The 115,343-nt window shown below is 32.6% G+C and carries 93 protein-coding genes, 2 tRNA genes, 7 pseudogenes, 1 riboswitch and 1 other annotated feature; of the genes and pseudogenes, 38 read left to right on the forward strand and 64 right to left on the reverse strand.

All coding sequences use genetic code 11. The annotated features are described in order from the left end of the window. The 9 genes from ACJQQZ_RS08510 to ACJQQZ_RS08550 all read left to right on the forward strand — a co-directional run. A partial coding sequence (locus ACJQQZ_RS08510; protein ID WP_408023119.1) for an LPXTG cell wall anchor domain-containing protein occupies positions 1-3,255 on the forward strand: 3,255 nt, incomplete at its 5' end. Positions 3,256-3,387: 132 nt separating this feature from the next. Next, positions 3,388-4,599, forward strand: coding sequence for an accessory Sec system protein translocase subunit SecY2 (secY2, locus tag ACJQQZ_RS08515; RefSeq protein WP_145506302.1), 1,212 nt, complete (start codon positions 3,388-3,390; stop codon positions 4,597-4,599). A gap of 10 nt (positions 4,600-4,609) precedes the next feature. After that, positions 4,610-6,172 carry an accessory Sec system protein Asp1 gene (gene asp1 / locus ACJQQZ_RS08520; protein WP_145506298.1) on the forward strand — a complete coding sequence of 521 codons (1,563 nt, stop codon included), beginning with the start codon at positions 4,610-4,612 and terminating at the stop codon, positions 6,170-6,172. Then, a complete protein-coding gene (asp2, locus tag ACJQQZ_RS08525) occupies positions 6,162-7,742 on the forward strand; it encodes an accessory Sec system protein Asp2 (RefSeq protein WP_145506296.1) in 1,581 nt (526 codons plus the stop codon). Before asp1 ends, asp2 begins: the two co-directional genes overlap by 11 nt. After that, positions 7,732-8,352, forward strand: coding sequence for an accessory Sec system protein Asp3 (asp3, locus tag ACJQQZ_RS08530; RefSeq protein WP_145506293.1), 621 nt, complete (start codon positions 7,732-7,734; stop codon positions 8,350-8,352). Before asp2 ends, asp3 begins: the two co-directional genes overlap by 11 nt. Before the next feature lie 32 nt (positions 8,353-8,384). Further along, on the forward strand, positions 8,385-10,775 hold the full coding sequence (secA2, locus tag ACJQQZ_RS08535) for an accessory Sec system translocase SecA2 (protein ID WP_145506290.1): 2,391 nt from the start codon (positions 8,385-8,387) through the stop codon (positions 10,773-10,775). Positions 10,776-10,789: 14 nt separating this feature from the next. After that, positions 10,790-12,307 carry an accessory Sec system glycosyltransferase GtfA gene (gene gtfA, locus ACJQQZ_RS08540; protein WP_145506287.1) on the forward strand — a complete coding sequence of 506 codons (1,518 nt, stop codon included), beginning with the start codon at positions 10,790-10,792 and terminating at the stop codon, positions 12,305-12,307. Next, a complete protein-coding gene (gene gtfB / locus ACJQQZ_RS08545; RefSeq protein WP_145506283.1) occupies positions 12,300-13,640 on the forward strand; it encodes an accessory Sec system glycosylation chaperone GtfB in 1,341 nt (446 codons plus the stop codon). The genes gtfA and gtfB overlap by 8 nt, the downstream gene beginning before the upstream one ends. Before the next feature lie 176 nt (positions 13,641-13,816). Beyond that, complete coding sequence (locus tag ACJQQZ_RS08550) at positions 13,817-14,062, forward strand: DUF3923 family protein (RefSeq protein ID WP_145506280.1); 246 nt, start codon at positions 13,817-13,819, stop codon at positions 14,060-14,062. Between the two features lie 139 nt (positions 14,063-14,201). Here ACJQQZ_RS08550 and ACJQQZ_RS08555 read toward each other — a convergent pair whose 3' ends face one another. From ACJQQZ_RS08555 to ACJQQZ_RS08580, 6 genes and pseudogenes are all read right to left on the reverse strand, one after another. After that, positions 14,202-15,353 (reverse strand): MFS transporter, encoded by a 1,152-nt coding sequence (locus tag ACJQQZ_RS08555; RefSeq protein ID WP_145506277.1) that lies wholly within the window; start codon positions 15,351-15,353, stop codon positions 14,202-14,204. A 3-nt stretch (positions 15,354-15,356) separates the two neighbouring features. After that, positions 15,357-15,863, reverse strand: a pseudogene (locus ACJQQZ_RS08560) (HAD family hydrolase); the annotation flags it as partial. Continuing rightward, complete coding sequence (locus tag ACJQQZ_RS08565; RefSeq protein ID WP_261369367.1) at positions 15,838-16,536, reverse strand: YqcI/YcgG family protein; 699 nt, start codon at positions 16,534-16,536, stop codon at positions 15,838-15,840. The gene ACJQQZ_RS08565 and the pseudogene ACJQQZ_RS08560, both read right to left, overlap by 26 nt. 260 nt (positions 16,537-16,796) lie before the next feature. Continuing rightward, on the reverse strand, positions 16,797-17,327 hold the full coding sequence (locus tag ACJQQZ_RS08570) for a GNAT family N-acetyltransferase (protein WP_145506271.1): 531 nt from the start codon (positions 17,325-17,327) through the stop codon (positions 16,797-16,799). An 86-nt stretch (positions 17,328-17,413) separates the two neighbouring features. Beyond that, the gene (locus ACJQQZ_RS08575) at positions 17,414-18,865 is read right to left on the reverse strand and encodes a SulP family inorganic anion transporter (RefSeq protein WP_075777778.1); all 1,452 of its coding nucleotides are present in this window, start codon (positions 18,863-18,865) and stop codon (positions 17,414-17,416) included. Positions 18,866-19,251: 386 nt separating this feature from the next. Next, positions 19,252-19,728, reverse strand: a complete 477-nt coding sequence (locus tag ACJQQZ_RS08580) for an arginine repressor (protein WP_050969492.1) — start codon at positions 19,726-19,728, stop codon at positions 19,252-19,254. 436 nt (positions 19,729-20,164) lie between these two features. Here ACJQQZ_RS08580 and arcA point away from each other — a divergent pair, with 436 nt between their 5' ends. From arcA to ACJQQZ_RS08595, 3 genes and pseudogenes are all read left to right on the forward strand, one after another. Further along, on the forward strand, positions 20,165-21,400 hold the full coding sequence (gene arcA, locus ACJQQZ_RS08585) for an arginine deiminase (RefSeq protein ID WP_015364606.1): 1,236 nt from the start codon (positions 20,165-20,167) through the stop codon (positions 21,398-21,400). 54 nt (positions 21,401-21,454) lie between these two features. Beyond that, positions 21,455-22,462, forward strand: a complete 1,008-nt coding sequence (argF, locus tag ACJQQZ_RS08590; protein ID WP_145506269.1) for an ornithine carbamoyltransferase — start codon at positions 21,455-21,457, stop codon at positions 22,460-22,462. Between the two features lie 110 nt (positions 22,463-22,572). Continuing rightward, positions 22,573-23,205 (forward strand): annotated as a pseudogene (locus ACJQQZ_RS08595) (amino acid permease); the annotation flags it as partial. Here ACJQQZ_RS08595 and ACJQQZ_RS08600 read toward each other — a convergent pair. The 6 genes and pseudogenes from ACJQQZ_RS08600 to ACJQQZ_RS08625 all read right to left on the reverse strand — a co-directional run. Next, a pseudogene (locus tag ACJQQZ_RS08600) lies at positions 23,195-23,584 on the reverse strand (acetamidase/formamidase family protein); the annotation flags it as partial. The pseudogenes ACJQQZ_RS08595 and ACJQQZ_RS08600 overlap by 11 nt on opposite strands. A 339-nt stretch (positions 23,585-23,923) precedes the next feature. Beyond that, positions 23,924-25,279, reverse strand: coding sequence for an MFS transporter (locus tag ACJQQZ_RS08605; RefSeq protein WP_145506266.1), 1,356 nt, complete (start codon positions 25,277-25,279; stop codon positions 23,924-23,926). Positions 25,280-25,440: 161 nt separating this feature from the next. Next, a complete protein-coding gene (gene brnQ, locus ACJQQZ_RS08610) occupies positions 25,441-26,802 on the reverse strand; it encodes a branched-chain amino acid transport system II carrier protein (RefSeq protein WP_002450219.1) in 1,362 nt (453 codons plus the stop codon). Positions 26,803-27,026: 224 nt separating this feature from the next. Continuing rightward, on the reverse strand, positions 27,027-27,584 hold the full coding sequence (locus tag ACJQQZ_RS08615) for a sugar O-acetyltransferase (protein WP_075777739.1): 558 nt from the start codon (positions 27,582-27,584) through the stop codon (positions 27,027-27,029). A gap of 54 nt (positions 27,585-27,638) precedes the next feature. Then, complete coding sequence (locus ACJQQZ_RS08620) at positions 27,639-28,244, reverse strand: FMN-binding negative transcriptional regulator (RefSeq protein WP_145506263.1); 606 nt, start codon at positions 28,242-28,244, stop codon at positions 27,639-27,641. 123 nt (positions 28,245-28,367) lie between these two features. After that, positions 28,368-28,589 carry a hypothetical protein gene (locus ACJQQZ_RS08625; RefSeq protein WP_002450216.1) on the reverse strand — a complete coding sequence of 74 codons (222 nt, stop codon included), beginning with the start codon at positions 28,587-28,589 and terminating at the stop codon, positions 28,368-28,370. Positions 28,590-28,894: 305 nt separating this feature from the next. On the opposite strand from ACJQQZ_RS08625, the gene ACJQQZ_RS08630 reads away from it, so the two are divergent. Next, positions 28,895-29,932, forward strand: a complete 1,038-nt coding sequence (locus ACJQQZ_RS08630; RefSeq protein WP_075777737.1) for a PTS sugar transporter subunit IIC — start codon at positions 28,895-28,897, stop codon at positions 29,930-29,932. Positions 29,933-30,057: 125 nt separating this feature from the next. On the opposite strand, the gene ACJQQZ_RS08635 is transcribed toward ACJQQZ_RS08630, so the two are convergent. Beyond that, positions 30,058-30,990: a hypothetical protein gene (locus ACJQQZ_RS08635; RefSeq protein WP_145506260.1), complete on the reverse strand. Its 933-nt coding sequence runs from the start codon at positions 30,988-30,990 to the stop codon at positions 30,058-30,060. A gap of 284 nt (positions 30,991-31,274) precedes the next feature. Here ACJQQZ_RS08635 and isaB point away from each other — a divergent pair, with 284 nt between their 5' ends. Continuing rightward, positions 31,275-31,784 carry an immunodominant staphylococcal antigen IsaB family protein gene (isaB, locus tag ACJQQZ_RS08640; protein ID WP_049425553.1) on the forward strand — a complete coding sequence of 170 codons (510 nt, stop codon included), beginning with the start codon at positions 31,275-31,277 and terminating at the stop codon, positions 31,782-31,784. Positions 31,785-32,125: 341 nt separating this feature from the next. Here the strand turns inward: isaB and ACJQQZ_RS08645 are convergent, their stop codons facing one another. The 3 genes from ACJQQZ_RS08645 to ACJQQZ_RS08655 form a co-directional block, all read right to left on the reverse strand. Next, positions 32,126-32,860 (reverse strand): class I SAM-dependent methyltransferase, encoded by a 735-nt coding sequence (locus ACJQQZ_RS08645; protein WP_145506257.1) that lies wholly within the window; start codon positions 32,858-32,860, stop codon positions 32,126-32,128. A gap of 487 nt (positions 32,861-33,347) precedes the next feature. Then, positions 33,348-34,586: an ArgE/DapE family deacylase gene (locus ACJQQZ_RS08650; RefSeq protein ID WP_145506254.1), complete on the reverse strand. Its 1,239-nt coding sequence runs from the start codon at positions 34,584-34,586 to the stop codon at positions 33,348-33,350. A 24-nt stretch (positions 34,587-34,610) separates the two neighbouring features. Further along, positions 34,611-36,041 carry an MDR family MFS transporter gene (locus tag ACJQQZ_RS08655; protein ID WP_145506251.1) on the reverse strand — a complete coding sequence of 477 codons (1,431 nt, stop codon included), beginning with the start codon at positions 36,039-36,041 and terminating at the stop codon, positions 34,611-34,613. A gap of 292 nt (positions 36,042-36,333) precedes the next feature. Between ACJQQZ_RS08655 and ACJQQZ_RS08660 the strand changes: the two are divergent. Continuing rightward, a pseudogene (locus tag ACJQQZ_RS08660) lies at positions 36,334-36,982 on the forward strand (FMN-dependent NADH-azoreductase). A gap of 92 nt (positions 36,983-37,074) precedes the next feature. On the opposite strand, the gene ACJQQZ_RS08665 reads toward ACJQQZ_RS08660, so the two are convergent. The 3 genes from ACJQQZ_RS08665 to ACJQQZ_RS08675 form a co-directional block, all read right to left on the reverse strand. Next, entirely contained in the window at positions 37,075-38,445 is a 1,371-nt protein-coding gene (locus tag ACJQQZ_RS08665) for a CitMHS family transporter (RefSeq protein ID WP_002450206.1), read from the reverse strand. Between the two features lie 393 nt (positions 38,446-38,838). After that, positions 38,839-39,111, reverse strand: coding sequence for a Txe/YoeB family addiction module toxin (locus tag ACJQQZ_RS08670; protein WP_107532818.1), 273 nt, complete (start codon positions 39,109-39,111; stop codon positions 38,839-38,841). Next, positions 39,104-39,358, reverse strand: coding sequence for a type II toxin-antitoxin system Phd/YefM family antitoxin (locus ACJQQZ_RS08675; protein WP_002466398.1), 255 nt, complete (start codon positions 39,356-39,358; stop codon positions 39,104-39,106). The genes ACJQQZ_RS08670 and ACJQQZ_RS08675 overlap by 8 nt, the downstream gene beginning before the upstream one ends. A gap of 246 nt (positions 39,359-39,604) precedes the next feature. On the opposite strand from ACJQQZ_RS08675, the gene lip reads away from it, so the two are divergent. Continuing rightward, the gene (lip, locus tag ACJQQZ_RS08680) at positions 39,605-41,806 is read left to right on the forward strand and encodes a YSIRK-targeted triacylglycerol lipase (protein WP_145506248.1); all 2,202 of its coding nucleotides are present in this window, start codon (positions 39,605-39,607) and stop codon (positions 41,804-41,806) included. A gap of 126 nt (positions 41,807-41,932) precedes the next feature. Here the strand turns inward: lip and ACJQQZ_RS08685 are convergent, their stop codons facing one another. From ACJQQZ_RS08685 to ACJQQZ_RS08695, 3 genes are all read right to left on the reverse strand, one after another. Further along, a complete protein-coding gene (locus tag ACJQQZ_RS08685; RefSeq protein ID WP_145506246.1) occupies positions 41,933-42,370 on the reverse strand; it encodes a hypothetical protein in 438 nt (145 codons plus the stop codon). Positions 42,371-42,817: 447 nt separating this feature from the next. After that, entirely contained in the window at positions 42,818-43,138 is a 321-nt protein-coding gene (locus ACJQQZ_RS08690; RefSeq protein ID WP_206140744.1) for a hypothetical protein, read from the reverse strand. 204 nt (positions 43,139-43,342) lie between these two features. After that, positions 43,343-44,392, reverse strand: coding sequence for a PTS sugar transporter subunit IIC (locus tag ACJQQZ_RS08695; RefSeq protein WP_145506240.1), 1,050 nt, complete (start codon positions 44,390-44,392; stop codon positions 43,343-43,345). 457 nt (positions 44,393-44,849) lie between these two features. On the opposite strand from ACJQQZ_RS08695, the gene ACJQQZ_RS08700 reads away from it, so the two are divergent. Beyond that, positions 44,850-45,044, forward strand: a complete 195-nt coding sequence (locus ACJQQZ_RS08700) for a hypothetical protein (RefSeq protein ID WP_145506237.1) — start codon at positions 44,850-44,852, stop codon at positions 45,042-45,044. 2 nt (positions 45,045-45,046) lie between these two features. On the opposite strand, the gene ACJQQZ_RS08705 is transcribed toward ACJQQZ_RS08700, so the two are convergent. The 5 genes from ACJQQZ_RS08705 to ACJQQZ_RS08725 form a co-directional block, all read right to left on the reverse strand. Next, positions 45,047-45,445 carry a nuclear transport factor 2 family protein gene (locus ACJQQZ_RS08705; protein ID WP_145506234.1) on the reverse strand — a complete coding sequence of 133 codons (399 nt, stop codon included), beginning with the start codon at positions 45,443-45,445 and terminating at the stop codon, positions 45,047-45,049. 234 nt (positions 45,446-45,679) lie between these two features. After that, positions 45,680-46,720 carry a 5-methylcytosine-specific restriction endonuclease system specificity protein McrC gene (gene mcrC / locus ACJQQZ_RS08710; protein ID WP_145506232.1) on the reverse strand — a complete coding sequence of 347 codons (1,041 nt, stop codon included), beginning with the start codon at positions 46,718-46,720 and terminating at the stop codon, positions 45,680-45,682. Further along, complete coding sequence (locus ACJQQZ_RS08715) at positions 46,717-48,903, reverse strand: AAA family ATPase (protein WP_186364167.1); 2,187 nt, start codon at positions 48,901-48,903, stop codon at positions 46,717-46,719. The genes mcrC and ACJQQZ_RS08715 overlap by 4 nt, the downstream gene beginning before the upstream one ends. A 418-nt stretch (positions 48,904-49,321) precedes the next feature. Continuing rightward, a complete protein-coding gene (locus ACJQQZ_RS08720; protein WP_002450195.1) occupies positions 49,322-49,732 on the reverse strand; it encodes a phosphate-starvation-inducible protein PsiE in 411 nt (136 codons plus the stop codon). Positions 49,733-49,886: 154 nt separating this feature from the next. Then, a complete protein-coding gene (locus ACJQQZ_RS08725) occupies positions 49,887-50,486 on the reverse strand; it encodes a type I secretion system protein (RefSeq protein WP_107533203.1) in 600 nt (199 codons plus the stop codon). A gap of 363 nt (positions 50,487-50,849) precedes the next feature. On the opposite strand from ACJQQZ_RS08725, the gene ACJQQZ_RS08730 reads away from it, so the two are divergent. The 3 genes from ACJQQZ_RS08730 (at position 50,850) to ACJQQZ_RS08740 (ending at position 53,254) form a co-directional block, all read left to right on the forward strand. Continuing rightward, positions 50,850-51,830, forward strand: a complete 981-nt coding sequence (locus tag ACJQQZ_RS08730; protein WP_145506229.1) for a tRNA dihydrouridine synthase — start codon at positions 50,850-50,852, stop codon at positions 51,828-51,830. 410 nt (positions 51,831-52,240) lie between these two features. Next, positions 52,241-52,873 carry a hypothetical protein gene (locus ACJQQZ_RS08735; RefSeq protein ID WP_145506225.1) on the forward strand — a complete coding sequence of 211 codons (633 nt, stop codon included), beginning with the start codon at positions 52,241-52,243 and terminating at the stop codon, positions 52,871-52,873. A gap of 75 nt (positions 52,874-52,948) precedes the next feature. Beyond that, positions 52,949-53,254, forward strand: coding sequence for a hypothetical protein (locus ACJQQZ_RS08740; protein ID WP_241004989.1), 306 nt, complete (start codon positions 52,949-52,951; stop codon positions 53,252-53,254). A gap of 371 nt (positions 53,255-53,625) precedes the next feature. Here ACJQQZ_RS08740 and ACJQQZ_RS08745 read toward each other — a convergent pair whose 3' ends face one another. The 27 genes and pseudogenes from ACJQQZ_RS08745 to hutH all read right to left on the reverse strand — a co-directional run bounded on the left by ACJQQZ_RS08745 (position 53,626) and on the right by hutH (position 84,951). Then, a complete protein-coding gene (locus tag ACJQQZ_RS08745; protein ID WP_241004988.1) occupies positions 53,626-54,162 on the reverse strand; it encodes a hypothetical protein in 537 nt (178 codons plus the stop codon). Continuing rightward, entirely contained in the window at positions 54,131-55,231 is a 1,101-nt protein-coding gene (locus tag ACJQQZ_RS08750; protein ID WP_408023120.1) for a restriction endonuclease, read from the reverse strand. Before ACJQQZ_RS08750 ends, ACJQQZ_RS08745 begins: the two co-directional genes overlap by 32 nt. Before the next feature lie 980 nt (positions 55,232-56,211). Next, a complete protein-coding gene (locus tag ACJQQZ_RS08755; protein WP_107546872.1) occupies positions 56,212-56,676 on the reverse strand; it encodes a hypothetical protein in 465 nt (154 codons plus the stop codon). Continuing rightward, on the reverse strand, positions 56,677-58,044 hold the full coding sequence (locus ACJQQZ_RS08760; RefSeq protein WP_145506222.1) for a hypothetical protein: 1,368 nt from the start codon (positions 58,042-58,044) through the stop codon (positions 56,677-56,679). After that, on the reverse strand, positions 58,041-58,721 hold the full coding sequence (locus ACJQQZ_RS08765; protein ID WP_145506219.1) for an AAA family ATPase: 681 nt from the start codon (positions 58,719-58,721) through the stop codon (positions 58,041-58,043). The genes ACJQQZ_RS08760 and ACJQQZ_RS08765 overlap by 4 nt, the downstream gene beginning before the upstream one ends. Position 58,722: 1 nt before the next feature. Beyond that, entirely contained in the window at positions 58,723-58,905 is a 183-nt protein-coding gene (locus ACJQQZ_RS08770) for a hypothetical protein (protein WP_075777718.1), read from the reverse strand. Continuing rightward, positions 58,889-60,958 (reverse strand): DEAD/DEAH box helicase family protein, encoded by a 2,070-nt coding sequence (locus ACJQQZ_RS08775; protein ID WP_145506216.1) that lies wholly within the window; start codon positions 60,956-60,958, stop codon positions 58,889-58,891. Before ACJQQZ_RS08775 ends, ACJQQZ_RS08770 begins: the two co-directional genes overlap by 17 nt. Further along, positions 60,959-63,268, reverse strand: a complete 2,310-nt coding sequence (locus tag ACJQQZ_RS08780; RefSeq protein WP_408023121.1) for a sigma factor-like helix-turn-helix DNA-binding protein — start codon at positions 63,266-63,268, stop codon at positions 60,959-60,961. It lies immediately after the preceding gene. Between the two features lie 89 nt (positions 63,269-63,357). Next, on the reverse strand, positions 63,358-63,708 hold the full coding sequence (locus ACJQQZ_RS08785; protein ID WP_408023122.1) for a hypothetical protein: 351 nt from the start codon (positions 63,706-63,708) through the stop codon (positions 63,358-63,360). A 451-nt stretch (positions 63,709-64,159) separates the two neighbouring features. After that, on the reverse strand, positions 64,160-64,639 hold the full coding sequence (gene rlmH / locus ACJQQZ_RS08790; protein WP_145506207.1) for a 23S rRNA (pseudouridine(1915)-N(3))-methyltransferase RlmH: 480 nt from the start codon (positions 64,637-64,639) through the stop codon (positions 64,160-64,162). 365 nt (positions 64,640-65,004) lie between these two features. Further along, on the reverse strand, positions 65,005-65,805 hold the full coding sequence (locus ACJQQZ_RS08795; RefSeq protein ID WP_015364556.1) for an MBL fold metallo-hydrolase: 801 nt from the start codon (positions 65,803-65,805) through the stop codon (positions 65,005-65,007). A gap of 999 nt (positions 65,806-66,804) precedes the next feature. After that, a complete protein-coding gene (locus ACJQQZ_RS08800) occupies positions 66,805-67,587 on the reverse strand; it encodes a two-component system regulatory protein YycI (RefSeq protein WP_145506204.1) in 783 nt (260 codons plus the stop codon). Then, positions 67,588-68,925 carry a two-component system activity regulator YycH gene (gene yycH, locus ACJQQZ_RS08805; protein WP_124228173.1) on the reverse strand — a complete coding sequence of 446 codons (1,338 nt, stop codon included), beginning with the start codon at positions 68,923-68,925 and terminating at the stop codon, positions 67,588-67,590. Beyond that, positions 68,918-70,744, reverse strand: coding sequence for a cell wall metabolism sensor histidine kinase WalK (gene walK / locus ACJQQZ_RS08810; protein WP_002451566.1), 1,827 nt, complete (start codon positions 70,742-70,744; stop codon positions 68,918-68,920). Before walK ends, yycH begins: the two co-directional genes overlap by 8 nt. 12 nt (positions 70,745-70,756) lie before the next feature. Continuing rightward, positions 70,757-71,458 (reverse strand): response regulator YycF, encoded by a 702-nt coding sequence (yycF, locus tag ACJQQZ_RS08815; RefSeq protein WP_002451565.1) that lies wholly within the window; start codon positions 71,456-71,458, stop codon positions 70,757-70,759. Between the two features lie 469 nt (positions 71,459-71,927). Further along, positions 71,928-72,000, reverse strand: a tRNA-Asp gene (locus ACJQQZ_RS08820). An 8-nt stretch (positions 72,001-72,008) separates the two neighbouring features. After that, a tRNA-Glu gene (locus tag ACJQQZ_RS08825) sits at positions 72,009-72,083 on the reverse strand. Between the two features lie 205 nt (positions 72,084-72,288). Beyond that, positions 72,289-73,572 (reverse strand): adenylosuccinate synthase, encoded by a 1,284-nt coding sequence (locus ACJQQZ_RS08830; RefSeq protein WP_002451564.1) that lies wholly within the window; start codon positions 73,570-73,572, stop codon positions 72,289-72,291. A gap of 285 nt (positions 73,573-73,857) precedes the next feature. Next, positions 73,858-75,258: a replicative DNA helicase gene (dnaB, locus tag ACJQQZ_RS08835; protein WP_002451563.1), complete on the reverse strand. Its 1,401-nt coding sequence runs from the start codon at positions 75,256-75,258 to the stop codon at positions 73,858-73,860. 31 nt (positions 75,259-75,289) lie between these two features. Next, entirely contained in the window at positions 75,290-75,736 is a 447-nt protein-coding gene (gene rplI, locus ACJQQZ_RS08840; RefSeq protein ID WP_002466410.1) for a 50S ribosomal protein L9, read from the reverse strand. Further along, positions 75,733-77,700, reverse strand: coding sequence for a DHH family phosphoesterase (locus tag ACJQQZ_RS08845; protein ID WP_002451561.1), 1,968 nt, complete (start codon positions 77,698-77,700; stop codon positions 75,733-75,735). The genes rplI and ACJQQZ_RS08845 overlap by 4 nt, the downstream gene beginning before the upstream one ends. A 14-nt stretch (positions 77,701-77,714) precedes the next feature. Beyond that, a complete protein-coding gene (locus ACJQQZ_RS08850) occupies positions 77,715-78,653 on the reverse strand; it encodes a YybS family protein (RefSeq protein WP_100066980.1) in 939 nt (312 codons plus the stop codon). A 545-nt stretch (positions 78,654-79,198) separates the two neighbouring features. Continuing rightward, positions 79,199-80,164: a homoserine O-acetyltransferase MetX gene (gene metX, locus ACJQQZ_RS08855; protein WP_145506195.1), complete on the reverse strand. Its 966-nt coding sequence runs from the start codon at positions 80,162-80,164 to the stop codon at positions 79,199-79,201. Positions 80,165-80,230: 66 nt separating this feature from the next. Next, positions 80,231-80,336, reverse strand: a riboswitch (SAM riboswitch). Between the two features lie 102 nt (positions 80,337-80,438). Next, positions 80,439-80,768, reverse strand: a complete 330-nt coding sequence (locus ACJQQZ_RS08860; protein ID WP_002451558.1) for an AzlD domain-containing protein — start codon at positions 80,766-80,768, stop codon at positions 80,439-80,441. Then, positions 80,765-81,456 (reverse strand): annotated as a pseudogene (locus tag ACJQQZ_RS08865) (AzlC family ABC transporter permease). The gene ACJQQZ_RS08860 and the pseudogene ACJQQZ_RS08865 overlap by 4 nt, the downstream one beginning before the upstream one ends. 327 nt (positions 81,457-81,783) lie before the next feature. Next, complete coding sequence (gene serS / locus ACJQQZ_RS08870; RefSeq protein WP_107532863.1) at positions 81,784-83,070, reverse strand: serine--tRNA ligase; 1,287 nt, start codon at positions 83,068-83,070, stop codon at positions 81,784-81,786. An 83-nt stretch (positions 83,071-83,153) separates the two neighbouring features. Next, positions 83,154-83,368, reverse strand: a binding site (T-box leader). An 83-nt stretch (positions 83,369-83,451) separates the two neighbouring features. Further along, positions 83,452-84,951 carry a histidine ammonia-lyase gene (gene hutH, locus ACJQQZ_RS08875; RefSeq protein ID WP_075777917.1) on the reverse strand — a complete coding sequence of 500 codons (1,500 nt, stop codon included), beginning with the start codon at positions 84,949-84,951 and terminating at the stop codon, positions 83,452-83,454. Between the two features lie 333 nt (positions 84,952-85,284). Here hutH and ACJQQZ_RS08880 point away from each other — a divergent pair, with 333 nt between their 5' ends. Continuing rightward, positions 85,285-86,097, forward strand: a complete 813-nt coding sequence (locus ACJQQZ_RS08880) for an NAD(P)H-hydrate dehydratase (protein ID WP_047210591.1) — start codon at positions 85,285-85,287, stop codon at positions 86,095-86,097. Positions 86,098-86,208: 111 nt separating this feature from the next. Here ACJQQZ_RS08880 and gyrA read toward each other — a convergent pair whose 3' ends face one another. From gyrA to dnaA, 6 genes are all read right to left on the reverse strand, one after another. Then, on the reverse strand, positions 86,209-88,887 hold the full coding sequence (gene gyrA, locus ACJQQZ_RS08885) for a DNA gyrase subunit A (RefSeq protein ID WP_075777915.1): 2,679 nt from the start codon (positions 88,885-88,887) through the stop codon (positions 86,209-86,211). Between the two features lie 36 nt (positions 88,888-88,923). Then, entirely contained in the window at positions 88,924-90,858 is a 1,935-nt protein-coding gene (gene gyrB, locus ACJQQZ_RS08890; protein WP_145506192.1) for a DNA topoisomerase (ATP-hydrolyzing) subunit B, read from the reverse strand. Between the two features lie 9 nt (positions 90,859-90,867). Continuing rightward, positions 90,868-91,983 (reverse strand): DNA replication/repair protein RecF, encoded by a 1,116-nt coding sequence (recF, locus tag ACJQQZ_RS08895; protein WP_049424843.1) that lies wholly within the window; start codon positions 91,981-91,983, stop codon positions 90,868-90,870. After that, the gene (gene yaaA, locus ACJQQZ_RS08900) at positions 91,980-92,225 is read right to left on the reverse strand and encodes a S4 domain-containing protein YaaA (RefSeq protein WP_015364547.1); all 246 of its coding nucleotides are present in this window, start codon (positions 92,223-92,225) and stop codon (positions 91,980-91,982) included. The genes recF and yaaA overlap by 4 nt, the downstream gene beginning before the upstream one ends. A gap of 330 nt (positions 92,226-92,555) precedes the next feature. Beyond that, on the reverse strand, positions 92,556-93,689 hold the full coding sequence (gene dnaN, locus ACJQQZ_RS08905) for a DNA polymerase III subunit beta (protein ID WP_002451549.1): 1,134 nt from the start codon (positions 93,687-93,689) through the stop codon (positions 92,556-92,558). 321 nt (positions 93,690-94,010) lie between these two features. Next, a complete protein-coding gene (gene dnaA / locus ACJQQZ_RS08910; RefSeq protein WP_002466368.1) occupies positions 94,011-95,375 on the reverse strand; it encodes a chromosomal replication initiator protein DnaA in 1,365 nt (454 codons plus the stop codon). Positions 95,376-96,106: 731 nt separating this feature from the next. Here dnaA and rpmH point away from each other — a divergent pair. The 10 genes from rpmH (at position 96,107) to ACJQQZ_RS08960 (ending at position 104,235) form a co-directional block, all read left to right on the forward strand. Then, positions 96,107-96,244 (forward strand): 50S ribosomal protein L34, encoded by a 138-nt coding sequence (gene rpmH, locus ACJQQZ_RS08915; RefSeq protein ID WP_000240855.1) that lies wholly within the window; start codon positions 96,107-96,109, stop codon positions 96,242-96,244. A 222-nt stretch (positions 96,245-96,466) separates the two neighbouring features. Beyond that, a complete protein-coding gene (rnpA, locus tag ACJQQZ_RS08920; RefSeq protein ID WP_002451547.1) occupies positions 96,467-96,814 on the forward strand; it encodes a ribonuclease P protein component in 348 nt (115 codons plus the stop codon). 153 nt (positions 96,815-96,967) lie between these two features. Continuing rightward, positions 96,968-98,347, forward strand: a complete 1,380-nt coding sequence (gene mnmE / locus ACJQQZ_RS08925; RefSeq protein WP_145506189.1) for a tRNA uridine-5-carboxymethylaminomethyl(34) synthesis GTPase MnmE — start codon at positions 96,968-96,970, stop codon at positions 98,345-98,347. An 81-nt stretch (positions 98,348-98,428) separates the two neighbouring features. Further along, on the forward strand, positions 98,429-100,306 hold the full coding sequence (gene mnmG / locus ACJQQZ_RS08930) for a tRNA uridine-5-carboxymethylaminomethyl(34) synthesis enzyme MnmG (protein ID WP_015365426.1): 1,878 nt from the start codon (positions 98,429-98,431) through the stop codon (positions 100,304-100,306). Then, on the forward strand, positions 100,306-101,025 hold the full coding sequence (gene rsmG, locus ACJQQZ_RS08935) for a 16S rRNA (guanine(527)-N(7))-methyltransferase RsmG (RefSeq protein WP_124228183.1): 720 nt from the start codon (positions 100,306-100,308) through the stop codon (positions 101,023-101,025). The genes mnmG and rsmG overlap by 1 nt, the downstream gene beginning before the upstream one ends. 42 nt (positions 101,026-101,067) lie before the next feature. Further along, on the forward strand, positions 101,068-101,907 hold the full coding sequence (noc, locus tag ACJQQZ_RS08940; RefSeq protein WP_002451543.1) for a nucleoid occlusion protein: 840 nt from the start codon (positions 101,068-101,070) through the stop codon (positions 101,905-101,907). Positions 101,908-102,097: 190 nt separating this feature from the next. Beyond that, a complete protein-coding gene (locus ACJQQZ_RS08945; protein WP_002451542.1) occupies positions 102,098-102,457 on the forward strand; it encodes a DUF3147 family protein in 360 nt (119 codons plus the stop codon). Positions 102,458-102,473: 16 nt separating this feature from the next. Beyond that, positions 102,474-102,869, forward strand: coding sequence for a DUF3147 family protein (locus ACJQQZ_RS08950; RefSeq protein ID WP_002466371.1), 396 nt, complete (start codon positions 102,474-102,476; stop codon positions 102,867-102,869). Continuing rightward, positions 102,835-103,374, forward strand: a complete 540-nt coding sequence (locus tag ACJQQZ_RS08955) for a TetR/AcrR family transcriptional regulator (RefSeq protein ID WP_049425402.1) — start codon at positions 102,835-102,837, stop codon at positions 103,372-103,374. Before ACJQQZ_RS08950 ends, ACJQQZ_RS08955 begins: the two co-directional genes overlap by 35 nt. Positions 103,375-103,656: 282 nt before the next feature. After that, positions 103,657-104,235: an NDxxF motif lipoprotein gene (locus ACJQQZ_RS08960; RefSeq protein ID WP_124228184.1), complete on the forward strand. Its 579-nt coding sequence runs from the start codon at positions 103,657-103,659 to the stop codon at positions 104,233-104,235. Positions 104,236-104,296: 61 nt separating this feature from the next. On the opposite strand, the gene ACJQQZ_RS08965 is transcribed toward ACJQQZ_RS08960, so the two are convergent. Continuing rightward, entirely contained in the window at positions 104,297-104,965 is a 669-nt protein-coding gene (locus ACJQQZ_RS08965; RefSeq protein WP_075778333.1) for a YIP1 family protein, read from the reverse strand. 233 nt (positions 104,966-105,198) lie between these two features. Here ACJQQZ_RS08965 and ACJQQZ_RS08970 point away from each other — a divergent pair, with 233 nt between their 5' ends. The 3 genes from ACJQQZ_RS08970 to ACJQQZ_RS08980 are packed head-to-tail and all read left to right on the forward strand — an operon-like array spanning position 105,199 to position 108,207. Further along, a complete protein-coding gene (locus tag ACJQQZ_RS08970; RefSeq protein WP_124228185.1) occupies positions 105,199-106,329 on the forward strand; it encodes an efflux RND transporter periplasmic adaptor subunit in 1,131 nt (376 codons plus the stop codon). Then, entirely contained in the window at positions 106,326-107,012 is a 687-nt protein-coding gene (locus tag ACJQQZ_RS08975) for an ABC transporter ATP-binding protein (protein ID WP_104681715.1), read from the forward strand. The genes ACJQQZ_RS08970 and ACJQQZ_RS08975 overlap by 4 nt, the downstream gene beginning before the upstream one ends. Further along, a complete protein-coding gene (locus tag ACJQQZ_RS08980; RefSeq protein WP_002451534.1) occupies positions 107,005-108,207 on the forward strand; it encodes an ABC transporter permease in 1,203 nt (400 codons plus the stop codon). The genes ACJQQZ_RS08975 and ACJQQZ_RS08980 overlap by 8 nt, the downstream gene beginning before the upstream one ends. 60 nt (positions 108,208-108,267) lie before the next feature. Here the strand turns inward: ACJQQZ_RS08980 and ACJQQZ_RS08985 are convergent. Next, positions 108,268-109,419, reverse strand: a pseudogene (locus ACJQQZ_RS08985) (MFS transporter). Between the two features lie 132 nt (positions 109,420-109,551). Between ACJQQZ_RS08985 and ACJQQZ_RS08990 the strand changes: the two are divergent. From ACJQQZ_RS08990 to ACJQQZ_RS09005, 4 genes and pseudogenes are all read left to right on the forward strand, one after another. Next, entirely contained in the window at positions 109,552-110,370 is an 819-nt protein-coding gene (locus tag ACJQQZ_RS08990) for a LysR family transcriptional regulator (protein ID WP_145506183.1), read from the forward strand. Between the two features lie 194 nt (positions 110,371-110,564). Beyond that, positions 110,565-110,669: pseudogene (locus ACJQQZ_RS08995) on the forward strand (immunodominant staphylococcal antigen IsaB family protein); the annotation flags it as partial. 469 nt (positions 110,670-111,138) lie between these two features. After that, entirely contained in the window at positions 111,139-111,789 is a 651-nt protein-coding gene (locus ACJQQZ_RS09000; RefSeq protein WP_242238610.1) for a DJ-1/PfpI family protein, read from the forward strand. Continuing rightward, positions 111,750-112,169 (forward strand): hypothetical protein, encoded by a 420-nt coding sequence (locus ACJQQZ_RS09005; protein WP_242238609.1) that lies wholly within the window; start codon positions 111,750-111,752, stop codon positions 112,167-112,169. The genes ACJQQZ_RS09000 and ACJQQZ_RS09005 overlap by 40 nt, the downstream gene beginning before the upstream one ends. Positions 112,170-112,230: 61 nt before the next feature. Here ACJQQZ_RS09005 and ACJQQZ_RS09010 read toward each other — a convergent pair whose 3' ends face one another. Then, positions 112,231-114,429 (reverse strand): CDP-glycerol glycerophosphotransferase family protein, encoded by a 2,199-nt coding sequence (locus ACJQQZ_RS09010; protein ID WP_124228187.1) that lies wholly within the window; start codon positions 114,427-114,429, stop codon positions 112,231-112,233. A 188-nt stretch (positions 114,430-114,617) separates the two neighbouring features. After that, entirely contained in the window at positions 114,618-115,028 is a 411-nt protein-coding gene (locus ACJQQZ_RS09015; RefSeq protein WP_124228188.1) for a hypothetical protein, read from the reverse strand. Positions 115,029-115,343 lie beyond the last annotated feature (315 nt).

Here is a 115,343-nt window from a genome sequence, read left to right on the forward strand (position 1 = left end):
TCATTGAGCGATTCTCAAAGTACAAGTGCTTCAACTTCGTTAAGTGATAGTACTTCTACGAGCGATTCAACGAGTACGTCGCTTTCTGACAGTTCATCTACGAGCGGTAGTACGTCATTGAGCGATTCTCAAAGTACAAGTGCTTCAACTTCGTTAAGTGATAGTACTTCTACGAGCGATTCAACGAGTACTTCACTTTCCGATAGCTCATCTACGAGTGGTAGTACGTCACTGAGTGACTCTGAAAGTACAAGTACTTCATTATCATTAAGTGATAGCACTTCTACGAGTGACTCAACAAGTACTTCGCTTTCTGATAGTTCGTCGACAAGTGGTAGTACTTCATTGAGCGATTCTGAAAGCACAAGTACATCCACTTCGTTAAGTGACAGTACTTCAACTAGTGGATCAACAAGTACTTCACTTTCCGATAGTTCATCTACGAGTGGTAGTACTTCATTGAGTGATTCCGAAAGCACAAGTACATCCACTTCATTAAGTGACAGTACTTCTACGAGCGATTCAATGAGTTCTTCGCTTTCTGACAGTTCGTCAACGAGTGGTAGTACTTCATTAAGTGACTCTGAAAGCACTAGTACTTCGACTTCACTAAGTGGATCCGAAAGTACAAGCACGTCATCATCATTAAGTGATAGCTCGTCTACAAGTGGCAGCACGTCATTGAGCGATTCGCAAAGTACAAGTGCTTCTACTTCGTTAAGTGATAGTACTTCTACGAGCGATTCAACGAGTACTTCACTTTCCGATAGCTCATCTACGAGCGGTAGTACGTCATTGAGTGACTCTGAAAGTACAAGTACTTCATCATCATTAAGTGATAGCACTTCTACGAGTGACTCAACAAGTACTTCGCTTTCTGATAGTTCATCAACAAGCGGTAGTACGTCATTGAGTGACTCTGAAAGCACTAGTACTTCGACTTCGTTAAGCGACAGTGCTTCGACAAGTGATTCAATGAGCACTTCGCTTTCTGATAGCTCATCGACAAGTGGCAGTACGTCATTAAGCGATTCTGAAAGCACAAGTACATCCACTTCATTAAGTGACAGTACTTCGACGAGTGATTCAACAAGTACGTCTCTTTCTGACAGTTCATCGACGAGCGGTAGTACGTCATTGAGTGATTCTCAAAGTACAAGTGCTTCAACTTCGTTAAGCGACAGTACTTCAACAAGTGATTCAATGAGTACTTCACTTTCTGATAGCTCGTCTACAAGTGGCAGCACGTCCTTGAGCGATTCTCAAAGTACAAGTGCTTCAACTTCATTAAGTGACAGTACTTCAACGAGTGATTCAACAAGTACTTCGCTTTCTGATAGTTCATCGACTAGCGGTAGTACGTCATTGAGCGATTCTCAAAGTACAAGCACGTCATCATCATTAAGTGATAGCTCGTCTACGAGTGACTCAACAAGTACTTCGCTTTCTGATAGTTCATCGACAAGTGGTAGTACGTCATTGAGTGACTCTGAAAGTACAAGTACTTCATCATCATTAAGCGACAGTACTTCAACTAGTGGATCAGCAAGTACTTCACTTTCCGATAGTTCATCGACAAGTGGTAGTACATCACTAAGTGACTCTATAAGTACAAGTACTTCATCATCATTAAGCGACAGTACTTCAACGAGCGACTCAACGAGCACGTCGCTTTCTGATAGTTCATCAACGAGTGGTAGTACGTCATTGAGTGACTCTGAAAGCACTAGTACTTCATCATCATTAAGTGACAGTACTTCAACTAGTGGATCAACAAGTACTTCACTTTCCGATAGTTCATCTACAAGTGGTAGTACGTCATTGAGTGATTCCGAAAGTACAAGCACGTCATCATCATTAAGTGATAGCTCGTCGACAAGTGGCAGCACTTCATTGAGCGATTCTCAAAGTACAAGTGATTCAACTTCGTTAAGTGATAGTGCTTCGACGAGTGACTCAACGAGTACGTCGCTTTCTGATAGTTCATCGACGAGCGGTAGTACATCACTAAGTGATTCTGTTAGCACTAGTACTTCTACTTCAGAAAGTAGTAGTATTTCAACGAGCACGTCGCTTTCTGATAGTTCATCAACGAGTGGTAGTACGTCATTGAGTGACTCTGAAAGCACTAGTACTTCATCATCATTAAGTGACAGTACTTCAACTAGTGGATCAACAAATACTTCACTTTCTGACAGTTCATCTACAAGTGGTAGTACTTCATTGAGTGATTCTCAAAGTACAAGTGCTTCAACTTCGTTAAGTGATAGTACTTCAACAAGCGACTCAACTAGCACGTCACTTTCTGACAGTTCGTCAACAAGCGGTAGCACATCATTGAGTGACTCCGAAAGTACAAGCACGTCATCATCATTAAGTGATAGCTCGTCTACAAGTGGCAGCACTTCATTGAGCGATTCTCAAAGTACAAGCACGTCATCATCATTAAGTGATAGTACTTCAACAAGCGACTCAACTAGCACGTCACTTTCCGATAGTTCATCGACAAGCGGTAGTACATCACTAAGTGGTTCTGTAAGTACAAGCACTTCGACTTCGTTAAGTGACAGTACTTCAACTAGCGAATCAACTAGTACTTCGCTTTCTGACAGTTCGTCAACTAGTGGTAGTACATCACTAAGTGGTTCTGAAAGTACAAGTGCTTCAACTTCACTAAGTGGATCCGAAAGTACAAGTACGTCTACTTCAGAAAGTAGTAGTACTTCAACAAGTGATTCAATGAGTACTTCACTTTCTGATAGTCAATCACATAGCCATACGAATAGTATTTCTATTAGTGATTCAACAAGTAACAGTGACTCAAATAGTAATAGTACGTCAGATAGCGCTAGTGTAAGTACATCGGATACGCCAAGTCATAGTCTCTCATTTAGTCAATCAGTAAATGGCAGTGATTCAAACAGTCATAGTACATCAATGTCTACGTCCGAAACACCAAGTGAAAGTATATCTCATAGTCAGAGCACAAGCGCTTCTACGAACGACAGCACATCTCAGTCTATGTCACATAGCATGAGTGCATCATCTAGTGAATCAACTAATGTTTCACCTATGCATCCAACTTCTGAGGCACAACAACATGACAACAACAAACCTCATTCAGAAGCATTACCTGACACTGGTGAAGATGACAATCAATCTAAAGGTTTACTATCAGGATTATTATCATTGATTTTCGGTCTAGCTATATTTAGAAAATCTAGAAAAGACAAAAAAAGATCGCAAAGAAGATAACAATAATTAATTAGAATAAAATAGAGGCAGAAGCATTGTTATTTCTAAAGTACTCAATTGATTACTCAAAAAATAATGGGTGCTTTTGCCTCTTTATAATCATTTAAAGAAAAGGATTAGTGTGGGAAATTGATGAATATTAAAAACATTAAAAATATCGAATATAAAATTTTATATAAACGTATTCTTTTCACTCTAATGATCATTTTCATATACATATTGGGTAGTAATATTAAAATTGCTGATATGAAATCATCAGCACAACATACGAATCAATTTCTTGATTTAGCTATTTCAAATGTCGGCGGAGATATTACAACACTCAACCTATTCTCATTGGGTCTAAGTCCTTGGCTTACCACGATGATTATTATGACGTTACTGACCTATCGAAATATGGAGAAAGGTCAAAAACAAACACGTCTAGAACGTAGCTATAAAGAACGTTTTTTCACTATTTTATTAGCATTAATTCAAGGGTATTTTATCTTAAGTGAGTACATTAATAAGGGTATGATTCATCACGCTAATTTCCCTTTAATGTTACTTATCTTAGTAGCCGGCACAATGTTACTCGTGTGGTTAGCTGATCAAAATACTGTTTATGGTATCGCAGGTCCAACGCCTATCGTATTAGTTAGTATCATCAAATCTATGTTTCAAAATAAACATCTTCAATTGTTGGATGCCCAAACGATGGTGATTGGTGGAGTTATGATATTAGTCGTGTTGATTCTTTTATTATTCATAGAAATGATTGAATATCGCATGATTTATAGAGATATTATGAATATCAGTACATCTAAAAAAGACACTTATGTATCTTGGAAATTAAACCCTGCTGGTAGTATTTCAATCATGTTTAACTTTTCACTGTTCTTCTTATTAGGTGTCTTAATACATTTAGTTGGAAGATGGATCACTGGAGATACTCAATATCGACAACCATTTTTAGAATTAGATAATCCGATTGGGGTATTGATATTCATCATCATGTTGATTATCTTAAACTATTATTTATCTCGAGTTATGTTGAATACAAAACGTATTGCTAAAGACTTTCAAAAGAGTGGGAATTATTTCGATGGCATTTATCCTGGCGATGATACAAGACATTATTTAGACCGTAGAGCTAAAAAAATTAGTGCAATCGGCGCCTTAATAATAGGTTTTATCATTAGCCTGCCGCTCATTAGTTCTATATTTATATCTGGTATTTACGATCAAATTTCAATTTTTACGCAGTTTATTATTTTGATTTACATTACGATAAATATTACAGAAACAATTAGAACATATTTATACTTTGATAAATATAAATCATTTTTAAACAAATATTGGTAAGGAGTAAGGTATGAAATATTTCGTTCCAGCATGGTACAACAATGATCAATGGTGGCGTAATTTGAATCAACCATTTTATATAAAAAATGCAATGATCGAGTTTGACGATTCCATTAGTCTCATGTCGATGCATGAAAAAAATGACGAAGATTTTAAACTACTTCATTTAAGTTTTAATCCCAATTTACGCTTATTTCTGCATAAGTATGACTTATATGAAGCAAATATTTGGTCATTATTTGACGAAATTCAGGGATTCGAAGACATTCCACCTAGATCCTTTCAATTTGAAGACTTAGAATGGCCTGATAACACTGAATTTTTCTATTCACCTTATTTAATACAGGCTATGAAAGCACATTACGTATCTAAAATTTATTTTAATCAAGATGGCTATTTAATTGTAGTGGATGATTTTGAACATGATATCCATCAGCGTCGATATATTTTTGACGAACGTGGTTATTTGAGTGCTATCCGTTATTACGACGAGCTCGGTCACGAACAATATCAGGATTATTTAACCGCTTCGGGTGATGTTGTTTTACGTGAAAACCTAGAGACTAATGTTGTTCAAGTTATGGCAGATCATGCGCACCAATTTCATTCCAAGACCTATCCATCAATGATTGATTTAATTACAGAACGTTTAAACACATTTTGTAATCAACATATGCAAGCAAATGATAAACTGATTGTTTCATCACATATTGCTCATAACGGCATTTTTAATACGCTTAGAGATGACGTGCAAGTATATTACTCTATTTTTAATAAACGTAATCGTACGATTGACCAACCATTAATTAAGAGTATGGCACATAGCAACAAATGGCTTGTTGATACACATGAAAATGAACATATCTTACATCAACTCATTGAAACACTGGATACTAAACCTGAAATATTGAGATTTACACCATTCGATACACAAATCTTAGAAAATCTAAGTAGCCAGTTAGATGAAACTTACATAGGTATTTGGATTGATGGTCTTAATGATGATTATTTGCAAATATTAATCAATGATTTAATCACTTATATTAAACGTCATCCATCGTATCGCCTAGTTATTTTAACGAAAAATAGCGCTACTCAATTACAACAATGGTTGTCTCAATTAATACAAAATGTTAATGAAACATTCAATGAAGAAGATGAGGATGATTTAGCCAAATCAGAATTAATCCAAGCAAAATCAGCGGAAGACTTTGAGGAATTAGTACAAATTCAATCGGTGCCATTTGAATATGACGTATTAAAGGCATTGTCTCGACTAAGAATCGTCATTGACCTTAATGATGAACCAGATTTATTCTTACAAATCGCAAGTATCAGTGTCAGAATCCCACAAATAAATATGCATCAAAGTAGTTATGTCACTCATTTAGAAAATGGCTATTTGATTAATAGTTATGCGGATATTACGACTGCGTTAGATTATTTCTTAAGTACTTTAAAACATTGGAATGGTGCGTTTACATTTAATACCAATATGATTGAAGATTTAAGTTCAGGTCACATTATTGAACAACTTGACCACTTTTTAGAAGGTGATAACCATGCCACGTAAATTTAATGTATTACAAATTGGCGGAACAGATTTAGAATATCTATTCACGCATAAACCGGAAGTCACTTGGGACTATTTTGATACACAATTATTTGAATTTGATAGTGGGTATATCGATAGTATTAAGGAGATTGTCGAGGAATCTGGACAGTTTGATTTAGTATTTATTCAAGCGAACCTGACAGATGCATTAACACAACTCTTGCATATTGTGAGTCATCCATATAATACACTTGTCGATGCACAATATTGGCCAAGTGGCTATGATGAACTTGATTTAGTGCAGAGATATCTCATTCGCCCTATTCATTATGATACGACGGATGATCTTCATGATAAATTGATATCCATTTCATTTCCTGGGCAATACGGAGATAAGGTGAGTCCAGCTCGAACACATATCCAATCGCCGTCACATATCGAAGTGATTCATTATGGTAATAGAGAAATTCAATTGAAAGGTCATTTCGGTGATGAATTGATTCCGGTACTTAATTGGCAGCAAAACCTCGTATACGATAAAGATAAAGTGATTGAAGTTTGGCCGGAATTCCGAACTGAAGGTGATGTCACCTTAGAATATACGTTTCGATTAGTATCTTTAAACCCAGAAGAAGGCGTCCTTGAAAAGATTGTTCTAAGTGAAGAAGCACTTGCCGAGCCACTTTATTTACAACGCAGACCCTATACAGCATACATTTCAACATCGGTAAGTGTTAAAGGTAGTGGTACCATTCATATTGGCGCTGTACATAAACGTTTATCACATATTGAATTCGGTCATTTATTACTCGGTAGTCATCGTTTTGTAGATGAAAATCGCGAAGAATTCTTTTACTACTTTAATCCTGGAGATTTCAAACCACCACTTAATGTTTACTTTAGTGGTTATCGTGAAGCTGAAGGGTTTGAAGCTTATTTTCTAATGAATCAATTAGGTGCGCCTTTCTTACTGATTAGTGATCCAAGAATTCAAGGTGGCGCATTTTACTTAGGTTCTGATACGTATGAAAATGGTATTAAACAGGTCATTACCGATACACTAAACCAACTCGGGTTCAAAGAAGATGACTTGATACTATCAGGTTTATCTATGGGATCATTTGGTGCTTTATACTACGGTGCCCAATTAAATCCTAAAGGCATTAACGTTGGTAAACCTTTAGTCAATGTCGGTACTATAGCTAAAAATATGAAATTATTACGACCTAATGATTTCGAAACATCATTAGATATCGCCCTTTCACCCGAACATACAATGACCGAGTCATCACAAACTAACACCGATTTGAAGCATATTAAAGACTTAGACAACAAATTCTGGAATGTCTTTTCAAATCGTCATATTAGCGATACATCCATTGCTATTACTTATATGAAAAACGACGATTACGATCAATCTGCATTCGAAGATTTGCTACCAGTATTAAGCCGACATCATGTCCATCTGATGAACAAAGCCGTACCAGGTCGACATAATGATGATACATCAACCGTTGTGAATTGGTTTATGAACTTTTATCATATTTTATTAAAAGATCATTTTGGGAGAGACAATCATGCAAAGTAATCAAACATTAGACGTAAGATGGCGCAAAGTGACACGTCATACTTATAAACATGGCGCAACAATACAATTTCACGATGACTACACATATTATGAAAATCAACTCATGCCATCAGGCTTGCAAATTAACTTATGGGAACCAGCCACTACATTTGATAAAGATGGGCATCCGCCTAAACTCCCTATGTTAAAGAGAGGTTATCGTTATGATATTCATCTAGATATTACTGCCACGCCAGCACAAAGTGTTTATGTCATTGTGACCTTTTATTTAAAAAATGGTAAAGCATTCGACCACTGTATGATTAAAGAAACTGATAGCTATTTTATTTATGCAAATGAGGCTTATAGTTATGATATTTGCTTGATGAACGCTGCATGTCATCATCTTATATTTAAGAAAATCACCTTAACTGAACGATATTTTGTTAAGGATAAAGATAAAGAAATCGCCGAATCTATCGAATCATCAACCAATGACATTTCAACGAGCTCTGATGATATAACAGAGACACATTCATCAGAGGACGGTCGACCACGTACACCACAGGAGAATGTTAACCTAGTCAATCAAATCATGAAAACTACACGTCCAAAACGTGATCATGATTAAAATCCATTAATCAATCAGTAAGGAGGATAACTATGAATCTCAATGTGAATACCGCAATTAATCATATGAGGTTAAAAAAACTTTATAAAATATTAAATAAAATCAATCGTTATAGTGAAGACATGCGTCAATATTCAGATGAACAATTACAAGACAAAACCATAGACTTCAAACAGCAGCTGCAAGATGGTAACGCAACGTTGAATGATATTTTACCTGAAGCCTATGCTGTTGTCCGAGAAGCGTCACGTCGTGTATTAGGTATGTATCACAAAGACGTACAGGTACTAGGTGCAATAGTGATGCATCAAGGAAATATTTCAGAGATGCAGACAGGTGAAGGTAAAACATTAACTGCCACATTACCCTTGTACTTAAATGCGCTAACAGGTAAGTCTGTCTTTTTAATAACTACAAATGATTATTTAGCTAAACGTGACTACGAAGAAATGAAACCTTTATATGAATGGTTAGGTCTTACAACATCACTGGGATTTGTAGAGAATCCTCAAGGACCTATATCCAATCAAGAAAAGCAGACGCTATATCATCACGATATTATTTACACAACCAATGGTAATTTAGGTTTTGACTATCTTATCGATAACTTAGCTGATACAAAAGAAAGCAAGTTCTTACCTGAATTACACTATGCCCTCATTGATGAAGTGGATTCTATTATCTTAGATGCAGCACAAACACCACTCGTCATTTCTGGTGCACCAAGAGTACAATCTAATTTGTTTGAAATTGTAAAAGCCTTTGTAGCAACACTTAAAGAGGATCAAGATTTCAAAATGAAAAAGACAAAGCGTGAAATTTGGTTAACTGAACAAGGTATCGAAAAGGCCAATACATATTTTGATGTGCCTAATATTTATGATGCCCCCTACTTTGATTTAGTAAGGAATATTAATCTTGCATTACGTGCCACTTATTTATTTGATCTTAATTTAGATTACATTATTATGGACGGCGAAATCATGTTGATCGACCGTATCACAGGACGTATGTTACCAGGCACGAAAATGCAAGCCGGACTTAACCAAGCCTTAGAAGCTAAAGAGCATTTAGATATTTCAGATGATATGAGTGTCATGGCTACCATTACCTTCCAAAATCTCTTTATGCAATTTGAACGCTTTTCTGGAATGACGGCGACAGGTAAACTTGCGGAGAAAGAATTTTTCGACCTTTATTCAAAAATCGTTATTCAAATTCCAACGTCTAATCCTGTGATAAGACGAGATTTACCGGATAAAGTATTTGTGAATGATGACGATAAAAATGTCGCAATTTTAGATACAGTGATTGACTATCATCAAAAGCAACGTCCTGTATTATTAATTACTCGTACAGCTGAAGCAGCGGAATACTTTTCAAGTGAATTATTTAATAGACATATCCCGAACAACTTGCTGATTGCACAAAATGTTGCTCGTGAAGCCCAAATGATTGCAGAGGCAGGTCAATTGAATGCCGTTACTGTAGCCACAAGTATGGCTGGTAGAGGTACAGATATTAAACTGTCTAAAGAAGTTCACGACCTCGGTGGTCTAACAGTACTGATTAATGAACACATGGAAAATAGTCGTATCGATAGACAATTAAGAGGACGTGCTGGTCGTCAAGGTGACCCAGGTCAGTCTCAAATTTTTATTTCATTAGATGATTACTTAGTCCAACGTTGGAGTGATTCCAAGTTAAAAGACAATCCATCATTGATGAAACAAGATACAGCATACCTATCTGATAGCCCTACCTTTAATAATAAAATCAAACGTATTGTTAAAAAGGCACAACGTGTTTCTGAAGAAGAAGGCATGAAAGCACGTGAAACGGCAAATGAATTCGAGAAGAGTATTAGTACACAACGTCAATTAATCTATAGTGAACGTAACCGTATACTTAATAGTGAAAACTTAGATGACTTAGACTTTGAAAGTATTGCTCGTGATGTCTTTAATCATGACTTTAAGACTGACGGTAGTATGACGAGAGATCATATTGTTCGTTATATCTATAAAAACTTGAGCTTTAGTTTTGTGGATGCTAATTTTGAATTTAATCATCAAAATCACAATGAAAATATTGAGTTTTTAATAACACAATTTAAAGATCAACTGGCCACTAATAAACAGAAAATTAGTGACAACGAGTTATATCAACAATTTTTAAGAAAAGCAGTACTCAAAGCCATCGACACATCATGGATTGAGCAAGTAGACTATTTACAACAACTCAAAGCGAACGTCAATCAGCGTCAAAAAGGTCAACGGAATTCTATATTTGAATACCATAAAGTGGCGTTAGATTCATTTAATGATATGGAACATGACATTAAACATCGTATGATTCGAAACTTATGTTTAAGTATCATTGATGCACAACAAAATGGTGATTTAACCATTCATTTCCCTTAAAAGGAGGGCTATTTATGACAATTTATAACATCAACTTTGGCATTGGTTGGGCAAGTAGCGGCGTAGAATATGCACAAAGTTATCGCGCACAAATGCTACGACATTTAAAAGAAGATGCAAAGTTCATATTTTTAGACTTTATTGCGTCAGAAAATATACAAACCTTAACGGCTAACTTGGGGTTTCAAGACAACGAAGTCATTTGGTTATATCAATACTTTACAGATATCCCAATAGCACCAACTACATATACCATCGATCAGCTCAAACACGATGTCGGAAATACAGTGACACGGACTGAAGTCGATCAACAAGGCAAGGTACAACGTCTTTATTTAGACCATCAACCTCAAACATTTGTAACCTGTTATATGAAAAATGCCGACCAACCCTATGTTGACCGTGCTGAATTTGTCGTTAATGGTATGTTAATTCGCAAAGATTTCTATAGCTATGTTCGTGTCTTCTCTGAATATTACGCACCTTATGACAACTATGCCAAATTGTATATGCGTCAGTTCTACAATGAAAATGGCTCTATCGCCTATCAAGAAATCATAGATGGCGATGCGCATTCCTATGTATTTAACGACGCACGTTTTGATTGTAAAGAAGCCTTTGTTGCTTACTTTATTCAACAATTACATTTAACGCATAACGACATTGTCATATTAGATCGTGCCACTGATATCGGCCAAGCAGTTCTTCAAAATAAAGGCCAAAGTCATTTAGGTGTTGTGGTACATGCGGAACATTATAGTGACAATATCACAGATGGTACGCACATTTTATGGAACAATTATTATGAATATCAGTTCAATCACGCACCATATATTGATTTCTATATCGTGGCTACCGATTTACAAAATCAAATTCTGTCACAACAATTTGCGCAATATACAAAGTATCAACCACGTATTAGAACGATACCCGTGGGCAGTCTCGACCAATTAACAATGCCAAGTGTAGAAAGACAACCTTATTCTATCCTAACCGCTTCACGCTTAGCGTCTGAGAAACACGTCGATTGGATCGCACTTGCAGTTATTAAAGCCAAACAAGCCGTACCACAGCTATCATTTGATATTTACGGACACGGACCAGAAAAAGATAAAATTCAACAAATCATTAGTGACCATCATGCCGAAGACTACATTCACTTACAAGGTCACGTCAATCTTGATGAAATTTACACACAATATGAATTATTTGTATCAGCATCACAAAGTGAAGGCTTTGGCTTAACACTTATGGAAGCAGTAGGTTCTGGCTTAGGTATGATTGGTTTCAATGTGAACTATGGGAACCCCACTTTCATCTCAGATGGTCAAAACGGTTACTTATTAGATAAACCGACTAAGGAAGAATCTATCGAGGAGATTACAGATCGTATGGCTGATAAAATAGTTCGATACTTTAACAATGGACCTACATCTCCTCAACAAGTTTCATATGATATTGCTACACCATTTAAGACAATAGAAATGATTAACAAATGGCAGAATTTAGTCGACGAGGTGCTCTATGATTAATTTATTTGAATATTATAATCAACCGACTCAGTTATTACATCAAACACTTGAACAAGCAGATTATCATAACTTCACCATTTGTATTGAAGATGATGGTTTCTTACCAGATGAAGTGACGTCCCCTTATCAATTCTTTGCGGCTAATCTATTACATGATGACGATCAACCTAAATTCTTTAATGCTGTTGATGTCCCACCATTTTGGGAAATTAGTGGCGATGGACAATCAGCTCAAATTAAAGATATGGGACATATTAGAGGCGAAATACGTTACCGCCCGCATTATAAAACGCGCATAGTTAGTCATGTGCGTTGGTTCGACGATAAAAGTCGTTTACGTTCTGAAGATCATTATTCAAAACATGGCTTTAAATTTGCTGAAACGATTTATGACTTAGCTGGAAAAGCTATATTAAAGAAATATGTAACCCGAGAAGGTAAAGAAGTGATATATGAAAACTATGTCACAGGGGATTATGTATTAGACTGGCAAGGACAATCCTATTTCTTCCCTTCTAAAGTAGCGTTTATAACCTTCTATCTTCAACAAATTCAAGTGGATTTATCTGAGATCATTATTAATTCTTTATCAACACCATTTTTAGTCTTACATCATATGAATACGGAAGGTAAAGGCTTATTATTCTGGCAGGAAAGTAGTAACGGTCATGTCCCAGGAAATATGTTGTCATTACTAGATAGTACATTACAACGTCAATTCTCTGTGATGATACCTGATTACAGAGAATATCATACTGTGGTGGCACAACTTAATTCTGAACAAGCATCGCATGTTTATCAAGCCGGTTATCTGTATAACTTTGATAAATCAAATCAATATTCAAACCATGCACTCATCCTGACAAACTCAGATGAAATACTGCAACTTGAACATATTATAGTGGCGCACCCTAATATGCAATTCCATATCGCTGCATTAACTGAAATGTCGTCCAAACTCATGGCGTACGATCAACATCAACACGTACATTTATATCCAGCAGCAACTAAAGATATATTTGCGGAACTATACCAACGCTGTGATATTTACCTCGACATTAATCAAGGCAACGAAATTGAAAATGCAGTAGTACGTGCATTTCATCATCAACACGTTATCTTAGCGTGGGATGAGGTTGCACATCAGCGTCCATTTACTGCACCAGAAAACACATTTACATTAGAACAATTTAACCAGTTTAACCAAGTGTTACACGATATCACTACTAACCATCAACAGTTCGACTTACATCGTACTTACCAAGCTAGACACGCTAACCAACTTACAACTGATACATTCGTGAGTGTAATACAACAGGCACTGTATGAATAAACGCTTATTAAGAGACATTCACTTAATGATAAAAGTAAAATCTATTGTATTGACTTAAAATTCAAATATCCTAAAATCCCCCTACTAATAAAATAGTAAGGGGGCTTATGAAATATCATTTCAGAAAATTAACTTAGTTATGTTAATCTAAAAGTAACTAAGTTGAGGTGAATAAAATGAAAATTTCATGGATTTCTTGGTGGATAATGAGTATTCTAGAAATTATAACTTTCATCTTTTTCGCGTTTATGGTGTGGAATAGAAATGTAGATGCAGCTGGCGTAACACAAACAACCGAACTAAAGTTAGTTAATCTAGGTGTGTTAGGATTTGCTTTTTTAATTCCGTTTATAGTGCAAATAGCATGGTTACTCGCTAATATTGTAATTTCAAAAAAGCAAAAGAATCAAGCATTACATTAATATTTAGTTTTATACATTCAAAACAAAAAGCAATTTCTATCCACTTCGAATAGAAATTGCTTTTTTATATGAATAAGTATTTAAATTATTTTGATGAATGAGATTAAAACAGTGAAACTCCATTTATAATCTTTAATATTTATTTCATATACTCTGAGCGAACCACCATTTTTAAAATTATTGATGAACAAACTGCTAATATGATTGAAATCATTAAAGATAAATTAAAATGATAATCTATATAATATAATATCCCCCCTATAAATGAACCTAATCCTATTCCTAAATTTAATACTGAGATATCATAACTTAATATTTGACTCGGGTCTCCTCGTAAAAATTTAAGTAATGCATATTGAACTGTTGGATTTGTTCCCCAATGAAATAAATTCCATATAAATACACATAAAGTAAGAATTAAAACATTTCCACCGGCGAACCAAATGAATATAATAGCGATTGTGTATACCCCAATAATTATATTTCCAGCTATATTGTATCCTTTTTTCTCCGACAAACTATTACCTAATTTTGATCCTAGTACACCTGCAATACCTGAAAGGAATAAACATAAACTTACAATAAAGATACTATGACCGTTGCTTTTTACTAAAGGCTCGATATATGTAAACAATATACTATTAGAAACCATCATTAATAGTAAAAAAACAAGTATCAATATGATACCTTTATAATTAATTACTTTATATTCAGTATTATTAACACTTTGATCTTCGGTTTTATGAGGTATAAAATACAATACACCTAATAAACATAAAAAAGTTATAATTGCGATTAAATAAAATGGAAGTTTCCAATTATACTGAGAAGCTATTAGCGTACCTAATGGTATACCTAATATGTTTGCAGCACTAAATCCAACATATATATTAGCAATTACAGAAGCTTTATATTCTTCTGGAACAATGTTGGCACCTGTTGCCATTAACTTTACTGTTATTAATGAAGCGACACCTGCTAATACAATTCTAACTAAACACAACAAAATGTAATTTCTAATTATCGTAGTCATTAAAGTTAACAGAATAAAAATAATCAAACCATACACTAAGATGTTTTTATCATTTATATTTTTTGTGAGTTTCGTTAAGATAGGACTTAATATCGAAAAAGCAATAGCATATAAAGTGACCAATTGACCTATCAAAGCTTTACTTACATGAAATCCCTTACTCATTTCACCTAACATACCAACGACTATCAAATCTGATACACCTACGATAAACATTGTTAAAAATCCAATAATTGTTATTCTTTTACTGATGGCCATATACTATTCCTCAAAATCTAGTTGGTGAACATTTGTAATAATGAATGTAGGATTTTCACGTTTTAATTCTTCAACATCATGGCTTCCCCAAGTTACAGCACAAGAATCTATATTAGCATTATTAGCCATTTTTATATCGAAAACTGCATCACCTATATATATCGTTTGATTACGATGCAAGTTATATTTATTTAATATATATAATATTCCATCGGGGGAAGGTTTATAGTTTTCAACCTTATCCGAACCTATAACTTCTAAAAAGAAATGTTCAACTTTCAATTTTTTTAGATTTCGTTTTAATACATCTGTTTTTTTACTAGATACTACAAACAACTTATATTTTTCATGGAGCTCTGCGAGTTGTTCTGTCATTCCGTCAAAAATATTCAAATATAATGTTTCTGTTTCTTTATAATATCTTCTAAATAACTCCATTAATTGATTCAATTCATTTTCAGTTAAACTTTTTTCACTCATTAAATCAAAGGATTTTTCTATAGGTATCCCCTATAAAATAAGATAATTTAGCTGGTGAAAATTTTCCTGAACCAATAACAGGTCCTAAACCAGAATGTACTGGACAACCATCATATTTCTCTGCTAATTTTCTAACATTTTTTTGTGCTTTAGCTTTAGTTTTCATATTGTAATTAAAATATTCATCTGATTTACTAAGAGTTTGCATTGCTAATGTTATAAAAGCACCTAAATTTCTTGATTTTCTGTGTCTATAACTATTAGAACTAAAATTAATAAACCACAATTCATTTTTAAAGCGATACGCATAACCATCGTCTAAAGGATTATTATCAATATTATCCTTTTTATATCCATACTTATTTTTCATTGATGAAAGAAGTTGCCAAACCATAAACTGCTTTGCATGTATACTCATATTGCCAATTGGTTCAAAATATACTAACAATCCAGAAATGCCCCTATCTTTTTTAGGCATCTTTTTTAATTCATTTAAATAAAGATCTATATCTTTAGATAATTCTTCAGGACTATATGGATAATTTAATGCAGAATAAAAGTAAACTTCCTTTTTATGTCCTTGTACGCCAAATACACATGGAAATCCTTTCGATTCTATAACTTCTTTAGATTGTTTAATTTCTCGATTCAACCACTCGCAACGATTTTCTATTCTTCCAATGCGGCTTTGAGAAACGAACATTTAAACACTCCTTTAAAATATTGTTCGTCTATATTGTAACTAAAAACCTGGAATTTTCAAATAATCTCTTATACTTTTTTAATATAATTATAATTTCTATTGAAATCACAGTATTAGCCAAAAAATCAGTTAGATAAAAAAAGACTCCCGTTACATGAAGTTAACAGGAGTCAAATTATAGTTTCTATGATCATATATTTATTCTTTTATATACCAATCTACATTATGTTTTTTACATACCATTATCAATCTCAACCTCATCATTCAAAAAATACGTTTGGATATTGGATGATACCTGAAGCATGATTTAAAGCACTATCTTTTAATTCAATTGCCATCAATAACTCATCTGGTACTTCAAAAGGCGCTTGTATGCCCCAATGAGATGCTTTTTTGAAACCAAATTTCGGATAATATGCTTCGTGCCCCATAACGATGACTGATTCAAAATCAAGGATCTCTGCAATGGTTAAAGCTTGTTGTATTAATTTTTGACCTACACATTTATTTTGATATTCGGGTAAAACAGAAATAGGTGCTAATGCTAAAGATTCTACTTTCTTATCCTCAGTATCAATCAAAATTTTAGATAATAATATATGTCCTATGATTTTATCTTCATTTACAGCGACTAATGATAAATCTGGAACAAATGCCTCTGACTTTCGTAATTTCGCAACCAATGTGTGCTCACTTTGATCACTATATGATTCATTCTCAAAAGCCTTTTTCACTACTTCTTCAGTTTGCAGGTAATCTTCTTTTTGCTCTTGTCTGATGATGAATTTCATCCTATTCACCCCTCATCATAGTTAGTGCGCTGATATGTTACACAATTACTGTCATGACTGCCTCTATATTTTACAGCTAGTGTCGATTAAATCAACTGGTTATGATTAATTTGACTTAGCTCGGAAATAATTTTTCTACTATCTGAATTTAACTTTTTCACATAGACGGTATTATGATTGGCTTCGAATTTCTGTACGATAGTATCAATCGCATTCACTGCTGAATCATCCCATAAATGTGCATGGTTGAAGTCTAATTCAATGACTGAATGGTCCACATTAAAGTCAATTTGGTTCATCATGGAATCAATAGATACAAAGAAAATTTGGCCTTCAAAGTATACATGTAACGTCTCATCAAACGTCTCTGTTGTCACATTCACGTTAGAAATCTTAGTCGCGAAGAAGAGTGCACTAAATACTACACCTACGATAACACCAATGGCTAGATTATGTGTCATCAATACAATAATAACTGTTAGAATCATCACAAAGGCATCCGTTTTTGGAGCATTTTTAATATATTTAAAGGAATGCCAGTCTACTGTTCCAATAGATACCATGACCATAATTCCCGCTAAAATAGGCATTGGAATTTGCACTACTAAATCCCCTAATACAATAATCATAAATATGAGTACTACACCTGCAGTTAATGTCGATAATCGACTTGTCGCACCTGATTTCACATTAATGACAGATTGTCCGATCATCGCACAACCACCCATACCACCGAAGAATCCTGTAATGATATTTGCGATACCTTGTCCACGAGATTCCTTATTTTTACTACTATAAGTATTTGTAAATTCGTCTACAATTTTAGCAGTGAGTAAGCTTTCTACTAACCCTACAATCGCCATTGAAACTGAAAATGGTAAGATGATTTGTAATGTCTCCAGTGTGTAAGGTACTTGTGGAATAATGAAATGAGGCAATGCCTGTTTAATCGTACCTAAATCACCAACAGTATGCACATTGGCACCTGTAAACATATATAATGCTGTTAATAAAATAATCGCAATTAATGGTGCAGGAATTGCTTTAAAGAATCTAGGTACAATATATACGATTAATAAAGTAATAATGACATAAATGTAAGTCGCAATGGATATATTAAAAATATGCTCAATTTGAGATAGAAAGATCATAATACCTAATGCATTAACGAAACCAATCATTACGGATTGTGGAATGAACTTCATCAGTCTTCCTACTTTTAAAATACCTAAGACAAGTTGAATCAATCCCATTAAAATCGTCGCTGCAAATAAATATTCCACGCCATGTTCCTTCACGAGTGGTGTCACAACAAGTGCAACAGCACCTGTAGCACCTGAAATCATTGCCGGTCGTCCACCAACAATCGCTGTCACTGTCGCTATGATAAACGCCGCATATAAACCAATCATCGGGTCCACCCCCGCTATGATTGAAAAGGCAATCGCTTCTGGAATTAAAGCAAGTGCCACTACAATACCTGCTAGTATATTTTTCATTGGTTGATTAAACCACTGAACTTTCCAATTATCTACCATGACATCCGCTCCTTTTCATACTATTTAAATTCAATATTGATAAAACGCATATTACGCCCCTGACGTATGTAACATATACATATACTTGCACTTTGCATACATATGCCATCACCACTTTTTCCGCAATAAAATAGAGCGAGTAAGAAACCATTGTGTCATTCAACTTGGTTTCATCACTCGCCCATGAAGGTGGCTATCTTATCATCTCATTAGTATTGTTATTTATTGACTATCCTACGTGCCACTCACTATATGACATATATCAATTGAATCGCGTTTTATTTGTCGAATTGAAACCTTACGCATTATAACATCAAGCACGCTTCAATGGCAAAATTCATTTTGATACTTGTCATCGACTTTTAATATACATCACGTCACATGAATCATGACTTTAGTTCTTCTTGATACGTCTGTCCAAATAATTGATAATGTACAAATTCAGTAACATCGGCTGAACTGACTAATATTAATATCGTATCATTACCGCCAACTGTTCCTAATACCTCATTTAAATTAAGCTGATCGATATAAAAGTTCACACTTTGCGCAAATCCTGGCGATGTTTTAACAATAAGGTAGTGATCTTTAATTGTGACCTTTTCGATCTCATCATTGTAAAAGGCTATGAGTTTCGTTTTCGCTTCGCTTTGAGCATTATCATTAAACTTTCGGTAACATCGATCATTATTGGCGGTAGGCATTTTATATATTTTAAGTTCATTTAAATCTCTACTAATCGTTGCCACACTATATTTGATACCAAAATGTTTATCAAGATAGTCCACAATTTCGGCTTTTGAACGTATGTCATTATCTTTCACAATTGTCGATATTAAATCCAATCGTTTACTTTTTCTCATATTTATTTACTCATTTATCTGTATATTTCACAAAATACAGACAAACTTCATCACAAATACCATATCAAATTTCCTTCATACAATATGTGAAGTATTTCTCATTTATAACAATTTTTATAAAAAGTTTTATATTGATGTATAAAAATCTTCTTAAAATATAGATAGATTTAACATTTATAGTTAATTAATCATGCATGACTATCCATACATTCAATCGAATAAAAAATCATATTATATTAATTATTTATTATCGTATTAACTTAATATACATGTAATTATAGGTTTTATGCGTTTATATTGCATAATCTTTCATCAAATTGCATTGAATAAATATTTTATATGAGATATTCGACATTATTATTGTGAAAAGATTCTCAATCTCTATGTTGAAAGCGCTTTATACTCTAGATGTATTAAATCAAAGGAGGAAATAACAATGGAAAAAGGACCTATCCACGTAAACAGTGAAATCGGCAAATTAAAAACGGTATTACTTAAACGACCAGGTAAAGAATTAGAAAATTTAGTACCTGATCATCTAAGTGGATTGCTATTTGACGATATTCCTTATTTGAAAGTTGCTCAAGAAGAGCATGACCATTTCGCGCAAGTACTTAGAGATGAAGGTGTCGAAGTTGTTTATTTAGAACACCTAGCTGCAGAAGCCATTGCAGATGCCTCAGTTCGCGAACAATTTATCGATGACATTTTAAAAGAATCTCAAAAGACTGTCCTCGGTCATGAAAAAGAAATTAAAGAGCTATTCGCGACATTAAATGATCAAGAACTGGTAGAAAAAATTATGGCTGGTGTACGTAAAGAAGAAATTCAATTAGAAACGAATCACCTCGTAGAATATATGGATGACCGCTATCCATTCTATCTCGATCCAATGCCAAACCTTTACTTCACTAGAGATCCTCAAGCATCTGTAGGTAGAGGAATGACTATCAACCGTATGTATTGGCGTGCCCGTCGTCGTGAATCAATCTTCATGACATATATTTTGAAATATCACCCAAGATTCAAAAACGACGATGTACCAGTTTGGTTAGATCGAAATTCACCATTCAATATTGAGGGTGGCGATGAATTAATTCTATCTAAAGATGTACTTGCCGTTGGTATTTCTGAACGTACCTCTGCACAAGCTATCGAACGCTTAGCAAGACAAATTTTATTCGATGATCAATCTACATTTACTAAAGTACTTGCCATCGAAATTCCAAACAGCCGTACATTTATGCATTTAGATACAGTATTTACAATGATTGACTACGACAAATTTACAATGCATGCTGCGATTTTCAAAGAAGAAGATAACATGAACATCTTCACCATTGAAAAAGATGAACAAGGTCAAGACATTAAAATTACGCACTCAAACAAATTAAAAGAAACATTAGAAGATGCGCTTAACATCGACAATATCGAATTTATCCCAACAGGTAATGGTGACGTTATCGATGGTGCCCGTGAACAATGGAATGACGGTTCTAACACATTGACTATCCGTCCAGGGGTTGTCGTAACTTACGACCGAAACTATGTATCTAACCAATTATTACGTGATAAAGGCATTAAAGTTATTGAAATTACAGGTAGTGAATTAGTCCGTGGTCGTGGGGGCCCAAGATGTATGAGCCAACCATTATATAGAGAAGATATTTAATTCAGTACACACATGTACTTTACTAATACATTTTAAAGAAATGAGGAATGAATCATGTCAGAAATTCAACAACCACTTAACTTAAAAGGTAGACATTTATTAAAAGAAGATGACTTTACGAAAAAAGAATTTAGCGATTTAATCGATTTCGCTATTACTTTAAAAGATTATAAACAAAAAGGGATTCCACATCGTTATTTAGATCATAAAAATATCGCCCTATTATTTGAAAAGAATTCTACACGTACACGTGCAGCCTTTACTGTAGCCTCTATTGATTTAGGTGCACATCCTGAATTCTTAGGAAAAAATGATATCCAATTAGGTAAAAAAGAATCTGTTGAAGACACAGCTAAAGTATTAGGAAGAATGTTTGATGGTATCGAATTCCGCGGCTTCTCACAAGAGATGGTTGAAGACTTAGCTAAATATTCAGGTGTACCTGTATGGAATGGTTTAACGGACGCATGGCATCCAACACAAATGTTAGCTGACTACATGACAGTTAAAGAAAACTTTGGTGATTTAGATGGCATCAAACTTACTTATGTGGGTGACGGACGTAACAATGTGGCTAACTCACTACTTGTGGCTGGACCAATGCTTGGTGTAGACGTAACAATTTGTTCTCCTAAAGCACTCTTCCCATCTCAAGACTATGTTGATATTGCAGAAAGACGTGCCAAACAAGACGGTGGTTCAATCACAATTACAGATAATATTGACGAAGGTGTTAAAGATGCCGATGTTATCTACACTGACGTGTGGGTATCTATGGGTGAAGAAAGTGAATTTGAATCACGTATTAAATTATTAAAAGACTATCAAGTTAATAGAGCTATGTTCGATAAAACTGGTAAAGATAGCACGATTTTCTTACATTGTTTACCAGCCTTCCATGATACGAATACAACATATGGTCAACAAATCAAAGATGACTATGGTTTATCTGAAATGGAAGTCACTGACGAGATATTTAGAAGCAAACATTCTAAAGTATTCGATCAAGCAGAAAACCGTATGCATACGATTAAAGCTGTGATGGCAGCTACGCTAGGATAGTTTGCAATTAAAAAGAAGACGCAGGTTTGGTTACGATACCCTCATATCACTGAACTCCTATATATGAATCACAACTGAACCTGCTTATTTATTCAAAGGAGACATGACATATGAGTGAATCAGATGGAAATAAATTAAGTAAAACCTCCTTGATTGGCCTCGTCATTGGTTCAATGATTGGTGGCGGTGCATTTAACATTATTTCTGATATGGGTAATCAAGCTGGTGGTTTAGCCATCATTATTGGTTGGATTATCACAGCAATTGGTATGATTTCCCTAGCCTTTGTCTTTCAGAATTTAACGAATGAAAGACAAGACTTAGACGGTGGTATCTATAGTTATGCACAAGCCGGGTTCGGTGATTTTATTGGATTTTCAAGTGCTTGGGGTTATTGGTTTGCAGCCTTTCTAGGCAACGTGGCCTATGCCACATTATTAATGTCAGCAGTCGGTAACTTCTTCCCGATCTTCAAAGGCGGAAATACCTTACCAAGTATTATCGTTGCTTCTATCCTTTTATGGGGCGTGCATTATCTCATCTTAAAAGGTGTAGAAACAGCTGCATTTATTAATAGTATCGTTACTGTTGCTAAACTCATCCCTATCTTACTTGTCATCGTATGTATGATTGCTGCGTTTAACTTTGAGACCTTTAAAGCTGGTTTATACGGTATGACAAGTGGCGATACTGGCATATTCAGTTGGGGTGATACATTAGGCCAAGTGAAAAGTACAATGCTTGCTGTGCATTTGGATAATGGTCAACTAAGAAACTGCCGCCATTTGTTTTATCGAAAATACCATTGAACCCCCATTGATGTTCATCAAAAACACCGATATCCAAGATATCTACTACAAGTAAATCACCTGGTTGTACGTTGTTTACATGCACTGGACCACTTAAAACATGTACACGATTTAAGTTCACGTGTTTGATATCACTTGGATCATCATTATTGGCTACTTGTCCATCTGTCCAATCTAAGCATTCCATTCTAAAGGATTCTCCTGGATCTACTGAAAATGCTGCTGGAATATCAGGATGCCATCGATTGTGTCCTGGATGTGCTTGTTGATCCATCTTCTTGTTTAAATCAATACTAAATAACTTTTTAGGCATATGCCCTTCCCCCTTACATATGAAAGTTAATTATGACTGATTATCAAGTTATCTAAATATTAACACAATTAAAGTTACAAAATATATTAAAATGTGTATATTTTTATTAATTGGAATTATTACGATAAACAAATGATATAAAAGGACATGTTTGAACATTCAAGAGGAAGTAGGGGAGGGGAAGTTATATAGAAATACTCAATAAATAAGACTTCCGTTTGTCTACCTTCAGACATACGGAAGTCTTACCCTTAGTTCTATAACCTTTGTCATTTCAACCTTTATAGTGGATTGATACAATTATACTCTCATTGATTCACTTTCTAGCCTATACTTAAATTATTCATCTTCAACATTTTTACCAACAGGTTCCCATTTCAATACAAATGTAATGACAAGACCGATTAGTGGTACGAGACCAATCCATAACATCGTTTGGTTTAATCCGACTGCTGCTAATATAATCGGAAATACAAACGTTCCTATAATACTACCCGTTCGACTCACTGACTCCACAATACCTGTCGCTTGTGAACGTAAATGTGTTGGGAATGATAATGCACCAATCGTCTTACCTTGCGTTCCTGGTCCACCTGAATGTCCGAATAAAAACAATGCAATTAAACATGTATTAATCACCATTGGTAAGTTATTGTAAAATAGGCCTGTTACAATCATAACAAATAAGACAATACCGAAACCTATCATTGTAAGTTTTCTTGTACCTAGACGATATGTATACTGTGCACCTAAGTACGCACCGATGATACCAGCAACATTGACAATTGCTGTACCAAATAAGACCCCTAACTTATCCTCACTTATCATATATTTAGCAATAATTGGAATATATAATCCCACTGCATAGTACTGCATACCTTGTAATGTTGATATCGCTGTTGCTAGTGTTAATCTCTTTAAATATGGTTTTTTAAGTAGTACTTTATATGATTGTTGTTGTGCGTTTGATTGATGTTCTCCTTGTCTTTCATCTAATTTCAACTGCACATCGTAATGTTTCTGAATATAGTGTGTCGCCTTTTCAAGTGAAAAGTGATCAATAATCCAAGTCGGACTTTCTTGTAAATACTTTAATCGCATGATATATAGCACTAAAGCAATACAAGCACCAAATCCAACTGCCATACGCCATAATGTTTCTCCTGCTCCCATTAAGAAAAATGCAATGACCACTAACGACGATGTCACAATCGCTATGTACCATACGACTTGCCAGTAGTTAACGTTACGACCTCGTTGGACTTTGTTACTAATTTCTGCAATAAATGTAAACGCTACTGGACTGTCCATACCTATCGCAATGCCCATCAGAAATCTAAATATCAATAAGATCATAATATTAGGCGAAAATGCTGCACCTAAAGACGTAATCATTAATATTAACAATGATATTGAAAGGATACGCTTTCTACCAAATCGATGCGCGAGCGTCCCTCCAAAAATCGCACCAATTAATGCACCTACAGGTAATGATGTCATCACGAATGATAGCATGGTTGGAGATAAATTGAATTCTTTCGTGATTTGGTCTGTCATCGTTCCTAAAATGGTAATATCATATGCATCTAAAAATATCGTTCCTAATATCATCAATAACAACATATTGGATGTATGTTGTTTGTCCGCGTCATCAATGATTCGATATAAATCTTGCTTTGACTTCACAATTTCCATATTAACCATCCCTTATTTTATTTTAGATTAAGCGTAATTAATGATTATTAACTTATTGTTAAGCGCAAATAAATATTTATTTAAGTCATACGCTGTCGCTCTGTTATTGTTTTAAAAAAATAGCGTCTATCTCAAATGTAAGATAGACGCTATATAGTCAATTATTCTGTTGTCGTTGACTTATTCGAGCGGATTTTATAAACAATCAATCCAATGATAAATCCGATTAATGCCGGTAGAATCCAACCCATACCAATATCAAAGAATGGTAGGTATTTTTCACCTAATGAAATGATAAATTTAGCGAATGATGTTTTCAAAAATGGCTCTGGACTAGCCTTAACACCATCGATAAATGACGCGATCATTGTGAAGAAAATCGTAAATCGATATACAATTTTCGAATGATTGAATAATGGACTTACTAAAGTTAATAAAATAATTGTAATAGCCAATGGATAAATGAACATCAATACTGGCGTTGAATACATAATGATTTTAGTTAAACCAACATTAGCAAAAATACATGCTAAGATACTTACCACTGTCGCAAACATTAAGTAACTACGTTTCGGGAATAACTCTGTAAATGTTTCAGAGAAAGCAGTGATTAAACCAATCGCTGTTTTTAAACATGCGACAATTACGATTAGAGATAATACGATAATTCCGTAATCTCCAAGATAGTGTCTCGCGATTTGAGCTAATGCAATACCACCATTTTCACTCACTTTAAATTTACCGATACTCATTGTACCCATAAACGCAAGTAAACTATAGATAATACCCATTAATACAATACTGATAGTTCCTGATTTAAATGTTTCTTTGGCGATGCTGTTAGGATTTGTGATACCTAACTTTTTAATCGTAGATACAATAATAATACCAAAGGCTAATGATGCTAATGCATCTAACGTGTTATAACCATCAATGAATCCTTTAAGTAATGGACTCTTATCGTAATCTGCACTCACAGGCGCATTCGTTAACCCACCTAATGGATGGATGAACGCTAAGACTACAACAATACCTAATAAAACTAAAAAGACTGGATTTAAAAATTTACCTATGTAATCTAAAATTTTAGACGGCTTTCTCGCAAAGAACCAAGCTAATAAGAAGAAGATAATACTAAAGATCGGTAAGTAAATCTTCGCAACATCAGGTGAAATGAATGGTGAAAATGCAATTTCAAAAGATGTTGTTGCTAACCTAGGTAACGCAAAGAATGGTCCAATGACTAGATACAAACCAATCGTAAATATGTATGCATATGTTTTACTAACTCTTGATGTAATTTCAAAAATACCGTTTGTTTTAGACATACCGATAGCGATAATACCTAAAAACGGTAATCCGATAGCAGTAATTAAAAAGCCTAAATTGGCAATAAATACGTTTGATCCTGCTGTTTGTCCAAGATGAATTGGGAAAATAATATTCCCAGCACCAAAGAATAAACCAAATAGCATTGATCCGATAAAAATGTTCTCTTTTAAAGTCAATTTGTTTTTCATCATGTCTGTTTATTCTCCTAGTTATTTTTTATTTATTATACATTATATTTTGTAAAGGAAAAATGTAAATAACAAGAAAATTTTAAAAAATTAGACAATAATACATCATTATTACTTTATAAAATGTAAAATAACACATTGAGTGATATTTTTAAAAAAAGTACTATACACCATTTGTATAGTACTTCATTCTCATATATTTGTTTTATCAATCAGTTATCAAACTGCTATTCTTCTAATTCTTTAATGACTTTTGCCGGTACACCTGCCGCAAGGGTATTATCTGGGATATCCTTTGTGACTACTGCACCTGAGGCAATCACTACATTATTTCCAATAGTCACTCCTGGAGTAATCGTGACTTTGCCACCTATCCAAACATCGTCGCCTATATTTACAGGACTTGCTTGAGCTAAATACTCTCGTCTTCCTTTTGCGCTTAATGGATGGTTAACAGTATAAATATCGACATTAGGACCTATCATCACATGGTTCCCAATATTCACTGGCGCTATATCTAGAATGGTAAGGTTATAGTTTGTTAAGACGTCATGTCCGACATGTATATTTTTCCCGTTATCACAATTGAATGTCGCTTGGAATGAAATGTTTTCACCAGCAGAGCCTAATATTTGGCGGATTTTACTTTCTTGTTGTGCCGGTTCTGTAGCAGGAATGGCATTAAATTCTTGGCATAATTGTGCTGCTCTAGCTTTACGTGCCGCCACTTCCTCATCATCAAAATGATACGGCATACCTTTATCTAATTTGTCTATTTCTCTCATTGCTACCTAATCCTCCCAAGTTTATGTTATTCATGAATTCTATAAAATAATGTCTTAATATTTCTCTATTTCATTAGCAATTTTACTTTCCTTTTGATTGCCCGACGTCTTTAATTGCTTAACAATATTTACTTTTTCCTGCTTACTTCTATTTTGACTAAGTTTATATGCCGCTTCTATGTCATTCACTTTAACTTGAAATCCGACAATCCCATTGATTTGTTTCTTAGTATCTTCTGATAAATGATTCCAAGTTGCACCATCATCTTTGTGACCTTCATAGTGATTCAATAATTGTTTCAAATCAGATACTAGTTCATCTTGATTCAATAATCGTCCTTCACCATATACATGCATACTTTGATAATCCCATGTCGGTACATCTTCTGTCTCGTACCATGTAGAGGAAATATAGGCGTCTGGTCCTTGGAAGATCACTAATACATGTGCGTTATGTTCTATCATTTGTACCAATTCATTATGTTTCGCTAAATGTCCTGTGATTACTAATTGATCATCTTGTTCTGAAATCATCACGGGAATATGTGACGCGATAGGCTTAATACCGTCACTCATTACGATCGTCGCAAAATTGTTGTGCTGCATAAATCGTTTTATTTCTTCATAATCATTGATTTGTGAATGCTTACCAATATACATGATGTAACACACCCTTTTAATGAATTCATCTTATTCATCATCGACTCTTTTTTATATTCAAAAAGCTGTAGATCAATCATCCACAGCTCCTCGTTTTAATACCTCAATTGTCGTATTACAACATTATAAATATTGATCTGCATGTTCTAATCTATAATGTTCTGTCACTTCTTTTTCATGTTCGAATTCTTTTTCAGTTAATTTCTTAATATTTTCGACCGCATACCCTAATTTCTTTGCGAATGCTTCCACTTCATCTTTATCTTTTGCAAGCACAAACATTGTTAACACATTATCATCTACAATATCTTTATGATGTTGATAATCTAGTTTAAAAAATTTCATGACTATCTCCCCCTCTTTACGTGTTTATTATATACCCCAAATCATCATTTTATTCATGTAAATTGCCATCTTTTTTGTCTATATTGTTAAAAATATTATTTTGAATATTGAAGTATATTGTTTCATTTACATTCCCTCGACGTTGCTATAAAAGGAGGTTAGAGTCATTTCATTTGAATTTTCAAAAAAATTAAATATTGATTAATAATGGTTTGTGGACGATTTAATTTTTTGAACATTATGTTACAATTGTCAAATGATTTTTTATAGAACAATTCTTATTTCTACTAAAGGGGTTTAATGACATGAATATTATATTAGGCGTCGGAACACTCGTTATTGTGTTGGTCATTATGACATTGTTCCTTAAATTCGCACCATACGGTAAGGAAGGCTTACAAGCTTTATCTGGTGCTGCTTGTGCCACATTCCTACCCCAAGCATTCTTAAGTTATGCAATCGGTGGTATCTTACATATTAAATTCTTACAAGACATCGGGGACCTTGCGGGTAGTCTAGGTGGTATTGCGGTAGGTATACTCGCATGTATCAATTTAGGTGTATCACCTGTCTTCGCTATTATCGTCGGTCTTGTATTAAAGGATTTCAGTTTATTACCAGCATTTATCGCTTCATATATAGTTGCATTTATTATTAAATTGATTCAGAAGAAAGTGCCTGAAGGTTTAGATTTAATCGCAGTGATACTCATTGCACCGGCATTAGTATATGGACTTGCATCACTGATTAATCCAGGAGTTACAGCCGTATTAAATCAAATTGCAGGTGCCGTGAACTCAGTTGGCGACAGTAGTCCATATGCTCTAGCGATCATCTTAGGCTTAATTATTCCAGTTACAAGTATGACGCCATTAAGTTCAATGGTGCTCGCAAGTATCTTAGGCCTTACAGGACTCCCAATGGCCATTGGTGCTATTACTTGTACAGGTGCGTCATTTGTAAACTTCACATTATTCAACATTTTGAAAATTGGCGAAAAACCAAATCGATTTGCAGTCTTTATCGAGCCTTTAACACAAATTGATTTAATCGTTAGATATGCACCCGTTTTATACGGTACGAATGCTCTTATCGGTATGGTCAATGCTTGTATTATTGCATTTAGTGGACTTAAAATAGGTGTCACTGGTATGGCAACACCTATTGCAGGCGCGATTGTCTTATTTGGCTTTAACAATCCAGTTTCATCAGCGATTACAATTATTGCCGTAGCTATCACAAGTCTAGTACTCGCCTTTATTATTGGTACACTTATTAAAAAATTCGATTTAATGCACTTACACATACCAATGCCTTGGCAAAAAAATACGAAACACTCATAATACAAAAACAACTCCCAACCATGCGATTGTTATCGCGGCTGGGAGTTATTTTTATATCTTATTAACAATCAATATTTACACAAAGTTTTACAAATTTAGCGAACTTTTCTAATTTAATTCAAGTCCTAATATCCTGAACCGATTTTGTCACCATTTTCATCAAATTTAGTCACATAACCATCATCTGTATCAACAGTATATGAGCCGGCTAAATTACCGTCTTTATCATCATATGAGAATCCCCATTTACCATCACTTGTTTTTTCAGGTTCTTTAAATGTATACGTATCTGTATCTAACTTTTCACCTTCGTAAGATTCTACTTTATCAATGACATTATCACGTGTCACTTCTTCAGAATCTGAACTACTATCAGATGAACTATTGTCGTCTGAACTTGAATCATCACTTTCGTCGTCAGAGAATGTTGGCATTTTATCGTAAAGATTAATCTTATTAGCTACTTGCTTAAACTCATTAGAATCTTTGTATTTATCATAAACTTCTTTAGTATTGTGTTCTTCACCAAATTTCAACGCATCTTTATATGAAGGGATTGGGCTTTGAGTCCCACCTAAATAAATTTTATCATCACTTACACCGATTACAGTTGCAAATTGAGCGATTGAGGGTGACACAGCATAAAATTTCATACCATTAGGTGCACCTGAAATTTGTTGTGTTTCCCTACTTACTGCAAAATGTTTTAATTCTTGTGTCTTTTTCTCATCTGACATTTGCGTCGTGTATCTACCTGTTAAAATATCATTTTTGGTTAATGTATATTTTCCAGATTCATTTGCTAAAAAGATTAACGCTATTCTTTCCTTTTCAGATAGATTCGAAATATCATTCGTAGATGATTGTTTAGACTTGCTTGAGTGACTTGAACTTTCTTTACTTGATGATGACTTAGAATCGTTCCCTTTTTTACTGTCTTCACTCTTTTGTGTATCTTCTACTTTCGATGCTCCTTTTGAATCACTAGATGAATCGCCATTGTTACAAGCTGACAAAAGTAATAATGCTGTTCCACTTAAAAATAAAAATTTCTTCAATGATAAATCCCCTTTGTTTAATGTTTTTTCAAAAATTCCCAAATATATATTATTACTACTTCTTTATACGAGGCAATTATACTATATTTTTATAAAAATATGGCCAACAAACAGAAATTATTTATATTTATACCGTATATACAAAAATGTATTTTTAAAATTAATAGTTATATTGCTAAAATCGACAATCATTTTATACTTTAAATTTGAATCTTTTATAATTTTGTTGTACTTTAAAGTTGGTAGCGTTTTCACTACCGAAAATTATATAGGAGTGATGCTTTATGAAGAAATTAACTAAAACTTTTGTTGCGGGAAGTATTGTATTAGGCACAGCACTAGGAGTAAGCGTTTCTACAGATAATGTATCATCTCACCAAGCACACGCGGCGTCATCACAGTATTGGTATAAATATAACGGTTACACTGCTTCAGGAGGTAACTTTGTATTGAGCCAATCATTCTATAATGGTTTAAAAGCGGATAATTTAGAGTTCAACGGTGTTAAAGTTAGCGGTAAATATCAAGCACCAACGAATTCTAAAGTCATTTATGATCAAACATTCCAACAGTATAAAAATCACAAAGCAAACAATGTAGATATTAAAGTAAAACCAAACTCAATTAGCTTAAAACAAGTGAAACAAAAATATGGTAATAACTATGATTATCAAAATCCATTAACAGGACCTGCTAAAAAGAAAGGCGATGGCATTTATAGTTATCAAGTAGGCAAAGGTCATATTGCGTTTGCAATTGAAAACGGATATGTCACTAAAGCCAACGTATCATAAACATCTTATAGCTAGTTAATATTATACCTTCCATATATAAAAGAGAAGCTAGGACATAAATATATACTTCAAGTTACATTTATGTTTAGGCAGTAGTTGACTGTAAAGTCATTCTTTTTCTTATAGAAATTAGAATGACTTACACATGCGTATTGACTCATGTGTTCAAATTAAGCTTTAGAGGTATACATGAACTAAAGTTCATGCATAAAACCGTCTAAGTAATAAATTACAAAGACGGTCTAATGTACCAAGCTTTTTCATTTCTAGTCAACCTTGCCGGGGTGGGACAACGAAATAAATTTTAAGAAAATTTTATTTCTGTCCCTCTCCCTTCTTTATCACTTCATTTTCCCTATAATTCCGTATGCCATATCTCTTATGAAGGCACTATGATTATGTTGTGCCTCTGCTTTTAATTCTTCTTTGAACGTTTCTATTGAGAAGGTCTCGTCCACAATATGATGTGCCTTCATTCTTGGTAGCATAATACCAACAAGCCATTCTAAATCATTGTCGTCGGATGTGTGAATGACCGCTTCCGCAAAGTAATCAATGTCTTTCATACCTATATCATTCAACAAATTATATAGTTTTTGACCGATATGAATATCGCCACCTTCTTGCGCTACAGTTTGCCATATCCACTGTATCGCTGTTTGATGTAGTGGCAGTTCATCTGCACCCGTACCGCCATTGATAGCATCACTTTCCTGAAAGCAGAATATTCCTTCAGGTTTTAAGAAGTCCTTTAATATACGTAACGCCCATGCCACGTCTGGTAAATACATGAGCACCCTTCTCCCAATAATGACATCAAATTGGCCTAATGCTTCTGGTAATTGATAAATATCATAGTGCTGGTAAGACACGTGATCATATTGATTATTTTCAACTGCTTTTTCCAATAGTGTTTGATTCATATCAATACCAATGACTTCACCTTGCAATCCAACGCGTTCAGCTACTAATTGAGTGACTTCCCCAGTCGCACATCCAATATCTAATATACGCATGCCTGGTTTAATATCTGCTCTATCTAGCAACTTGATGATAACCTCATTACGTTCATTCATACATCTCTCTCCTTTTTTGAAAAACTTTCGATTTTCCTATAGCCAAATTGCCTTCACTTTATATAATTTAATAATTAAATTGATTTGAAATTTGAGTACTAACCATATATAATATGATATTAATATAACAACATGATTAGAAAGGATAAACATCATGACCAACATCCGCTTACTATATGTCACTTCAATTATTTTAACAGTATTGAACTTATTTATCGTTTATACGACCTTTTTCACTAATTTATTTAACAATTCTACATTCTCGTTTTGGTATTGGCCAGGCGCTAGTCTTATTTTCATGACTTTAATCATCCATTTAGCCTTACTTTCAAAATGTAAACACAAATTAACTGTCATTTTATTAGGTGTTTTAAATATCCTCTTACTCATTCTATTTTCTACGCCACTCTTATTATCATAGTATAAAAGGAGTAGCTCTGATCATACGTGTATCACGCAATCAATAGCTACTCCTATATATGTTTATTTAAGCTTCATTTAAATAAGATGTTAATAATTCAATATAATAATCAACGAATTGATGATATGTTTCTTTATTCACATGTTCATTGACTTGATGTGGTACTGTACCTGGGCCAAACATTAAGAATGAGAAATGTTCATCTTTATCACGTAGTAAATTAGATGCGTCAGTCACACCAACTGTTGGTGTTGCAACGACATCTCTCTTGAAAATATTGGCTGCCACTTGTTGACCTAGCGCGATTAAACGATTTTCCCCTGTTGTAAGTACAGGATCTAAGTCTAAGTACATATCTTCTTCCAGTTGACCGCCTTCATTATTAATCTGTTCAATATGCTTTTTAAATAAAGCTTTTACTTGATCATTATTAAACTCTGGAACGGTACGAATGTTATAGTCTGTTGTTGCCATATCAGGTACAGAATTGACTTGGTTGCCACCTTGAATAATTGTATGGTTAATTACCAATCCATTAATGACGCGCTCGATTTCTTCTTCCTCAACTTTGTCACCCACACGTCCTTTTATTCTCTCAATCACATGTTTGAAATCAAATTGTTCACACTGTAATTCTTTTCTAATGTCTTCGTATTCCTCATCAATATTTCGTACAAAATCTAGTAATGGTTTAATCGCATTTTGTCCAACCACAGGCATAGAACTGTGTGCTGCTTGTCCGCGAGATACAATTTGATAATCCATAGAACCTTTATGCGCATAGACAATACCTGATTCGGATGGTTCAGCAATGACTAATGCATCCACATCATCCATATAGCCTTCTTTATATAACTGTTCTGAACCTAATTGTTGCATTTCTTCTCCAGCTGTCGCCATTAACTTGATAGTACCTTGTTTTAACGCGCCACTTTGATCAATTTCAATCATCGCAATGACTAGTGCAGCTAGGCCTGCTTTCATATCTGATGTACCACGGCCATATAAATAGCCATCTTGTTCTGTTAATTCAAATGGTGGGAATTGCCAATTATTAGAATCGCCTTCTGATACCACGTCCATATGTCCTGAAATCGCCACGACTGGATGACCTTCACCAATGGAAGCAATTAGGTTAGCACGATTGTTATGACCTTTAATTTCATCGATATCTGCTTTGATACCATGCTTTTCTAATAAATCTTTTAAATATTTTGCTACTTCTATTTCATTATCATTCACTGTTTTGATTTCTACGATATCTTTTAAAATTTGTAAATGGTCCTCTTTTGTAAATACACTCATGTCAAATACTCCTTTATAATTTTATTATTTTCTAGAAGTTTTTGTCTTATCTTTGATGAATAAACATAGAATAAATGCAATCACAATCAAGATGGTTGTAAATATAAATGCTGCATCTACACCATGCACCGTAGCTGCTCGCATCATTTCAATTTTAGACTGCCCGGTATGACTACCCGCTAGATCATTTTTAGATACAATGGAAAGAATCGTAATACTCACTGCGGTGCCCATTGCCCCAGCGATAATACGTAATGAATTCATAATTGCTGTACCATGAGATATTTCTTCCGATTGTAATGCATTAAGTCCTGCAGTATTCAATGGCATGATTAATAAACCGACTGAGAACATACGAATCGCATAAATAACGACGACATACCAAAATGGCGTATCTGTTGATAAAAATGTATGAAGAATCGTCATAATAATCAACAATGTGAAGCCAGGTATCACTAGGACACGTAATCCGAAACGGTCAAATACCTTACCTGTATAAACAGAAATAAATGCATTAAACACGGCACCAGGTAAAATCACTAACCCTGATAATACCGCTGATAGTCCTAAACCTGTTTGTACATACATAGGAATGAGTAATGCAGGGCCAACGATACCAATAAATAGCAACATAGATGCTACTGCTGATAAGGTAAATGTCTTACTTCTAAAGACACGTAAATTTAACAATGGATGGTCAATATTTAACTGACGGAATGTAAAGATGGCAATCACGATTACACCTAAAATAAATGTAATGATTACAGCTGGTGACGTGATACCCAACGTACTGATACTACTAAACGAGAATAAAATGAGGCCGAAACCAAAGGTAGAATATACAACAGAAATCTTGTCTAAAGCAGTATCTTTTGGAGAGCTATGGTTTTCAACGAAGAAGTAACCAATCACAAAGGCAATAATAGCAATCGTTGCGACGACGTAAAACGGCATTCTCCAACTAAACGCATCAATGAGTAATCCCGTTAACGTTGGTCCAATCGCAGGTGCAGACTGTGCGACAATACCTGTTAGTCCCATCGCAAATCCACGTTTTTCTACTGGGAATAAGGTGAACACGGTAAATTGCATGAGCGGCAATAAGATACCTGCGCCTATTGCTTGAATCACACGAGCCACCATTAAAATACTAAAGTTTGGGGAAAGTGCTGCCACTAAAGATCCAATTAAAAAGGCAGCCATAGAAAAAATATATAAACCACGTGTGGAATATCTATCCATTAAAAATGCAGTAAGTGGAATCATAACACCGTTAACCAACATAAATCCTGTAATCAACCATTGTGCTGTTGTTTCAGGAATACCTAAACCTGAAATAATCGCCGGTAATGCAGTATTCAAAATGGTTTGATTTAACATAGCTACGAATGCACTGATTAACATCACTACTACAATCGTATTTCGTTTTGCTATTGTCATTTCACTACTCGACACGACACGACACCCTACTCCTTTCTTAAAATTGTCCACGAAAAACTGTATCATTTTTAGTTAGCTTAGCAAACCATTTTACTTAAAAGGCGCTAAATTATTCCTAACTGTTGAAAATATTTGTGTGTGTTGAAATAAAATGTGTGAAATTGAACGACGCGAAAGTAATGATGTCGTGTATTTTAATGTGAATAGATTGCCCATTATATTTAATGTATTTGAGAGTCAATAGTAATAGGAATTTATGATGTAACCGTGTATACTTGTCATATTACATACAAAGGAGTATTTAACTATGAAGACGTTACTTATTAACGCACATCCTGATTTTAATAATGACAGTACTTATACTGCTCAAATGAAAGCTATGTTTTTAGAAAAATATAATGAAGCATTTCCTAATGGAGAGATTGAAGAACTTAACTTATATGAAGGTTTATTACCTCGTCTTGATAGCGAGCAATTATTAAACGTGTGGAATAAACTTGGCGCGGGTACACCGTTATCTGAAGAAGAGCAACAAGTTGCTGAGAAATCTACATTTTTAGTACAACAATTTAAAGCACATCATCGTATTGTGATTTTGACACCATTACACAACTTCAATATCACATCTCGTTTAAAAGATTACATCGATAATATTATGATTCCTAGAGAAACATTTAAATATACAGACGATGGCTCAGTTGGACTAATGACAGATGATTATAAAGCATTACTATTACAAGCAAGTGGTGGTATTTATACCAATGAAGATCGTTATACACCTCTTGACACCTCTTGAATTCTCATACCATTACTTAAGAGAAATGTTCAAAGAAGTTATGGGCTTTGATGAATTCTACATTGCACGTGCACAAGGTACATCCATTTTACCTAAAGAAGATATTATCAAAGACGCAGCTAAAGATATCGATCAAGTCTTTGACGCATTTTATTCATAATATATCAATGACCATATAAATCAAGCGTAGTACTTAACCATCATGTTCTGTACTACGCTTATTTTTTAGACTGCCTTAACACTTCCCTGTAGTTAAAAGGCTACTGTACCTATTAACATTGCAATAAGTAACAATACAATAGCAAAGCCCCATACCCAGAAGAAGGCATATTTAATATATGTGCCCATGTTGGCTTCGGCTAAACCAAGTGCAAGCCATACTGCTGGCGCAAATGGACTTACGAAAGTACCTATAATATTACCAATCACCATTGAATAAGCAGTAGACACTTGTGATACACCAAACTCAGCGGCTGTTTGTTTAACAATAGGTAACAATGCGAAATAGTAGGCGTCCGTACTTGTTAATAAATCAAGTGGTACACCAAAGATACCTACAATAATGTGAATATACGGTCCGACTGGTTGCGGAATAATATGAATGAAACTTGTAGAGATTGCTTTAAGCATACCCGTCTCATCGAGAATACCTAAGAACATCCCTGCTCCTACAATGACAACAGCCATCATTAATGCATTAGGTGCATGTGCTTTTAAGCGATCCATTTGTTCATCTACACTCTTATAGTTAATGATTAAAGCAATAGAGACACCTATCATAAATGCGAATTCTGGCGGAGCGATATTCGTTAACATTGCAACCATAACTAATAAAGTTAACAATGTATTAATCCACTTAATAGACCCATGCTCTCTAGCACGACCTCTTACTGGAAACTTAATATCTTGTTCATGTTCATAATGTGCAACAAGTTTATGTATATCAATATCTTGAGTTTGTTCAATTTCTCCCTTTGCGATCCCTTTTTGAATACGTTTCTTTTCTCTAAAACCTAAATACACTGCAAGTAACATAACGAGAATAAAACCAATTATTTGAATTGGTATTAAACCATACCATAATTCATTGACACTTTTAGCTTTTAATACGGTTGCGACACGCGCCATTGGACCACCCCAAGGCACCATATTCATCACTGCTGCACTGAGCGCTAGTAGTAAAATGAGTAAATAGCGACTCATATTTAATGCTTTATATAATGGTAATAAGGCGGGAATACATAATAAAAACGTTACCGCACCTGCGCCATCGAGTTGTGCAATCGTTCCAAGTAATGCCGTCATAATACAAACGACGACTACATTACCACGTGTCATCAGTAACAACCGCTTCACAAGTGGTTTAAACAGACCACTATCGTTCATAATACCAAAGAAAATAATCGCAAAAATGAACATAATGACAACGTTCATCACTTGCGCTAACCCTTTATCAAAGAACTTCACCAAATCGGCAACACTATAGCCTAAAATTAAAGCACCGATACATGGAATCAATGTCATACCCACAACCGGACTAATCTTCTTAGCAATTAGCAATCCTACAATTGAAATAATAATTGCTAAACCAACAATCGTTAACCACATACTATCCCCTTGCATGATTAACATCCCCTTTTAAATAGTGAAACGACGATATTGCATTTGATTACAAAATACTAAAATACCAAATCGTTTTAATTTTTAGAAAAATGTAAGCGCTTTAAAATATTTTATCATAACATGGTTTATGAGGAAATATGTAATTCGTATGGGAAATAGATTGGATCATTACACATCCATATTAAAACAGTCTAGGACATAAATATATATTTCAAGTTACATTCATATTTAGGCAGTAGTTGACTGAAATGAAAATGTGCTTGTACCAAGCTTTTTCATTTCTAGTCAACCTTGCCGGGGTGGGACAACGAAATAAATTTTAAGAAAATATTATTTCTGTCTCTCTCCCTTGAACTCAAATATATCAATCTGTTGCTTAGAGACCATAGTAAATTATTTAAAATAATGATATTTACAAGAAACAATAATGATTTCTGAATCATGTACTTTATAAACTAACCTATGTTCAAAATTGATTCTTCTACTATAATATCCTTTAAAATTACCTTTCAAAGCTTCAGGTTTTCCTTCACCTTCGAGTGGGCCATTACGATTTATACATTTTATCAAATGGTTAATCTTTTTTAATAATTTTTTATCAAGAATTTGCCAATATTTATAATCTTCAAATGCATCAGGTGTAAATAAAATATTTAATCTACTCATATGATTCTAAATCTACCTCTATTGTATTTCCACGCTCAGCATCTTCTATAGATTTAGCCAAGTGTTGGGCATTAGCAGGGGATTGTTGGAGGTATAATGTCTCCATCATCGCATTGTAATCTGACTCCGAAATCAATACAGCATTGCTATCATTAGTTGTTATAGTCACCGCATCTGAATCGTTGTTAACTTTATCTATTAAACTTCTAAAATTTTTTCTAGCTATTGAGTACGATACTATTGCCATAATCTGTACCTCCTTTTAATGAAATTGTACAAAAACCTGTACAATAAGTAAAGTGTATTGTTGCTCACACGTACCTTTGTTTGATGGAACTTTAAGAAGTTGTAAAGAGAAATTTATATTACGTTCATAATCTTAATTTATGATGGGGGTGTCGTCGGATTTTCTGAAGTACGTTGTTAATCTGTCGGCATTTCATTTTTAAATGTTGCTCATAATCCAGATTTAACAGATAGAGGTGCTAATAACATGAAAAACAGAAAGAATTCTTATAGTATTCGTAAGTTAAGTGTAGGTGCATCTTCCATCATCGTTGCATCTATGTTATTTGTTGGAGTGGAATCTGCACAAGCAGCAGAAACTGAACCACAAGATCAAACTACTATACAAAATGTTAAAGAAACAACTGAATCATCTAACTCTGATCAAACGCAACAACAATCTTTAGAATCTACAAAAGCGAAAGATTCTGATACAAATAATACGAATGTTGAACGTCCTAAGTCTAATTCGACACAAACATCAAATCAAGACACTGACAACATGCAGGATACATCAACTAATCAAACAATCCAAAATTCTAAACATATTAATCATAAAACTAATGACGTTTCACATGAAACTACAAAGACAAATGATACAGTTCAAACGTCATCTCAAGACAATTCAGAACAATCTCCTGAAGTCGACTCAAATGAGACACCAGCTTCAAATGACAAATCAACTCCAAGCAAACAAGAACCTAACAATACAAAGCAAGATATTGATGAAACATCTAAACCTAATGAAGATTCAAAACTTGTACCATCAAAGTCAAATATAACATCTAAAGCAGATAAACAAGAACAGTCTTCTAAAGAACCTGTTGAGGATAATGCTCAAAAAAATAAACATGTATCACAAGAAGATTCATCTTTAGAGAACCAAGGTACACAAGAGGTCCCGCAGACTGACTCACATAAAGATGTCAATGTAACACCTTCAAAGTCCTCATCAGCACAACATCCATCTACAACACAACATATTACAGCTAAAGATGCTAGTGCTTCACAAGAGATGCCAGTTCATTCACTAGATTCATCTAAACAAGATCAAACAACATCGACTGAGAGCCATATCAATTTAGATAACCTAGATAAACAAGCGACTAAAGATAGTACACCTGCAGATAATGACGATGATCAATCTAAAGATGGTCTAAATACATTAACTAAAAATGCGGTAGCCATACATAACAACAAATCCAAAGCACAGGCTACTCAACCTACTAAAGATCAGACGAATAAGGTAGCGCCTCAACAACAATATAAAAATCATGACCCTATTATACTTGTTCATGGATTTAATGGTTTTACAGCTGATAATGGACCTGGTTTAGGAGATAGTAATTATTGGGGTGGCGAACGTCTTAACATCACACAAGAAGCACGTGCAAAAGGTTATAACGTGAGTGAAGCTAGTGTAAGTGCATTAGGTAGTAACTATGATCGTGCGGTTGAATTGTACTACTATATCAAAGGTGGCACTGTAGATTATGGTGCGGCACATGCAGCTAAATATGGTCATGAACGTTATGGCAAATCTTATGCAGGTGCCTATAGAGATTGGAAACCCGGCCAGAAAATCCATTTAATTGGCCATAGTATGGGTGGACAAACCGTTCGTTTATTAGAAGAAATATTACGTAATGGAAATCCTGAAGAAATCGAATATCAAAAGCTACATGGTGGTGACATTTCACCATTATATAAAGGTGGACAAGATAACATGATTTCTTCCATTACTACGTTAGCGTCACCTCATAACGGCACACACGCCTCTGATTTACTAGGTAATGAGGCAATTGTGAGACAAGCTGTTTATGATTTTGCGAAATCACAAGGTAATAAATTCTCTCGTGCCGATCTTGGTTTAACTCAATGGGGATTAAAACAGAGACCTGATGAAACTTATATAGACTATGTAAAACGCGTTGAAAATAGTAACTTATGGAAGACAAAAGATAATGGATTCTATGATTTAACAACTGAAGGTGCACAAGAGTTGAATAATCATACGTCACTCAACCCAAATATAGTTTATAAAACATATACTGGCGAATCATCTGACCCAGATAAAAACGGTATCCATCATCGTAATAATCATATGAATATTAAATATTTACCAACTACCAATGTAATTGGTAAATTAGACGATAAAGCTTGGCGAGAAAATGACGGTCTAGTATCAGTAGTTTCGGCACAACATCCATCTAATCAAAAATATGTCGATGCTACAGATCAAATTCAAAAAGGCGTATGGCAAGTCACACCTGTCCAACACGATTGGGACCATGGCGACTTTGTCGGAACACAAAAAGATGAAAACGGCATCTCAATCGGGCAATTCCAAGGCTTCTGGGATAACCTATTGAACGATGCTGTAAGAAACGAAAAAGAGACTGATCAATAAACATTTATAAAAATTAAGACCCCTTCTATATTTAAACAAATAGTCAATATAGAAGGGGTTATTATTCTATTTTAAAGATATATTTAATGATTTACTTTTATTCTTGAAACTATATAAATTCTTCATCTAATGAACGGTTTCTCCTGGGACGCCACCTTGGCCAACATCCCCAGCTGGACTACCATTAATCGTTTCTGGTTTACCATCTCCGTTATCATCCGTATAGTCATAAACCTCTATTTCAGGCATCGTTTCGTCAGAATGTTCTTCCTTTTCATCGATTTTTCTTTCTGTTTTAGGTTGAGTATCCGCTATATTTGTTACAGGCTGTTGAGGTTGGCTTACTGGTTGATTAACAGTATTTTGATTATTTTGCATTGTATCTTCAGGTGTTTGTTTATTATTTTCTTTAGTTGTTTTCTTTTTTGATTCTTTATGTTCTGTTTTATGCATTTCTTTCTCTTTAGTTACGATATTTTTATAAGAAGAATATCCCCATAAACCAGTCGCCAAGATTATAATAACTAAGCATACACATGCTAAGATAGACAAAAATATTTTCATCGTTTTCCCCCGTTTTTTCTTCCAAATTCCTTTTCATATTGTTATAAACTATTAAAATACCTACATAATAGTCTCTATCACAGTTAAATCGGTACCGTAATGTTGACAAAATTTATCATTCTGACCTACTTCATTGGAACCTGACAACAAACCATTTGGTTGTACTACTTTTTATAAATTTAAGTCTATTGATTTTATATTATCTTATTTTGTAACAACTTACTATATATTTTTTAAAGTTATGTATAAATATTTCTTATAACTTAAAATGTTTTCATTTATAAATAAAAAATGGTCATATATTGATATATATGTTGGAAAAACGAGGCTATAAGAAACGAAAAAGTGACTGATTAGTAGTGTGAGTTGTAGAAAGTCATCATATAAAACAAATGCCAATCCACCTATCATTAAAGGTGAATTGGCATTTTTACTATTGCGCGTTATCTATGAGTTACTTTCTTTGATAGCCTCATATAATTCTACAAATTTTTTACCTTCTTTACGTGACACGTAATCAAATATCCAATTTTCATTATTGTTTTCGGTTATTACTATTCTATACGGACTAAATGATAAACCAAATTTCAAACTCTTTATTTCATTAAAGTGAAATTCGTTTTTAATCTCTGAACCTTTCAGTAATCCATCTGCTTCAAAATAAATCATGTCTTTTAGTAAATATAGTGTCCCGGGCACGCCTTGAGATGTAAGTAATTTCATTGAAACTTGAACTTTATACACTGGGTGTTCTAAATTAATTTCCATCATATTTCTCCTCTCATTAATTTAGTAACTACGATTAATAATGTTCTAATCAGACTGAACTTTTAAACTATTTATGAATTCATTTTTATGATTATTTATTTCTTAATAAAACTATACCCTAAAATATATTTGAAATAGTCATTTTATATAGAAAAAAGGCAACTTCTATCTCAATCATAGAAATTGCCTTTAGCTTATATAAAGTTATTTAAAAATAAATACATCTGTTTTATAGAGTTTCAATATTTTCACAAATAGATAATTGAAAAAGATAGCTGATATGATTGGTACGATGACATAAGTTATCGCAACCAATAGCAAGCCACTACCCATACTAGTACCTAATAAGTTTAATGACTTAATTGGGCCTACTAATCCAATTAAACCAAACCCAGCCGAATCAGGTGTACCTTTAATATTAAGCAACCCGCCTACGAGTCCTGATACTGCAGCGGTACAAGTAATTGGTAAAAATATAATAGGATGTCGAATGGTATTAGGCATCATTAATTTAACGGCACCAAGTAACACTGAAATCGGAACACCTACTTTGTTAACACGCCATGCCCCTAGCGCTAGCATAATAGCACTAGCAGAGACACCTATAGCTGCTGAACCTGCTGCGAGCCCTGAAATACCAATGGCAATACCAATTCCAATCGCAGATATCGGTGACACAATAAGAATAGAGAATATCACTGATATTAGAATTGTCATAATGATAGGTTGTGTATTTGTTAAGCTATTAACAACATTACCTATCCCCACTGTTATCAATTTGGTATACGGCAGTAATAATAATCCTAAGAGGCCAGGAATACCACCGGCAACGATGGGTAAGATAATCATATTTAAACTACCTGCACGATCTCCGATGATTAAAATAATACCTACTGCAATCGCTCCGGTAATCATGGTATTAATTAAATCTCCAATACCTATAATGACCCATTGGTGATTTGTAATTGTCGTTGCACCAGAACCGACAAATGTTGCTGCACCAACCACAGCTGTTTGTAATTGTGTTAAATTAAACTGTATCGCAATTAAGACACCCGTTAATATGGGAATCGTATATTGAATGCCTTGTACTACAACTGCTATTTTTGAAAATATCTCATTATACTGACTTAAGTATTTACTCAAGTCTCCTAAAATCGCGTTAGGAAGCATACCTACAACGATTGCTATCGCTAATCCATTTAATATATTAAATAAAAATGATCTGGGTGTAATCCATTGTTTTTCGCCCATAATTCAAATACCTCATATTTTCTTTCTTGATTTTAAAGCACGTGATAACAAACCTTATTAATAAAAAAACACTCTCGCCGAACTCATACATAAACGTATGAATTTATACGAAAGTGTTTGAAGTTATGATTATAATACCATGATTTTTTAGAATAGCAACAGTTATTTGATACGATTGTTTGGGCTATATAATGTGAGTTGTTAAAAAGCCCCGCCATAATCAACTATTACATAAACTGTAAGTGAATCACACATATTGGGTATCAACGCTCTTCGAATATGTTAAATAAATTTTCCGCCTAGTTATCAACTACTAAATCGAATTAGGTGTTTTTACACTTTTATAACAACATGTTAACTTAAGATAGAATAATTAGTTTTGCCGTTTTGATTAAGTTTGAATAGGCTATCTAAATCATATAATTAATCTATATTTATTCACAAAAGGAAGATGAGTATGAAGCGAAAAACAAGAAAGCGTATATATCTTATACTCATGGCTATAGATTTAATTACCGTGCTTATAATTATAGGGTTCACTGATATGCCCTATAGCAGCAGACAATATTTCGGCTATGCTTTTACAATATTACTGACACTATATTGTTTAGTTCCAAGTACGAAAGACAAACAAAATGACGATGATAATTAAGTTTATTTAATCCTACCTATGCCTTTAAGCGCTTCATGATATGGTAATGTTAATTCGTTACATGTCATAACTTTTCCTTCATCGTTAAATGTAAACTCCGCATACACTTCTATGATGCCTTGGTTTCCATTCTTTTTCTCTACTTCTACGTCATAACGTAGAAACACAGCATTTTGATTTTCATCAATGATTATCGTTTTAAAATGACTGATTTTCAAACTTGAAACAACTTCTTTTAACTTTTTTAGATGTGCTTTAAATTCATCAAAATTAGTGGAAACATGATCTGTCGTTTGTACGTATGTGGGCGCAAAATAGTTATTTATTTTATCCAAATTCAAATCAATTAAGATGTCATTATAAAGTGATTTTATCGTAGTTTTTAAGTCTATTTTGTTCATGATAAAACTCCTTTAATCAATTATTATATAATTACAATTGAAATAATTTCATTTCAATAATAGTGTAACAATAAAATAAATAATATACATCTTTTATCTTAATAGTATCGCATATCGCTTAGTTCCATAAATAAAAAAGGAAACAGTGCGTTCACACATGCTTCCCTCTTAAAGTTTAATATTTGATTTTAATCAATCGTAAATTTTCGTAAACAATAGAACTGTATCAAACATTTATATTTCAAAATGTTCCATAATAATTTGATTTAATTGTTTTTTAATCTGTGAGAATTCACAGTTCAAGTCTAATGATTTAACACTAATAAGGTTGCCACTCATTTGAAACTTATTTTCAGGTGTCTTTTCTTCATCTGTTTTAGCATATAAGAGCATGCCAGATACATTTGTATTTACTTCTTTCTCCCTTATATAAAAAGCATGATTTTTTACATAAGTAAATATCTGATAAAGGTTTGCAGAATGTATTTTATAAGTATCATAATAGTTTTGTAAGGACTTTTTATAAAACTTAGCATCTATGATTAAGTAATCCTTTTTATTAGAAATCATAATATCACTTTTCATAGTTGGTAACATTGAGGATTCATCATCATCTAATTTCCATGGTATGTGTGCTGCAGTTACACTCAATTGTGGAAAAGTTTTCTTAAAATATTCAAATAAAAACTTTTCATATAAGTGTGACATACGTTGTTCATCTTTAAAGTCCAGTACTTGTCTATTTCCTTCGTTATTTGATTGTAAAAGACCTTCGACAATTAAATTACATATGGCAATTAACATTTTGTATGTCTTGTTATTTCGTGTAAAACGCATATTCCAATTAATACTGCTTAAATCTATTTGATTAACAGAACTGAAATGAATCAATAGATTTTTCAATTTCTTTTTTCTTTCCTTTGAGATATCTTCATTAATCAGAAGTAACATTGTTGATTTAATAATTTGATTTAAATAATTATTTATTGAACATTCATCATATACACAACTAAGTTTTTTATTTAATATATCCAAATTACTAATAGACTCTGAAATATCAATTTTTCCTCGAACCATTGTTAATGCTTCTTGTTTTTCAATATATTCATAGTGTAAACCACGCTTAATTTGATTTGAAACACCTTTTATTAAAATAGCTGTATATAACTCATTAGCATTATCAAAATCTTCTGCGATGACATTTACATAAGTATTTTCTTTCAAAACAGAAAAAGCATAAGTCAACATATAATAAATGTTTCTTATTTCTATCATTTTATCGAGGTCCTTAATTTATCAGTCCATAAATCTACTTGAGATGGTTCATCAAACCAATATTCTTTAATTAGAGGTATGATCTCAAATTCTACAATATTAGATAGTATAAGATCAGTAACATAACTTAAATTACTAAAATAGCTATGTCCAATTGTAAATCCTTCTCCAAGTGAATCATCGTTTACAATATCAAGATTTAAATTTTGAACACATTGAATAAGAGCATCAAATTTTTCACTCGATAAACTATCTTGATACAATTTAAATCCAACATTATCAAACGATACAGTCATATCAAAGAACGCAAAACGTCTGCGAAGCGCATAATCTAATATTGCTAAACTGCGATCAGCTGTATTCATCATACCAATGATATAAATATTTGGTGGAACAGAAAATTTCTCATCTGCATATAATAATTCGAGCTCAGCACCTCGTTTATCATTTTCAATTAACATAAATAGCTCCCCAAATATTTTACTTAAATTCCCACGATTGATTTCATCAATGATAAAGAAATAGCTATTCTCGCTATCTTCCTCAGCTAGTTTGCAAAAATTATAAAAGGTTCCATTTCTTAATTCAAATCCATTCTTAGATGGTCTGAACCCCATAATAAAATCTTCGTACGAGTAGCTTTGATGAAATTGAACCATTTTAACACGACTTTTATCTTTCACTACCATCATAGAGTACGCTAAACGCTTTGCAATATAGGTTTTCCCCACACCAGGAGGGCCTTGCAATATAACATTTTTCTTCATTTCCAATAACTGAATTAATCTATAATACTCATCTTCATTCATATACACTTCATTTAAGAAATCTGTAACTTCATAAACAAGATAATTTTCCTTTACAGAATTAATTTCATTCATACTATCTTGATTGAATAACATGTTTAATTTTTTAATAAGTTCATTATATGGGGTAATATCATCTAATACTTTATCTGTAGTTTCAAGATAGCTTTTCCATTCACCTTTATTTTTCCAATCAATATAACGTATATTAGAAAATTCTTTATCAAGCACGTATTTAGTATCTGAAGAAACAATTCCCCAACCAAGTATCATATCTTGCTCATTTTTTACATATATTATGTCACCTATAGCCATTTCATTAATAAACTGATAAATGGTATTAGTAACGTTAGTATAATTGCGTTCATCACCATAGGTATTTTGAAGTTTCTTTTCTATTTCTTCTTTTTTGAAATATTTGGATATATCATTAAGTTCATTATATCCTATAGAAATACATCCATTATCATAGAACCATTCCCAATTTCTTTCTTGTGAATCTAAACATAACATCCAATAATTTTTAGATGGAATATCTTGATCTGTATCAGTTGACCCTGCCACTACTTTAGATGTTTTATCCTTAAGTTCATTTATTTCTTCGGAATATCTCCAAACTTCAAAGCTTAAATCAACTATCTGATTCAATACGGTTTTAGAACTAGATAAATATTCCTTTATAACATCGATAACTTTTAAATAGTCTTTTCCACTCAGATAAGTTGAAACATTAGGTAACTGATTAATAATCATTTCAGGGACTTTTCCTGATTGATAAATATACCAAACCGTTCGTTTATCAAGGTTTAAATAATCTTCAGGTGAAATCCAAAATAAAGCGCTTGTTAATTTACTATTTCCTATTCCTCTCTTATCTATAATGAAATCAAAATAACGTATAAATTGATCTTTATTATATTCACTTTTTTCAATTGAATATTTTATTGCAATTTCAAATAATGACCATAACTCATCAATATCGTTATCTTTGCGTATACCTACAAAATCATAAAAAGTAGCATTCATATTATTGACCGTTGGTATCCCTTCAAAATTTGTAGGAACCTTAGCTTCAATTTCTAAAATCTTAGAAAATGCTTCTGCAATTTTTATCTTATTTGATGTTTTTAAAGAGCTTTTATTAAATAATGCAAGTACAGTAAAAGGATCAATATCTATTAATTGATTATCCTTTTCTAAAGTAGGCAATTTAATATCAGCAATCTGATATGCCTTTTTTACATTTTGAATTAATTGTTCACGATGTTCACGAAACTTTAATAACTTCATAGCAAACTCATTATAAAATTCAATCCATGTTTTATCGATAGATTGATAACTTATTGCACTCTCTTCTTTTAACTCATAATCATACATCTCATAGTACACCCCCTATAATTTTAAATAACATGCATTTAATATACATTTTACATGCATTAATGTTGTAATACCATACTTTATTTGGTTGTTTTAAATACTATTTTCATAAGAAGTTAGATACAATTAGTTTCATCAAAAAATAACTGACGCACAATTTACATGATTATTTATACCTTCTAATAATTCAGAGTAGAAAATAAATATATTAAAGGGAAAACTCATCCATTTTATACAAATAATTATATATTTAATTACTACATATTTACGATATTACTGACACTATATTGCATAATTCAATTCCATGTACGAAAAACACTCCAAAGAATAAGTCATAATTATTCCATTCCCTTTTATAAATAAAAAAAGGGAACAGTGCGTTCACACATGCTTCCCTCTTAAAGTTTAGTATTTGATTTTAATCAATCGTAAATTTTCGTAAACAGTATAGTGAAATCGTTAGTATAAATATACTAGCGACTAACAAGATTGTCTCAGTAGCATCGCTATGTTCTACTATAATAATTCTGACAATCGCTGTAATACCGATATAAATAAAGTACTGTAACGAAAAATGATAATTGTGTTTGAAATATTGAATAATGAGTAGAATAAACTCAATATACATGAACGATACCAATAAATCTTCAATAACTTGGCTATATTTCAAGTCTTTATCTTGTAAAAATAAGTTTTGAAAGAAACCAAAACACTCGGTAAATAAAAATATAACAAGTGTTATCGCAATGAGACCAATACAAATATTAACTGCTAATAACAACAATTTAGAAAACTGTTCACTTATCTTTTCAGGCGTAAATTTCTTCATTTTTCTCCTTAATGAGCCTTTTTTAGTATTCAATGTTAATTTTCCTATTCAACACAAAATCGGGTTGAAATACCAACCCGATTTATTATATAGCATTTAAATTTCTTTTCAACTTATGATACGAATATTCTACTTTTAATGCTCTCTCAATTAATCATGACTTCTTATATTTTTGAACATTAATAGCTTCGTTTTTATCTATAATTTTATTTAAATTCGGCTCATAAATCTCATGATTATAGTTCTCTTTAGCAAACTTTTTCATATTATTTACAAATTTTTCAATACTTTGATCTAATTTTATTTTTGAAAATGCAATCGCATTTTTATCAAATGCTTCATCTTCGTATCTTTGATTATATATCTTATATGCAACTTTAAATTTGTTAAACTGACGCTCAAAAGGTTCGTAATAACTAAGTAATTCTTGAATAGCAGTATTTGAACGATCTATATGATGACTCATCATAGTAATCAAATCCTGTATCTGATAATCTAATGACTTAAAATCTTGTTCAATATCCGTGTAAATTTCAATTGTATTTTCTTTACTATAATTTGCATTTTTAAAGTTCAACTCATTATTTCTTACTTTAGCAGCTTTATATGTAATGATGTCTATCATACTGACTAAATCATTATGATATTCTTCATCCTTTTCTTTCTTTTGATTTTTAAATTGAAGAAAAATTGCTGAAAAAGTACCGATTAAAGATAAAATACCACCTATTATTGCTGCGATAAATTCCGCCATATTAACACCCCTATTTTATATTATTTATAAATTTCTAACCTATAGTTTAATTGAAATTTACAATGTATATCGCACGTCTCTTTTTGCTTATTTGAATGTATTTATATCCAATTTGTAGATATAACAATATAGAGAGTGTCAAATTCTATAATTTATATATAAAAGATATAATACTATATGATTACAGTAATAATCAAAAATAAATTTAATATTACTCCTGAAAAATAATCAATCTGTTCCTTTTCATCTCATTTTTATAAACTATGAATAGTCAACTTCACTTTGTATATCTCCCCCCTTTGTGGTAATATCATTATGCGTAAAAATGCGAGATACTAATAAAGAAGAAGGTTTAAATATATTATGAAGGAAAATTTTTGGAGTGAATTGCCAGGGCCATTTTTTATTTTGGCACCTATGGAGGACGTGACGGATATTGTCTTTCGTCATGTGGTTAGTGAAGCTGCGAGACCTGATGTGTTTTTCACTGAATTTACGAATACTGCAAGCTTTTGTCACCCTGAAGGTATTCACAGTGTGCGTGGTCGCCTAACGTTTAGTGAAGATGAACAACCTATGGTAGCACATATTTGGGGCGATCAACCTGAACAGTTCCGTGAAATGAGTATTGGTTTAGCGGAGATGGGATTTAAAGGTATTGATTTAAATATGGGCTGTCCTGTTGCAAATGTTGCTCAAAAAGGTAAAGGATCTGGCCTTATTCTTAGACCTGAAGTGGCCGCTGAAATTATTCAAGCAACGAAAGCGGGAGGTCTACCGGTAAGTGTTAAAACACGTCTTGGTTTCTATGAAATAGATGAATGGCGTGATTGGTTAAAACATGTCTTCGAACAAGACATCGCGAACTTATCGATCCATCTACGTACACGTAAAGAAATGAGTAAAGTTGATGCGCATTGGGAATTAATTGAAGCGATTAAACAATTACGTGATGAGATAGCACCTAATACTTTATTAACAATTAATGGCGATATTCCAGATAGACAAACTGGACTTGAACTAGCTGAAAAATATGGCATTGATGGTGTGATGATTGGCAGAGGCATATTCCACAATCCATTTGCCTTTGAAAAAGAACCACGTGAACATACTAGCGAAGAACTACTAGGTCTATTACGATTACATCTATCATTATTCCAAAAATATGACAAAGATGAAGACCGACAATTCAAAAGTTTACGTAGATTCTTTAAAATTTACGTACGTGGCATTAAAGGTGCGAGCCAACTACGACATCAATTAATGAATACACAATCCATCGCTGAAGCACGCGAATTACTAGATGAATTCGAAGCACAAAGAGAGAAACAAATAGAATCATAATCATTTTCAACACATAACAATCCCCTGTTAATCATTTAGTTAACAGGGGATTATTGTATATTTTTTAAACACAACAATTTTACCTTTATACATATCACCTATATTTTTAATAAAACTACCTTCTTCATAATCATCTTTATACGAATTATCAAGTGTTTCTATTGATGTCTAATTATTTCACGCAAGTTAATAAGGATTTGAGTTTTCATCAGAATAGTCATATCAAAACTAATTCTATATATTTAAGCATACTTTTCAATCTGAAAAATTAAATTAATCTAAATTTATCTAGCAAAACCATTGTTTTTATAAATACATCTTTTCTATATTAATTTTTAAAATTTATATAGAAAAGCGTAGCAAAATATATTAATATAAATTTAAACTAATTATTGAATGGGGATGATTATGTGAAGAAAGTTTTCGCAAGTTTAGGGGTTATTTTATTAGTTGTAATATTGGGCGTTGCTGTTGTATTTGCATATGGGAGTTACAAAGATTTAGAACTTAAAAAAGAAGAAGCTAAGCTAGAGGATGAGAAGAATAAGAAAATCGATAAAAATAAAACTACAGAAAATGAAAATCAAAACCAAGTATCAACAGAAAACATACAACAAGATAATGTCACAAATGAAGTAAATAATGAAAAAGCGAAACAACTTGAAAAAGCTTTTAATATTAGCAGTGAAGAAGCACGAATATTAGCAAATGAAATAGATGCAGCAGATACAAATGGGGATAGGATTATTACAACACAAGAAATGACACCTACCTTACAAAAATTTTCAGAAGCAGGGAAATTCCAACCAGCTGCGGGAGGTGCAACTCCCCCTAGTGATAGTGAAGGTAAGGGACAATCAAAATATACAGCAGAAGATGCTAAAAACATGTCTGATGATGAATTTTTAGCTGCATATAAAGAAGGAATGAGCGAAAAAGAAGCTGCAGCTGGTGATAGCAAAGCTAAAGGTTCTGGAGATTATATCAACTATTTGAGAGGACAAGTAGAAGCACGTGCCAATGGCCAAGGCGGCACTTATTAAACTTAAGGTGACTAAACTATGAAAAATTATTAAGTATAATTACAATGATTGCAATCGTTGGTATATTAGCATCTGTTGTTTTTTTTTGGTTACAACAAATATCAAGAAGTAGAATTTGAAAAAAATAAATTACAGGCTAAGCAAAAAGAAAATATTGGAAGTAACTCTCGAAGTATTAGTGAAACCTCTAATAATGAGAATCAATCAAATGAAAGTCCAAGTAATAGTCAAGAAAAAACGCAAACTACAGCCCACGAAACTGCAAAGAATCAACAAAAAGTAACTAGAGATAACGTTTTTGATTATGCTATTGCAGCTATAAATAAAGTGAGGAATGCAGATTTATTAAAATTTCAAGAACCTGAATACAATGGTTCATAATGGACAATTAACGCTAATAATAAATCCGGTGCAGGAGCTAATACTATCGTAGTTAAAGATGATGGAACGGTTCAAATTTGGAATGACCCTAAAACAGCTATAGACTATGAAACTAAAATCCAATTATAATCAAAAAACCAAGATTTACATTAACACTTACGAGTGAAATGAATCTTGGTTTAATTTTTGCGGATCTATAGAAATTTTCGACACTGTAAAGTAAAAGAAAATAATTATCATAATAAGATCAATAAAAGAAAATATAGAAATATTAGATATAGAATAGCAGCAACTAGATAAAATTATACAAAAACATCTCAAATTAAATAAGGTATCCAATGATTAAAAAGCATAAAATCATAAATAGTGTCTTATTTTATTGATGCAGAATAGTAAAACCCAAATTTTAATTGAGCGTCAACTAAAGATCCTTTCGCATAATAACCATTTTTTTCCTTTCCTACACACCCAATTAATGGATTTGAAAGTAAATTTAACATATTATCTACTTCTTCTTTAGTTAAATCTTCATCATTAAACTCATCTATGCTTTTTATAAGCATATAAATTTCACGTATAGTTAATATACCCTTTGTAAATTCGTCATCACTATTTTCTATTAAAGTTTGTATAATCGATTTAAATAGTACATTATATCTACGCATTCTATTATATGTACTATCCAAAACGCTTATATCTACTTCTCCTACTTGATTAAATAATTTTTTATATTCAATTGCTTGTAAAGGGTATACTTGATGCCTTTTCACTAATAATTCAAGATTATCTATATCCAATAATAAAACTTGATTGTTTTCAGCAAATCTTTTTAATCTTCCATTAAATTTTTTGCCAACTATTACTATAAAATCTGCATCATGCTTCTTTTTTATGTTCTTTAAGCGCATCAAAATTCACTAAGTTTTCAGTAATTTTACCTTCCTTATTTGTCTTTGCCTCGATAGCTACCTTATACGTATAATCTGGAACTGTTCTAGCAGTTAATAAAATATCTGTAGTGCCTGATTGCGCTAACAATTTAGTTTTAAAACCTAGTTCAATAAATGTTTTTTCTAATAATTTTTCGAAATCGTGTGGACTAGAAGAATTAGTTGAAGCTAAGCGAACTTCTTTTAATAAATTTTGATAACTCTCTTCATTATTTTTTAATAACCCAATTTCTTTAGTTGAAGAGTTATTAATACTCATTTTACCTTTTAATACTGATAATAATAACTGCCCACGATTTGATAATTTTAACTTTTTACCTTTATCATTCAAAATCAATTTAGCATTTTTTAAATGGGCTAGTCTTTCTCTAATTCTATCAAGTCTTTCAGAATTCATATTAAACTCAGTTACACCTCTAGCAATTAATTCTTTAGGCTCTTGAGGAGACTCTTCTAACACGAAAAGTATTTCAAAAATATACTTATATTCTTTGTTTATAAAAAATAATAGATATAAATCTGGACGGTCAGAATTTAAAAGTTTAATACCATATTCTGAAGTTTCGTAAACTTTTTCTCCAATTCTATCTATAATTTTTAAATTAGTTAGAAATGTTAAAAAACTATTCACAGATGATTCCTTGCACTTGAACTTATCATTAATATAATTACTTAATGACTCTGTATCTTTAGCATTTAAAGTAAATTCTATTATGTTTAATATCAGTTCAGTTGCTTTTGCTCTACCTCCTGGAATATAACCTAATCCATCTTTTCTATCAATGTTGTTGACGTTCCAACCTAACTCCTCAATCCATTCTGGTAATTTAATTAATTTTTCATTTGCAGTTATATCTTGAATATATTCAGATATATTAAAAGATTTCAAAGGTGGATATTTTTCTATAAAATTTCTTCCCTCTTGATTAATAACATATAACTTTTTATAACTCATTGAATTAATTAAGCCTAAATCATTTAACCACGCTAGTCGCTCATGAATCTGTCCGTTTTGTTTCCAAGACATATTATAATTTTCATTTGCATAGTTTAAGACTTCTTTTGTAGTTTTAGGTTCTTTTATAAAAAACAATAACTCAGATATATATTTCACATGTAATTGCAAAAATTCAGCTAAATTTTCTCTAAAACTTTCTTCTTCAAAATTTATTAAACTCTCAGTGAGGTAATACTTATTTTCATTATCTTTTTTTATAAATTGATATCTTAATAGTATTTCTATGTAATGTTTTAGTGTATGTTCTGTTTCACTACCTTCAATTTTTACAACAGTTTCTAGTTCTGTGTTAGTAATTATTTTATGAAAAATAGTCTTTATTGTATCTACATACCCAAATTTAGATTGTTATCTAGGTAAACGTGGTAATGCGTTAAATTTATGTTTCCATTGGTCAATTTGGTTCATTTTTTTATCTCCTAAATGTGTATTAATTTATTGTCTATCTATTATTTTACATTAAAATTATATATAAAACCGCATCACTTATGATACGCTTCTGCATGTCGGACGATAATGAGTTTTTCAATACAATATTATTTTGTCAATATTTCTTATAATTTAGATATTTATATAAAAATATCCTTCATAATCTAAATATATTAGGACGTAACATCCTCTCTAGGTTAAACAAAATTTTGAAGAAACATGGTACGAAATGTTAAAAGATTTTAATAGTAAAAAACAACAAATTCAATAAGGACAACAATCCTATTCAATTCGAATACTGTGATTGTTGTCCTTCTAACAGTTTTATGCTTTTTAGTGAACTTTTTCTATCTTTATTTCTTTTCAGATAACTAGTGTAATATATCGCTCATTTTTATATTCTTTAATATACTGATAGTATAGTTAATTTTTTCTATTGAAATTTATAGGACTTACTCTTTATATATTATTATAACATTGCCTTACAGTTAACCAGTAATCATTTAGAACTATTTTCGAAAATACTTTAAGTTAAATACAAAATTTTCAAATAAAAATTATTAAAATGGGATATTTTGAATTTCAGAAAGTATATATTTTGATAAATCAAATGTTAAATTTCCATCTTCATTGTCAAGAAACTCGCCATTCCATCTATGAGGTAGTCCTCTCTCAACTATTAGTTCTAATCCTCCATTTGCGTATTCATCTATTATGTTTTTGACTTTCATTTTATTATTTAAATTTACAATTTTATCAATATTATAATTTATTTCACTATCAGTAAAGACCATATTAAGTAATAATGCTTCTTCTTTATATGATAAGTAACTAGTTCTTGTTTCTTTACCTTTACTTGAAACTTGAACACGTTTTGAATTTTTAAATCCTAATGTTGCAGCCAGTATATATAAGTGTTTAATTTCTATTTTATTTTTGGCTTCTTTTTTGTTAAAAGTATCAAAAACATCATTATACTTACTGTCAGTAAAAAATATCATTTGATTATCTTTTAATATACCCATTTATAATCCTCCTCTAGTAGACATTGTCTCATTTAAATCTACAGATTCAATTTCAGAATGATGTACGTCTACTTGGTTTATTCTATACCATCTGCCTAAGCGAATTGTGGATTTAAATACTTTTTCTTCACTTGGAGTTAATTCAGTATCAGTAACAAGTAGTATCCACTGTGCCGTTAGGTTCGGTATTTTTTCAATTAAATTATCTCTGTTCATTCCGCTCAAGCGGTTAAAAGGAGAGTCCATAAACAGCGGGTAGTCAATTTTATCAACAGAACCTTCTCTAACTGCTAATTTAGCTAATGCAGTTATAAAAGAAAGAGAAAGTATCTGTCTCTGTCCTTGTGAAATATCTTGAGTAATTTTATATCCATTATTATTAAGAGCAACAATTTGAAAATTTGCATCTATTTCAACGTTACTAATAACATCGATATCTTTTTTATCAATTAATTTTTTGAAAATTTCAGAAGTATACCTACCTAGTAAGATTCTTACATCCTCACTAAATGTTTTTGAAATATCTTTTAATTCATGTTCCAGAGTTACCAATATTTGTAACTGTGATTGATCAAATACATTTCTACTTTTCTTTTTCATAAGTTCTTGATATTGTTTTTCAAGTTTTTCTTTTTCTACATCTAATTCTTCAAGTTTATTTTCTTTAAGCGCAATTTCTCTAATGATGTTTTCTTTTTTTGTTTCCTCTTGTTCTATCATGCTTTGAATATCTGCTAAATCCACAGAATTTTTCGCTGAGTTAGCAATATCATCTTTTAAATCCCTAATAACATCTACTTCTTTTGAAATTTGGTTACTCAAGTTTTTATAACTCTTTAAATTGTTATTAAAATCTTGTTCACTTTTTTTATGATCATCTAGACAATCTTGAGCTTCTTTCAATAAATTTCTAGCTAGTTCATAAGACTCAGAGTGTTTATATGTTTCTAGTAAAGACTCTATGTATTTCTTATTTTGTTCATGTTCTTTTAAATCGTTGTCACACACGATACATTTATCATTTAGCAATGATAAATTTAATATTTCTTTAGGTATACTTACTTTATTATCGCCTAGAAAATTATCAAAATAATTTTTATTTTCATCTAGAAAACCTTCTACTAATAAAGACGGTCCTGACTCAAATAAACTACGACTTAGTTGTGCCTTATTATTTTCTAATTGAGTTTGTAATATTTCAATTTGCTCTTCTTTTTCTTTGATTCTATCTTTAATTTCAACAATATGCTTATTTTTTTCTAATGTTAATGAATGCTTTGCGATCATTTCATCCATCACTTGTTTATCTTCATCTAGTTTAACTAACAAACCTTTGATTTCTTCTGACTCTAAATCGATATCACTCATTTTTTTGATATTTGGTTTGCATTACCATCTTTCATACTTTCAGATAAGCGATGACGAACAACTTTGCTAATATCCTTCACAAATGTTTTAGCTGTTTCAATTTTATCTAATTGTAGTAAACTAAATATTGCACTTCTAACTTCTTTTCTCACGTTAGAATCTGCTTTTGCTATTGTGTCTATTTTTTCAGCGTCAAATAAAAAGAAATCTTTAATATCTTCATTAATTATTTTATTTATTTTTATATTGATTTCTTGTTTATCCGTTAAAGCATTAGGTTTAACGTTCCCTGTTTTTGCATCAATTTCAAGAAGACTGACATCACCTTCTTGTTCTTGAATTAAATTTGAAGACCATTTTGTAGCTTTCATTACTCTTTTGATTTCATAAACATTATTTTCATGCTCAAATTTTAAGGTAACAGAAGACTGAGATGTACCCGCAGCATCATCGATAACCTTAAAGTTCGTCAAATGTATAGTTTCATTAGCTGTATCTTGAGAAATTTTCTTTGAACCAAATAAAACAAACATAATAGCTCTATATATACCTGTCTTTCCTTTACCATTTTCCCCAAATAAAATAGTAGTGTTTTGCTTATCTTGATATGTAAATTCAATAGACTGCTTACCATAGTATTGTCTAAAATTTTCTAAATCCATTTTAATAAGTTTCATATCATTGTTCACCTCTTTCTTTAATAAATTCGCTTAATTGTTTTTTGAACTTATCTTTTGCTAATGTTTCTTCTGTACTTGTATTCGCACTTGCTAAGTCGTTAAGTAATGGTCTTAATAATATTTCATACTCCTCGTCCAAATTTGATAATCTTTTACTTAATTCATTATTTAATGCTGTCATTATCAAACAACTCCTTCATTTCTTTATATACATCCCATGGCTTTTTATACATCAGGGGAGTTAGATTATAATCTTCTAATATTTTACTCATCTCTATTTTATTCTGTGTTGTATTTATAGCACTATCATTAAATTCAGAAAATCTAGGTAATTCTTTTATTGCAATTTTATAAAAATCATCATAAGTTAACCCAATTGGCAATACAATATAATCATGTATTACCGCAAAAGTTTTTCCTTTATATTTTCTAAGAATTCGTCCCCTTCTTTGTACAAATTCTCTCGGGTTAGATGTACTTGCTAAAAAATATGCTGTTTTAGTTGCAGGCACATCTACGCCCTCATCCAAACATTTAATAGCAACTAAAACTTGTATTTGTTCTTGTTCAAACATAGTTAGCAACTTTTCTCTATCCTTGTTTTTAACATCAGAATTAAATTTAGAAACTTTTACACCTAAGTCTGAAATTGATTTGACAATCATATCTATATCTCCAGGAGCACAATAAACCAGTGTATGAGATATTTTTGTAAGATCCTCAGTTTTAAAATCTTGCAAGAAAACATTTATCTTATTATTAGCTTTATTTATTAAATTAGATCTTTTTCTATATAAAGATTCTAATTTTTCTCTCGCATCAACCTCATCTTTATCTTTTTTATTCAAATTATTAATAATTAGTTGTGTAATTTTATTATATTCCACCATTTCTGATTCATTAAATTCGACAAGGTGCGGATAATAATCATATTTTGTTAATTTTTCATTACTAATAGCTTGATCTAAAGTATATTCATAGACTACTTCACCGACTGATTTTTTCATATAAGTAGTTCCTGCTTCATCCCACCAACGGTCTGGTGTTGCTGATAAACCTAGTCGAGCATTGAATTTCTCAAATGGGAAATCTTTAAATCCTTTAAAAGTGATGTAGTGACATTCGTCTGTAATTAGCATTGCTGGTTTATTCAATTTTCTAAATAAATTTTTAAAATATGAGGAAGTTGCAGTTTTATAAGTCGTCACAACTACAAATTGATCAACAAGCCCCAAATTATATTCTTGAACCATTTCTCTCACTCTGTTTATCCATGAAGATTGAGATCCCATACATCTAACTACCTCTGTTCCTAAAATAAAATCAATATCTTTTATCCATTGGTTCACTAAATGTTGAAATGGTACAACAATAACAGTCACACAGTTTTTCACTTTTTCATTATAATCTTTTGCAGCTAATAGACTGGTTATGGTTTTACCTGTTCCCGTAGCCATTTCTAATATCCCTTTGTATCCCGCTTTCTTCCAGCTATTGATTGCTTCTTTTTGATATTTTCTAGGTTCAATTCTTCTTTCATTTTCTTCTAACCCCTTATCTTTTAAGGCAGGCGGTGGTACTAAAGATTTGTATTCAATCATTTTTTTTCTTATAGTTTCTGGCAAATTTATTACTTTTAATTCATTAGTTTCATTTGACCATAATTTTTCAAAATCCATTATTGCGTTATCAATTCTATGTTTATCTTGTTTATTTGAATAGACATCTATTTTTTCAAAATTTTGACTTAATCCATTATATGTTTCATTAGCGGAACCTGAAAATGCAATTGAATTATTATTTTGATCAGTAAAAATCCCAAATTTTTCGTGATATATTGAGCCATTAGTAGTAAATGCAATTTTAATATCTAATTGTCCTCGATAAATTAGCCAAGATAAAACATTAAGTGTGTCATCTTCAATTGATTTATAACTTAATTCAATTTCTTTTAATAAACGTCTTTCGATTACACTCTCTCTTGCAGCATAACCTTTTTCAATAGCCTCAATATCTTCTTGAGATAATTTAGGATTAGCTACAATTCTAATTTGACCATCATTATGTAAAAATATATCTAAACCCTCGGCTAATAATTTCAAACTTTCACTCGTAAAATACCCTGAAGCTCTATCATATTTAATTGCATTATTTAAACAAGGTTTATAAAAATGTTCAAATAAATTATCATGACTTGACCTATATTGTAATTTGAACTCTAAACTATCGAACATTTATTCACCTCTTTCATTTAAGTAAAAAAAACCAAGATTATCAAAAGTAAAATAATCACTTTCTTTAAGTGTAAAATATATTTGATCTGAGTTTTGATGAACTAATCCATAACTTTTTAAAAATAATAATAAATTTTCTTCATTATATATATCTTTAAAATCTTCTTTAATAATTTTATATACAAATTCAGCATAAGAATTAAATTTTTTTACTGTGATAATTGGTAATTCATAGATTGATCCATAATAAGCATCAAGTAAATGATAACCATTCGCTTTTGCGACGTTAGCTATGATTTCAGGAGTAACCATAAGTGAATCATTAAGTTCTATATCTATATCTTGAAGTTGTAACTTACTGATGTATATTTTATCTTCGAATTTGAGTTTAAGTATTTCTAATATTTTCCTTTCAACATTTAATGGAAAATCAAATTTTTCAAGATTAAGAAAAAAGTCATTATTATATGGAACAATTTTATTTGTTTCTATTAATATATCTTTAGCTTTGTAATACCGCTGTTCAGAATATCCTTTTTCAAAAATAAAATCACGTAATTTTTTAAAAGTAGTGAACTTAGGTAGTTTAAATACTATAATGTCTTCGATATTTCTATATTCGGAATACTTACTATATAAGAATTGGGAATGACCATGCATAAACATGAACTTAGATTTTATAAATTGCGCAAAACTATGAAGATCATTAATATTATATTTATTTATCAATACAGATAACTTATCATCAAAAGCTACTGTCGTATACAAGTCAGCAGTAATTATATATCCTTTTTCTATTTCATTGTTCACTAAATTATGTAGTGCTTGATATTGTATTTCTTCCTCAATTCCACTAATTTGAATAATTTCTTGGTTACCATTTATTATGACATCATCGAGCCTAGGAATCATTTGTTCTAATTTGATCTTCTTCCATTTTAGATCTTTTATTACTTCTTCAATTTTTGCAGGTGAATTTTCTCTTAGATAATCGTTTAAAATATCTTCTGCAGTTAAATTATTAGAATCTTTTGCATAAACATAAAGTGTGTTTTGATGACCAACCTTAAAGTCTTCAGAGTAAAAATTTTTGATTATAGAATACAAATGTGAATAAGAATAAACATTGTTGTCTTGCATTAATTTTGGATTATTCTTATAAATTAATCTAGGATCTGCATATTTACCTTGGTTAAGTTCTTCATTTACAAGTTGTTTGATTGCAACCAAAAACTCACCATCGATATCTTCAAAATCTTCATATTTATAAGCATTTCTATCTATTAAAATAACATTTTTAGCATCAGCTACTCTTGAGAATAGCGCTCTGGGATTAGAATTAATTTCCTTATCAAATAAAGTCTCGATTTGATATTTCAAAGTTTTATACCCTTCATCATTATTAATAAATATTTTATCTTTGTTCGAATACATAATGTACTCTAATGCAGCTACTATTGATATATTAGATTGAACAAATTTATTATTAACTAATTTATAATTAAATTCATTCAACCATTTTGTAGCGAATTCCATGTTTTCTTCATGTAAATATTCTAATTCACTCAAAGGTATTACCACACTGCCATTTGAAATATGCCATTCTATTTCATTCCTCATATTTTTATATAATTTATGTGAAATCAATAGCATATATTCATTTTTTACTAGATATATCGAGTTTCCTTCTAATAAAATAGCAATTATAAAGCAATATTCTAATTCTATATTTAAGTATTTTATAATTTGTGAAATTTGAATAATAGATTTATTTCTGAATTTAAATAAAACAAAATTTATCATTTTGTTCAATTCGCTAGAATCTTTCAGATTACGTTTAGCTTTTGATTCTATTTGTCTTACTCTTTCTCTTGTAACATTAATTTCTTTAGCTATTTCTGCTAAAGTTTTACCTTTATGTCTATTTCTAAGTACTTTAAATTCTCTTTCAGATAACGATTTTAAAATCTCATTCTTAATTTTTGTTAAATCAGGTAATGTCTCCATAAAATCTAAAAATATTTTGATAATAGCTTTATCATAAAGTTCTATTCCTAACTCGTTTACCAATCTTCTTTCATTTAAAAATATATTTGATAACTCATAAAAATTTATAATATCAGAAATAGGAATATCCTTAATATATATATAATTGACATGATTTTTTAATTCTGCCAACTTATGATTAAGATTAAATAAATAATGTTCGTTTGATACATTATAATTTTCAAAAATATCCCATATTACAGTTTGTCCATATACATAAGGTCTTTTCGATAATAAATTATCTTCACTAAAATATGTATCCATAAACTTCAAATAGCTCTTATTATAATAACTTAATAGTCCATCTAATTCTTTATTATGAAAATTATATTTTATACTACTACAATTTTTTGCTAATTTTTTTCAACGCAGTATTTGTATAGTTTTTCCCATGTTTTCTTTCTAGTACCTTTTGCATTTTTATATTCTACTAATGCCTCATCAATCTCATTAATGGTATAGTCTTTTCTATTACAATATTTAATAAAGTGAGAAAATAATTGATAAGGAACATAATTAGATATATCAAGTTCGTTATATACCCTTTTTTCAATAACTTCCTCTTGCTTATAAAATAATTCAAACCCGTATTCTTTTAATTTCGAGATAAATAACTCTTTTCGCTCGGGCATTATAAATTTATCAAAACCATTAACTGGCACATAATTAAAAAATTTATCTGAATCTATTTTTAAATCAGTCACTATTTGTGTTAACCCAAAAAGTTCGAAAGGAAAAGATTTGTATCTATCTTTATTATCATTAATTTTAATATAAGGATATACGCTGTATTCTATACCTTTAAAAAATTATTTTGTAATTCTTTCTTAAACCCGATACCTCTAATATGTAATTCTTTACGAAATTGATTAAACATATTTTTGTCTTGTTTATATAGGTCTCTCATATTTTCTATTACATTATCGTTGAAGTACCTAGACATATAGAAACTATGTTTTTTAACTTCATCCAAATCAAAATAATCAGGAAAATAAAATATAATCTACACTCCCCTTTTAAAAACCTATTTATATTTTATATAATGTTTTAAATCATATAATTTAAACTATAAATTTATAGTAATACACTGTGTAATATATTTCTACATATATTAATGTGAAACTTTCATTTTATGTAATGAATGAAAAAACCTTATCACTTATGATACGCTTCGCCCCGCATTATCTTAAATGCTCGATATACTTGTTCTATCAACACGACGCGCATCATTTGGTGTGGGAAGGTCATCTTGCTGAATGATAGGGCGTAATTGCTGCGTTGTAAGACGTCTTGATGTAGGCCGTTGGATCCGCCTATCACAAATACAAAGTCGCTTTGGCCTTGTGTCATGCGTTGGTTGAGTTCTTTAGCGAGGTCTTCTGATGACAACATTTTACCTTCAATTTCTAAGGTAATCACAGTTGCTTGTGGTTTGATTTTAGCTAATAGACGTTGGCCTTCTTTTTCTTTAATTTGTTCAATTTCTTTGTCACTCATATTTTCTGGTGCTTTTTCATCTGGCACTTCTATCATTTCAATTTTGGTATATGCACCTAATCGCTTTTCATATTCAGCGATTGCTTGTTTCCAGTATTTTTCTTTAAGTTTTCCAACTGACAGAATTGTAATTTTCATAATATCCTCCGAGATGTACTTGTTAGAGTTATCCACAAGTTATCAACTTGTTAACACTATTCCCTCTTATTGTATCAGTTTCCCCTCGTATTTTTATAAATTTTTATGATTTATGCACAAAACATGTGGAATAACCTGTTATTTTGTGGATAAGTATGTGTACAATGTGGGTATTTCTGTGTGTATTGTACACAGTTGTGGGTAACTATGAACAATTCAGTGGATAACTTCCCGATAGTCTTAATTATTTTTATCAAGTTATCCCCTATAAATATGACTTTTAAGACTTACTTCTACCACTTTTCCACAGAAATAGTATAAAAAAAAGAGCGAGACTTTCCGTCTCACTCCCGTCTAAAATGTCATTATAAAGTATAAATAGGTGTTGCTTGTGCTTTATCCGTATCACATAGTAATACTTCCTTTTCAGTATCTATATCATGCTGGTTTAACACTTGTCCTACACTCATACGCGCTAAATCTTTCATATTATTATCTTGAGATAAATGTGATAGATATATACGTTTGGTATTACCGGTAATCACATCTGTCATTGCTAAACCTGCATCTTCATTAGATACGTGCCCCATATCTCCTAAAATACGTTGTTTCGTCTTCCAAGGGTAACGACACATACGTAACATATCCACATCATGATTACTCTCAAAGATAAAGGCATCACTACCACGAATCATACCTTTCATTCTATCTGACACGTAACCTGTATCAGTTAAAATCGTAAATTTCTTATGATCATTATGGAAAATATAAAATTGTGGATCTATCGCATCATGTGATACGTTAAATGACTCAATATCAAACCCAGCAATTGATTGCGTTTCATACGGATTAAAAATAAATTTCTGATCCATTGGAATACGGCTATCTTTCTTCTCAATTGCTTGCCATGTCTTTTCATTCGCATATATAGGCAAGTTATATTTACGTGCTAAGACTCCTAGACCTTTAATATGATCAATATGTTCATGAGTCACTAATATACCGTTTAAATCTTTAATATTTCGGTCGATTTGGCCAAAGAGTTCTTCCATCTTCTTACCCGTTAGGCCTACATCGACAAGGATACTTCCTTTTTCATTTTCAACAAATGTGGCATTACCAGTACTACCACTTGCTAATACACTCATGCGTATCAAGCGGCTCATCCTTTCTAATTGAAGCACTCATCCCTCTTAGTGACGTAAGAGTGCCTTCCGTATCATTTTTCTATTATTCTTTTAGTTAGTAATTAACTTTTTGAGCCGGAGACATAAACAAATGTTTCAGGCTATCATTTTGTATTGTCAGTAGTTGACTGAATTGAATTATACCTGTATCAAGTTTTTCAATTCTAGTCAACCTTGCCGGGGTGAGACAACGAAATAAATTTTAATAAAATGTTATTTCTGTCCCACTCCCTCCCGTTCTTAAAATAGCTTATATTATACTATACCAATTCTTATATTAATCTGCCAATACTCCGTTTTTTAAACTACTGGTATATTGCTAAATTAAAGTTTTCAGCTAGATTATTTATTTAATTTCACACTAGTTCAAAATACAAGTAAACATATAAAAACTGTCTACAAATTACGAAACTTTGTAGACAGTTAAACTTATATATTAATAAGAAGTATTTATGGCGAAGACTCCTGAGGGAACAGTACTAGTTAAAGATCTTAAAAATCTTCACAGATTTATCTGTGCAGTATTTCTCGCTGAAACTGTACCCTAAGAATGCGAAGTCATACAATACGAAGTATTACTTTTGAGGGTTCCAAGCTAGGATATCAATATATTTCAAGTTACATTCAAAATTAGGCAGTAGTTGACTGTAAAGTCATTCTTTTTCTTATAGAAATTAGAATGACTTACACATGCGTATTGACTCATGTGTTCAAATTAAGCTTTAGAGGTATACATGAACTAAAGTTCATGCATAAAACCGTCTAAGTAATAAATTACAAAGACGGTCTAATGTATCAAGCTTTTTTCTTTTCTAGTCAACCTTACCGGAGCAAGACTAATCATAATAATTCTATAATTGACGGCTTTCGAAAAGCAGAGTTATCGGCAGAAGTACTCACAGCTCGACAAAATTTGAAAAACAATTTTGCTCGCCGTTTCGATTCTGCTCAAACTCTAAACGCTTTTCTACAGACCTTTTACTTGTCTATTACTTTTGGATTAGTGCTTGTGGCTTCGACGTAATAGGTTTGTGTGCTGTCTTTGCCGTTGTGTTTGACTTTGATTTCCCAGTTAGGTTGTAGTAGTTGCACGTTTGTTTCTTTAACGACTGAATAGTAGCCTAAACGTGCGTCTATCACTTCATCATGACGTTTGAGGTAACGGTTGTAATATAAAGCTTCTATAGCCTTTCTCGGGCCTATGACTTGGTTTTTACTACTGTTTGATCCTTTAGTGTTGTCCATCATTGTCTGTTTGTAGCTTGTTGCTTTGCCATTATCTATATTGAAGCTAAGTCTAGCTCTACTATTATTCATAATCGGATAACCTTGATAGGTTTGCTCGAAAGTCATTGTATCTGAACCAAGTTTACTCAATTGATAATATTTACCTTTATAAACATTGTCTTTCATGTAATTCTTAATATCTTTAAGGTTTTTATCACTGACGTTAACGGTACTACCGATATCGCCATCAAGTAACTTTCCTGATTCCGATGCGCTCAAGCTTGAACGTTCTTTGGCATAACTTGAGAAATCTTTAGATTCTGCTGTGATTTGTTGCATCTGCGTATCTTTCACATCTTTGTTCAAGACGTCTTCAGGGACTTTAATTTCTTCTTGTTGGAAGTTTACGCGATTATCGCTTTCCGCTTCATTAATTTGTGATTTATTTACTTTATCAATATAAATCACGACGAGGAAGATGTTTACAAGAATAAATACGAAAATGAATAAGGTCTTGGTCAATTTCCAGTTCATTTATTCTAGCCCCCCATCTTTATACGCATACCACTTACCGTCATATTCGACATACCAACGAGGTGTAAACTCACTATTGCGTTGCACTTCGATATCATCATTGTTAGGTCGATCATCCATATCATAACCTACCGCGATGTTAGTCACACGCTCGAAGTCGATATTACTATTGTTAGCAAGTCCTGAACGAACAGATTCAGCACTTTCAAGTGACTTTTTATCACCACTATTCAAAATTACATCAGTTCTTAGTAATGAGCGTCGATAATCAAAGACGCCTTTTTCACCCCAAGTGACTTGAATCTCATTTAAATCTTGTTTATTAAACGTAGGGTAACCGTTTAAGAAGCGTTGATATGTTAATTCACCACTCATATTATCTGTACTAAACAGACGGTAGTCTTCGCCTAAGAAACCACCGTGAGCATTGAGGAATTCGAATGTCCCACCAATAGTATCTTCCATGTTGGTTGAACTCTTCTCATCTTCTGATAAGTTTCTATAATGGTATTTCTCACTCTTATCATTGTAATTGGCTACACCTGTATTATTGTTGTAAGTTGTCACACCACTTTGTGCACTTCTCACAATCGTTGAATCATTGAATAATACGGAATTCATTTTTTCAACGTTAATAATATTGAATACCATACGATATGTCTTAATATCTTTTGGCTTTTTAGGTGCAAAAATGTGTGTGGCTTTATCAATTGTTTCTTTATTAGTAATGATTTCAGTATATTTCTCCATATCTGGTTTCAGATTAGTTAATGATTGATTAACATCTTGACCTTTAACGGATGTCTTCATTTTAACGACTTGATGTCTATCTTTACTAATTGCATATAATACGACACGTCCTTCGTGGTCTTGATCTATTAGTAGTCGATTAAAGTTAAAATGACGCGGTGTTTTTGCATCAATATCTAAAACTTGGCTTAAATATGTTGATAACGGTAGATCATACGTAAAATCAAGAACGATAAAATTATCACTCAGTTCTGGAATAATTAAATTGTGATTTCGTTTTAAATGTTGTACTGAAACAATATCTTTATCTTTTAAAGGACTAATTATTTTTGAAATAGCATGTCCTGTTGCGGGCATACCTTCTGTTTTCTCACCATTAGAATGAATAATTTGAAACGGTGTGATGGTACTATCCATTTTAGCCGTTCCCGGTTTACTAATGGGTTTAGTGTTGTCCCTCTTATTCTCCGGTGTACTATCTGCATTAGATAAATCAGGCGAGAAATTCCAAACCATATAAGTTAAGACGATACTCATTAGCACGAGTAAGACGAGGATAATCGTTTTGATGTGTTCTTTACTATTCATCCCAATCACCGTCTTCAATGATTTCGCATGGTAGTGTTATGAAGATAGATGTACCTTGGCCTTCCACACTATTGGCCCAAATACGACCGTTATGTGCTTCAACAATTTCTTTTGAGATGGCTAGTCCAAGACCTGTACCACCCATTTTACGTGTACGTGCTTTATCGACACGGTAGAATCTATCGAAAATTTTATCTACTTTATTAATAGGGATACCGATACCATTATCTTTAATACGAATTGTCATTCTATTGTAAAGTGCATTTTGTTTCACGTGGAACTCGACGCGTTTATCACCACGAGAATACTTCATTGCATTAGTAATGACGTTATCAAATACTTGCGTCATCTTATCAGGGTCTATTTCAGCGAAAATCGTTTGTTGTGGAATTTCACGGACAAATGTTGTGTCTTTAGCAGCCATTTCATGTCGGTTAATAATCTTATTAATAAACATGTTAAAGTCGACAATTTCTTTGGTAATTTGATCTGATTCATTATCCATTTTAGATAATTGAAGTAAGTCGTTAACAAGTCGAATCATACGTTCTGTTTCTTCACGTGTTACGGATAAGAATTGTGGTGCTAAGTTATCATCTTTCCAAGCGCCTTCTTCAAGCGCCTCAATATAACTGTTCATAGAAGTTAATGGTGTACGTAATTCGTGTGATACGTTAGCTACGAATTCACGACGTTCACGTTCTACTTGTTGTTGTTCTGTTACATCATGTAATACGGCAATGTAACCTGTCACAAAGCCTGTTTCTTGAACAATCGTACTGAAGTTTACACGCGCAATGATGCCTTCTTCTTCATTAATATCTAATAAGAAGCTGTCATTATTTTCTTGAATTTCATCTAATGAAAATTCTTCTTCTAAATTCAATACACTTAGCATGTAATAACCGATAAGGTCTTCTTTAGCCATGCCTAGCATTTTAAGTGCCATATCGTTGGCAATACGGACACGTCCACGTCTATCTGTCGCTAAGATACCATCACTCATATGTGTGATAACAGAGTCTAAACGACGTTTCTCACTTTCAGTATTCGCTTGTGCTTCTTGTACCCTCTTGGATAAATTATTGAATGCAAGTGCGAGTTCACCGATTTCGTCATTACCATAGATTTTAACACGTTGCGTATAGTTACCTTTAGACATCTCGACCGTCTGGTTACGCATGTCGGTAATAGGTTTGGTAATGGTTCGCGCAATGAAGAACCCGAGTATCACAGTAATAAATAATGAAATAGCAGTACCTACGATAAAGATTTGGTTAATATTGTTAAGTTGGTTATATACATCATTGATTTTCGATTCTATGTAAATATTACCTATCGTTTGTTTATCAACTTTAACTGGTATGTTATAAACCCAAACCCGTTCCTTACCATTACCATAGTCTTTTAACACCATATGGTTGTTACTTTGACCAAGTGATAATGCCTTTTGAACAGAACTATCGTTGGCTTTTTGATTGATTAAATCGCGGTTAGACTGCTTAGTTGTTGCCATAATAATTTGGTCTTTGTCTATAAAGCGGATTTCACCAATTTCTTGACGGTTGGCATACTCGCTCAAAAGATTTTGTATGTCCTTTTGAGCGTTGACCGAACCTTTTTCGTTATATACTTTTTCAATGCTTACATCTAATTGTTTCGCATATTGTGTAATGTTCTTTTTAAAATTATCGAGTAATTCCTTTTCCAAACTATTAGTAAAATAGAGACCAATAATTTGCATACCAATAATAATCAGTAAGACATAGACAATGACCAGTTTCGTGTGAAGGGATTGGAGTTGTTTTAGCCACTTCATTCAACTAAACCTCTAATCATGTTGTTGGAGAAAGTATCCAACGCCTCTACGTGTCACGATATATTCTGGGTGTGATGGATCGTCTTCGATTTTTTCACGCAAACGGCGAATCGTTACGTCTACAGTACGTACATCTCCAAAATAATCATAGCCCCACACAGTTTGTAGTAAATGTTCACGTGTCATTACTTGGCCCATATGTTTAGAAAGATAATGGAATAATTCAAATTCACGGTGTGTTAACTCAATGTCATCACCACGTTTTTTAATTGAATATGCATCTGGATAAATGACGATATCTTTAATAGAAATTTCATTTGTTGCGTCATTAACTTCTTGCGCTGGTTGAGAATAATGACGACGTAAGTTTGCTTTTACACGTGCAATTAATTCGCGTGTACTAAATGGTTTCGTCACATAGTCATCTGCACCTAATTCTAATCCTAAAACTTTATCAATTTCAGAATCTTTCGCAGTTAACATGATGATAGGCATTTCGAATTTTTTACGTACTTCACGACAGACTTCCATGCCGTCTCTACCAGGTAACATAATGTCTAATAATACGATGTCTGGTTCTTCCTCATAAATTAAATCTACAGCGTCGTTACCATCGTACGCACAAAATACATCGTATCCTTCTTTTTTAAGATTAAATTCTAAAATATCAGCAATTGGTTTTTCATCGTCGACTACCACAACTTTTCTAGCCATATATATAAACCTCATTTCTCAAAGTATAATTCTACCGTTCGACTTATCTTAATTCGTATCGATTGAGACCTTTCACGAGGCTCAAACGCATGTGCTTTTTTAACACAGTTACTACTATCTAATTTACCATTTATGAACGGTTAATTCTATTTTTGTATAAAAAATTATAGAATAATATTATATATAAGTTTACCACCAAAATTCTATATCACAAAATAAGTTGAATGCTTTCAGTAAGCTGAGAATTCAAAAGATATTAAATTCATAATTTTGTAATATTAAAATTTAGTATAAAACCGATTAATTCAATGTTTTTCATTTGCTTCTAACGATAATTAGGGAAATGTTAAGTTTCGATTGCCAAATGTCATCGACTTGTAAAATGAGGAATAATCATTAAATAAAGTAGCATTACTTTCGTTGATAATAAAAAGGCATAAAAAATGCCTACCCTCTTGGGTAGGCAATACGGTCTCGACGGGAATCGAACCCGCGATCTCCTGCGTGACAGGCAGGCGTGTTAACCGCTACACTACGAGACCTAAAAAATTGGTGACTCCTACGGGAATCGAACCCGTGTTACCGCCGTGAAAGGGCGGTGTCTTAACCGCTTGACCAAGGAGCCGTTCTTAAGCACAAGATAGATTATAGCACAGCCAATATTTGAATGACAAGATATTTTTTACATAATTTTAACATTATTTGTAATTAGGACTGAGACAGTAATCATAAAGCACCATTGATGCGTTATTTTGTAGTATATTCAAGCATTTTTCCCATAAAAAAACCGTTAAATGATTGTTACATCATTTAACGGCTATCGGTATTAATTACCATAATTTTTCTAATAAGTTTGTTTGTTCACGATCTGGACCTACTGAGAAGATTGAAATGCGTACGCCACATAATTCAGAAATACGTTCTAAATATTTGCGTGCATTTTCAGGAAGTTCTTCTAAAGTGCGGCAACCTGTAATATCTTCCGTCCAACCTGGTAATTCTTCGAAGATTGGTTTACAACGTTGTAATTGATCTAAGTTAGCTGGGTATTCAGTAATTTCTTTACCATCTAATTCATACGCTGTACAGATTTTAACTGTATCTAAACCTGTTAACACATCAATTGAGTTGATTGATAAGTCTGTAATACCACTTACACGGCGTGAATGACGTAATACTACTGAGTCGAACCAACCTACACGACGAGGACGACCAGTTGTTGTGCCGTATTCACGACCAACTTCTCTAATGTGATGACCATCTTCATCAAATAATTCTGTAGGGAATGGACCATCACCAACACGAGATGTATAAGCTTTACATACACCAATGACTTTAGATACGTATGTTGGACCTACACCAGTACCTACTGTAACGTTACCTGCTACTGGGTTACTTGAAGTGACGAATGGATATGTACCGTGATCGATGTCTAACATCACACCTTGGGCACCTTCGAATAGTACTTTTTCATCTGCAACAATTGCGTCGTCTAAGATTTTAGGTGTATCTGTAACAAATTCTCTTAAACGTTGACCTGCAGCATAATATTCTTCAAATATATCATCGAAGCTTGGACATGTTTCATTAAACATACCTTTGAAATATGCATTTTTATGTTCAATATTTTGTTTTAATAGTCTTTCGAATGTTTCTTTTTCGACTAAGTCTCCCATACGGATACCAATTCGTTGTGCTTTATCTACGTATGCTGGGCCGATACCTTTTTTAGTTGTACCGATTTTATTATCACCGCGAAGACGCTCTTCATACTCGTCTTGTGCAATATGATAAGGTAAAATCACTTGAGCACGGTTAGAAATACGTAAGTTATCTGTTGAAATACCACGTTCATTTAAACCGTCTAATTCTTTAAGTAATGCAACTGGATCAACTACCACACCATTACCAATAACTGCTAATTTGTCTTTATAGAAGATACCTGATGGTACTAAATGTAATTTATATGTTTCTCCACCAAATTGGATGGTATGTCCTGCATTATTACCACCTGAAAAACGTGCAATCACGTCTGCTTGTTCTGCTAAGAAATCTGTAATTTTACCTTTACCTTCGTCTCCCCATTGTGTCCCAACTACTACGATTGATGACATAAGAGCACCTCCAAATTTTTCTCATTTAACCATGAAGTATTTTACCAATATAGATACTATAATGCAAATAAAAATCGAACATTGATTTCGTACAATCAAATTCATCTATTTTTCTTTATAATGAAAGTTAAAAAGTACATAAAAGCTATCATGACGGTATTTAACATATTTATTCAAAAATTCAAGACACATACTTAGTGATTTTTAAATACCTTTATACAAAACAAAAACCGTACAATAAAACTGTAAAGTTATTTATTGTACGGTTTTTATATTTAAAATATTTTATGACATTTCTGCATGGGCATAATCTATATCAGTAAATTTGTTGTATTGTTTCATGAAGTGTAATTTCACAGTACCTGTCGGGCCGTTACGTTGCTTAGCGATGATAATTTCAATTTCACCATTATCATCATTAGTTTGTGGCTCAAAGCTTGAATCATCATCGTCATCCTCATCTTCGCCACGATTATAATAATCATCACGATATAAGAAGGCAACAATATCAGCATCTTGCTCGATAGATCCTGATTCACGGATGTCACTCATCATCGGACGTTTATCTTGTCGTTGTTCAACACCACGAGATAACTGACTCAGTGCGATGACAGGACATTCTAGCTCACGTGCAATAGCTTTAAGCGTACGTGAAATTTCAGATACTTCTTGTTGACGGTTATCTGAGAAACGTGAACCACTACCTTGAATTAATTGTAGATAGTCAATCACAATCATATCTAAACCATGCTCTTGTTTAAGTCGACGACATTTAGAACGTAAATCATTGATTCGTATACCTGGCGTATCATCAATAAATATTTTTGTTCGAGATAGTTTACCAACTGCAATCGTGAATCGGTTCCAATCCTCTTCGGTCATTGTACCGGTTCTTAATCGGTTTGAGTCAACGTTACCTGAACTACATATCATACGTGTTGCTAATTGGTCTGCACCCATCTCAAGAGAGAAGATACCTACTGTATATAAATCTTCATGTGTTGCTACCTTTTGGGCAATATTAAGTGCGAAGGCAGTCTTACCAACAGATGGTCGTGCAGCTAAAATGATTAAGTCGTTTCGGTTAAAACCTGCTGTCATTTGGTCTAAATCTCTATAACCTGTTGGAATACCCGGTGTTTGACCACTATTTTGATCGAGTTCCTCTGCAGTTTCATAAACTTGTCCTAACACGTCTCGAATATCTTTAAAACCATCGCTCTCACGTGTTGATGATAGCTCTAATATACGTCGTTCTGCATCACTCAAGATCGTATCTAATTCTAACTCATCATTGTATCCGTCATTGGCGATACTATCTGCAGTCTGAATCAACTTACGTTTAAGCGCATGCTTAAATACGATATCAGTATAATATTGAACGTTTCTTGTTGTAGGGACATTGGTAGATAATTCTGCAAGATATTGCGGGCCCCCCGCTTCACTCAAGCTTCCTTCAGTCGTTAATTGATCCATTAACGTCACTACATCAATTTCTTTATTATCTTCATTTAAGTGCATCATCGCACGGAAAATATGTTGATGGGCGCCTCTATAAAATGACTCAGGAAGTAACACTTCCTGAGTTGTATTAATTAATTCCGGATCAATAATAATGGCACCTAAGACAGATTGTTCGGCTTCATTGCTATGTGGCATTTGATTTTGCTCGTACATACTATCCATTATTGATTACACCTCTATTTTCAATCCATCTTTATTGTTCTACTGTATGCACACGAATAGTACCTTCAACTTCTTTATCTAATTTAACAGGTACGTTTGTATAACCTAATGTGTGGATACCTTGTGGTAAATCCATTTTACGTTTATCTAATTTAATGTCATGTTGATCTTTAAGGGCTTGGGCAATTTGTTTCGTACTTACTGAACCAAATAATTTACCGCCTTCACCTGTTTTAGCAGATACTTCAACTTCGATGTTAGCTAATTTTTCTTTTAATGCTTTAGCATCATCAATTTCTTGTTGTCTGTCTGCTTCAGCACGTTTATTTTGTTGTTCTAATTGTTTTAAGTTACCAGGTGTTGCTTCTACAGCATAATTATTTTTTAATAAGAAGTTATTTGCATAACCTACTGGCACATCTTTAACTTCGCCTTTTTTACCTTTACCTTTAACATCTTGTGTGAAAATTACTTTCATGCGTCTTCACTCCTACTCATTTGTTCTGTTATTGCTTGTTGTAATTGTACAATGGCGTCTTCCACTGAGACACCTTTTAATTGTGTCGCTGCATTCGTCAAGTGACCACCGCCACCTAGGGCTTCCATTGTTAATTGTACATTAACTGATCCTAATGAACGGGCTGAGATACCGACTAGGTTATCTTCACGTTTGGCAACGACATATGAAGCTTCTATACCTTCTAAACTTAACAACTCATCTGCTGCTTGTGCAACTGTAACAGGATGATAAATTTTATCATCTGAGCCATGTGCAATCGCAACACCGTTATCTTGTACTTCGACTGTTCTAATTAATTCAGAACGGTTAATATACGTATCCACATCATCCTTTAAGAAGTGTTGTGTAAGAATAGTATCGGCACCATGTGCTCGTAAATAACTTGCGGCATCGAACGTTCTTGAACCCGTACGTAATGTGAAGTTTCTTGTATCAACAATAATACCTGCATACATAACAGTAGATTCAAGACGTGTTAAACGCTGTTCAGTTGGTTGATATTCTAGCAACTCTGTGACAAGTTCGGCTGTTGAACTTGCATAAGGTTCCATATAAACCAGTAGTGGATTTGAGATAAAGCTTTCACCACGTCTATGATGGTCAATTACCACTTTACGATTTGCTTTGTTTAAGACATTTTCATCTAATACCATTTCTGGTTTATGCGTATCAACGACAACAACCGTTGTTTTAGATGTCATCATATCCCATGCATCGTCAGATGTAATAAATCGTTCTTTAAGTTCTGGTTTCTTATCAATTTCATCCATGACACGACGTAATGTTGGATCGATATCAGATTCATTCAACACAACATATGCTTCTAGATTATTCATTAAAGCGAATCTAGACACACCGATGGCTGCACCAATGGCATCTAAGTCAGGTCGTTTATGTCCCATTACGATGACTTTATCGCCTTCAGTTAAGATATCTTTTAATGCGTGTGAGATAACACGTGCTCTTACACGTGTACGTTTTTCCATAGGGTCAGTCTTACCACCGTAGAAACGTACGTTGCCGTTCATATTTTTAATAGCGACTTGGTCACCACCACGACCTAGTGCTAAGTCTAGACCTGATTGTGATAATTCACCTAAGTCGATAAGATTTTCAGTACCTTCACCGACACCAATACTTAATGTCAATTGTGCTCGGTAACCAACACTTTTCTCACGTAACTGACTTAAAATATTGAAATTTGAGTCTTCGATTTCCGCTAAGATCTTTTGATTTAAATAGGCTACGAATTGGTCTGAATTATAACGTTTGAAATAAATATTATATTCTGATGCCCAACGACTAATCACACGTGTAACCATTGAGTTAATTTCAGAACGTTGTGTGTCATTCATGTTTTGCGTAATTTCATCGTAGTTATCTAAGAATAATGTTGCAATAATGGGTTTTGAATCTTCATATAATTGGTTCGTTTGCACTTCATCTGTAATATCGAAGAAGTATAAGCAATGTTCATTGCTTGAATAACGTACTCTATAATGATAATTTTCATGTTCAATCTCTACTTCTTGAACTTTCTCCAATTGCTTTAAGATATTTGGAAATATTTCGTTTACCGATTCTGAAATAACATTAGTTGTTAAATGTTCAGACATAAATTGGTTAACCCATTCAATATGGTCGTTCTCATCTAACACAATCATCCCGATCGGTAAGTGTTTAATCGCCTTATTACTACTTGTTGTAATATGACCACTTAAACCATCCACATAACTGTCCATTTTCATAAAAGCTTGTCTTAGCAAGAATCCACTAGCAATAATCATTACTAGTAATATTCCTGCAGCTATGCCTGCCACGATTTGGTTAAATATAAACCAAACGATGACTAATGCTATAGCAGTCAGTACCATTATAATAAATGGTATGAGCAAAGCTTTTTTAGTGGATTGACGGTTCATTCTTCCACCTCTCATCACTTTTTATTATTATTGTTCATTAGTTGTTTTAAATTGATACATAAATCGATGACACCTAATAACCCTACAATATGAGTCATTGGTGTTAATAATGTCCCTATAACCATTAATATGATAGTTACTACATTCGGTAGTCGCTTCGCTTTTCCGAAGAAATGTATCACGCTCATCCCTTGAATGTACATCACTAATGATAACACAACTTCAAAGTTTAATACGATACTCTGGAACGTACTTGGTTGGGTTGCAAACATTACACAAAGTAAATCAATAATATAGATTGTTAATAGTGTACGATTCATTTGCCAAGCGAATAGTGGTTTGAATATTGGCGTAGCTACTTTGAATTTGCGCAGGATTGGAAATGTTATGATCAGATTAATTAAAACGAAAAGAAAAACGATAATAATGAGATAACTAGGGAGTTGGACCGTCATTTGGCGGATACTTTCTTCAAGCATCTGTCTGTAATCAGCATCTGCTCCACTTGTTAATAACATGTTATGAACGGTTTCTTTAACAGGGTTAACTAATGCGGCTGCTCTTGGGATTTTATCAAATACTTGTAATAACATGAATCCTATCAATGTCATTAAACTTAGAGATACCGTTGTTACATATAAAATTCTTTCTTTTGTTGCTCTTTCCTTAAGTAATTGTCCAATGATTAAACTCGTTAAAATCACTAAAACCATTATACTTAAGACGAATGTATTACCTAATAATGTTGTAATTATAACTGTTACTAAGGCACTAATTCCAAATGACTGAATAGATTTGTTCCATAATACGACACCTGGGATTGTTGCAAATAAACATAAAATTAAGCCGAGAATAGGTAATACATGTGTTACTAAAGCGACTATCACTAATGCTAATGTACCTATAATAGTTGCTTTAGGTTGTATTTTTGAAAACACACACGCCACTCCCATACTTTTTTTGACTATAATTACCATTTTAACCTCTTTGAAAAAAATAAACAATAAAATACTACTGGTATTTATGTCGGTCAATTCCAGCAGTACTTTAGAGAGAAATAATCTATAGTTTTTACAAATTTTTAATTAAAATTCATTACGATAAACCTTTTAAAAGCAAGCATAGTAATATGAAAATCAAATCATTATTAAAAGTAGAATTGGAAATATGGCAATTAAATTAATTAGATTAATAAAACTACTTTTTAAAACAAATTCTTTCTTAGTTAATAAATACATAATTAATGAAAATATAAGTAAAACACAACTAATAAATAGGAAATATCTACATATATCTAATCCCTTTTCAGATAGATTATTGAAGTTGAATATTATTAATGATGCTATAACTATATAATTCAATGCATTTAATATAATTATCAATTGTTTCATCTCATAGTCACCTATTTAATTTCTCGATTTGTATTCTCTTTATATACTATACTTTTAAAATCGATATTCAACCTTATAAAATTAACGTTAGAACATGGTTTTAGTCATTATCGTCGAATATGTTTCGCATTTAAAAAGTGATATAAATTAGGTGCCCAATCTTCAAAATTAAGTAAGAAACCATCGTGCCCCACATTATCTGGTACAAAAAAGTGTCGATGATATTTAAAACGTTGCCCTGTCGCTAATACTTGATCATCTGGATACAACAAATCATCTATGAATCCCATCGTTAATACCTTTGTGTCTAATGAGTTAAATACCTCATCAACATCATCTCTACCTCTATCAATATTATGACTATCTAAGACGTCCAGCAGTGTTAAATAACATGATAAATCAAATGATTCTTTGAACTTATTACCTTGATATTGTTGATAACTAACTACCTCTTCAGGCGTGAAGCGTTGCTCATAACTTTTAGAAGAACGATAAGTTAAAAATCCTAATTGTCGGGCAATACTTAAACCTTCTTTACCTCCGATATGAATCGCTTGTCTAGCAATCTCATTAAAGGCACAACTGTACGATGATGTTTTATCTGTAGCAGCAAGTATGACCGCTTTATCCACTTGGAATCGTCGGTTATAAAGTAATTCTAGTGCTTGCATACCTCCTAGACTACCACCGATTAAAATATCTATTTTATTAAATCCTAGTGCTTCTATCCCCTTCTCAAGTGCACGTACGATATCTCTTAATGTTAAATGATCTGGAAAATGTGGATCATTATGCTTTGAACTTGAACCAAATGGACTCCCTATCACGTTGAATGTTAAAAATTGATAATCATTAATAGGCATATATCCGCCATCAATAATTTCACGCCACCAACCTGGATGTTCATCTGTACCATATGTAAGATGATTGCCAGTTAGTGCATGGCAAACTAATGCTAATGGTTGTCCAGGATAACCTACATGTTCATATTTTAATTTTAAGTTTTGTATCGTTTCTCCAGACTCTGTCGTGAATTGGCCTAATTCTAATGTATCAACTGTATAATTCGACATATATGAATCCATCCTCCTTTAAATAAAAAAAGCTTCTTACTCTATGAAAAGTAAGAAGCGGTTCAGTACTTATCATTCGAGTGCTCGTTGGTTTTAGCACCGTACTCGTATTCTTTGTAGCCGGTTGCTGAAGCGTCTATGGGCCAAGTCCCTCAACTTCTCTGAATAAGATTTTATGATTAAGTTTTGAATAAATACATTAATTATCTAAATTTTCTAACTACTTGAATTTTAACTAACTCCATCACGAAATTCAATATGTAGACCTTGATTTCTATAGAAAGAATCTCAACAGAGCGATAAATGCAATACCACCTAAAATCGTCCAGGTTAGACTTCTCGTATAGATGGCTAATAATATAGTTGGTATTAATGCAATAATGAATGGCACATTGAGTGTATAGCCTACACTACCCTCATGTTGTTGAATCAAACCGTCCAAGACGAGCGCTGTAAAAAGTGTAATTGGAATAAAGGATAACCATCGAATCAAAACGTCAGGTAAATTCACTCGTGAAATCATCATAAATGGAATCACTCTAACTAAAATCGTAACAATACCACATAGAATAATAATGATTAACATATGTTGATCTGTCATCATCTGTCCATCACCACCCCTAATGTAGAAGCGACAACCGCAGATATAATAATCGCTACATATGAAGGCATAACAAAGCTTAACGTTAACATCATCACAATGACACATAGAATAAGCACAAGATAGATGTTGATCTTAGACTTTTTAACAGATTCAAATTGAGCAATACCTAAAAATACAAACATAGCCGTAATCGCAAAATCTAATCCTAACATCTCTGGATTCGAAATATATTTGCCGAATATAACATCAACTACACAAGAAAAGGTCCAAAACAAATATGCTGTAATGTTTAAACCATGCAACCAACGATCGTTAATTGGCTCACCTTTTAAATAAGGTGTGATGGCTACACCAAATGTTTCATCGGTCACTAAAGAACCAAGTCCAATTCGATTCCATAAACTATAAGACTTAAAATTAGGTGCTAACGTCATACTTAATAAAAACATACGTGAATTAACAATAAACGTTGTCAACACTATCGCTGTTATGGTGTTCCAGCTATGACTAACGCACATATAATAAATTGCGCCGCACCAGCATAAATAATTAAACAAAGTAATATAATTTCTAATAAACTAAACTTTTGAGATGCAGCAACAATACCGAATGAAATACCAACACCTGCATATCCTAATAATGTTGGAATACATTCTTTAACACCTTGTCTAAATGTGAGATGGGTCATCTTGCCTCCCCTTTCTAGTACCAAATGCATTTACGTTTAAATAATAAACTCAAGTCTAATATACAATGATGAAAACGGCAATCACTTTAGACGTCGGTATGTGTGACGTAAGACAACCCTCTGTTTAAAAACGTCGCAACTAAAGCGTTTATAATATGACAGAATTTTCCGTAAACAATTAGACGTCCCCTCTATTTTTGCATCTAAATTTTACTTAATGACCCTCCCCTACCCTCTTACTTTTGATTATTCGCATAAAAAATACGCGGCAATGATGGCTCTTCATTACCGCGCATTGTATAGCTATTTATTCGCTAACAATCTAAATTATTTAGTTGGCTTTTGAATATGAGTTTTACCACCCATGAATGGTACTAAGGCTTCAGGGATTGTTACTGTACCATCTTCATTTTGGTAGTTCTCAACGATTGCTGCGAATGTACGACCTACAGCTAAACCACTACCGTTTAACGTATGCGCTAATTCAGGTTTAGCTGCATTATCACGTTTGAAACGGATATTGGCACGTCGTGCTTGGAAGTCAGTACAGTTTGAACATGAACTGATTTCTTTGTAGTCGTTATAGCTTGGTAACCATACTTCTAAGTCGTATGTTTTACTAGCACTGAAACCAATGTCTCCAGTACATAAGATAACACGACGATATGGTAATCCTAATTCTTCTAAGATCGCTTCAGCGTTTGTAGTCATTTCTTCTAAAGCATCCCAAGAATCTTCAGGTTTTTCAAAGCGTACCATTTCAACTTTGTCGAATTGGTGTAAACGAATTAAACCTCTTGTATCTCTACCAGCTGAACCCGCTTCACTACGGAAACATGCAGATTGTCCAGTGAATTTTTCAGGTAAGACACCTGGTTGGATGATTTCACCACGATAGAAGTTTGTTAAAGGTACTTCAGCAGTTGGAATTGTATATAATCCTTCTTTTTCCACTTTAAATAAATCTTCTTCGAATTTAGGTAATTGACCAGTACCATACATTGTATCAGCGTTAACTAATTGAGGTACCATCATTTCAGTGTAACCATGTTGTGTTGTATGTTTCGTAATCATGTAGTTCATTAATGCACGTTCTAATTGTGCACCGTCTCTTGTTAGATAAACGAAACGTGCACCAGAAATTTTAGCGGCACGATCGAAGTCAGCCATTTTAAGATCTTCTACGATATCCCAGTGTGCTTTCGCTTCGAAATCAAATTCACGTGGTGTACCCCACTTTTTAACTTCGATATTTTCTTCATCTGAAGCACCTTGTGGCACATCGTCATTGATAAGGTTTGGAATACGACATAGAATGTCTGTCATTTTATTATCAATTTCATTTAATTGTGTATCATATTCTTTAATGTCATCACCTAATTGACGCATTTCAGCAATAACATCATCAGCATTTTCTTTATTACGTTTTTTCTGAGCGATTTCTTCACTTACTTTATTACGTTTCGCTTTCATCTCTTCTGTCTTGCTTATTAATGTACGACGCTTTTCATCTAATTCTAATACCTCATCGACTACTTTAGGGTCGTCTCCTCTTAATTCAATTTTGCTCTTAACTTTGTCTGGCTCTGTTCTAAAAAGTTTAATATCTAACATGAAACCTTCATCCTTTCCCATAAAAAATATATATTTAGCATGCCAACTATGTATATAAAAGCATACAAAAAGACCACGCCCCGACAAGGGACGTGGTCTACGCGTTGCCACCCTATTTAACAAACAAAGCAAACACTTAATAAAATGTTACTTCATTTGCACTTAACTAAAATAACGGTTATTCGCCGATTGCTCACTAAATGTAGGTAGATTCACATTAAAGTGGATTACTTGTTCTCACTAACCACAAGCTCTCTGAAATCCATCAATAATACTACTTGGCCTACGAACAATGTTTTATTAACTTACTCACAATATAGCAAAGTTTTTTGTAATTTTCAAGTTATTTTAAAATTCAATCATTTTCATTTTATGAATGTCTTAATGATACGCACTATCCTTTAAGTACTGTGCTACGGCTTCTATATCCTTATGGAATTGTCTATCTTGTTTGATAGATGGCACAATGTTTCTAAATTCGTCATATTTGTCTCGTGTTTTAGGTGATAGTTGATTAACCCCTTTTAACTCAACTGCTTGTAACGCAATAATACATTCAATCGCAATAACTCGTCGTGCATTTTCAATCATTTGATAACCATGTCTTGAAGCAATTGTACCCATAGATACATGATCTTCTTGGTTAGCTGAAGATGGTATAGAATCTACACTCGCTGGATGTGCAAGTGTTTTATTCTCAGATACTAGACTCGCTGCTGCATATTGCATAATCATCGCGCCACTTTGTAAACCAGGTTCTGGACTTAAGAATGCAGGTAGACCGTTATTCAATTGTGGATTCACGAGTCGTTCCACACGTCGTTCTGAAACATTCGCTAATTCACTGACACCTAATTTCAAATGATCAAGCGCAAAGGCGATGGGTTGTCCATGAAAGTTACCACCAGATATAACTGTTGTTTCACCATCTTCATCAAAGATAAGTGGATTATCATTTGAAGCATTCATTTCAAACTCTAACTTCTCTTTTACGTAGTTAAACACTTGATAACTAGCACCGTGGATTTGTGGAATACAACGTAAAGAGTAAGCATCTTGAACACGAATCTCAGCTTGTCTTGTTGTTAACTTTGAATCTTCTAACCAATCACGCATACGTGCTGCGACATCTACTTGTTCTTGACTGTTTCTAACTGCATGCACTCTATGATCATATGCATCAACAATACCATTTAACGCTTGATGCGTGAGCGCCGCAATCCACTCTGCTTGGTAACCTAGGTCTTCCGCTTCAATATAGTTAATGACCCCTTGAGCAGTCATAGCCTGTGTGCCGTTAATTAATGCTAATCCTTCTTTAGCTTGTAAATGTAATGGTGCTCTTCCTAATTCATTTAAGACATAACGACTATCAACTTCTTCGTTTTTAAAGTAAACAAGCCCTTCACCAATAAGTGCTAAAGCTAAATGAGATAATGGTGCTAAATCCCCTGATGCACCGAGTGAGCCTTGTTGAGGAATCACAGGTATAATACGCTCATTAATGAAATATTTGAGCTGATCGACCAATTCTAACGTTACACCTGAATTTCCTTTTAATAATGTATTAAGACGTAAAATCATCATCACGAGTGATACTTCTTCAGAAAATGGTTCGCCCATCCCACAAGCGTGTGAACGTATTAAATTAACTTGTAAGTCATTATATTGAGTCGAATCAATACGCACATCACTAAATAAACCAAACCCTGTAGTGATCCCATAAATGGTTTCTTTATCATTAATAATTCTTTCTACTACACTTCTACTTTTTTTAACTCTTTCTAATGCTTCCTCAGTGATTTCAATTTTTAAATCTTGGTGTAATAATTGTTTAATATCCTCAATCGTTAAAGCATCTCCATTTAAAAATAAAGTCATAGAAACAGCTCCCCTTTATGTAGAATTAAAACTTCCATTATCAAAAAGTATACGTTTTCATTTTTATATAAACAATACTTTTTACAATTTTTATAATACATTAACAATTTAATTATTTAATACACTAAAATATTGTCACTGTTATATTAGGTTTCTATATCGTTACATTTCTTAAATTTCTATTGACGAAAGTGTATTACAGGTATAGTATTCATAATTGTATTTAAAAGCACACGCATCGTTGTGACTTATATTCAATATAAAATGAATCATTGAACATAGACCGGTCAGTATAATAGAAATAGATAATCCGGTAAAAGGAGGTTTAGGTAGATGGAAACTTTAGATACTATTAATATCCCTAAAAGAAAAGAAGAGTCTCATAAAGGTGATTACGGTAAAATCCTATTAATTGGTGGATCTGCTAATTTAGGTGGTGCAATCATGTTAGCAGCACGTGCATGTGTATTTAGTGGTAGTGGTTTAATTACTGTAGCAACACACCCAACTAATCATGCTGCATTACATTCTCGATGCCCGGAAGCAATGGTTATCGATATTAACGATACAAAGATGCTTACTAAAATGATTGAAATGACAGACAGTATCTTAATTGGACCTGGACTTGGTGTAGACTTTAAAGGAAATAATGCCATTACTTTCTTATTGCAGAACATCCAACCTCATCAGAATTTAATAGTAGACGGTGATGCTATTACGATTTTTAGTAAACTTAAACCTCAACTGCCTTCATGTCGAGTAATTTTTACGCCACATCAAAAAGAGTGGGAACGTTTAAGTGGTATCCCTATTGAAGAACAAACATATGAGCGTAATCGTGAAGCGGTAGATCGTATTGGCGCGACAGTTGTTCTTAAAAAACATGGTACAGAGATTTACTTTAGAAACGAAGATTATAAACTATCTATCGGTAGCCCAGCTATGGCAACTGGTGGTATGGGTGATACTTTAGCAGGTATGATTACTAGCTTCGTAGGTCAATTTGATAGTATTAAAGAAGCGGTAATGAGCGCCACATATACACATAGTTATATCGGAGAAAAGCTTTCTGAAACGATGTATGTCGTACCTCCATCACGTTTAATCAATGAAATTCCATTCGCAATGAAACAATTAGAAGAATAGCTTATATAGGGAATATGGTCACATTTAACAGTCGCCATATCCCTTTTTATTAGATAAAAATAAGACTCCCCTGGTGATAGGGGAGTCTTATTTTTTACTTTATATTATTGTTTATTCATCTTCATTATTGTCTGAATCATTTTCGATATCTTCATTTACGCGATCCATAAAGTCTTGTCTTACATCGATTCGTTCATCGCCATCTTGATTGTCTTCTGAACCTTGTTCTTCATCAGTAACTTCAGTTTGAATCGCTTTGCCTGGTGCGCCACCTTCAATAACTTCTTCGCTATTAGACTCACCTTGAGCATTATCACTTTCAATATCTGATTCTGCTTCATCAGCGTCATCTTCTTGTTTTACTTTAGCTACTGTTGAAACAAATTGGTCATCACCTAGACGCATAAGTCGAACACCTTGTGCAGAACGACCATTTTGTGAGATGTCATGTACATCTAGACGTATAATCACACCTGCATTCGTTACAACCATTAAGTCTTCTTCACCTGTAACAGTTGTAATACATACGATGTTACCATTACGTTCTGTAATCGTTGCCGTCTTAATACCTTTACCGCCACGATTTGATAATCGGTAATCAGCAACTGGTGTACGTTTACCGTATCCATTTTCAGTAACAACTAATACTTCATCTTCACTATTCGCATGTGCGACGTCTAAACCGACTACTTCATCACCTTCACGTAATGTGATACCTTTCACACCTGCTGCTGTACGGCCAAGTGGACGTAATGCTTTTTCAGAGAATCTAATCAATGAAGCATGTGCAGTACCAATAAGGATATCTTCTTCACCATCGGTTAGTCTAACTGCAATTAACTCATCATCTTCTTTAAAGTTAATCGCAATTTTACCATTCTTATTAATTCGAGAGAAGTTACTTAATGATGATCGTTTAACGATACCTTTACGTGTTGCAAATACTAGGTAATCGTCTTCACTTTCAAGGTCTTTAACAGCAATCATTGTGCTAATACTTTCATCATTTTCAAGTTCAATCGCATTAACAATTGGGATACCTTTGGATTGACGAGATAATTCTGGTACTTCGTAACCTTTAAGTTTGTATACGCGACCTTTATTCGTAAAGAATAAAACGTTGTCGTGTGTACTTAAAGTAACTAATTGACTCACAAAGTCTTCTTCTAATGTATTCATACCTTGTACACCACGACCACCACGGTTTTGTGCACGATATGTAGATACTGGAAGACGTTTAATATAATTGTTATGACTTAATGTAATTACAATTTGTTCTTCTGGGATTAAATCTTCATCTTCTAAATCATCTAATCCGCCAAGTTGAATTTCTGTACGACGTTCGTCGCCATAACGTTCTTTAATTTCCGTTAATTCATCACGAACTAATTGTAGTAATACTTCTTCATCCGCTAAAATCGCTTCTAATTCATCAATATAAGCTAATAATTCGTTATATTCTGATTCAATTTTGTCTCTTTCTAAACCAGTTAAACGTCTTAAACGCATATCTAAGATAGCTTGTGCTTGTCTTTCAGATAACTTGAAGCGTTCTTGTAAGCTTTCCATTGCCACTTTATCTGTTTCAGATTCACGAATCGTACTAATGATTTCATCAATATGATCAAGTGCAATTCTTAAACCTTCTAAGATGTGGGCACGGTCTTTTGCTTTTCTTAAATTGTATTCTGTACGTCTACGTACAACCGTTTTTTGGTGTTCTAAGTAATGGACTAATGCTTCTTTAAGATTAATTAACTTAGGTCTGCCATTGACTAAGGCAATCATATTTACACCAAATGATGTTTGTAATGGTGTTTGTTTATATAAGTTATTTAAGATAACACTTGCGTTAGCATCCTTACGAATATCAATAACAACTCTTACACCCGTACGTAAACTTGTTTCATCACGTAAGTCAGTAATACCATCAATTTTTTTATCACGTACAAGTTCAGCAATTTTTTCAATCATACGTGCTTTGTTAACTTGGAATGGAATTTCTGTAACAACAATACGTTGACGACCACCGCCACGTTCTTCTATTTCAGCACGTGAGCGCATTTGTACAGAACCTCTACCTGTTTCATAAGCACGTCTAATACCACTTTTACCTAAGATAAGACCAGCAGTTGGAAAATCTGGACCTTGAATATCTTCCATTAATTCACTGATTGAGATGTCTGGATTCTTACTTAAACTAAGCACACCATCAATCACCTCTGTCAAATTATGAGGTGGTATGTTAGTCGCCATACCTACGGCGATACCTGCCGCACCATTAACTAATAAGTTAGGGAAACGTGCAGGTAAGACTGCCGGCTCTCTTTCATTACCATCATAGTTATCGATAAAATCAATTGTATCTTTATTGATATCACGTAGTAATTCTAGCGTAATTTTAGTCATACGCGCTTCGGTATAACGCATGGCAGCTGCGCCATCACCATCCATGGAACCAAAGTTACCTTGTCCATCCACAAGTGGATAACGATAACTGAATTCTTGTGCCATTCTTACCATAGCCTCGTAAATAGATGAGTCACCATGTGGGTGATATTTACCCATAACATCCCCAACGATACGTGCGGATTTTTTATATGGCTTATCTGGAGTCATACCTTGCTCATTTAATCCATACAGTATACGACGATGTACTGGTTTCAATCCATCTCTGACGTCTGGTAATGCACGAGAAACGATAACACTCATTGCATAGTCTAGGAATGATTCGCGCATTTCATTGGTTATATTTCGTTCATTAATTCTTGATTGAGGTAATTCAGCCATCAAGAGATCCTCCTTCAAAAGTTCAGTTCATAGTGCTTAGAAATCTAGGTTGGCATAGACCGCGTTATCTTCAATAAATTGTCTACGGTTTTCAACAACATCACCCATTAACATTTCAAATGTTTGGTCGGCATCAATTGCATCTTCTAATGTTACTTGTAACATTGAACGGTGTTCAGGATTCATCGTTGTTTCCCATAATTGATCGGCATTCATTTCACCAAGACCTTTATAACGGGCAATAGACCATTTAGGTGTTGGATTTAATTCTGCTTTTAATTTATCTAATTCTCTATCGTTGAAGACATAGTATTTTTGTTTACCTTGCGTTAATTTGTATAACGGTGGTTGGGCAATATATACATATCCCGCTTCAATTAGCGGTCTCATGAAACGATAGAAGAATGTTAATAATAATGTTCTAATATGAGCACCATCAACATCGGCATCTGTCATAATTACAATTTTATGATATCGTGCTTTACTAATATCAAATTCTCCGCCAATACCAGTACCAAATGCTGTGATCATAGAACGAATTTCATTGTTATTTAAAATACGATCTAGACGTGCTTTTTCAACATTAAGAATCTTACCTCTCAATGGTAAAATTGCCTGTGTACTTGAGTCACGGCCTGATTTAGTAGACCCACCGGCAGAGTCCCCTTCGACTAAGAATATTTCACTTTCTTCAGGGTTTTTACTAGAGCAGTCAGCAAGTTTACCAGGTAAACTTGAAATCTCTAATGCTGATTTACGACGTGTCACTTCACGTGCTTTCTTTGCAGCTACACGTGCGCGAGATGCCATAATACCTTTTTCAACAATAATTCTACCAACGCTAGGGTTTTCATATAAGAAACGTTCAAAGTGTTCAGAGAATAATTTATCTACAACTTGTCGTACTTCAGAGTTTCCTAATTTTGTTTTCGTTTGACCTTCGAATTGAGGATCACCATGTTTGATAGAAATAATAGCTGTTAAACCTTCACGTGTATCTTCACCTGAAAGTCTATCTTTATCTTCTTTGATTATTTTACTGTTCATACCATAACTATTTAACACACGCGTTAACGCACGTTTAAAGCCATCTTCATGCGTACCACCTTCATACGTGTGGATATTGTTGGCATATGTTAATAAATTCGTTGAATAGCCTTTATTATATTGGATCGCAATTTCAACTTCGATATCATCTTTAGATTGGTGAATGTAAATAGGTTCGCCATGGATAGGTTCTTTATTTTCATTCAACATTTCTACATAAGACTTAATCCCACCCTCATAGTGATAAGAATCTTGTCTGATATCATCTTCGTCTCGCTCATCAGTTAAAGTGATTTGAATACCTTTGTTCAAGAATGCTAACTCACGAATACGTTGTTGTAATGTTTCATAGTTGTAAACTGTTGTTTCGGTAAAGATACTGCTATCTGCTTTAAAACGTATTGCTGTACCCGTCTTATCTGTGCTACCAATTTCTTTTAAGTCAAATTGAGGTACACCTTTTTTATAGGCTTGGTGATAAATCGTATTGTTACGGTGTACGTATACTTCTAAATCTTCTGATAGGGCGTTAACAACAGATGAACCTACACCATGTAGACCACCTGATACTTTGTATCCGCCGCCACCGAATTTACCTCCGGCGTGAAGTACAGTTAAAATAACCTCAACTGCTGGACGTCCCATTTTTTCTTGAATATCTACTGGGATACCACGACCATTGTCAGTAACTTTAATCCAATTATCTTTTTCAATTGTTACGTTAATTTCGTCAGCATAGCCTGCTAATGCTTCGTCAATACTATTATCAACAATTTCCCATACTAAATGGTGCAAGCCTCTTTCTGAAGTTGAACCGATATACATACCAGGTCGTTTACGGACCGCTTCTAGTCCTTCTAATACTTGTATCTGCCCAGCACCATAATTATCTGTGTTGTTTACATCTGACAATGTATTCACCATCACTTTCTGTTACTTTATAATTTCACCTTGATTTATACGGTATAACTTAGCATTATTCATAATTTCATGATCAATACCGTCTACGGATGTCGTAGTTACAAATGTCTGTACTTTATGTTGAATTGTACTCAATAAGTGCGTTTGACGTGAGTCATCTAATTCACTCAACACATCATCTAGTAATAAAATTGGATATTCTCCAACTTCTATATTCATTAGTTCAATTTCAGCTAACTTAATCGACAATGCGGTTGTTCTCTGTTGACCTTGTGAACCATAAGTTTGCGCATCCATGCCGTTAACGTTAAAACCTAAGTCGTCACGATGTGGTCCAAAGAGACACACACCACGGTCTTTTTCTCTTTGAAGATTGTCATTAAGTAATGTCAGAATCTCTTCTAACATTTCTGATTCTGATTGATCCTGATGACTGAATTTCAAACTTGGTAAATACTTAAGCGCCAATGCTTCACGCTCATTCGTAATGCCTGCATGAATAGGTTGAGCTAATTGTTCTAGTTCTTTAATAAAATGTTCACGACGCAACGTCACCTTTAACGCATATTCAGCAAATTGTTGATTTAAGACTTCCAGCATAGTGGTGTCAGTCTTATTACCAATTTGTAGCTGTTTTAGGTAGTTATTCTTTTGTTTTAAAATACGTTGATATTGAGAAAGGTCGTTCAAATAGACAGCTGATATTTGTCCTAACTCCATGTCTATAAAACGACGGCGTATTAGAGGTGATCCTTTCACGATATTCAAATCTTCCGGCGCAAAAAGAACCACGTTTAGATGTCCGATATATTGTGTTAGCCTACTTTGCTCTAGGTGATTGACCTTCACTTGCTTACCTCTTTTAGTAATGAACATCGTCAGTGGCATTGTGCCATGTCTATAGTTTAGCTCACCTTCTATTTTAGCATACTCAGAATCAAAACGTATGAGTTCCTTATCATTAGAAGTTCTGTGGCTTTTTGCCAAAGCTAAAGTGTAAATTGATTCAAGGAGATTCGTCTTTCCTTGTGCATTCTCACCTATGAGAATATTCACTTCAGGATGACAATCGATTGTAACCTGTTCATAGTTACGATAGTTTTCCAATTGGAGTGTATTTAATTTCATTGTTCACCTTGGTGAATGATTAAAAAAGCACCCGTATCTTCAGGCAATTCAGGTATATCGATACGATCATGGTGTTCTAATTTTTTGCCACGTCTAACTTCACGTTGACCATTAATTAAAACCTCGAAATCTTGTAGGAACCATTTCGCTTGGCCACCTGATTCAATAATACCTTCTGTTTTCAGAAATTGACCTAAAGTAATGTCACCTTCTACAACAACTTCTTGAATCAAATTCATCACTCCATTTCTTTTTATGTCATTAATATATTATACCTGTTTTGCGCTCAAATTTCATGTGAAACAAAGAATGTAAACGTTTACTTATAGTGATAATTTCTCTATTTTAAATTTCAATGCTATTTTACTTACGTTTTTGGAGTTGTATTAACGTCATTTTAATTTTAAAGGGCATATTAGCTTATTTTTCTATAAAACGATGAATTCCTCCTAAAAATAATTTCTTACGCTTAAACAAAGGCTCACACACTTTAAAATGAACTTTAAATAAAAAATAGCTGAGACATTTTATCTTGTCTCAGCTATTATTCGTTTTCGCTTTTTAAGTCATGATTAGTACGTACGGATTGGCAAGATTAATTGAGTAACTGAATCATCGTCTTTAGGTTTTAAAATGAACGGTTTCATCGTACCAAAGAATTCGACTTCGACTTCGTCATTATCAATCGCTTTTAATGCATCCATCATATATTTTGAGTTGAATGAAATTTTAAGATTGCCGCCTTCTACATCAGTTGCTGTTACTTCTTCTTTTACAGTACCAATCTCAGGAGATGTTGATGATAGTTCAACAACTTCATTACCAGTGCTTAATTTGATGACATTATTACCGCCTTCTCTAGCCAATAATGATGCACGATCAATCGCATGGTAAAACTCACCATTGTTAATTCCTAATTTGATTTCATAATTCTCAGGGAATAAACGCGTTGTATCTGGATAATGACCTTCTAATAAACGAGAAATGAAATTAACATGACCTACTCTAAATAATACTTGGTTAGATGCGAAGAAAATATCAATATCTTCATCACTATCGCTCATAATTTTATTTAATTCAGATAAAGCTTTACCAGGAATGATGACATTTTTATTTTCAGATGTATCTTCTAATTTTAACTTTCTTACAGCCAAGCGGTGTGAGTCAGTTGCTGTGCATATTAATTCATTATCTTGTATAAGCCAATTCACACCAGTTAATACTGGGCGTGTTTCTGAGGTGGACACTGCAAAATTAGTTTGTGCAATGATGTTTTTTAATACTTTTACAGATAATTGAATAGCGTCATCTCTTGATACTTCTGGTAATAGTGGATATTGATCTGGATCTAAACCACTTAAGTTGAATTCAGAATGACCAGATGTAATGAGTGTTTGGAATTGCTCATTAGTAGATAATTTAACATCTTTACCTGGCAATTTTTTAATAATATCAACGAAGAAACGACCAGGAAGTACAACTGATCCTGTTTCTGAGATATCAACAATATCTTCACCATCTATTTGTTTTGGTATTGAGATTTCAATTGAGATTTCAGAATCTGATCCAGTTAAAATGACTTCATTTTCTTTAGCGTCAATTTTAATACCAGTAAGAATTGGTAAAGTTGTTCTAGGTGAAATAGCTTTTAATGTATCGTTTAGTTGATTAATAAAATAATCTCTTTTAATAGTGAATTCCATCATTAAAATTTAAACTCCTTCCAGTCGTTTATATATAATTATATAGGTTTTAAATTCATAGTAATAGTAGTAGGGCCTGTGAATTAGTGGATAAGTGACAATAAGTCTGGCATATCAGAGTTATGCACATGTGGATAAAGTGTGTATACTGTGTACACCTTTTCAACATTGTCCACAATCCACAACTTGATTATCTTTTCTAGAATAATAAAACGACAACAAAATGACATGCGCTTTTCGATGTGATTATTCCCTTTTATAATCAAATTTAATCTTCAATTCGAACTGTACTATAACAGTTTAATTTTTTAAATTATTTCCCAACTATTGGTTTCTGATTTCTTTTTCTAAATTTTCCACTTCTTGTTTAAAAGTAGGATCTGCTTTAATATCATTTACAATTTTTTCGTGAGCATGAATGACGGTTGTATGATCACGTCCACCAAACTCTTCACCAATTTTAGGTAATGAAAAATCTGTAAGTTCACGTGAAAGATACATCGCTATTTGTCGTGGATAGGCAATAGATTTTGTACGCTTTTTGGCACTAAAGTCCTCTATGCGAACATTGTAGTATTGTCCAACGACTTTTTGTATATCTTGAATAGTAATCTTTTTAGATTTAGGTGCTTGTATAATATCTTTTAAAGCTTCCGCAGCTAATTCAGTCGTGATAGGTTTACCTTGTAATTGTGAATATGCTAGTAAACGTGTTAAAGCACCTTCAAGTTCACGAATATTGGATTGAATTTGATTTGCAATGTAGTTTAATGATTCCATTGGTATATCTAAATTCTCTTCTTCAATCTTTTTCTGTAAAATAGCCATTCTTGTTTCATAATCTGGTGGTGTAATATCCACGATTAAGCCCCATTCAAAGCGAGAACGGAGTCGATCTGACAATTTAGAGATCTCTTTTGGTGGACGGTCACTAGAAATAACAATTTGTTTATTATTGTTATGCAGTTCATTAAAAGTATGGAAGAATTCTTCTTGTGTTTGTTCCTTATTTTGAATGAACTGTATATCATCGATTAGTAAAACGTCGATATTACGGTATTTCTCTCTAAATGCATCACCTTGGTTATCACGAATTGACTTAATAAATTCGTTTGTAAACTTTTCACTAGATGTATAAATCACATTAGCATTAGGATTATTATCCAAAACATGATGTCCAATGGCATGCATTAGATGGGTTTTTCCTAATCCAACTCCACCATAAATAAATAATGGATTGTATGCTTCGGCTGGTGCTTCTGCTACTGCTAAACTCGCAGCATGTGGAAAACGGTTGCCTGGTCCGATTACAAATGTGTCAAATGTATTGTGTGTATTAAATTGTTCAATACCACCTGGATTATCGACATTCTGATGTTGATGCGTTTCTGGAGTTGCAGGTTCTTCAGGTTGTTTTTGATCGGTCTTCATATATTTTGACAGTTCTTCTTCAGTTATAAAACGAGGTTTGACTTCATAACCAATCACTTCATATATGATGCTTTGCATAATCTCACTATATTTTTGATTGAGCCAATTCGCATTGAAAGATTCACTGACTAATACGATGGCTTTATCATTTTGGAGTGAATAGAGTTGCGTATCTTTTACGAAAGTATCAAAACTAATTTTTGAAATTCGTTCTTTGGCGAGGTCTAATACTTTTTCCCAAATTTCTTTTTCAGACATAAATAACTCCATCTTTCTCAAAATTTTTTAGTTATACACAAAAATAACACCCGTGGATAAAAATAATCACAGCATGTTAATAATTATCCACAAGTTAATCACAGACAGTGGATAATTTAAAGCACACTATGATTTATGCACAGCTAATTTGTATATAAATCTAATAAATAAATCCTTATAAAATCAATGATTAAACGACTTATCCACACAATTATACTTTTTCAGTAATATAGATGTCAAATGACTGTGAATATGTTCGTAAAAGATGTGAAAACTTGTGAATATCAACGTAATTGTCCACAAATTAAATAAGATTCTTTGTTGATAAGTGGATAACTTCGCACAATATTCATAATCGTTTAAAAACGGGGAGTATAACAGTTTGGGAAATAATTTATAAAGCTGTATGAAAAAATGAATATATAATATAACGATAGGTAAAATGGGGATGGTTGGTTTGATAGTAATATGGAAGAATCAATTTAAAATGAGCTTGCTTTATAAGTAGTAATTTGTTATATTGTAGTAGTTGCTTGAAATATGACTAGATAATAAGTATATTAAACAAAGAATTTCTTATAGCAGTCAGTTAATAAGAGGAATCTCTTATGTATAAGTTTGTTGCTATTATATTAATAGTTACACACTTTAACAATTATCTATCTATAAATTTAACAGGGCTTTGATCCTGGAGATGTTAGATAACTTAATAAAGATGGAGGTGTTTTTACATGGTAAAACGTACTTATCAACCAAATAAACGTAAACATAGTAAAGTTCATGGTTTCAGAAAACGCATGAGCACTAAAAATGGCCGTAAAGTCTTAGCGCGCCGTCGTCGTAAAGGCCGTAAAGTTTTATCTGCATAAGATCACTGACTCATCAGTGGTCTTTTTTTTCGTTTTGAATACAGTAATTTTATTCAAACATTAACGATCAAACGTATTGTTGATTGGGTTAATTGATAGATGATAGATAAGAACTTTTGACTGAAATCAGCGTTTTCAATATAAATGCTGGTTTATTTTTGGTTAAAATTTAGATGGTTTATAATACTAAGGTAAGAGAATTTGATAAGCGAGTGATGTTTGGTGGAAAAAGCGTACCGTATAAAAAAAAATGCAGATTTTCAAAAAATATATAAAAGAGGAAAGTCTGTCGCAAATAGACAATTCGTAGTATATACCTATGATAATAAAGAACAAGAACATTTTCGCTTAGGGATTAGCGTTTCGAAAAAATTAGGTAACGCTGTTACTAGAAATAAAATTAAAAGAGCGATAAGAGAAAACTTTAAAGTGCATAAACAAGATATTATAACGAAAGATATTATCGTTATTGCAAGACAACCAGCTAAATCTATGTCCACTTTAGAAATTCAAGGTAGTTTAGAGCATGTACTTAAAATAGCTAAAGTATTTAATAAGAAAATTCAATAGGGTAGGGGAGATAGATTTTAGACTAACGTAAGTCTAACCTCAGACAACCCGAAGTCTAACCCGAACATTCCGAACAATATAATAGCTTTTTGAAATGAAACAATTTACAATATAGTATTGAAAATTTACTTGAATAAGGAGGCCAGCCTAACAATGGACTTTGATACAATTACTAGTATTTCAACGCCAATGGGCGAAGGTGCGATTGGTATTGTGAGACTTTCTGGTCCACAAGCAGTTGAAATTGGAGATAAACTATATAAAGGTAAGAAACCATTAGCAGAAGTTGATTCACATACAATAAATTACGGTCATATTATTGACCCAGAAACAAATGAGACAGTTGAAGAGGTCATGATTTCCGTCTTAAGAGCACCTAAAACATTTACTAGAGAAGATATCATTGAAATCAATTGTCATGGCGGTATTTTAACTATTAATCGCATATTAGAATTAACAATGACGCATGGCGCTCGAATGGCTGAACCAGGTGAATATACAAAACGTGCATTCTTAAATGGAAGAATTGATTTATCTCAAGCAGAAGCAGTAATGGACTTTATTCGTTCTAAGACAGATCGTGCTTCAAAAGTAGCGATGAATCAAATAGAGGGGCGTTTAAGTGATTTAATTAAACGTCAACGTCAGTCAATATTGGAGATACTTGCTCAGGTTGAGGTAAATATCGATTATCCAGAGTATGACGATGTAGAGGATGCGACGACAGAGTTCTTATTACAACAATCTAAAAATATTAAACAAGAAATTAATCAACTATTAGAAACAGGTGCACAGGGTAAAATAATGAGAGAAGGTCTCTCCACTGTTATTGTAGGCCGACCAAACGTAGGTAAGTCTTCAATGCTAAATAACCTTATTCAAGATAATAAAGCGATTGTGACGGAAGTAGCTGGTACTACAAGAGATGTATTAGAAGAATATGTTAATGTCAGAGGTGTACCACTTCGTTTAGTAGATACAGCAGGTATTCGAGATACTGAAGACATAGTAGAGAAAATTGGTGTCGAACGTTCACGTAAAGCACTAAGTCAAGCTGACTTAATCTTATTTGTATTGAATAATAATGAAGCACTAACGGAAGATGACCAAACGTTATATGATGTTGTTAAAAATGAAGATGTTATTGTAATTATCAATAAAACAGATTTAGAAACACATCTAGATATTAATGAAGTCAAAGCAATGATTGGTGACACACCATTAATCCAAACTTCTATGCTAAAACAAGAAGGTATTGATGAATTAGAAATACAAATCAGAGATTTATTCTTTGGTGGAGATGTTCAAAACCAAGACATGACTTATGTATCTAACTCACGCCATATTTCATTACTTAAACAAGCAAGACAATCAATCCAAGATGCGATTGATGCAGCCGAATCAGGTATACCAATGGATATGGTACAAATCGATTTAACACGCACTTGGGAGATTTTAGGTGAAATTATTGGCGAATCTGCAAGTGATGAATTAATTGATCAGTTATTTAGTCAATTCTGTTTAGGTAAATAGCGAATATAAATAGGGAAGTTCATCCAGTAGGGGTATATTTCTCAGACAAATAGATGAATGTTTAATAAGGAGGTTCAACAATTGGTTCAAGAATATGATGTAATTGTAATTGGTGCAGGCCATGCTGGAATAGAAGCAGGTTTAGCATCAGCAAGACGTGGCGCTAAAACATTAATGTTAACAATCAATTTAGATAATATTGCCTTTATGCCATGTAATCCATCAGTAGGTGGCCCGGCTAAAGGGATTGTTGTACGTGAAATTGATGCATTAGGTGGCCAAATGGCTAAGACAATAGATAAAACGCATATCCAAATGCGTATGTTAAATACAGGTAAAGGACCAGCTGTTAGAGCATTACGTGCACAAGCTGATAAAGTGCTATACCAACAAGAGATGAAGAATGTTATCGAGGATGAAGATAACTTAGATATCATGCAAGGTATGGTAGATGAATTAATTATTGAAGATGACGAAGTTAAAGGTGTACGTACAAATATCGGTACAGAGTATCGCTCTAAAGCAGTGGTTATTACGACTGGTACATTTTTACGTGGTGAAATCATCTTAGGTAACATGAAGTACTCAAGTGGTCCAAATCACCAATTACCATCTGTCACATTAGCAGATAATTTAAGAGGATTAGGTTTCGAGGTTGTACGTTTTAAAACGGGAACACCACCACGTGTTAACTCTAAAACAATCGATTACTCAAAAACTGAGATCCAACCTGGTGATGATGTAGGACGTGCTTTCAGTTATGAAACGACAGAGTATATTTTAGACCAGTTACCATGTTGGTTAACTTATACTAATGATAAAACACATCAAGTGATTGACGACAACTTACATTTATCTGCAATGTACTCTGGAATGATAAAAGGTACAGGTCCAAGATATTGTCCATCAATCGAAGACAAATTTGTACGTTTCAATGATAAACCACGCCATCAATTATTCTTAGAACCAGAGGGACGTAATACTAATGAAGTATACGTACAAGGATTATCAACAAGTCTACCTGAACACGTTCAAAGACAAATGTTAGAGACGATACCTGGGTTAGAAAAAGCAGATATGATGCGTGCAGGTTATGCCATTGAATATGATGCAATTGTTCCAACTCAATTATGGCCGACGCTAGAAACAAAAATGATTAAGAATTTATATACTGCTGGCCAAATTAACGGCACATCAGGTTATGAAGAAGCGGCTGGACAAGGAATTATGGCTGGTATTAATGCAGCAGGTAAAGTATTAGGTAAAGAAGAGAAAATCTTAAGTCGTTCCGATGCATATATTGGTGTACTAATCGATGATTTAGTGACAAAAGGTACAAATGAACCATATCGTTTATTAACATCACGTGCAGAATACCGTTTATTATTACGTCATGATAATGCTGACTTACGTCTTACAGATTTAGGACATGAGCTAGGTTTAATTTCAGATGAACGTTATGCGCAGTTTAATCATAAGCGTCAACAAATAAAAGATGAAATTCAAAGATTAACAGATATCCGTATCAAACCAAATGACCATACGCAATCAGTGATCGAAGCAAATGGTGGTTCTAAACTTAAAGATGGTATATTAGCTATCGATTTATTACGTAGACCTGAAATGACATATGATACGATATTAGAAATCTTGGAAGAAGATCATCAATTACCTTCAGAAGTTGAAGAACAAGTTGAAATTCAAACAAAATATGAAGGTTATATCAATAAATCATTACAACAAGTTGAAAAAGTAAAACGTATGGAACAAAAGAAAATTCCTGAAGACTTAGACTATAGTAAAGTTGATAGTTTAGCTTCAGAAGCTAGAGAAAAACTAGCTGAAGTTAAGCCACTCAATATTGCGCAAGCTTCAAGAATTTCTGGCGTTAACCCAGCTGATATTTCAATTTTACTTGTATATTTAGAACAAGGAAAACTTCAAAGGGTGAATCAATAATGAGTATAGAATGGCTATCTGAGAAATTAAAAGAACACAACATCGAATTATCGAACACTCAAAAGGAGCAATTTCAAACTTATTATCAGCTACTTGTTGAATGGAATGAAAAGATGAATTTGACAAGTATTACAGATGAACATGAAGTGTATTTAAAGCATTTTTATGATTCAATCACACCAAGTTTCTATTATGACTTTAAGGATTCATTATCAATATGTGATGTGGGTGCAGGTGCAGGTTTCCCAAGTATTCCATTGAAAATCATCTTCCCTGAGTTGAAAGTGACAATAGTCGATTCATTAAATAAGCGTATCCAATTTTTAAATCATTTAGCAGACGCTTTAGGTCTCCAAGATGTGAGTTTTGTGCATGATCGTGCAGAAACCTTTGGTAAGGGAGACTACAGGGAGTCTTACGATATCGTTACTGCCCGCGCTGTTGCGCGTCTAACTGTATTAAGTGAATTGTGTCTACCTTTAGCTAAAAAAGGTGGTCAATTCATAGCTTTAAAATCATCTAAAGGTGAAGAAGAATTAGACGAAGCTCAATTTGCAATTAATGTATTAGGTGGCAATGTTAAAGAAACCTTTAACTTTGAATTGCCAGAAGAAGCGGGAGAAAGACAAATGATTGTCATTGATAAACGACGCCAAACATCTAAGAAATACCCAAGAAAACCAGGTACACCCAATAAATCTCCTTTACTTGAAAAGTAAGATATGATGATATAGAAATGAATGAGAGGGAGCGAATGGATTATGAAGAAACCTTTTTCAAAATTATTTGGTTTAAAAAACAAAGATGACATCATGGGTTCTATTGAAGAAGACCGAAATAATAATGTTGAGTCCATTCATATTGAACGTATCGTACCTAATCGTTATCAACCTAGACAAGTATTTGAACCAAGTAAAATACATGAACTTGCAGAATCAATTAAAGAACATGGATTATTACAACCGATTGTAGTTAGACCTATTGAAGAAGATATGTTCGAAATTATTGCAGGTGAACGCAGATTTAGAGCAATGCAATCTTTAAATATGTCTCAAGCAGATGTCATTATCCGAGATATGGATGATGAAGAAACTGCAGTGGTTGCATTAATTGAAAATATTCAACGTGAAAACTTATCCGTAGTCGAAGAAGCGGAAGCATATAAAAAGCTACTTGAACTTGGTGATGTAACACAGAGTGAATTAGCGAAAAGTTTAGGTAAAAGCCAAAGCTTCATTGCTAATAAGCTACGCTTACTAAAATTAGCACCTAAAGTCATTACAAGATTAAGAGAAGGTAAAATAACTGAACGACATGCACGTGCTGTACTCGTATTATCCGAAGAAGATCAAGAAGCATTAATTGAACAGGTCATAGCTCAAAAGCTTAATGTGAAGCAAACAGAAGATAAAGTACGTCAAAAGACAGGACCTGAAAAGATTAAAGCACAGTCATTCCAATTCTCACAAGATGTAACGCAAGCAAGAGATGAAGTAGGTAAAAGTATCGAAGCAATTCAACAATCGGGCTTACACGTTGAACAAAAAGATAGAGATCACGATGATTATTATGAAATTAAAATCAGAATTTATAAGAAGTAAGTAGCACTCCTTTTGTCATTGAGATGAAAGGAGTTTTTATTATGATTTAATATTTATAGAGAGTTCAAACTAGCTAAGTAATAATTAGAAAATTAGGTCTATTGATTTTATTGTTTACAATTGATAAAGTGCGTTTTACACTAAAAGTAAACGAAACGTTTCGTTTAATAATTAGCAAAGAAGGATTATTGTGTTCGGAATATCTATATCAAGTGCGATACTTCATTTTGTAATCGGTGGATTTGCGGTTGCTTTAGCATCAATTATGGCAGAGAAAGTTGGCGGTAAACTAGGTGGTATTATAGCTACAATGCCCGCAGTCTACTTAGCAGCAGTGATAGCATTAACCATAGATCATGAGGGCGATGAACTCATTAAAATGTCTATGCATTTAAGTACAGGCGCGATAGTAGGTATTATATCGTGTATTTTAACTGTATTTTTTACCTCAATTTTTATTTATAAGAAAGACTATAAAAGTGGTACAGTATTTGCCATATTGTGTTGGCTTGTCATTTCTGTGGCGATTTTTGTAGTAAGACATATATAAAAGGAGGTACATTTTAATGAAATTAACAATTATTAAATTTTTAGTTGGTGGATTAGCAGTATTAATTAGTTATATCGTCTCAGTGGTACTTCCTTGGAAAGAATTCGGAGGAATATTTGCTACTTTCCCGGCAGTGTTTTTAGTATCTATGTGCATTTCTGGAATGCAATATGGTAACAAAGTGGCAATGCATGTGAGTCGAGGAGCAGTCTTTGGTATGACTGGCGTTCTGTTTAGTATATTAGCAACATGGGCAATGCTCAACGTAACACATATGTGGTTGCTTAGCATTATTGTTGGATTTATAGTATGGTTTGTAAGTGCATTTATAATATTTGAAATCGTGGAGTACGTAGCACGTAAAAGAAGGGAAAAATATGGCTGGAAGACCGAAAGACCCAACAGTAAATAAAAAAATTTATGAAGAGATTAATCGCTTGTTAGAAACAACACATTTTAAAAATATGACGATAGATCAAATTGCAGAGAACACGAGTGTCTCTAAGGCAACCATATATCGTCGTTGGAAAGACAAAGAGTCAATGATTGTAGATATGTTCGTAGATCAATCACGAATCATTGAACCAGAATATGGCAATCTGTTTGATAGTCTATATGATTTTCTAATTAAAGTTATGAAAATCTATAAGACACCATTAGGTAGTGCTGTTATTGAAATATTGATAAGCAATCAACAGACAGAAGCACGAGAAAAATTTATGAGAGATTACTTTGAACATAATAGAACGATTTTAAAATCCATCATTAGTCAACATATCGAAGAAGACAATCAAGATTTATTTATCGATATCATTTTCTCTCCTATTTATTTCAATATATTAATCAAACCGCAGTCTCTGACAAAAGCATATATAGAGAAAATGTTAAAAATGATTTTAAAAGCATATGACGTATAGTTATAGTTCGATAGCGTTCCTGACAAAGGAGCGTTTTTATTTTGAAATAATATATAAAGGGTAGTCTAAGGTAAGTCTTTCAAATGTTGATTTGACAAGGTGTAAAAACATTTTGACAGAACAACTCTTTATTCTAGTAAGTGGTGGTTATGGAGCAATAGGAGGGCTAAGTATTTATTTAGCTTTTAAATTTTTGTAAGTGAAATAGAAAATATTTTTACATTTTAAATGTCCTTTGATAGCATATATTTTAATAATAAATATAATTTAAAGGATGGTTGCATGCGTTATAAAAGGCTAACATCGGTATTACTTACGTCATCTTTGATATTAGGAGCATGTTCTGGACATGATGATCATGAAAAGATAAATAAAAATGACGATGAAAAGTTACCACCTATTCCTAAGAAAGTGTTTGTAGATCAACAATCGAATAAGCAATTATCTGAAAAGGAATTAAAGAATAGTATTAAGACATACTTAAATACGAATAAGGATTTAGCAGACAATATTACTGATTTAGGCTCAGAAACTAAACTCAATAAAAAAGATAAAAAGAAACTAAATAAATTACAACATATGTCTAAAGAAAATGATCAAAACTTTGAAGATTATATTAGAAAAAATGAATTACCTAAAGGATATAAAGAAGGTACTGAATTAACAGGAAAATATACTAAAGAAACCAATGACTATTTAAATCAATTAACTTCAAAATTACAAAAGTTAGATAAAAAAGATACAAAAGAAATCGATAAATTAAATTCAAAATATAAAGATAAAGTAAACGGTAAACAACAGAAGAAAGTAGAGAACTTCTTAAAAGATAAAGATATTGAAACAAAAGCATTTGAAAAGTAATTGAATATAATCAATAAAAAATTCCCAGTTCCGAAGCGGTTCTGGGAATTTTTAATATTGATTACATACCAGATAAACTTTGCATGGAATCCTGCATACCTGCACCAATTAAGCCAAAGCCAATAGTTAATACTAAGGCAACTACTGCCCAAATAATAGATGCTTTTTTAGATAATTTACTAGTACCAAAATAAACTGCAAATATTAAATAAGCTGATAATAAGTTAGATAAACTGAATGGTACTAAGTAATTATTTCCTTTATCAAATACATTGAGACTATCTAATTGTGTTTCTGGAATAGTTAAACCAAACAAGGCTTGAATACCGTATACGATAATTGTAAAAACTACTGTAATTATTGAATATGAAATTGTAGCGGAAAAAATCTGAATAGCACTTGCATCAGATTTCATAATTTTTGAAATAACTAAGAAGATAACGAAAGTTATTAGTAATCCAAAAATAATTGCTCCAATAGATTGCCCGATAAAAGTTGCTACATTAAATTGGTTTTGCTTATCAATTTCAGATTGACTTAAACCTGCTTGCTTCAAGGCTTTGGTATTATCTGTAATATTTAATGCTAATGCCATAGATACAAAAGTTAAAACAATAAATATGATTAACTTTACAAGCCATTTTGGATTTTGTCGTATCTTTCTAAAATGGTCTACAAAAGGTAAGTTAGATTGTGATGCTTCAGGTTGTGTTGTATTCGTTTGTTCCATATATGTATCTCCCCTTATTGTTATTTTAATAACAGAATAACATTGTTAAATAATTTTTAAAATATCAATTTTTATTTTAAATAAGTATAAAAAATAGAGTAAGTAAAAGAAATACAAAAACTTTTTCATTATTATCAAACTTAAAATAAGCTTAAATCTCCTTAAATTAAATATATATAATAATTAAAGTATGTTATCATGCAAAATATAATACATTTTAAGGAGCATAGGACATGAAGAAAAACATATTATGGAGTATTATCGGCGTGGCAATCATTCTACTTCTAGTTATTGCAGCGTTCATCGTGAAACAGACAACAGGCTCTGGTAATAAAGATAGTAAAGGTTACGATACATATACAGTTAAGAAAGAAACACCGATTAGTCTAGAGGGGAAAGCGTCTCCGAAATCGGTCAAAACATATAATAACAATAGTCAAATTGGCACATTCCAGAGTCCAGCCGTTGATGACGGTCAAAAGGTCAAACAAGGGGACCGTCTTATCAGTTATGATACGAACAATAGTAAGCGTCAACAACTCGCAAACAAAGTGGATCAAGCACAACAACAAGTGAATGATGATTATCAAAAAATCAATCAAAGTCCTAACAATAATGAGCTTCAATCTAAACTGACACAAGATCAAAGTTCACTTAACGAAGCACAACAACAACTGGCACAACATGATAAACAAATGAACGATAGTATTTATGCGGCATTTGATGGTAAGGTCAATATTAAAAATGGGGAAGATGCTGGTGACGGACAACCTGTCTTACAACTTATTTCAGACAATCCACAAATTAAATCAACTGTCACGGAGTTTGATGTTGAGAAAATCAAAGAAGGTGACAAAGTCGATGTCACAGTTAATAGTAATGGTAAAAAAGGTAAAGGTAAGATCCTTAAAATAGATGAATTACCAACGAGTTATGATGACAGCGCTAGTGGTGAAACAAGTGGCGCACAAGCAAGTGCAGGTAGCCAAGGTGACGAAGGACAAGATGGTGGTAGTGCCGCACAAGCTTCAAATCCAACGGTAAATAATCCATCTGGTGGTAAAGAAGGCGATACATCTAAATACAATGTCATTATTGGTGATTTAGATATTCCAGTACGTTCAGGTTTCTCAATGGACGCGAAAATTCCATTAAAATCTTTAAAACTACCTAACGATGCTTTAACAAAAGATAACGATGTCTTTGTATTAGATAAAAATAATAAAGTTCACAAACGTGATATTAAAATCGACCGCAACAATGGCCAAATTATTGTGAAAAAAGGTCTTAAAGCAGGTGACAAAGTCATCAAAAACCCTAAAGGTAATTTAAATGATGGAGAAAAAGTTGAGGTGTCATCATGATTGAATTGAAAAAAATCAATCGACATTTCAAAAATGGTGACGAAACGAATCATATTTTAAAAGATATTGATATTCATATTGATGAAGGTGAATTTATCGCGATTATGGGACCATCAGGGTCAGGTAAAAGTACATTAATTAATATTTTAGGATTTATTGACCGTGGTTATGAAGGCGATTACCTTTTTAACGGTGACAATTATAAAAAAGCATCAGATAATCGTCTCGCAACGATACGAAATCTTACGGTAGGATTTGTGTTTCAAAACTTTAAATTAATTCAAAATAATACCATTCTTGAAAATGTCAGTATTCCACTCATATATAATGGAATGAGTAGTAAAGACCGTAAAGCCAAAGTGTTAAAAGGATTGGAAGATGTTGGTCTACATCAGAAGGAAGACTTACTTCCTAATAAATTATCAGGGGGACAACAACAACGTGTCGCGATTGCGAGAGCGATTATTAATGAACCTAAATTTATCATTGCCGATGAGCCAACAGGGGCATTAGATTCAAAAACATCAAAAGATATTATGGATTTGTTTGTGTCGTTAAACAAAGAAAAAGGAACAACCATGATTATGGTAACCCACGATCGTGAGGTAGCGAATAAAGCTGATCGTATTATTCATATTTTAGATGGTCGTGTGAAAGAGGAAGAGGTGTTGACGCATGAATAACTTTTCTAATATTTTATCCGTCGCCTTTCGCTCTATTTTAAAAAATAAGCGTCGTAATATCTTTACGATGATTGGTATTATTATCGGTATAGCGGCCGTGATTACAATTATGGCTTTAGGTAATGGCTTTAAAAAATCAACGACAGAACAGTTTGACGACGCTGGTGCAGGTAAAAATCAGGCATCGATATCATATATGACACAAGACATGAGCGCACCGAAAGACAATCCATTTAAACAAGAAGATATTAGTGTTGTAGAACAAATTAATGGTGTCAAAAGTGCAAAAATTAAAGAAAGCGAAGATAGTACATACTCTGCCAAAGTAACGAATACACATGGCAGTGGTGAAATCAGTTTAAAAAAGGCTTCTCATGTGTCAGGGGTCGATGAAGGCCATGGTTTTACGAAAGATGATAACGATACACAGGAGAAAGTCGTCGTGATTGATAGTAAAGTGGCGAAAAAGGTATTTCACAATGCGAAAGCAGCTGTTGGCAAATCCATTTATATTAATGGTGAAGGATTTAAAGTGGTTGGTGTTGGCGATGCAAGTGGTCAAGATGCGAATGGTATGCCACTTGAATCGGTCGTTCAAATGCCAACTAAAACAGCGGATCACTACATGAGCAACTTATCTCAAGGGACGCCACAACTATTAGTAACTGTTAACGATGGTGAAAATAAGAAAGATGTTGGTAAGAAAGTTGAAAAAGAGCTGAATAAAAAAGGTACGGGCGTATCTGATGGCCAATATAGCTTTGCGGATAATGAAGAGATGATGAAAGGTATTGGCAAAGTATTAGATATGATCACCTACTTCGTCGCAGCTGTGGCGGGTATCTCATTATTTATTGCCGGAATAGGTGTTATGAATGTGATGTATATTTCTGTAACCGAACGAACAGAGGAAATTGCGATACGACGTGCCTTTGGTGCCAAAGGTCGAGATATCGAAATCCAGTTCTTAGTAGAAAGTGTTGTATTGTGTCTACTCGGTGGTATTATCGGACTGATACTCGGTATTATTATTGCCACACTTGTCGATTTAGCAACACCAGATATGGTTAAGAGTTCCGTCAGTCTCGGGTCAGTCATCTTAGCAGTGGGCGTATCCACATTAATTGGTATCGTCTTCGGTTGGATCCCAGCTAGAGCAGCTTCTAAAAAAGAATTGATTGATATTATTAAATAGTTAACAAAAGCAGTGAACGTAAAAATTACGTGTCACTGCTTTTTAATATAAAAGCTACTATCAAGAACTGTTATTACTTTTGGTATTCAATATATTGATTGTTTGAATTATAACTCCGATAAAAGCAATTAAAATAGCACCATAAATAAGATAGAGTACATTATTGGCAGTGAATAGTATTAGCCCACCTATGGCAGAACCAATAGCACTTCCTAAATAATTGATAGAACTATTTAGTGCTACTGCTGCACTCCCATGTTCTTTATAGTTGTGAAGTAATATATACTGCTGGGGTGCTTGTGTTGACCATCCCATAGCCCCCCATAATATAAAGGGTAAGAAACTTAATATAGGTATTTTAATAACAATAATAATAAGGACAAAGCTAATAATTAATGTAAGTAAAATAATAAACATCAGTAATCTGGTATTTTTAAATTTATCTATAACATAACCTATGCTAAGGCTACCTATAAGTCCACCGATGCCCCAGGCAGATAAATAAAATACTAAATTTTCAAAATTACCATTAGCTTTTATAATATCAGCTAAATAAGTATATAATCCTAAACTAGCAATGGATGCACAGAGTGTAACTGAGACAATTCTAATTACATTTATATTATTAAATAGTTTGAATCGATATTTTAAATCAGGCGGAGCCTGTACTTAAAAAGTCGGCATATATATTAATATGCTTATTAGTGCTAAAATGCTTATCAATACTATAATTAACATTGTTATGCGCCAACTTGCTATTTTTGAAATTTCTAACCCTAAAGGTACACCGATAACAGTACCTATACTCATACCAGCTACTGTAAAAGCAACGGCTTTCCCTTTGTGAGATGATGATACTAGTTGGCTGCTAGAGCTAATAGCTATTGGTGAAAATACACCTGCACCTAATCCAGCTATAGATCTTGAAAAGATATAAATAGGATAATTAGGTGAGAAGGCTGTTATAAGGTTTGCTAAAGCAAAAATACTAATTGCTATTATTAAAATATGCTTCACTTGTCTTTTAGCCAATAAAATAGAAAAAAGTGGTGCTGAAATTGCGAACAATAGAGTAAAGACTGTAACACCTTGTCCAATTTCAGAACTGCTTTTATTAAAACTTTTACTCATTTCTGGTAATAGTCCTGCTACAATATAAGCATCCATTCCCAAAGCAAGCATACCTATTGTTAAAATCCATATTTTTTTCATGTTTTTCTCCTTTAACTATTTTAGTATTGTAATTTGTTATGTTTTTGAATATAAAGGATAAAATGGTTTAAAAGAATAATTAATGTTTTAATATGGGTATAAACAAATTTTTAATACCTTGGAGCGCCAGTTATGAATATTGATTATATTTATGATTCTATCAAAGTAGCAGAATACAAAAGTTTAAATAAAGCATCGCATACTTTAAATATAAGTACCCCAGCATTAAGTAAAAGAATAAACAGTATAGAAGATTATTTTAATAGTGTTTTATTTATTAGAACGGTAAATGGTATATTTTTAAATGAACAAGGTGAAATTGTATTAGATCTCTTCAAAAAAATTAATAAATCTATTGAAAGTACAAAATTTCAAATCAATGACCACCAAAGCGAGATTTTGAAAATAGGAGTAATACCAAGTTTTTCCTTAATTAAATTACAGAATAATTATAAAGATAGTTTATCAACTATAGTTATTGAAAATAGTACATCAATTTTATTAGAGAAATTAAATAAAGGTTATTTAGATGTCATTATTGGAGATATTACAAATATAAATAACGCAGATATAGTGACACAAGAAATATATCAAGAAGAATTCGTTATAGTTTTTCCTATAGATTCAAAAATAAAATATGAACACATTAATTCTATACATCAATTGCAGAATGAAATGATTTATATACAATCTCCACCATGTGATACTTTTAAATTTTTAGATGATAATGTTAATTTAACTAAATTAAATGTAATGTATAAAGAAAACTACGAGTCGATATTAGCGAACATAAAAGCAAATAAAGGTATAACAGTCATGCCAAATTTTCTAAGTAAAGAAGGGATTGATACGTTAAATTTATCTATAAATCATTTAAGAGATAAAAGAATTGTTGGAGTTGCATCTTACGATAGAAATAAATTAAGAGAAATTTATAAATTAATTAAATAGTTAGTATTCTGTGACTTATTGCAATATTTCTTTTAGAAAGACATTTAACTATTAAAGTAATGTTAATAATGAATACTTTATCAAAGCGTTTGTTAACAGGTACTTTAGCAGTTGGGGTGACTTTAGGTTTAGGCGTTGGTGTTGAAGAATCTATACATCATTAGGCTCATGCAACCACGTAACCATATTATAATTATCATGGTTATGCAGGCAATGATACTAGTTTTGTATTATCTAATAAATTTAAGGAAGCAGTTAAGGCAAATAACGTTACTTTTAATGGTAAGAAAATAGTCTAAACCAAAGGTAATGGAGAAGTGAATATTTATGATCAAACGTTTTATGGGGTAACAAAGTCAGGAAAAAGTGCATCTGGTGTTTCTATTAATGTAAAAGATAATTTATCATACACAGATATAAAAAATCATATGGTAATACTTTAATAAGAATGGATCTTTATCAAACGTCAGCTAAGGAAAAATCAGTATTAAGTTATAAACCAACAAATCAAGGACCCGGCGTGATATTTAGTATAAAAAATAATAAAGTGACAAATATAAATATTACGCACAGTGGTATTGGATTTTAAATCATAAATGTTATAAAAAAATAGAATTTTGAATGATATAGGCCATCAAATGGTATTAGTTAAAGCCATTTGATGGCTTTTTAAGATTTGTTTAATTGAGGTCATTATAATAGTAAATGCAAATTAATATCGGTTAGCATGATATATGCATTGATAAATAGTTATGAGGAGAGATAGAGATGAAAGTTCAGATTTTATTATTTGATGAGGTAGACATTTTAGATGTAATGGCGCCATATGAGGTATTATTAGCTGCCACTGAATATACGGATGAGACGATAGATGTGAGATTTGTGAGTATCGATGAAAGACGAACATTTAAAAACGGTATTAGTAATTATGAATTACAAGCTGAAACAACACTTGATACTCAAACAACTGGATTAGTCTTAATACCAGGGGCTTCTGGTTCAATAAATATGGAAAGTGAGACCTCTATACCATTTAAATTGAGTAAAATAGCGAATCAAGGTATGACAGATAAAATTAAAGAGGTCCATCGCAACCCGAATATGACAATTGCTAGTGTATGTGGTGGTGGCGTATTATTAGCCATGGCAGATATTATTAAGGACAGACATGTTACAGCACACTTTATGGGACTAGATTTGCTTGAAGGGGCTGGTGCACATGTAGTTAATGCACGTGTAGTAGATGATGGCGACATTGTTTCAGGTGCAGGTGTAACGTCAGGATTAGATTTAGCATTTTATTTGGTTGAAAGAGAATTAGGACCACAAATTGCGTACGAGATTGAACGCCTATACCAATACGAAAAACGTGGCACAGCGTGGAAAAATGTTGGACAGGCTCCTCTAAGTTATCTATAAATCAATCTACGGCAACAGAAGAAGATGTAAGTGAACAAACACCACAAATTGATGGAGAAGAAGCGGATTATCATCAATTACTTGGCTATTGGAATGTAACTATTAAGACGCCGATAGTAGTATTAAATATTGAATATCATTTCTATGAAAAAGACCACCAAATATATGGAGTTGCTATTGATCAAAGTGATAAAGATAATATTTCTGAACTTAACAATATTCAAATCAATCAAAATAATGTCACTTGGCAACAAAATGTAAAAAAACCAATGAAACTCAACTTAAAATTTAATGTTTCTCTAGATAGTACCAAAATGAAAGGCAACGCTAAAATGGGATTTGTCTCTTCGAAATTAGAAGGACAAAAAATTAATAAATAATATTGCAGAGGTTTAATTCCCCCTATAAGTAACTTTAAATCTGACTTATAGGAGGAATTAATTAATTGTTTGTATTTTTAAATACTGCTTCTAATATATTTTCTGTACTATTTTTATTATCCTTATTCATTAATCTATTTTTAATGTTTGAATAATTAATTGATTTTATTTTTTGAATTTGCTGTGCTAATCTTTCTTCGTTTAATGAAGCAATAGGGAAGTATCCTAATTCAAATAAGTCAAAGTAAAATCCAATGTCGTCTACATAATCTTTTTGATCTTCTTGAAGTATAAATATAGGTTTATTCAAATGAATATAATCAAAAATTGTAGAAGAATAGTCAGTAATCATACACTCACTTAAAATATATAATTCTTGTATATCTACAAATTCGTTGTAAAAGCAATGAATGCGTTCACTCAATCCATTATATTTGGTACGAAGATTACTTTCATTAGGATGAAGTTTTACTATAATTTCATAGTTACTTGGTAAATATGATAATAATTCTGTTAACTTTAAATTAGTAATTTGATTTCTCTTTTCTTTTCTCCAAGTTGGACAATATAAAATATACTTTTTCTCATCATTTACTTTAAATAAATATTTTTGTTGAATTAATTGCTTTTCATTACTGTTATTATTATTAATCAAATATTGATTTCGAGGTGCACCGAATTCTAATGTAACTAAGTTTTTATTAGATTCTAATTTAAATGCAGAATTCAACAAAATAGTATTAATTTCAGATGATGTGATCAGAAAATCCCACTTCATCATACGTGGATTGAATGCATTGAATTGCTTTTCTCTCTCAATTTCATTATTTAAATCGCTCACCATTTTTTTTAAAGGAAAGCCATGCCAAGTTTGTACAAAAATCTGATCATTACCTTTATAAACTTTATCTAAAGAATTTCCATTCATAAATACATATTTGCACTTTCTAAAAATATTGACATAGTTATTACTACCAAAACGAACAGGGATGAGACCATACCTTTTTATTTCCATATCAACTAGTGAATTACCGGAACTAACATATATTTCCATATCCTTATAGGCTTTTTTAATAGCTAGAGCAATATATTTTGGATCACCACTAAAATTCTTACCATGAAATGACTCAATAAAAACAAACTTTCGATTAACTTGTATTCTATTTAGAGTTTTTATGCTTCTTTCATTATGATTTTTTTGATAAAAGCGTTTAACAATTTTATTTATGATTCTGCTTTTTAATACAAGTTTTATAAATTTGCTGTCTTTAAGGGTAGAAAAAGGTGTTCTTTTAACTTTGATTAATGACTGTTTATATAAATTTGAATATCTTTTTTTTACTTTAATAGTCTTATTTTGTGAATATTTTTCAATATTATTAAGTAAATTTACTTCGTATTTATTGTTTATAAATGTGTTTAATAATCTCTGATAATCTTTCAAACGATCACTATAGTTGTATTTATAATGTAAAATATTCTTTAAAATCAAACTATCTTTTAATATGTCTTTTGTAAGAAAATCAACAGCATTATATTCATTGTAAATATCTTTTAATACTTTATCATCACCTGGATAAATCAAAGCTTTATTACCGTTGGCAATGGTTTCTAAAATAGAATAACCTAACGTTTCATATGGTGAACTAGATATGTAAATATAACTTTTCGGTTCTTTTCTATTAATATAGATATGTTCTTCAAGGTTATAGTATCTAATTAAGTTTTTATACAATAATTCAGATGGACCATACCCAATAATATATAATTTGATATCAGAAACTATATTATTCTTTATTATATAATTAAAAAGCTTAATAACATAAGAAATATCTTTGATATTATCTTCAAATCGAGCTTTAATCATAAAATTACGTTTAGTATTAATTGGTTTTTCATTTAATTTAATATGTCTCGCATTAACATATTGGCTAAAAACATTGTGATATTTATATTTTTTTATAAAATGCTCTTTAATATTCTCAGTACTTACACGTACACAATCTATAGTTTCTAAAGAAAGGTCTATATCATCAGTTATATATTTTAAAGGGCCATGGATTTCTCCTACAATTTTAATATTATTATTGTGTGCTTTTATATTTCTTGAGTAATGGAAAAATGATTCCCTCGTTAGTATTACTATGTCCCCAGTTGATAAATTTTTATCAGAAACATAGTGATTTAGACTTAATAGTTTATTATCTAATCCTTCATGGATTAGTAACTTTACAATATCATCATAAAAAGTAATTTTCATTACTTATAATAACTAAAATTCAAAATTACATTAATGGGAGTTGTTGTTGTTTGAAATAAATATATAAAGTATAGATGAATGAAGTACAATTATTAGTAGAATTTAATTAAACATAATGATTGAACATACAAAAAGAAAGCGACTTATTCAAAATAAATGAATAAGACGCTTTCTTTTTGAAATTATATTTATTCTTTAGGTACATCTTTAAGATCGTATTTGCTTAGGTCAATTTTACCGGCATATTCTTGGTTTTGAGGTGTGTTGTTTTCGAAAACTGTCACTTTATTACTATTTTTATATACAGCGATGGTATTTAGACCACCTACGCCATCAGTGTTAAAATATGGAATTTCATAATAAGATCCTTTATCAGTAATATGACCAGTTGTTTTTAAACGTTTTGTATCGAAATCAAATTTTTTAGCGGCAATATTATAAGCATCATTGATTAGTTTTTTAGCATCCTTTGATTGTGCTTTCTGTGTTGTCTGTGCTTTTTCTTGAGTTTGTATTGTTGAAGCATGAGCAGGTGCAAATGACACGATAGATCCAGTTAAAGCTAAAATTGATAAACTTGTTAAGACTTTACGTTTCATAAAAAAACATCTCCTCTTTGTTTGTTTTTATTTCGTAATATTAACGTAACATAAATGTAATAATAATTTCTAGTGATTTTATAAATAAAATACTAAAATTTACATTTTCTTTATATATTAAACTTTCAATTAACAAAACATTATAATTATAATACTAATATTGATGTTGAAAACTTTGATTATGAGAAGAAAATATATAAATACGAGGCTAAATGACAAATATTATTATTAATATAAATAGTGTAGTTCAGTAAAACGAGATATAAGTAGGAAAATATCATGTAGTGATATGAATAATATTGAAATATATCATAT

The organism is Staphylococcus sp. KUGN1 (assembly GCF_045984185.1).
Classification (GTDB): Bacteria; Bacillota; Bacilli; order Staphylococcales; family Staphylococcaceae; genus Staphylococcus; species Staphylococcus warneri_A.

Excerpts from the sequence above, each read along its gene's own strand:
- ACJQQZ_RS08625 (WP_002450216.1), bottom strand. The coding sequence starts at position 28,589 with ATGAAATTTTTTAAACTAGATTATCAACATCATAAAGATATTGTAGAT.
- ACJQQZ_RS08555 (WP_145506277.1), bottom strand. The coding sequence starts at position 15,353 with ATGGCCATCAGTAAAAGAATAACAATTATTGGATTTTTAACAATGTTT.
- ACJQQZ_RS08965 (WP_075778333.1), bottom strand. The coding sequence starts at position 104,965 with ATGGAACAAACGAATACAACACAACCTGAAGCATCACAATCTAACTTA.
- ACJQQZ_RS08975 (WP_104681715.1), top strand. The coding sequence starts at position 106,326 with ATGATTGAATTGAAAAAAATCAATCGACATTTCAAAAATGGTGACGAA.
- dnaA (WP_002466368.1), bottom strand. The coding sequence starts at position 95,375 with ATGTCTGAAAAAGAAATTTGGGAAAAAGTATTAGACCTCGCCAAAGAA.
- ACJQQZ_RS08770 (WP_075777718.1), bottom strand. The coding sequence starts at position 58,905 with ATGACAGCATTAAATAATGAATTAAGTAAAAGATTATCAAATTTGGAC.
- ACJQQZ_RS08725 (WP_107533203.1), bottom strand. The coding sequence starts at position 50,486 with ATGGCGGAATTTATCGCAGCAATAATAGGTGGTATTTTATCTTTAATC.
- mnmE (WP_145506189.1), top strand. The coding sequence starts at position 96,968 with ATGGACTTTGATACAATTACTAGTATTTCAACGCCAATGGGCGAAGGT.
- ACJQQZ_RS08750 (WP_408023120.1), bottom strand. The coding sequence starts at position 55,231 with ATGTCTTGGAAACAAAACGGACAGATTCATGAGCGACTAGCGTGGTTA.
- ACJQQZ_RS08715 (WP_186364167.1), bottom strand. The coding sequence starts at position 48,903 with ATGTATGATTATGAGTTAAAAGAAGAGAGTGCAATAAGTTATCAATCT.
- ACJQQZ_RS08575 (WP_075777778.1), bottom strand. The coding sequence starts at position 18,865 with ATGGTAGATAATTGGAAAGTTCAGTGGTTTAATCAACCAATGAAAAAT.
- ACJQQZ_RS08850 (WP_100066980.1), bottom strand. The coding sequence starts at position 78,653 with ATGGGAGTGGCGTGTGTGTTTTCAAAAATACAACCTAAAGCAACTATT.
- dnaB (WP_002451563.1), bottom strand. The coding sequence starts at position 75,258 with ATGGATAGTATGTACGAGCAAAATCAAATGCCACATAGCAATGAAGCC.
- walK (WP_002451566.1), bottom strand. The coding sequence starts at position 70,744 with ATGAAGTGGCTAAAACAACTCCAATCCCTTCACACGAAACTGGTCATT.
- ACJQQZ_RS08780 (WP_408023121.1), bottom strand. The coding sequence starts at position 63,268 with ATGGATACATATTTTAGTGAAGATAATTTATTATCGAAAAGACCTTAT.
- ACJQQZ_RS08695 (WP_145506240.1), bottom strand. The coding sequence starts at position 44,392 with ATGGGCGAAAAACAATGGATTACACCCAGATCATTTTTATTTAATATA.
- ACJQQZ_RS08615 (WP_075777739.1), bottom strand. The coding sequence starts at position 27,584 with ATGAGAGAAATAGACAAATTAGATAAAGGTATGCCGTATCATTTTGAT.
- ACJQQZ_RS08605 (WP_145506266.1), bottom strand. The coding sequence starts at position 25,279 with ATGGAAATTGTGAAGTCAAAGCAAGATTTATATCGAATCATTGATGAC.
- ACJQQZ_RS08800 (WP_145506204.1), bottom strand. The coding sequence starts at position 67,587 with ATGAACTGGAAATTGACCAAGACCTTATTCATTTTCGTATTTATTCTT.
- ACJQQZ_RS08775 (WP_145506216.1), bottom strand. The coding sequence starts at position 60,958 with ATGTTCGATAGTTTAGAGTTCAAATTACAATATAGGTCAAGTCATGAT.
- ACJQQZ_RS08795 (WP_015364556.1), bottom strand. The coding sequence starts at position 65,805 with ATGAGCCGCTTGATACGCATGAGTGTATTAGCAAGTGGTAGTACTGGT.
- recF (WP_049424843.1), bottom strand. The coding sequence starts at position 91,983 with ATGAAATTAAATACACTCCAATTGGAAAACTATCGTAACTATGAACAG.
- hutH (WP_075777917.1), bottom strand. The coding sequence starts at position 84,951 with ATGACTTTATTTTTAAATGGAGATGCTTTAACGATTGAGGATATTAAA.
- gyrB (WP_145506192.1), bottom strand. The coding sequence starts at position 90,858 with ATGGTGAATACATTGTCAGATGTAAACAACACAGATAATTATGGTGCT.
- yycF (WP_002451565.1), bottom strand. The coding sequence starts at position 71,458 with ATGGCTAGAAAAGTTGTGGTAGTCGACGATGAAAAACCAATTGCTGAT.
- metX (WP_145506195.1), bottom strand. The coding sequence starts at position 80,164 with ATGTCGAATTATACAGTTGATACATTAGAATTAGGCCAATTCACGACA.
- ACJQQZ_RS08755 (WP_107546872.1), bottom strand. The coding sequence starts at position 56,676 with ATGGGTATATTAAAAGATAATCAAATGATATTTTTTACTGACAGTAAG.
- ACJQQZ_RS08580 (WP_050969492.1), bottom strand. The coding sequence starts at position 19,728 with ATGAGAAAAAGTAAACGATTGGATTTAATATCGACAATTGTGAAAGAT.
- ACJQQZ_RS08565 (WP_261369367.1), bottom strand. The coding sequence starts at position 16,536 with ATGTTCGTTTCTCAAAGCCGCATTGGAAGAATAGAAAATCGTTGCGAG.
- ACJQQZ_RS08645 (WP_145506257.1), bottom strand. The coding sequence starts at position 32,860 with ATGAATGAACGTAATGAGGTTATCATCAAGTTGCTAGATAGAGCAGAT.
- asp1 (WP_145506298.1), top strand. The coding sequence starts at position 4,610 with ATGAAATATTTCGTTCCAGCATGGTACAACAATGATCAATGGTGGCGT.
- ACJQQZ_RS08845 (WP_002451561.1), bottom strand. The coding sequence starts at position 77,700 with ATGAACCGTCAATCCACTAAAAAAGCTTTGCTCATACCATTTATTATA.
- ACJQQZ_RS08765 (WP_145506219.1), bottom strand. The coding sequence starts at position 58,721 with ATGAAACTTATTAAAATGGATTTAGAAAATTTTAGACAATACTATGGT.
- ACJQQZ_RS08745 (WP_241004988.1), bottom strand. The coding sequence starts at position 54,162 with ATGCGCTTAAAGAACATAAAAAAGAAGCATGATGCAGATTTTATAGTA.
- ACJQQZ_RS08550 (WP_145506280.1), top strand. The coding sequence starts at position 13,817 with ATGAAAATTTCATGGATTTCTTGGTGGATAATGAGTATTCTAGAAATT.
- ACJQQZ_RS08675 (WP_002466398.1), bottom strand. The coding sequence starts at position 39,358 with ATGGCAATAGTATCGTACTCAATAGCTAGAAAAAATTTTAGAAGTTTA.
- ACJQQZ_RS08980 (WP_002451534.1), top strand. The coding sequence starts at position 107,005 with ATGAATAACTTTTCTAATATTTTATCCGTCGCCTTTCGCTCTATTTTA.
- ACJQQZ_RS08960 (WP_124228184.1), top strand. The coding sequence starts at position 103,657 with ATGCGTTATAAAAGGCTAACATCGGTATTACTTACGTCATCTTTGATA.
- ACJQQZ_RS08990 (WP_145506183.1), top strand. The coding sequence starts at position 109,552 with ATGAATATTGATTATATTTATGATTCTATCAAAGTAGCAGAATACAAA.
- ACJQQZ_RS09000 (WP_242238610.1), top strand. The coding sequence starts at position 111,139 with ATGAAAGTTCAGATTTTATTATTTGATGAGGTAGACATTTTAGATGTA.
- asp2 (WP_145506296.1), top strand. The coding sequence starts at position 6,162 with ATGCCACGTAAATTTAATGTATTACAAATTGGCGGAACAGATTTAGAA.
- gyrA (WP_075777915.1), bottom strand. The coding sequence starts at position 88,887 with ATGGCTGAATTACCTCAATCAAGAATTAATGAACGAAATATAACCAAT.
- ACJQQZ_RS08730 (WP_145506229.1), top strand. The coding sequence starts at position 50,850 with ATGAAGGAAAATTTTTGGAGTGAATTGCCAGGGCCATTTTTTATTTTG.
- dnaN (WP_002451549.1), bottom strand. The coding sequence starts at position 93,689 with ATGATGGAATTCACTATTAAAAGAGATTATTTTATTAATCAACTAAAC.
- ACJQQZ_RS08860 (WP_002451558.1), bottom strand. The coding sequence starts at position 80,768 with ATGATGACAGATCAACATATGTTAATCATTATTATTCTATGTGGTATT.
- ACJQQZ_RS08685 (WP_145506246.1), bottom strand. The coding sequence starts at position 42,370 with ATGAAAATATTTTTGTCTATCTTAGCATGTGTATGCTTAGTTATTATA.
- ACJQQZ_RS08830 (WP_002451564.1), bottom strand. The coding sequence starts at position 73,572 with ATGTCATCAATCGTAGTAGTTGGGACACAATGGGGAGACGAAGGTAAA.
- ACJQQZ_RS08665 (WP_002450206.1), bottom strand. The coding sequence starts at position 38,445 with ATGCAAGGGGATAGTATGTGGTTAACGATTGTTGGTTTAGCAATTATT.
- mcrC (WP_145506232.1), bottom strand. The coding sequence starts at position 46,720 with ATGATAGAAATAAGAAACATTTATTATATGTTGACTTATGCTTTTTCT.
- ACJQQZ_RS08760 (WP_145506222.1), bottom strand. The coding sequence starts at position 58,044 with ATGAGTGATATCGATTTAGAGTCAGAAGAAATCAAAGGTTTGTTAGTT.
- brnQ (WP_002450219.1), bottom strand. The coding sequence starts at position 26,802 with ATGATGAAAAACAAATTGACTTTAAAAGAGAACATTTTTATCGGATCA.
- ACJQQZ_RS08650 (WP_145506254.1), bottom strand. The coding sequence starts at position 34,586 with ATGAGTGTATTTACAAAAGAGGACCATTTACAAATTTTAAAAGATATC.
- ACJQQZ_RS08670 (WP_107532818.1), bottom strand. The coding sequence starts at position 39,111 with ATGAGTAGATTAAATATTTTATTTACACCTGATGCATTTGAAGATTAT.
- ACJQQZ_RS09015 (WP_124228188.1), bottom strand. The coding sequence starts at position 115,028 with ATGAAACGTAAAGTCTTAACAAGTTTATCAATTTTAGCTTTAACTGGA.
- argF (WP_145506269.1), top strand. The coding sequence starts at position 21,455 with ATGTCAGAAATTCAACAACCACTTAACTTAAAAGGTAGACATTTATTA.
- yycH (WP_124228173.1), bottom strand. The coding sequence starts at position 68,925 with ATGAATAGTAAAGAACACATCAAAACGATTATCCTCGTCTTACTCGTG.
- gtfA (WP_145506287.1), top strand. The coding sequence starts at position 10,790 with ATGACAATTTATAACATCAACTTTGGCATTGGTTGGGCAAGTAGCGGC.
- ACJQQZ_RS08950 (WP_002466371.1), top strand. The coding sequence starts at position 102,474 with ATGAAATTAACAATTATTAAATTTTTAGTTGGTGGATTAGCAGTATTA.
- ACJQQZ_RS08955 (WP_049425402.1), top strand. The coding sequence starts at position 102,835 with ATGGCTGGAAGACCGAAAGACCCAACAGTAAATAAAAAAATTTATGAA.
- ACJQQZ_RS08620 (WP_145506263.1), bottom strand. The coding sequence starts at position 28,244 with ATGTATATTGGTAAGCATTCACAAATCAATGATTATGAAGAAATAAAA.
- rlmH (WP_145506207.1), bottom strand. The coding sequence starts at position 64,639 with ATGAAAATTACAATTCTGTCAGTTGGAAAACTTAAAGAAAAATACTGG.
- ACJQQZ_RS08720 (WP_002450195.1), bottom strand. The coding sequence starts at position 49,732 with ATGAAGAAATTTACGCCTGAAAAGATAAGTGAACAGTTTTCTAAATTG.
- gtfB (WP_145506283.1), top strand. The coding sequence starts at position 12,300 with ATGATTAATTTATTTGAATATTATAATCAACCGACTCAGTTATTACAT.
- ACJQQZ_RS08705 (WP_145506234.1), bottom strand. The coding sequence starts at position 45,445 with ATGAACAAAATAGACTTAAAAACTACGATAAAATCACTTTATAATGAC.
- rsmG (WP_124228183.1), top strand. The coding sequence starts at position 100,306 with ATGAGTATAGAATGGCTATCTGAGAAATTAAAAGAACACAACATCGAA.
- ACJQQZ_RS08690 (WP_206140744.1), bottom strand. The coding sequence starts at position 43,138 with ATGGAAATTAATTTAGAACACCCAGTGTATAAAGTTCAAGTTTCAATG.
- rpmH (WP_000240855.1), top strand. The coding sequence starts at position 96,107 with ATGGTAAAACGTACTTATCAACCAAATAAACGTAAACATAGTAAAGTT.
- ACJQQZ_RS08700 (WP_145506237.1), top strand. The coding sequence starts at position 44,850 with ATGAAGCGAAAAACAAGAAAGCGTATATATCTTATACTCATGGCTATA.
- isaB (WP_049425553.1), top strand. The coding sequence starts at position 31,275 with ATGAAGAAATTAACTAAAACTTTTGTTGCGGGAAGTATTGTATTAGGC.
- ACJQQZ_RS08630 (WP_075777737.1), top strand. The coding sequence starts at position 28,895 with ATGAATATTATATTAGGCGTCGGAACACTCGTTATTGTGTTGGTCATT.
- serS (WP_107532863.1), bottom strand. The coding sequence starts at position 83,070 with ATGTTAGATATTAAACTTTTTAGAACAGAGCCAGACAAAGTTAAGAGC.
- noc (WP_002451543.1), top strand. The coding sequence starts at position 101,068 with ATGAAGAAACCTTTTTCAAAATTATTTGGTTTAAAAAACAAAGATGAC.
- secY2 (WP_145506302.1), top strand. The coding sequence starts at position 3,388 with ATGAATATTAAAAACATTAAAAATATCGAATATAAAATTTTATATAAA.
- lip (WP_145506248.1), top strand. The coding sequence starts at position 39,605 with ATGAAAAACAGAAAGAATTCTTATAGTATTCGTAAGTTAAGTGTAGGT.
- rplI (WP_002466410.1), bottom strand. The coding sequence starts at position 75,736 with ATGAAAGTAATTTTCACACAAGATGTTAAAGGTAAAGGTAAAAAAGGC.
- ACJQQZ_RS08570 (WP_145506271.1), bottom strand. The coding sequence starts at position 17,327 with ATGAAATTCATCATCAGACAAGAGCAAAAAGAAGATTACCTGCAAACT.
- arcA (WP_015364606.1), top strand. The coding sequence starts at position 20,165 with ATGGAAAAAGGACCTATCCACGTAAACAGTGAAATCGGCAAATTAAAA.
- asp3 (WP_145506293.1), top strand. The coding sequence starts at position 7,732 with ATGCAAAGTAATCAAACATTAGACGTAAGATGGCGCAAAGTGACACGT.
- ACJQQZ_RS08880 (WP_047210591.1), top strand. The coding sequence starts at position 85,285 with ATGGAAACTTTAGATACTATTAATATCCCTAAAAGAAAAGAAGAGTCT.
- ACJQQZ_RS08970 (WP_124228185.1), top strand. The coding sequence starts at position 105,199 with ATGAAGAAAAACATATTATGGAGTATTATCGGCGTGGCAATCATTCTA.
- ACJQQZ_RS09010 (WP_124228187.1), bottom strand. The coding sequence starts at position 114,429 with ATGAAAATTACTTTTTATGATGATATTGTAAAGTTACTAATCCATGAA.
- secA2 (WP_145506290.1), top strand. The coding sequence starts at position 8,385 with ATGAATCTCAATGTGAATACCGCAATTAATCATATGAGGTTAAAAAAA.